The 115,343-nt window shown below is 52.7% G+C and carries 106 protein-coding genes, 1 tRNA gene, 1 pseudogene and 2 riboswitches (1 of these 110 cut by a window edge); of the genes and pseudogenes, 23 read left to right on the plus strand and 85 right to left on the minus strand.

The window, feature by feature from the left end:
* Nucleotides 1-48: 48 nt before the first annotated feature.
* The 8 genes from DXA66_RS00775 to DXA66_RS00810 form a co-directional block, all read right to left on the minus strand.
* On the minus strand, nt 49-222 hold the full coding sequence (locus tag DXA66_RS00775; protein WP_223385778.1) for a hypothetical protein: 174 nt from the start codon (nt 220-222) through the stop codon (nt 49-51).
* A gap of 7 nt (nt 223-229) precedes the next feature.
* Nucleotides 230-640: a BrnT family toxin gene (locus DXA66_RS00780; RefSeq protein ID WP_223474369.1), complete on the minus strand. Its 411-nt coding sequence runs from the start codon at nt 638-640 to the stop codon at nt 230-232.
* Nucleotides 641-785: 145 nt separating this feature from the next.
* Complete coding sequence (locus tag DXA66_RS00785; protein ID WP_158576270.1) at nt 786-1,100, minus strand: helix-turn-helix domain-containing protein; 315 nt, start codon at nt 1,098-1,100, stop codon at nt 786-788.
* Between the two features lie 60 nt (nt 1,101-1,160).
* Nucleotides 1,161-1,493: a hypothetical protein gene (locus DXA66_RS00790; RefSeq protein ID WP_158576272.1), complete on the minus strand. Its 333-nt coding sequence runs from the start codon at nt 1,491-1,493 to the stop codon at nt 1,161-1,163.
* A gap of 53 nt (nt 1,494-1,546) precedes the next feature.
* Nucleotides 1,547-2,365 (minus strand): hypothetical protein, encoded by an 819-nt coding sequence (locus DXA66_RS00795; protein ID WP_118526190.1) that lies wholly within the window; start codon nt 2,363-2,365, stop codon nt 1,547-1,549.
* Between the two features lie 14 nt (nt 2,366-2,379).
* Nucleotides 2,380-4,203, minus strand: a complete 1,824-nt coding sequence (locus tag DXA66_RS00800) for a recombinase family protein (protein WP_118526192.1) — start codon at nt 4,201-4,203, stop codon at nt 2,380-2,382.
* Nucleotides 4,200-4,691 (minus strand): hypothetical protein, encoded by a 492-nt coding sequence (locus DXA66_RS00805; protein WP_118526194.1) that lies wholly within the window; start codon nt 4,689-4,691, stop codon nt 4,200-4,202. Before DXA66_RS00805 ends, DXA66_RS00800 begins: the two co-directional genes overlap by 4 nt.
* Entirely contained in the window at nt 4,675-5,664 is a 990-nt protein-coding gene (locus tag DXA66_RS00810; protein ID WP_118526196.1) for an AAA family ATPase, read from the minus strand. The genes DXA66_RS00805 and DXA66_RS00810 overlap by 17 nt, the downstream gene beginning before the upstream one ends.
* 270 nt (nt 5,665-5,934) lie before the next feature.
* Between DXA66_RS00810 and DXA66_RS00815 the strand changes: the two genes are divergently transcribed.
* Nucleotides 5,935-6,276: a helix-turn-helix domain-containing protein gene (locus tag DXA66_RS00815; RefSeq protein WP_117529398.1), complete on the plus strand. Its 342-nt coding sequence runs from the start codon at nt 5,935-5,937 to the stop codon at nt 6,274-6,276.
* Nucleotides 6,277-6,688: 412 nt separating this feature from the next.
* Here the strand turns inward: DXA66_RS00815 and DXA66_RS00820 are convergent, their stop codons facing one another.
* The 11 genes from DXA66_RS00820 to DXA66_RS00870 form a co-directional block, all read right to left on the minus strand.
* Nucleotides 6,689-8,275, minus strand: coding sequence for a bacteriophage abortive infection AbiH family protein (locus DXA66_RS00820; protein WP_118526198.1), 1,587 nt, complete (start codon nt 8,273-8,275; stop codon nt 6,689-6,691).
* 362 nt (nt 8,276-8,637) lie between these two features.
* The gene (locus DXA66_RS00825) at nt 8,638-10,305 is read right to left on the minus strand and encodes an AAA family ATPase (RefSeq protein WP_118526200.1); all 1,668 of its coding nucleotides are present in this window, start codon (nt 10,303-10,305) and stop codon (nt 8,638-8,640) included.
* A 114-nt stretch (nt 10,306-10,419) separates the two neighbouring features.
* Complete coding sequence (locus DXA66_RS00830; RefSeq protein ID WP_147365132.1) at nt 10,420-12,030, minus strand: recombinase family protein; 1,611 nt, start codon at nt 12,028-12,030, stop codon at nt 10,420-10,422.
* A gap of 7 nt (nt 12,031-12,037) precedes the next feature.
* Complete coding sequence (locus tag DXA66_RS00835; protein WP_118526204.1) at nt 12,038-12,442, minus strand: TnpV protein; 405 nt, start codon at nt 12,440-12,442, stop codon at nt 12,038-12,040.
* Entirely contained in the window at nt 12,442-14,040 is a 1,599-nt protein-coding gene (locus tag DXA66_RS00840; protein WP_118526206.1) for a recombinase family protein, read from the minus strand. The genes DXA66_RS00835 and DXA66_RS00840 overlap by 1 nt, the downstream gene beginning before the upstream one ends.
* On the minus strand, nt 14,037-15,638 hold the full coding sequence (locus DXA66_RS00845) for a recombinase family protein (protein ID WP_158576273.1): 1,602 nt from the start codon (nt 15,636-15,638) through the stop codon (nt 14,037-14,039). Before DXA66_RS00845 ends, DXA66_RS00840 begins: the two co-directional genes overlap by 4 nt.
* 306 nt (nt 15,639-15,944) lie before the next feature.
* Nucleotides 15,945-16,220: a DUF6870 family protein gene (locus tag DXA66_RS00850; protein WP_118526210.1), complete on the minus strand. Its 276-nt coding sequence runs from the start codon at nt 16,218-16,220 to the stop codon at nt 15,945-15,947.
* 15 nt (nt 16,221-16,235) lie between these two features.
* Entirely contained in the window at nt 16,236-17,072 is an 837-nt protein-coding gene (locus DXA66_RS00855) for an ATP-binding protein (RefSeq protein ID WP_118526212.1), read from the minus strand.
* Nucleotides 17,069-17,770, minus strand: a complete 702-nt coding sequence (locus DXA66_RS00860; RefSeq protein WP_118526214.1) for a replication initiator protein A — start codon at nt 17,768-17,770, stop codon at nt 17,069-17,071. The genes DXA66_RS00855 and DXA66_RS00860 overlap by 4 nt, the downstream gene beginning before the upstream one ends.
* Nucleotides 17,771-17,874: 104 nt before the next feature.
* Nucleotides 17,875-19,536, minus strand: a complete 1,662-nt coding sequence (locus tag DXA66_RS00865) for a relaxase/mobilization nuclease domain-containing protein (RefSeq protein WP_158576275.1) — start codon at nt 19,534-19,536, stop codon at nt 17,875-17,877.
* The gene (locus DXA66_RS00870; RefSeq protein ID WP_147365135.1) at nt 19,508-19,882 is read right to left on the minus strand and encodes a plasmid mobilization relaxosome protein MobC; all 375 of its coding nucleotides are present in this window, start codon (nt 19,880-19,882) and stop codon (nt 19,508-19,510) included. Before DXA66_RS00870 ends, DXA66_RS00865 begins: the two co-directional genes overlap by 29 nt.
* A 1,001-nt stretch (nt 19,883-20,883) precedes the next feature.
* Here DXA66_RS00870 and DXA66_RS00875 point away from each other — a divergent pair.
* Nucleotides 20,884-21,711 (plus strand): alpha/beta fold hydrolase, encoded by an 828-nt coding sequence (locus tag DXA66_RS00875; protein ID WP_118526220.1) that lies wholly within the window; start codon nt 20,884-20,886, stop codon nt 21,709-21,711.
* A 42-nt stretch (nt 21,712-21,753) separates the two neighbouring features.
* Here DXA66_RS00875 and DXA66_RS14485 read toward each other — a convergent pair whose 3' ends face one another.
* The 25 genes and pseudogenes from DXA66_RS14485 to DXA66_RS00995 all read right to left on the minus strand — a co-directional run bounded on the left by DXA66_RS14485 (nt 21,754) and on the right by DXA66_RS00995 (nt 49,965).
* Nucleotides 21,754-22,515 (minus strand): hypothetical protein, encoded by a 762-nt coding sequence (locus DXA66_RS14485; protein WP_243089003.1) that lies wholly within the window; start codon nt 22,513-22,515, stop codon nt 21,754-21,756.
* Between the two features lie 81 nt (nt 22,516-22,596).
* Nucleotides 22,597-23,316: a hypothetical protein gene (locus DXA66_RS00885; protein WP_118526222.1), complete on the minus strand. Its 720-nt coding sequence runs from the start codon at nt 23,314-23,316 to the stop codon at nt 22,597-22,599.
* Nucleotides 23,317-23,423: 107 nt separating this feature from the next.
* Nucleotides 23,424-25,162: pseudogene (gene glmS, locus DXA66_RS00890) on the minus strand (glutamine--fructose-6-phosphate transaminase (isomerizing)).
* Nucleotides 25,163-25,250: 88 nt separating this feature from the next.
* A complete protein-coding gene (gene glmM, locus DXA66_RS00895) occupies nt 25,251-26,636 on the minus strand; it encodes a phosphoglucosamine mutase (RefSeq protein ID WP_118526224.1) in 1,386 nt (461 codons plus the stop codon).
* Complete coding sequence (locus DXA66_RS14490) at nt 26,629-27,201, minus strand: hypothetical protein (RefSeq protein WP_243089004.1); 573 nt, start codon at nt 27,199-27,201, stop codon at nt 26,629-26,631. The genes glmM and DXA66_RS14490 overlap by 8 nt, the downstream gene beginning before the upstream one ends.
* Before the next feature lie 289 nt (nt 27,202-27,490).
* Nucleotides 27,491-27,649: an acyltransferase family protein gene (locus DXA66_RS14495; RefSeq protein WP_243089005.1), complete on the minus strand. Its 159-nt coding sequence runs from the start codon at nt 27,647-27,649 to the stop codon at nt 27,491-27,493.
* Nucleotides 27,650-27,676: 27 nt separating this feature from the next.
* A complete protein-coding gene (locus DXA66_RS00905) occupies nt 27,677-29,107 on the minus strand; it encodes a lipopolysaccharide biosynthesis protein (RefSeq protein ID WP_118526226.1) in 1,431 nt (476 codons plus the stop codon).
* Complete coding sequence (locus DXA66_RS00910) at nt 29,104-30,285, minus strand: O-antigen ligase (RefSeq protein ID WP_118526228.1); 1,182 nt, start codon at nt 30,283-30,285, stop codon at nt 29,104-29,106. The genes DXA66_RS00905 and DXA66_RS00910 overlap by 4 nt, the downstream gene beginning before the upstream one ends.
* Before the next feature lie 24 nt (nt 30,286-30,309).
* A complete protein-coding gene (locus tag DXA66_RS00915; RefSeq protein ID WP_118526230.1) occupies nt 30,310-31,221 on the minus strand; it encodes a hypothetical protein in 912 nt (303 codons plus the stop codon).
* A 5-nt stretch (nt 31,222-31,226) separates the two neighbouring features.
* Nucleotides 31,227-31,982: a glycosyltransferase family 2 protein gene (locus DXA66_RS00920; RefSeq protein WP_118526232.1), complete on the minus strand. Its 756-nt coding sequence runs from the start codon at nt 31,980-31,982 to the stop codon at nt 31,227-31,229.
* Between the two features lie 30 nt (nt 31,983-32,012).
* On the minus strand, nt 32,013-32,876 hold the full coding sequence (locus tag DXA66_RS00925; RefSeq protein ID WP_118526234.1) for an acyltransferase: 864 nt from the start codon (nt 32,874-32,876) through the stop codon (nt 32,013-32,015).
* A 49-nt stretch (nt 32,877-32,925) separates the two neighbouring features.
* Nucleotides 32,926-33,381, minus strand: a complete 456-nt coding sequence (locus tag DXA66_RS00930; RefSeq protein WP_118526236.1) for a serine O-acetyltransferase — start codon at nt 33,379-33,381, stop codon at nt 32,926-32,928.
* Between the two features lie 4 nt (nt 33,382-33,385).
* Nucleotides 33,386-34,438, minus strand: a complete 1,053-nt coding sequence (locus tag DXA66_RS00935) for a glycosyltransferase family 4 protein (protein WP_158576276.1) — start codon at nt 34,436-34,438, stop codon at nt 33,386-33,388.
* A gap of 10 nt (nt 34,439-34,448) precedes the next feature.
* Nucleotides 34,449-35,648: a glycosyltransferase family 4 protein gene (locus tag DXA66_RS00940; protein WP_118526240.1), complete on the minus strand. Its 1,200-nt coding sequence runs from the start codon at nt 35,646-35,648 to the stop codon at nt 34,449-34,451.
* A gap of 1 nt (nt 35,649) precedes the next feature.
* A complete protein-coding gene (locus DXA66_RS00945; RefSeq protein ID WP_118526242.1) occupies nt 35,650-36,954 on the minus strand; it encodes a phenylacetate--CoA ligase family protein in 1,305 nt (434 codons plus the stop codon).
* A 7-nt stretch (nt 36,955-36,961) separates the two neighbouring features.
* Nucleotides 36,962-38,836 (minus strand): alginate lyase family protein, encoded by a 1,875-nt coding sequence (locus tag DXA66_RS00950; protein WP_187119365.1) that lies wholly within the window; start codon nt 38,834-38,836, stop codon nt 36,962-36,964.
* Between the two features lie 27 nt (nt 38,837-38,863).
* Complete coding sequence (locus DXA66_RS00955) at nt 38,864-40,237, minus strand: nucleotide sugar dehydrogenase (RefSeq protein ID WP_118526244.1); 1,374 nt, start codon at nt 40,235-40,237, stop codon at nt 38,864-38,866.
* A 51-nt stretch (nt 40,238-40,288) separates the two neighbouring features.
* The gene (gene manA, locus DXA66_RS00960) at nt 40,289-41,254 is read right to left on the minus strand and encodes a mannose-6-phosphate isomerase, class I (protein WP_118526246.1); all 966 of its coding nucleotides are present in this window, start codon (nt 41,252-41,254) and stop codon (nt 40,289-40,291) included.
* 21 nt (nt 41,255-41,275) lie between these two features.
* Entirely contained in the window at nt 41,276-42,586 is a 1,311-nt protein-coding gene (locus DXA66_RS00965; protein WP_118526248.1) for a sugar phosphate nucleotidyltransferase, read from the minus strand.
* Between the two features lie 21 nt (nt 42,587-42,607).
* Complete coding sequence (locus tag DXA66_RS00970) at nt 42,608-44,281, minus strand: phospho-sugar mutase (protein WP_118526250.1); 1,674 nt, start codon at nt 44,279-44,281, stop codon at nt 42,608-42,610.
* A gap of 22 nt (nt 44,282-44,303) precedes the next feature.
* Nucleotides 44,304-45,551 carry a nucleotide sugar dehydrogenase gene (locus DXA66_RS00975; RefSeq protein ID WP_118526252.1) on the minus strand — a complete coding sequence of 416 codons (1,248 nt, stop codon included), beginning with the start codon at nt 45,549-45,551 and terminating at the stop codon, nt 44,304-44,306.
* 127 nt (nt 45,552-45,678) lie between these two features.
* On the minus strand, nt 45,679-46,077 hold the full coding sequence (locus tag DXA66_RS14730) for a hypothetical protein (RefSeq protein ID WP_207664065.1): 399 nt from the start codon (nt 46,075-46,077) through the stop codon (nt 45,679-45,681).
* A 502-nt stretch (nt 46,078-46,579) separates the two neighbouring features.
* Entirely contained in the window at nt 46,580-47,611 is a 1,032-nt protein-coding gene (gap, locus tag DXA66_RS00985; protein WP_005945602.1) for a type I glyceraldehyde-3-phosphate dehydrogenase, read from the minus strand.
* Between the two features lie 198 nt (nt 47,612-47,809).
* A complete protein-coding gene (locus DXA66_RS00990) occupies nt 47,810-48,595 on the minus strand; it encodes a hypothetical protein (RefSeq protein ID WP_118526254.1) in 786 nt (261 codons plus the stop codon).
* Nucleotides 48,595-49,965, minus strand: coding sequence for a citrate synthase (locus DXA66_RS00995; protein WP_118526256.1), 1,371 nt, complete (start codon nt 49,963-49,965; stop codon nt 48,595-48,597). The genes DXA66_RS00990 and DXA66_RS00995 overlap by 1 nt, the downstream gene beginning before the upstream one ends.
* A 246-nt stretch (nt 49,966-50,211) precedes the next feature.
* On the opposite strand from DXA66_RS00995, the gene spoIID reads away from it, so the two are divergent.
* Nucleotides 50,212-51,216: a stage II sporulation protein D gene (gene spoIID, locus DXA66_RS01000; RefSeq protein ID WP_118526258.1), complete on the plus strand. Its 1,005-nt coding sequence runs from the start codon at nt 50,212-50,214 to the stop codon at nt 51,214-51,216.
* A 53-nt stretch (nt 51,217-51,269) separates the two neighbouring features.
* Here spoIID and DXA66_RS01005 read toward each other — a convergent pair whose 3' ends face one another.
* Nucleotides 51,270-52,289 carry an alpha-hydroxy-acid oxidizing protein gene (locus DXA66_RS01005; RefSeq protein ID WP_118526260.1) on the minus strand — a complete coding sequence of 340 codons (1,020 nt, stop codon included), beginning with the start codon at nt 52,287-52,289 and terminating at the stop codon, nt 51,270-51,272.
* Nucleotides 52,290-52,547: 258 nt separating this feature from the next.
* On the opposite strand from DXA66_RS01005, the gene DXA66_RS01010 reads away from it, so the two are divergent.
* Together DXA66_RS01010 and DXA66_RS01015 are read left to right on the plus strand one after the other, a co-directional pair.
* Nucleotides 52,548-52,639 (plus strand) — tRNA-Ser (locus DXA66_RS01010).
* A gap of 117 nt (nt 52,640-52,756) precedes the next feature.
* The gene (locus DXA66_RS01015) at nt 52,757-53,632 is read left to right on the plus strand and encodes a hypothetical protein (protein ID WP_118526262.1); all 876 of its coding nucleotides are present in this window, start codon (nt 52,757-52,759) and stop codon (nt 53,630-53,632) included.
* 63 nt (nt 53,633-53,695) lie between these two features.
* Here DXA66_RS01015 and DXA66_RS01020 read toward each other — a convergent pair whose 3' ends face one another.
* The gene (locus DXA66_RS01020) at nt 53,696-54,424 is read right to left on the minus strand and encodes an ATP-binding protein (protein WP_097775294.1); all 729 of its coding nucleotides are present in this window, start codon (nt 54,422-54,424) and stop codon (nt 53,696-53,698) included.
* Nucleotides 54,425-54,510: 86 nt separating this feature from the next.
* Between DXA66_RS01020 and DXA66_RS01025 the strand changes: the two genes are divergently transcribed.
* Entirely contained in the window at nt 54,511-55,161 is a 651-nt protein-coding gene (locus DXA66_RS01025; RefSeq protein WP_118526264.1) for a Crp/Fnr family transcriptional regulator, read from the plus strand.
* Between the two features lie 71 nt (nt 55,162-55,232).
* Here the strand turns inward: DXA66_RS01025 and DXA66_RS01030 are convergent, their stop codons facing one another.
* Nucleotides 55,233-56,018 carry an RICIN domain-containing protein gene (locus DXA66_RS01030; protein WP_118526266.1) on the minus strand — a complete coding sequence of 262 codons (786 nt, stop codon included), beginning with the start codon at nt 56,016-56,018 and terminating at the stop codon, nt 55,233-55,235.
* A gap of 373 nt (nt 56,019-56,391) precedes the next feature.
* Here DXA66_RS01030 and DXA66_RS01035 point away from each other — a divergent pair, with 373 nt between their 5' ends.
* The 4 genes from DXA66_RS01035 (at nt 56,392) to DXA66_RS01050 (ending at nt 61,255) form a co-directional block, all read left to right on the plus strand.
* Complete coding sequence (locus tag DXA66_RS01035) at nt 56,392-57,774, plus strand: MATE family efflux transporter (protein WP_118526268.1); 1,383 nt, start codon at nt 56,392-56,394, stop codon at nt 57,772-57,774.
* 141 nt (nt 57,775-57,915) lie between these two features.
* Nucleotides 57,916-59,535 carry a DUF5046 domain-containing protein gene (locus DXA66_RS01040; protein WP_118526270.1) on the plus strand — a complete coding sequence of 540 codons (1,620 nt, stop codon included), beginning with the start codon at nt 57,916-57,918 and terminating at the stop codon, nt 59,533-59,535.
* Between the two features lie 20 nt (nt 59,536-59,555).
* Nucleotides 59,556-60,554, plus strand: a complete 999-nt coding sequence (locus DXA66_RS01045) for a substrate-binding domain-containing protein (RefSeq protein WP_118526272.1) — start codon at nt 59,556-59,558, stop codon at nt 60,552-60,554.
* 95 nt (nt 60,555-60,649) lie between these two features.
* Complete coding sequence (locus tag DXA66_RS01050) at nt 60,650-61,255, plus strand: transporter (protein ID WP_243089006.1); 606 nt, start codon at nt 60,650-60,652, stop codon at nt 61,253-61,255.
* A 66-nt stretch (nt 61,256-61,321) separates the two neighbouring features.
* On the opposite strand, the gene plsY is transcribed toward DXA66_RS01050, so the two are convergent.
* The 8 genes from plsY to DXA66_RS01090 form a co-directional block, all read right to left on the minus strand.
* Nucleotides 61,322-61,984, minus strand: a complete 663-nt coding sequence (gene plsY, locus DXA66_RS01055) for a glycerol-3-phosphate 1-O-acyltransferase PlsY (RefSeq protein WP_005944253.1) — start codon at nt 61,982-61,984, stop codon at nt 61,322-61,324.
* A gap of 27 nt (nt 61,985-62,011) precedes the next feature.
* The gene (gene der / locus DXA66_RS01060) at nt 62,012-63,355 is read right to left on the minus strand and encodes a ribosome biogenesis GTPase Der (protein WP_005944256.1); all 1,344 of its coding nucleotides are present in this window, start codon (nt 63,353-63,355) and stop codon (nt 62,012-62,014) included.
* Nucleotides 63,356-63,385: 30 nt separating this feature from the next.
* The gene (locus tag DXA66_RS01065; protein ID WP_118526274.1) at nt 63,386-64,711 is read right to left on the minus strand and encodes a DUF512 domain-containing protein; all 1,326 of its coding nucleotides are present in this window, start codon (nt 64,709-64,711) and stop codon (nt 63,386-63,388) included.
* A 99-nt stretch (nt 64,712-64,810) separates the two neighbouring features.
* The gene (gene rpmF / locus DXA66_RS01070) at nt 64,811-64,990 is read right to left on the minus strand and encodes a 50S ribosomal protein L32 (protein ID WP_005920250.1); all 180 of its coding nucleotides are present in this window, start codon (nt 64,988-64,990) and stop codon (nt 64,811-64,813) included.
* 26 nt (nt 64,991-65,016) lie between these two features.
* A complete protein-coding gene (locus DXA66_RS01075) occupies nt 65,017-65,517 on the minus strand; it encodes a DUF177 domain-containing protein (protein ID WP_097781644.1) in 501 nt (166 codons plus the stop codon).
* A 141-nt stretch (nt 65,518-65,658) separates the two neighbouring features.
* Nucleotides 65,659-66,063, minus strand: coding sequence for a hypothetical protein (locus DXA66_RS01080; RefSeq protein WP_005944262.1), 405 nt, complete (start codon nt 66,061-66,063; stop codon nt 65,659-65,661).
* A gap of 51 nt (nt 66,064-66,114) precedes the next feature.
* Nucleotides 66,115-67,446, minus strand: a complete 1,332-nt coding sequence (locus tag DXA66_RS01085; protein ID WP_097775285.1) for a glucose-6-phosphate isomerase — start codon at nt 67,444-67,446, stop codon at nt 66,115-66,117.
* A gap of 213 nt (nt 67,447-67,659) precedes the next feature.
* On the minus strand, nt 67,660-68,898 hold the full coding sequence (locus DXA66_RS01090; RefSeq protein ID WP_118526276.1) for a D-alanyl-D-alanine carboxypeptidase family protein: 1,239 nt from the start codon (nt 68,896-68,898) through the stop codon (nt 67,660-67,662).
* A 213-nt stretch (nt 68,899-69,111) separates the two neighbouring features.
* Here DXA66_RS01090 and DXA66_RS01095 point away from each other — a divergent pair, with 213 nt between their 5' ends.
* The 4 genes from DXA66_RS01095 to DXA66_RS01110 all read left to right on the plus strand — a co-directional run bounded on the left by DXA66_RS01095 (nt 69,112) and on the right by DXA66_RS01110 (nt 73,421).
* Complete coding sequence (locus DXA66_RS01095) at nt 69,112-69,465, plus strand: twin-arginine translocation signal domain-containing protein (RefSeq protein ID WP_118526278.1); 354 nt, start codon at nt 69,112-69,114, stop codon at nt 69,463-69,465.
* Between the two features lie 177 nt (nt 69,466-69,642).
* Nucleotides 69,643-70,938, plus strand: a complete 1,296-nt coding sequence (gene mtaB / locus DXA66_RS01100; RefSeq protein WP_118526280.1) for a tRNA (N(6)-L-threonylcarbamoyladenosine(37)-C(2))-methylthiotransferase MtaB — start codon at nt 69,643-69,645, stop codon at nt 70,936-70,938.
* Between the two features lie 250 nt (nt 70,939-71,188).
* A complete protein-coding gene (locus DXA66_RS01105; protein WP_005944276.1) occupies nt 71,189-72,739 on the plus strand; it encodes a 4Fe-4S dicluster domain-containing protein in 1,551 nt (516 codons plus the stop codon).
* A 208-nt stretch (nt 72,740-72,947) separates the two neighbouring features.
* On the plus strand, nt 72,948-73,421 hold the full coding sequence (locus DXA66_RS01110) for a pilin (RefSeq protein WP_118526282.1): 474 nt from the start codon (nt 72,948-72,950) through the stop codon (nt 73,419-73,421).
* A 55-nt stretch (nt 73,422-73,476) separates the two neighbouring features.
* Here DXA66_RS01110 and DXA66_RS01115 read toward each other — a convergent pair whose 3' ends face one another.
* Nucleotides 73,477-73,680, minus strand: coding sequence for a hypothetical protein (locus tag DXA66_RS01115; RefSeq protein WP_044954007.1), 204 nt, complete (start codon nt 73,678-73,680; stop codon nt 73,477-73,479).
* Nucleotides 73,681-73,863: 183 nt separating this feature from the next.
* Here DXA66_RS01115 and DXA66_RS01120 point away from each other — a divergent pair, with 183 nt between their 5' ends.
* From DXA66_RS01120 to DXA66_RS01150, 7 genes are all read left to right on the plus strand, one after another.
* On the plus strand, nt 73,864-74,700 hold the full coding sequence (locus DXA66_RS01120) for a bifunctional hydroxymethylpyrimidine kinase/phosphomethylpyrimidine kinase (protein WP_242702906.1): 837 nt from the start codon (nt 73,864-73,866) through the stop codon (nt 74,698-74,700).
* A gap of 14 nt (nt 74,701-74,714) precedes the next feature.
* Nucleotides 74,715-75,221: a tRNA (cytidine(34)-2'-O)-methyltransferase gene (locus DXA66_RS01125; protein ID WP_005944287.1), complete on the plus strand. Its 507-nt coding sequence runs from the start codon at nt 74,715-74,717 to the stop codon at nt 75,219-75,221.
* Nucleotides 75,212-76,102: a DegV family protein gene (locus DXA66_RS01130; RefSeq protein ID WP_118526286.1), complete on the plus strand. Its 891-nt coding sequence runs from the start codon at nt 75,212-75,214 to the stop codon at nt 76,100-76,102. Before DXA66_RS01125 ends, DXA66_RS01130 begins: the two co-directional genes overlap by 10 nt.
* A 225-nt stretch (nt 76,103-76,327) precedes the next feature.
* Nucleotides 76,328-76,428, plus strand: a riboswitch (PreQ1-III riboswitch).
* A gap of 7 nt (nt 76,429-76,435) precedes the next feature.
* Nucleotides 76,436-76,960: a QueT transporter family protein gene (locus tag DXA66_RS01135; protein ID WP_118526288.1), complete on the plus strand. Its 525-nt coding sequence runs from the start codon at nt 76,436-76,438 to the stop codon at nt 76,958-76,960.
* A 19-nt stretch (nt 76,961-76,979) separates the two neighbouring features.
* Complete coding sequence (locus tag DXA66_RS01140) at nt 76,980-77,630, plus strand: HAD family hydrolase (RefSeq protein WP_118526290.1); 651 nt, start codon at nt 76,980-76,982, stop codon at nt 77,628-77,630.
* Nucleotides 77,631-78,025: 395 nt separating this feature from the next.
* Nucleotides 78,026-80,866, plus strand: a complete 2,841-nt coding sequence (secA, locus tag DXA66_RS01145; protein ID WP_097776564.1) for a preprotein translocase subunit SecA — start codon at nt 78,026-78,028, stop codon at nt 80,864-80,866.
* 76 nt (nt 80,867-80,942) lie between these two features.
* The gene (locus DXA66_RS01150; RefSeq protein WP_097776563.1) at nt 80,943-82,163 is read left to right on the plus strand and encodes a M20 family metallopeptidase; all 1,221 of its coding nucleotides are present in this window, start codon (nt 80,943-80,945) and stop codon (nt 82,161-82,163) included.
* 160 nt (nt 82,164-82,323) lie between these two features.
* On the opposite strand, the gene DXA66_RS01155 is transcribed toward DXA66_RS01150, so the two are convergent.
* From DXA66_RS01155 to DXA66_RS01170, 4 genes are read right to left on the minus strand one after another with little or no spacing between them, the layout of a single operon-like run.
* A complete protein-coding gene (locus tag DXA66_RS01155) occupies nt 82,324-83,238 on the minus strand; it encodes a hypothetical protein (protein WP_118526292.1) in 915 nt (304 codons plus the stop codon).
* A gap of 33 nt (nt 83,239-83,271) precedes the next feature.
* The gene (locus DXA66_RS01160) at nt 83,272-84,591 is read right to left on the minus strand and encodes a competence/damage-inducible protein A (protein ID WP_118526294.1); all 1,320 of its coding nucleotides are present in this window, start codon (nt 84,589-84,591) and stop codon (nt 83,272-83,274) included.
* A gap of 5 nt (nt 84,592-84,596) precedes the next feature.
* Complete coding sequence (thiI, locus tag DXA66_RS01165) at nt 84,597-85,796, minus strand: tRNA uracil 4-sulfurtransferase ThiI (RefSeq protein WP_097776560.1); 1,200 nt, start codon at nt 85,794-85,796, stop codon at nt 84,597-84,599.
* A 36-nt stretch (nt 85,797-85,832) separates the two neighbouring features.
* Nucleotides 85,833-86,984, minus strand: coding sequence for a cysteine desulfurase family protein (locus DXA66_RS01170; protein ID WP_118526296.1), 1,152 nt, complete (start codon nt 86,982-86,984; stop codon nt 85,833-85,835).
* A 134-nt stretch (nt 86,985-87,118) separates the two neighbouring features.
* A riboswitch (ZMP/ZTP riboswitch) is annotated at nt 87,119-87,205 on the plus strand.
* 212 nt (nt 87,206-87,417) lie between these two features.
* Here DXA66_RS01170 and DXA66_RS01175 point away from each other — a divergent pair.
* Entirely contained in the window at nt 87,418-89,079 is a 1,662-nt protein-coding gene (locus DXA66_RS01175; RefSeq protein WP_118526298.1) for a formate--tetrahydrofolate ligase, read from the plus strand.
* A 50-nt stretch (nt 89,080-89,129) separates the two neighbouring features.
* Here DXA66_RS01175 and DXA66_RS01180 read toward each other — a convergent pair whose 3' ends face one another.
* Nucleotides 89,130-90,032, minus strand: coding sequence for a GDSL-type esterase/lipase family protein (locus DXA66_RS01180; protein ID WP_118526300.1), 903 nt, complete (start codon nt 90,030-90,032; stop codon nt 89,130-89,132).
* A 240-nt stretch (nt 90,033-90,272) separates the two neighbouring features.
* Here DXA66_RS01180 and DXA66_RS01185 point away from each other — a divergent pair, with 240 nt between their 5' ends.
* Nucleotides 90,273-90,557 (plus strand): hypothetical protein, encoded by a 285-nt coding sequence (locus DXA66_RS01185; protein WP_118526302.1) that lies wholly within the window; start codon nt 90,273-90,275, stop codon nt 90,555-90,557.
* A 42-nt stretch (nt 90,558-90,599) separates the two neighbouring features.
* Here the strand turns inward: DXA66_RS01185 and DXA66_RS01190 are convergent, their stop codons facing one another.
* The 24 genes from DXA66_RS01190 to DXA66_RS01305 form a co-directional block, all read right to left on the minus strand.
* Nucleotides 90,600-91,190, minus strand: coding sequence for a CD1247 N-terminal domain-containing protein (locus DXA66_RS01190; RefSeq protein ID WP_118526304.1), 591 nt, complete (start codon nt 91,188-91,190; stop codon nt 90,600-90,602).
* Between the two features lie 87 nt (nt 91,191-91,277).
* Nucleotides 91,278-91,835 carry an elongation factor P gene (efp, locus tag DXA66_RS01195; RefSeq protein ID WP_005928281.1) on the minus strand — a complete coding sequence of 186 codons (558 nt, stop codon included), beginning with the start codon at nt 91,833-91,835 and terminating at the stop codon, nt 91,278-91,280.
* Between the two features lie 119 nt (nt 91,836-91,954).
* Entirely contained in the window at nt 91,955-92,821 is an 867-nt protein-coding gene (locus DXA66_RS01200; protein WP_118526306.1) for a TIM barrel protein, read from the minus strand.
* Nucleotides 92,818-93,321: a YqeG family HAD IIIA-type phosphatase gene (locus tag DXA66_RS01205; protein ID WP_118526308.1), complete on the minus strand. Its 504-nt coding sequence runs from the start codon at nt 93,319-93,321 to the stop codon at nt 92,818-92,820. The genes DXA66_RS01200 and DXA66_RS01205 overlap by 4 nt, the downstream gene beginning before the upstream one ends.
* A gap of 108 nt (nt 93,322-93,429) precedes the next feature.
* On the minus strand, nt 93,430-93,606 hold the full coding sequence (gene rpsU, locus DXA66_RS01210) for a 30S ribosomal protein S21 (protein WP_005928271.1): 177 nt from the start codon (nt 93,604-93,606) through the stop codon (nt 93,430-93,432).
* Nucleotides 93,607-93,827: 221 nt separating this feature from the next.
* On the minus strand, nt 93,828-96,377 hold the full coding sequence (leuS, locus tag DXA66_RS01215) for a leucine--tRNA ligase (RefSeq protein ID WP_118526310.1): 2,550 nt from the start codon (nt 96,375-96,377) through the stop codon (nt 93,828-93,830).
* 96 nt (nt 96,378-96,473) lie between these two features.
* On the minus strand, nt 96,474-96,857 hold the full coding sequence (gene rsfS / locus DXA66_RS01220; RefSeq protein ID WP_118526312.1) for a ribosome silencing factor: 384 nt from the start codon (nt 96,855-96,857) through the stop codon (nt 96,474-96,476).
* Nucleotides 96,858-96,879: 22 nt separating this feature from the next.
* On the minus strand, nt 96,880-98,253 hold the full coding sequence (locus tag DXA66_RS01225) for an LCP family protein (protein ID WP_243089007.1): 1,374 nt from the start codon (nt 98,251-98,253) through the stop codon (nt 96,880-96,882).
* A 138-nt stretch (nt 98,254-98,391) separates the two neighbouring features.
* The gene (gene yqeK / locus DXA66_RS01230; protein ID WP_118526314.1) at nt 98,392-98,970 is read right to left on the minus strand and encodes a bis(5'-nucleosyl)-tetraphosphatase (symmetrical) YqeK; all 579 of its coding nucleotides are present in this window, start codon (nt 98,968-98,970) and stop codon (nt 98,392-98,394) included.
* Complete coding sequence (nadD, locus tag DXA66_RS01235; protein ID WP_118526316.1) at nt 98,921-99,604, minus strand: nicotinate (nicotinamide) nucleotide adenylyltransferase; 684 nt, start codon at nt 99,602-99,604, stop codon at nt 98,921-98,923. Before nadD ends, yqeK begins: the two co-directional genes overlap by 50 nt.
* Before the next feature lie 2 nt (nt 99,605-99,606).
* Nucleotides 99,607-99,903 carry a YhbY family RNA-binding protein gene (locus DXA66_RS01240; protein ID WP_005932885.1) on the minus strand — a complete coding sequence of 99 codons (297 nt, stop codon included), beginning with the start codon at nt 99,901-99,903 and terminating at the stop codon, nt 99,607-99,609.
* Between the two features lie 207 nt (nt 99,904-100,110).
* Nucleotides 100,111-100,746: an RdgB/HAM1 family non-canonical purine NTP pyrophosphatase gene (rdgB, locus tag DXA66_RS01245; RefSeq protein WP_118526318.1), complete on the minus strand. Its 636-nt coding sequence runs from the start codon at nt 100,744-100,746 to the stop codon at nt 100,111-100,113.
* Nucleotides 100,747-100,759: 13 nt separating this feature from the next.
* A complete protein-coding gene (gene ftsY / locus DXA66_RS01250) occupies nt 100,760-101,710 on the minus strand; it encodes a signal recognition particle-docking protein FtsY (protein WP_005944371.1) in 951 nt (316 codons plus the stop codon).
* A 31-nt stretch (nt 101,711-101,741) separates the two neighbouring features.
* The gene (gene smc, locus DXA66_RS01255) at nt 101,742-105,299 is read right to left on the minus strand and encodes a chromosome segregation protein SMC (RefSeq protein ID WP_118526320.1); all 3,558 of its coding nucleotides are present in this window, start codon (nt 105,297-105,299) and stop codon (nt 101,742-101,744) included.
* Nucleotides 105,300-105,974 carry a ribonuclease III gene (gene rnc, locus DXA66_RS01260; RefSeq protein WP_097776548.1) on the minus strand — a complete coding sequence of 225 codons (675 nt, stop codon included), beginning with the start codon at nt 105,972-105,974 and terminating at the stop codon, nt 105,300-105,302. It lies immediately after the preceding gene.
* A gap of 18 nt (nt 105,975-105,992) precedes the next feature.
* Nucleotides 105,993-107,009, minus strand: coding sequence for a phosphate acyltransferase PlsX (gene plsX, locus DXA66_RS01265; protein WP_097776547.1), 1,017 nt, complete (start codon nt 107,007-107,009; stop codon nt 105,993-105,995).
* A gap of 15 nt (nt 107,010-107,024) precedes the next feature.
* A complete protein-coding gene (gene trmFO, locus DXA66_RS01270; RefSeq protein WP_118526322.1) occupies nt 107,025-108,398 on the minus strand; it encodes a methylenetetrahydrofolate--tRNA-(uracil(54)-C(5))-methyltransferase (FADH(2)-oxidizing) TrmFO in 1,374 nt (457 codons plus the stop codon).
* A 12-nt stretch (nt 108,399-108,410) separates the two neighbouring features.
* Nucleotides 108,411-110,495 carry a type I DNA topoisomerase gene (gene topA, locus DXA66_RS01275; protein ID WP_097776545.1) on the minus strand — a complete coding sequence of 695 codons (2,085 nt, stop codon included), beginning with the start codon at nt 110,493-110,495 and terminating at the stop codon, nt 108,411-108,413.
* A 128-nt stretch (nt 110,496-110,623) separates the two neighbouring features.
* Nucleotides 110,624-111,760, minus strand: a complete 1,137-nt coding sequence (gene dprA, locus DXA66_RS01280) for a DNA-processing protein DprA (protein WP_118526324.1) — start codon at nt 111,758-111,760, stop codon at nt 110,624-110,626.
* Nucleotides 111,757-112,539 carry an RNA methyltransferase gene (locus DXA66_RS01285; protein ID WP_118526326.1) on the minus strand — a complete coding sequence of 261 codons (783 nt, stop codon included), beginning with the start codon at nt 112,537-112,539 and terminating at the stop codon, nt 111,757-111,759. Before DXA66_RS01285 ends, dprA begins: the two co-directional genes overlap by 4 nt.
* Before the next feature lie 203 nt (nt 112,540-112,742).
* A complete protein-coding gene (gene rplT / locus DXA66_RS01290) occupies nt 112,743-113,093 on the minus strand; it encodes a 50S ribosomal protein L20 (protein WP_005928218.1) in 351 nt (116 codons plus the stop codon).
* A gap of 54 nt (nt 113,094-113,147) precedes the next feature.
* A complete protein-coding gene (gene rpmI, locus DXA66_RS01295; protein WP_005928215.1) occupies nt 113,148-113,351 on the minus strand; it encodes a 50S ribosomal protein L35 in 204 nt (67 codons plus the stop codon).
* Between the two features lie 18 nt (nt 113,352-113,369).
* Entirely contained in the window at nt 113,370-113,948 is a 579-nt protein-coding gene (gene infC / locus DXA66_RS01300) for a translation initiation factor IF-3 (RefSeq protein WP_005944384.1), read from the minus strand.
* Nucleotides 113,949-114,369: 421 nt separating this feature from the next.
* Nucleotides 114,370-115,343 carry the 3' portion of a UvrD-helicase domain-containing protein gene (locus DXA66_RS01305; RefSeq protein ID WP_118526328.1) on the minus strand. 2,749 nt of this gene lie beyond the right edge of the window, so 974 of the gene's 3,723 nt are visible here — the last part of the coding sequence; its start codon lies beyond the right edge, outside the window; its stop codon occupies nt 114,370-114,372.

The raw sequence follows: 115,343 nt of genomic DNA on the forward strand, positions 1-115,343 counted from the left end.
GCCTTGTAGGGCTTACTTGCGCTCTATACGTTCTTTTCTTGATTATGATTATGCTCCATGGGCATCCATTCTGTTACGCGGCGGATTAACTCTTCTAAATTTAACCGCCCGCTCAGGTGTGGTTTCAGGGCAATCCGCATCAAACGTGATTGGCATTTTCTTTGCCGCTTCCAGTTCTGCGAGTTCTTCTTTTGTAAATGCAAGTTCCTGTTTCAGTTCCATAGACATTTCACTCGTTTTTACCATAATAAAGCCCCCTTTCAAATTCGGTAGCCATTCGTGCCGAAATCAATCTTGTCACATCTGTTTTTGTACCGCTTTCTTCAATTCTTACTCGTTCAGTATATACAACAAATAGTATTTCATTCACCTTTCCGATGAACTGGTCTATATTGCCAATCAATGCACCCTCTGCTTTTTGAGAAATCCGTCCAGCAGAAGTATCGCCTATGGTGTTATATCGATCTTCGTCATAACTATGATCCTCATCATAAAACTCGATTCGGTCATAGTCAAAGAAGATACGCGCTGCACTCTTAAATGAAATTCCGTGTTTTTTAATATTTATCTGATTTTTATTATCATCGTATTCAAAGGCCATTCCTCCCAGTGAGAAACTAACCATCCTGTTATCTTCCATCGGCCTCACCGCCTCTCTCCGAGCTTCATAATCTCCCTATTATGCTTTCATCTTACCATAAAACGCCTTGCATATCAAGCTGGCAGATGTAAACTTTTCAACATAGATTTGTCCATATTGCTCTTTCTTGGCATCATGCCGTCCTTTAAATCGATGACTTTTTTCTGCTGGCAATCCCTTTGCCTCTCATTGTCTTCACTTCTTCTTCAAGGTAATAGTCACCATGATAGAATTTAGAAACATCCATATCAAGAGCTTCAATTACTCGACACGCCAAGCCAAAAGAACAGGTCAAAATACTTCTTTCCCCAGATTCCAACCTTTGATATTGACGCAAAGTTATTTTTGCGCGATCAGCAATCTCTTGTTGCGTCAGCCTTAACATTTGTCGTTTTTTCAATAAGACGGCTGCCGCTGTTGGAATTATCGTTTGAAAGCCATCTAAAATTCCGGCACGCATAATATCGGCTCCCTTCATCACGTCCATTTGGACGTATTATACGTCCAAGTGGACGTAATGTCAAGTTGTACACTTTTGAGGCGAGAGGGCACTTTGTTCATCTTTTTCAAGCGAAATGATAACTGCATTTTTCTCGGCATCATACCATCCTTTAAACTGATGGTCTTTTCCTGCCGCCAGACCATTTGCTTCCAGCAACACCTGAATGAACTGTATTCCGTTAATCATCATCCGACACTGCCCATCGGTCAGTAGCTTATCCGGGACCTTAAAGGACATGGGATGCTCCGCAGCACACGGCGTGATTGCAATAGACTTCCGATCTTTCCTCTGCAAAACGCAGATATAGGCCGGACTTCCAAGAATACGGATAACATCTTTCCCAACATTCATTCTCCGGCTTTCCGCCGGAATTGTCACTCGCAGGTTCATAACTCGCCCAGAATTCATGTCGGCATTCCTCTCTCAGCAATCTCATTGCCCGATTGTTGTACGTTTTCAAGCTGTCCCGGTAAATCTGGCGAAGGTATATTTTCAGATTCTTCACGTTGCGGAATCGGTATTGAAGTAGTGCCTGCTTCCCGTTCGGGCTCATCCAATACAGTAGAACTCTGATACCCAATGAAGTCTTCAAACATGTTCATCTGATGGTCTGCAATATAGTCATTATAAGATTTTCCGATACGGTTCTTATAGGCATCCGGGAAGAATTTCATCTGCTTTTTCTTCATTTCACCAGTAAGCGGATCTGTATATTCCTGTGGCTTCGGGGTGAACATGATTGCTTCTTCCAAATCAAACAACATACAAAGACCCTGATCTGAATTAGCCACCCGTCCAAGCACTTTATAACGGCATTCCCGATTCCAGTTCATGAGCCTGAAGATATTTTCCACAAATTCCAATGATGTAATATCCTTATTCACCCAGTTTTCGTCCTTCCGTCTTGCCCATTCAACAGATGCACTGTCCTCTTCCGGGCACATAATCAACGCAAGCCGCTTCTTATTGGGGTGCAAAATCGGAAGGACATACTTGATTCCTTCAAAAAGCCGAATGCACGCCATATTAAATTTCATAACACCATATTTTATGCTCACTGCAGGTTTATTCAGCATGGAAAACTGGGTGCGCGGCGGAAGTTCATAGCCATCGAACTTTTCGTACTCCAGTTCTCTTTTATGTTCTTTCCTTATCTGTGCAAGTTCACGAATCAAGGAGATTTCCCGAACGCTTAGTTCCTGCGTCCTGCTTTTTTCTTCCATTCTATAAGTTCCTCCTACATCGACATCAAAAGATCATCCAGTTCACGTTGAACTTCATTTCTGCTTGGAATTGCACCAATCATGGGATTTTCTACGACTTGGCCAGATTCCATCACATCACTAACTGTAATGCTCTGAACCCATTTACTCCGATATAGCCGGCATTTCAGATTCATCGAACAATTTTCTTGTTCATACTGATTTTTCCCAGTCAAAACCCGGGACTCATCTAATTCAAAAATTAGAAATTTTGCATTTCCCTGACCCCGGCAGATACCACGGCACTGATAGCGGCAATTCCTTCTCCAGTTCAATGTTTGGAAGACCAGTCCAGAAAATGCTCTGGCTGAAAAAGCACTATGAACGTCATTGTCATCTCTCCAGCGCATCGTCGTTGAAAAGCCGTGATTGCTCTTTCGCAAAATCACGACCTGCAGAATCGGATGATAGAGCAGTTCCACATACTCGCAGTCGTCCAACTGGCTATGGCAGGCCTTGCTGAAACGGATTCCATTTTTAGAAATCGTCATAACCGGGCTGCTCTGGTTGATAAAGCAAGCACCTGAAACCGTCATATATTCAGATTGAAGTGCCTTTCCCAGTGTTGCCCCAGCCCTCATCTCTGCTATATCGTTCAGTTTCATCACCTCTTCCGGCAGATAGGTGCTCAGGCAAAGGCTGCGGATGCTTTCAACACTGATGCCGCTCCAATTCGGATGGATGCCAACAAAGCCTTTCAATGTTCCCTGCTGGATCACCACAATATCCTGCACACCGCACTTTTTGCTGCTGGATGCCACCAGATGTGCAGCCCGTGCAATTTCCGGCGAAACAATCGCTTCGTGATGTTCCGGGACATAGGCAGAGCAGCGATTCCCATTATTCTTTGTAACCTTGCCCAGCTTGTAGTCCACCACGATGCTCTTCCGGGCTTCCAGATCACCCCAGCGGCGTTCATTTTTCATGATGTTTGCCACCATCATGCCATTCCACTCCTGCCTGCCGCGCAGGGTGCTGCGCTTCTTCTGCGTCAGAATCGTTGCAATCTGATCGTAGTTATACCCTTGAATAAACGCCAGAAAGATAAACCGCACCGTCTTCGCTTCTTCCGGCTCGATCACCAACTGGCCATCTTTCGTATGCCGATACCCCATCAGGTCAGCCACCGGATACTGACCTGTCATAATGCGCTGATCATACGAAAGGATCATCCGGCGGCTCTTGTTGCCCGATTCCCAGTCTGCCAAAAGAGCCTGAATGTCAAGACTGTATTGACTGCTTGGATTCAGCGTGTAGATGTTTTCCGTTTCAAAGTACACGCCAATGGGATGTGCCGGGTGCATAGTTTTCAATGCTGCGATCTGCGTCATACAATCAGAAAAATTCCGGGCAAACCGCGAAATGCTGGCACAGATAATCAAGTCCATCTTCTGGTCTTTGGCATCTCGCATCATGCGCTTAAACGCATCCCGTTTCCGCAGTGAAGTACCCGATTTCCCTTCATCGCTGTAAATATCCTGCAAATTCCAGTTTTCCGTTTCTGCAATCTTTTTGGTGTAGTATAGAGTCTGGTTTTCAATGGAAGAAATCTGTTCTTCGCTGGAAGTGCTGACACGGGCATAAACAGCTACACGCTTCAGGTCACTGTCGTAAATTGACGGTGTCGGTTTCGCCGGACGAAAGTAGTCTTTTGCCGTTTTCTGGCCCTGTTCTGCCTGCTTATGGATTCTGTCCCGAATTTCAGCTTTTCTCTTTTCGGACTCCAAATGCCTACTCTGCCAGTCTGCTCCACACGGCAGCATGTCCACATCTTCTGCTGGGATATGTTCTACGTTCATTTTTCTTCAGCCTTTGTCATTTCATCTTCCACTCGAATTCTCCACTCAAGATAATCTTTCCTTCGGATTGATGTATATTTTTCGGCCAATTCTTTCAGGCTCTGCCGTTGGTTATCAACATCGAGAATCGTGTCAATTCTCTGGTCGTCATCATCCGTAACAACGTCCACTCGCATCGGCATGTCAAACAGATATTGCAGCAAAAAACAGAAATCACAGGTATTCGCTGCAAGGTAGGCCCTTGTCTGTGAAAAAATCAGATTGACGACACCCTTTTTGCAATCTTTGAGCAGATGCACCATTTCCGGGCGTTTATAGATTTCCTTATTCCCTGTAATGTCGATGTAAACACCAACCAGCCTTTTATCCGCATCATCCCTGAACTTTTCAGCATAATAGGAACTATGATAGGCCACCGCTGCATCCTTGGAGCGTTCCCACAGTTTTGCAAGTTTCACATAGCCACCCACCTTATACTTGCGGTCCATTCATAGCACCTTCTTCCGGCTGAACACTCCAATACCATCTCCGCTTCTTCTGGTAGCAATGGATTCCCATTTCTGTTTTTACCATCCGTGCCACACGTTTGCTGACCCCCTCGTTGTCCAGACGGCAATAAATTTCATTTGCGCTCATATCACCTTTTTCAAGGAAATGCTTGATCCAGTAGGCAGCCTTCTGTTGCTCTGTATCAAATTTAGGTTCGGTATCCGACTGTTGATTTTCAAAAGGTTGTGGTCTGCACTCCAGCCACCGAAAGCCCTTGTCGGCAGAAATGGAAAAGCGGATGTCTTCTGCTGTAGGCGCAAGACTGTTTTTGATTTGATGTACGATTCTTATATCAGAGTTCTCTGTATCTCGCTCCACCTGCAGGACGCTTCGTGCTGCTGCCACAACATCAATGCTGCCAAGGCTGCGGTACAGCCCTTTGGAGCCTTCTTTTTTATTGAGGTGTCCAATCAGAACAATAGCGCAGTCGTAGCCAGCAGCCCACATTCCAAGGCGGCGCATAAGTTTCCGTGCCCTGCCTGCGATCTGCAAATCCGAATCACTGCCAAGATAAGCCTGAATCGGGTCAATCACGACCAATCGCGGCCGGAATTCAATGATTGCCTGACGGATGCGCTCATCATCCAATGTGAGGCCGTTATAAACTTCTTCATTGATGAAAGCAATCTTCTTGCAGTCTGCTCCGCAGCGTTCCAATCGGGGCTTTATCGTATCCGAAACGCCATCCTCTGAGCACTGATAAATCACTTTTTGCGGTGTACCGATTTTACAACTGTCCGGGGTCTCTCCTCCTGTTGAAAGTTCCGCAATCAGATTCATCATCATGGTCGATTTTCCATCGCCAGGATCACCTTGCAGCAGTGTGATTTTCCCGATTGCAATAAAGGGATACCACAGCCACCGTACATCCGTTGACTGAACTTCGCTGTACAGCGTCAGCAGTTGTTCCACGTTGTTCTCACCACCTTATCCTTGCTGTTTGATTTCATGCTTTTATTATACTCCTGTCAGGTGATTTTTTCTGTGAACCAGCAGTTCACTTGTTGCTCAAAATGTGAACTGTTGGTTCATATTTTGGCCTCAGAAGCCATCTCCGCTAGAGGGAAAAAATAAGAATTCTGACTTCTATGCAAATTACCTCTTTGGTTCCTCTTGATTCATTTCTCCATAAGTCAAATAATTAAAGTATCTTATGCGGGCATTTGAAAGGAAAATCACTATATGTCCGTAAATCGTACTTCTTTAGGAAAACGAATCAGCTTCTACCGTTCAAAATCGAATCTGACGCAAGAAGTTCTTGCCGCAAAAGTCAACTGCAGTCGTGAATACATTGTCCAAATCGAAAATGGCACAAAGGTTCCAAGCCTTTCTGTTCTTGTCAAAATTGCCAACACGTTATCCGTTTCCGCGGATGAGCTTTTGCTCGACTGTCTTGAATATTCATCTTCCTCTGCAAACTCTGAAATTCATCGCTTGCTGTTGGACTGTAATGAAACTGAACAGACTGTCATTATCCGCATGGCAAAGGAGTTAAAGGCCATTCTTGTCAGCCTTGGAGTTTAACATTATTTCGCAGTAAAAAGCACAAAATAAAACGGCCCGCATAAGCTGCAGACGCACCCTCGAATTCTCCTGGGTGCTGTCTGTGGTTTATGCGGGCTTGACTAATTTCATTTTGGAAATGTTACATATACTCCTTTTACAATTTCTCTTACCTCTATACCGTCTTGTTCATCTTCAATCAAAATATTGATTTTTTCTCTACTTTCCCTTGTTATGCGGTTGTCAAGTAGGGAAAAAATAAGCCCTACAAGGCTTCAATCAGTTTTCAAACCAACTTGAGCCTTGTAGGGCTTATCTGCTTTACTCTATATTTTTAAATTTTAGTCTAACGGTATCCAACTATTTTCCGCCGCCCTCTTAAATCAAAACCGCTCTGCTATCGTCTACATAAGGTTTTAACTTTTCAACCAACTCATATACCTCTTCCAACAAACTTATTCATAACATCCTTACCCAAATACTCCTTACTCCTTGCATCCCGCATCTGCTGATTGGCAATCAGTTTCCCAGTATTAAGATCATACTTTCTTACGCGATTATTATATACAAAGATAATATCATCTTCATTAAGAAATATGTGTCTAAGTCTTCGGTTTATAAGGCTCTGATGCAAAAAACTTTCTAATACGCTGATAAACGTCCACCCCTTTGCTTGTCGCTTGAAGAAGATTATGTTTCTATCTAAATCATCCATTACAACAAAAATGCAATGCTCATAAATTACTATACTCTTTGCATGATTCGGAAGGATAATTTCATACGAATCACCAATCATCAAATCATACATTTGTCTTATCGTAACAGTGATCTCATCCTCTTGAAAAATTCTCGGTTTCAATGCCCTTTGAGATGCCTTTCCGTTGCCAACTTTTTTGGGTTTCGTCCAAATGCTGTCTGTCCGAAAGATATCGTAATTCTTTATGTTCAAACTTTTTACCAACTCAGCCATATTTCGGAGATCATTTAGGCCATAAATTCCAAAACACCAATGCGCATTCGATGCTTTTTTATTCACTTCAATAAAATAATCCCAATCAACTAGTGAGATTGAATGCCCAATCACAACAATCTGTTCAGTGCATGCCAATCCATCAAAAAAAGCCTGATTGTTTTTAATAATTTCTTGACTGTCCTTGGTTAAATCCTTATCATACTGTCCGATCAAGTCAAACACATTGTCCTGTGCTACATCAATCATAGCCTGACGATAATTTTGCGGCTTCCTATTTTTCTGATGAAAATTTCCTGCCGCTCCTGGCTTATGTCCAAGAATCAATTTTTTCTTCTTTTTTCTGCTCCCATGGATGTAACAAACTTCTTTTACACCATACAGCGTTTCAATAAATTCTGTATAGTTAAAATCAAGGACCTTTCCCTGTGGATGAATAAGTCCATTCAGTGGTCGATCATCAGTTCCAACCTCAAGGCGCTCAATCCATCTACGAAAGGTCGGCTGAAGGTTATTTACTAAATTGGCCATTGGTGCCGCTGCAGCTTCCACAGCCATATAGAACTCCGCAGCGCCACTATCCTCATCACCATAAACCCCAAAATCGTCAAGCCACATATCGATGATATTCCTGCTCCCCATCAAATTGAGATTCAAAGTACCAAGTGCGTTTTCAAAGTCCGCCCATATGTCTTCGGCTGTTAATGCTGTTTCAAGACTATATCGAAGACTATTATTCTTGCCAAGACTATCACGAAAGTTATAGTAGCTTGAGGGGACTCTATGCATCAAGTCAAAGCCATTCCCTATAATATAAAGTGTATGTGCTGAAGGATTTACACTTTCCATCAAGATTGGTTTATATGTTTGCACTTTTGCCTCAAATAGTTTTCGCTCCTGTTCTTTCTGTTCTTGCCATTTTAAGTTTTCAGCTTGTTCCCGAATTTTTCCCTGCTTCTCATACCACTTTTTGTTGCAAATACGACAGTATGAATTATCAGTTTCACTCAGAAATTGTTTGCCACAAGTTTTACAATTCTTTACTTCCATAGTTTAGACTGGCGTAATTCGCCCTAACTCCCAATGTTTTCGTTCGTATTCATCAATAGTCTTCAATTCTTCGCCAAGTTAATAGGCTCTCCATCGTTTTTATGATACCATGAATTTAACGTTCTTACAAGGCAATTTCATTCTACCTTCCCCATGTTGCTTAGGTCTTTCTTTTCTTTTACACTAGCCATAACAAAAGAGTTAAAGGCTACTCTTGTCAGCCTTGGAATTTAACATTCATCTGTATTAAAATCACAAATTAAAAAGCTCGCATACGCTGCAAACGTACCCTCGAACAAGCTTGAGTACTGTCTGTAGTTTATGCGAGCTTCACTTTATAACTCTTTAAGATTAAGGACAACTTATTTTTTCTTTACCATGCAGCGTTTCTTAAAGAACGAAATACCGTAGCAAAGAATCTGATCGTAATCATCCTCATACTCCTTTGCATACATCCGATCATCAATTTGCTGCAAGGCTATATCACATTCACTTTCCAGATTTTCCAAAACCTTCGTGTACTTTGCTTCAAAGATTGCAACGCGGGCATTGATGGAATCGTAAACGACCACATCACTTCGGCCTTCTCCATGCTCCTTGTTAGAGTCTACCATATATCCGGCACCTGTGAAGATGCCCGCAAGGAAAGCATGATAGAAGTCTTCCCGGTAGTCATGGTAGCTTATGGTACGCCGAAGCAGAGCATTCATTTCCTTGGTAATGCCCTCGCTATCACCGTTCCAGACTGCATCGAACAAAGCATTTCGATTCCACTTCTTCGTACTGTCATCGAACCATTTGATGACTGTTGTTTCAAAAATCTCTTTGATTTCTGCATTAGGAATCATAAGGGCAACCATGCCATCCGGCAATTCGCCTTTATAATCGCCTTCACGAGCTTTGGTCAGGTACCCTGTCAAGTACAGCGTACTCCAAAGATTGTCTTCTGAGGAATGCAGATAATCATAGGTTAGGTTTTCATCTACACGCTGAACGATGCAGCCACCAGCCATCAGGGTTTCAAGTTTATTTGTGATCGTACTGCCCGCATAGTCAATAAAGGAACGGATGATAGCATTGTCGCTGGTATTTTTCCAGTAGCTGATAGGCTTTGCTTTCGGATTGCGCTGCAATTCCAGCATGTAATTCATTACGTCCCACGGGCAGTAAACATCAAAATCGCCGAAATGATAGCCATCATACCATTTCTTAATGTTTTCGGCCTGCCCTTTCAGGTCGGCATCCTTTAGTAGCTGGTCAACCTCGCTCTGTACAAATCCGAAATACTCGTTCAGACGAGAATTGGTGATAGTATCCGATACAAAATTGTTGGTTCCTGTAAAGATACTCTCTTTCGCAATCTTCAGGCAACCTGTAACAACTGCAAATTGAAGAGCTTGATTGTCTTTCAGTGCTTGCATCAGGCCTTTCATGACATCGAGCATTTCATCATAATAACCGTTATTGTTCGCTTTTGCTACGGGTACATCATACTCGTCTATAAGAAGAATTACAGGCTTTTCATAGTAACTTTGCATCATCGTTGTCAAAAGCATAAGGCTGCTCTTAACTTCTTTTATGGAGCCACTGCCATGTGCAAGATGCGCAAACGCTGTTTTTTGGAACTCTGTAGCATTTTCACTATCAAGCAAATAAAGATGTTTGTTGTACAAATCTGCTATCACCATTGTGAGCATATCATACGCCCCGGTGAAATCCAGTCCATCTACTTGCCGAAACGAAACAAAAATTGTAGGATATTGGTTCATCCACTCATCACATAATGCCTGATGCTCTGCAATTTCCAGTCCTTCAAACAACTTTCTGCTGTCCTTGCGGATGTCAAAGAAGCTTTCCAGCATACTCATACCAAGCGTCTTACCGAAACGCCGTGGGCGAGTGATAAGTGTCACTTCTGATTTTTCGCTCAAAATTTCCGTAATCAGGCCAGATTTGTCAATATAATAAAACCCACCGTTCCGAATCTTCTCAAAGTCCGAAATACCAACCGGGATGTTCAATTTTTTCATCTCTGCTGCTCCTTTCACATAGCCACGCACAGACTTTTCATCGCTTCTATGATACCATGAATCTCGTGTTCTTACAAGAAAAATTCTGCTTACCGCATTGATTCTGGCTACGGTTCATTCAGCATAGCCTGCCAGCACATCTTCAAATGGAAAACGAATTTTCACGCGCTCATCATTGAAAACCTCGATGCGATCAATAAAGGTTTCCACCACATTCTGCGATAAGTGCATCACATCGCCTGCTTTTCCCACGGTATCCATCACGGCTTGCAAATTATCAGCATCCTTCTTCACAGGCTGGAAAATTTGATTTTTCTCAGTACGCAGCCTTTGAATCTGCTCCATTCTTTCATCTTCCTGCGCTCTGTAGGCATCTCTCTGCCGGATGAACTCTTCCTTACTCATGTTTCCATCAGCATACTGCTCATACAGTGCAACGCGCTGTTTTACGATCTCTGCCTTTTCCGCACTCAGCTTTTCTTCCTGCCGTTCCAGTGCGGAAAAGCAAATCAACGCTTTGCGTTCCCGTTCGTGCAGGATTTCCAGTACATGCTCCGCCTGTTTTATCTGCGCTGTCAGCGCATTTCGGATAATCTCTTCCAGTACTTTCTCAGAGATTGGGATTTGCTTGCAGGGACTGTCCACCGCAGTGGCCGAAAATCTGCAGTTAAACGAGGGGCCAAGCTTCTTGAGAACACGATATTTCATCAGTTTCTGACAGTAGCCGCAGTAGACCTTGCCTTTCAAGGGATACTGGTGTTTTGTGTAGTTCCCGGCCTGATGATTCCCATGCTGCAGCATAATAACCTTTTGTGCCTGTTCAAATTCTTCCGGGGTCACGATGGCGGCATGGCTGTCTTCAATTCGCACCTGCTGTTCCAAGGGAGCGCGCAGGACCCGATGCTTACAGGGAACAGGCATAATGAATTTCGCGCCCACATAGGTTCCCTTATACTTCTCATTTTTCAAAATATGGTAAACTGTTCCGCTTGTCCAATGGCTACGCTGCAAGTCCCATGCTTTCTGCTCACTGTACACATGATTTTCCGCTACGTGATACGCTGCCGGGGTCGGAATCTGCATTTCATTCAAGATTTTTGCGATGGTGCCCGTTCTGTTGCCCTGCAATGCCAGTTCAAAGATCAACCGTACATACTGGCTGGCTACCGGGTCTAGAATCAGCTTATGGCAGTCATTCGGGTCTGGCAGAAATCCAAACGGGCGGTATCCTCCAAGATACATTCCTTTTTTCTGCATCACATGGTCTGCTGCTGCGATTTTGGCAGAAAGGTCCCGGCTGTAGGATGCGTTGATGATGTTCTTAATGGCTACTTCCAGTCCGCGCACATCGTTTCCGGCCTGCATCCCACTGTCGTACCCATCGTTGACGGAGATGAAGCGAACGCCCATCAGTGGGAAGATACGCTCCATGTAATCGCCTGCCTCAATGTAATCACGGGCAAACCGGGAAAAGTCCTTTACAATAATCGTTTTCACCTTTCCGTCCTGCGCATCTTGAATTAGCCGCTGAAACGCAGGACGGCTTGTAGATGTGCCGGAGTAGCCATCGTCCACGTACTCCTGACGCGGCTCTGTTGCCAGTTCGGGGCGGGCCATGATGTACCCCTCTACCAGTCCGCGCTGGCCCTGAATGCTGTTGCTCTCAGCCTTATCAGCACCCACATCCTCGTCCGCAAGAGAAAGCCGGTAATAGGTTCCGATCATCTGCTGCTCACCGCCCTTCAAACGGATAAATCAACTCTGCCTTTACAATTTCCGCTGCACGATTTTCCAGATTGCTCATGCGGCATACCCACTCCATCTGATTTTCTTCTTTCAGTTTTTCCGAAACGCCCTCCTGCTGGCTCATCTGCTCAATCAAAACCTCATATCGCTCTGCTGACTGCTCTTCCACATTTGCTAAAACAGTATCCAGTTTTCCGCTCAGCAGCAAGCTCTGGTAATAGGCCGTTTTTCGCAGTTTCAGGTACGCCTTGTGCAGCATTCCCCAGCGGCCAATCGGACGAGTCCGTGGCTGCTTCAAGGCTGGCAGGTAATAATCATCAACCAAAACATATTCCAGCCCAGTCCGGGCATCGTAGATTTTTTCTTTCATTGCTTTGTTCTCCTTTTTCATCACAGTAAAAATTCCGCGTGAGTAATTTTCCTGCGGTCCACTTCAATTTTCTTTACATACTGCTGCAGATTGTCTGCCGTTAAAAGAACCTCTGTGTTTCCTGCGATCTGCTTTTTCTGCCGTAATTCTTCTTGAATCAACGCAAGCTCTTTCTCTTTTTTGGATTTTTCCTGTTTTTGTTCTACGATTTCATTTTTCAAGTTCTGCTTTAATTCCAAGAATTTCTCTTTTGAAAGTTCTCCGAAGACATACCGCTCATAGCCGCTGCGCTTCTGCGATTCCAGCCGAACGATATTGCCCGACACCTGTTCCATTTCACGGCTCAATGCAACTTTCTTTGTTTCAAGGTTGCTTTTTCCCGAATTCTTCTGCATCAGCTTTTTCAAGTACTTATGTTCTTCTAACCGCTGGTACAGTTCCTTATGGATGCCGTTCCAGAGGTCTTTCTCTGAGATGGAAACATGGCAAAATTTACAGTAAAAATACAGCGAGCCATCCCTTTGCCAATGGCAAACCAGCTTTTCTCCGCACTCTTTGCAAAATATCCGGCCTTTGAAGATGTTCGGATTGTTCTTTCTGCGCTGTTTGCACCATGTTTTCCGTTCCTCCCTGACCGCTTGCTCAGCTTCCCGCAACACGGAAACTTCATCAAACAGTTCCCAGCTGATAATCGCCGGATGGTTGTCCGGCACCATCCGCCAGCTTTCCCGTGGATTCTGCCCGATTTTCCGATTCGTTTCATCGTAGGCGATGCGGTTATACACCATGGTTCCCGTGTAGACCGGATTTTCCAGAACCTTTGTCACGAAAGCCGGCTGCCATGCAGGGTCCTTTACCCGTGATGTATTTTTCACATACCCCAACTGACAGCGGCGTGTAAAAGGTGTCGGGATTTCCTGTGCAGATAGCTTCTTTGCAATCTCGTACTCTTTCATGCCGGATTTCTTCCAGAGAAAAATCCGAACTACCACATCGCTGACTTCCTCATCCAGAATCAAATGATTCTTCTGATCCTTTTTGTAGCCAAATGGAACAGGGGTATAGATTTCTCCCCGTGCTTCCTTGGAACGAAAGCACGACTGAATCTTCTGGGACAGGTCTTTCGAGTACATTTCGTTGATCATGCTCTTGATCGGCACCAGCATCCCGTCCCGGCTCTGGCTGTTCAGGCTGTCATAGTTATCGTTGATGGCTATAAATCTTACGCCGAACAGCGGAAACACCTGTTCCAGATACTGGCCTGTTTCCACGAAATTACGACCCAGTCGGGAGAAGTCCTTTACCACAATGCAGTTGACTTTCCGCTCCTGCAGTGCTTTCAGCAACCGTTCAAATTCCGGGCGGTCAAAGTTCATCCCTGTGCACCGCTTGTCCGCAAACACATCCAGCAGCATCAGATCATCCCGATGGTTGATATACTCTTTGATATAAGAAATCTGCACTTCCAGCGATTCCGTATCCCGAAGTACATCATCAAAATCGGACAGTCGTGCGTAAATTGCGGTTTTCCAGATACGGTGCGGTGCGTTCTCCGCTTCCCGCTGCGCCGCACTTACCTTCTTGCTTATTCTTGCCATATGTCCAGCCTCTCCTTTCATGCAGATACTTCACGCTGCCCCATCTGCTTTTGATGCAGTTCTTCCAACAGGTCCGCAATTTCATCGTGGAATCGGAACGTAATTTCTACCCGATTGCCCTCATAGACTTCGATTTTCTCAATCAGTTCCACGACCATCGGACGGGTGATCTCTTCCAGTTTCCGATACTTACGGTACACGTCCAGAAATGGATACGCATTCGGGGCAGTCTGTAAATTTTGCTGTTCCGCCTCCAGTTCCTCAATTTTGCGGTCATACTCTTCGATTCGCTTGCTGTACAGTTCGTTGTAGTTCAAAAAATCCTCCCGTGTGAGGATTTCCTCTGCGTAATCCCCATACAATTTTTCCTTAATGCCCTGTGTATGGGCCTTTTCTGCAGTCAGCTGCCGAATCTGCCGTTCGATGCGCCGCACACGGTAGGGTTCCTGTTGGGCCTGCCGGATGCTTTCTACAAACTCTGCTTCCTCCATCACGATCTGGATCTGCATCTGGAGCGCATTCCGCACAATGTTATGGAGTTTTTCATCCCGCAGATTATGGCTCGTGCAGCTGCCTTTGTTCTGTTTGCTGCCGGAGCACTGATAATAGATGTACCGCTTTCCTTTATAGCTGGCCGACCTGCGTACCAGCCGGCTGCCGCAGTCCCCACAGTAGAGAAAGCCTGCAAACAGGGCCACCGTTTCGGCATCGTTCGGCCTGCGTGTTTCGGTTTCCAGAATCCGCTGCACCAGTTCAAACTGCTCTGCCGGAATGATTGCTTCATGGGTATTGTCCACGATTACCCAGTCCCGCATCGGCACATTCAATTTCTTTTTGGAGCGATAATCCAGTCGTCGTGTCTTTCCCTGTACCAGTTTTCCGATATAGACCTCGTTGTGCAGAATGCGGTCCACTGCCTTGGCAGACCACGGCGGCTCATCGCTCTTGCGGAAATGCAGGCTCAGCTTTGCACCGCTCTGCAACTTTCGTGCAGCTGGGGACGGTACCTTTTTCGCATTCAAACGATTTGCGATGCCCTGATTGCTCATGCCATTGATCTTCCAGTGAAAGATGTTCTGCACTGTTTCCGCTGCCAGTTCGTCCACGATTAGTTTGGTATGATTGCTGGGGTTCTTCTGGTATCCATAGGTTGCAAAACTTCCCACAAAATCGCCGCGCTTGCGCTTAACTGCAAGCTGGCTCTTGATCTTGACGGAAATATCCCGGCAGTAGGCATCGTTGAGCAAATTCCGCATCGGGACCATGATGGAATCGCTGGTCTTCCACGCAGATTGGCTGTCATAGTTGTCTGTCACAGCAATCAGCCGGACCCGCATGACTGGAAAAATGCGTTCCAGATAACGTCCCACTTCAATGTAATTTCGTCCAAAGCGGGACAGATCTTTCACCAGAACACAGTTGATGGTCCCCTGCTCCAGTTCCCTGAACAGGTTTTGGAACGCAGGCCGTTCAAAGTTTGAGCCAGAGTAGCCATCGTCCACAAACTCATCCACAATACACAGTTCCGGGTGGTCTGCGGCATAGGCTTCCAGTAGTGTGCGCTGGTTTGCAACGCTGTCGCTCTCTGTCTTATCGCCATCCTCACGAGACAAGCGCAAGTACAAGGCTGTACGGTATCGGGTTGTATTTTGCTGTGTTCTCTTCTGCAAATTCATATCAGGGTATAACAAAAGCCTTCCACCTCCTTAACGAATCGGCAATACTGTTCGTCAGAGAAGTGAAAGGCTCCACATTTGTATGTAGAAAGCCCACCGAGCAAGTTCTGCTCAGTTGGCACATTCCTATTTTCTTACCCACAAACAGCTTACCAGAATCATCATCCTTTGTCCAGTGCTTTATCGCATTAAAGTGCAAAATTTTTCTGCGCGATTTTTCAGCAGCTTGCCGAAAGTTTCTCTGCCTTTTCAGCTGGCAGACTGAAAGCACCTGCCAATGCGTTCAGACAGCGTGCTGCTCTCCCGCGGTGCAAAATTCAGCTTCACAATGATTCCGTTGTCCAGATAGCAGTAAGGATTTCCGACTTTATCCAGCAGATTTTTCAGCCTTTCCTCCTGCGGCAATCCGTGTTCCACTGCATCCTGCGGCAGTTCCTGCAGTTCATGCTGTTCTATCGTGCGGATGTCCCGATCTTTCATCTGGTAGACCTGCTCCAGCCAATTCATTGTGCCGTTTTCTTTCAATCGCATACCTCCCATTCAGGCCAAAAGTGTTTTCAGCAAATCCAATTTTGCCTGTCCTATGTCCTTTCTCATACTGGGACCTGTGCAGGCAATCGGTGTACACAGTTCCAGCAGACGGTCATAGATACGGGCGTGGGCGGTATCCTGCGGGTTCTTCAACTCCGTCAGGGTCAGGTTCGTGGTGACGATCAGTGGTTTTCGGCTGCGGTAACGACTGTCGATGATGTTATAAATCTGCTCCAGCACATATTCCGTGCCGCGCTCCATGCCGAAATCATCAATGACAAGCAACGGATAGCCGCAGAGCCTGTCCACGACTTCATTCGGCCCGGAAAAGGCGTTATTCAGTTCATTCATGATTCGGGCAAAATTCGTCATGCAGACGGCCACTTCCTGTTCCATCAGGGCATTGGCAATGCAACCCGCCATAAAACTCTTGCCTGTACCAACACCGCCCCAGAGCAGCAGCCCCACATTCTTTTCCTGCATTTCCGGCCAGTGGGCCACATACCGCTGTGCCAGCTGCATCTGTGGATTTTGCCCGTGATCGTTTGCAAATGTCCAGTGCTGCATCGCCCAGTCGGTAAAGCCCTGCAGCTTCAGCCGCTGCACTTTCTCGTAATGCAGCCTTGCACGTTCTTCTTTCTCTTGCTTTTCCCTTGTAGCCTGCCTGCACCGGCATTCAGCCGGATGGCGGTCACACCCAAACAGTTTTTTGCCATTCGGAAAGAACGCTTCCTTGGGAGTTTTGCAACTGCCGCAGTACAGCAGCCCATCTTCTGCAACATAGTCCTGCGGTTCCACAGAGATCGTCATAAGCCTGTCCATCGCTGTCTGGATCGTTTCCGTCATAAACTTTCCTCCTTGTTGTAGGTATAGTCCGGGATGCCTGCTCCCGGTTTCTGTTGTCTTTTCTTCAGTGCTGACCAGCTACGCAGGGTCGCCGCATGGTCTGCGTACTTCCTGCCTGTAGACTGCATATAGGCTGAAAGGTCTTCGATCAGAGTATCCAACTCTGCAATTTCCATTTCCAGTTCCGAATAATCTTCCAGAAAAACATTCCGATATCGCCCATACGCTTCTTTAGTTCTATTCAGTTGGTTCAATCTTAGGTTGTTCTTATTTATTTGGTTCGATGTGCAGTTTTGCGCAACCGTATTGCTCACTTTTGAGCAATACGGCTGCTCATTTTGGGCCATCTCGATTGTGCATTTCTGCGCAGTCCGGGGAACGCCGAGAAATATCTGGTTTGGCTTGGAAAAGCCATTGGACCGCCGTTCGATCAGCCGTGCGGCTTCCAGTTCTCGCAGGGCACGGGTGACACTGGAAATGCTGCTCTGAAGATCTTCCGCCAGCCCTGCCAACGGATAGAGCACATATGCCCGGTCATGCACATCCACCCAGCCGTTCTTCTGCGAAAGGGTCATGCGGTCCAGCAGCAAAACATACGTCAATCGTGCCGTATGGGAAAGGCTCATCTGCAGCAGAAATTTCGGATAAGGGAAATAAGCGGGTAGTGGGGTTTGTGCCTTGATGTACTCTTTACTCAAACTTCCTCCTAATCGTTTTCAAAAGTCCCTGCCGAATGGGAAAGTCCTGCACGGGCTTACGTATCCGGCAGGGTTCCGGGGTGCGGGGTGGAAGACCCTGCTGATTACAGGCTCATATCATAGCTGCGCTTCTTGCGTTTCGGTTGACGCTCGCGCTGTTCCTGTCGAGCCTGCTCCTGCATTGCCTTTTCGCGGACTTTGGCCTCCCACTCGCGTTTCCATGCAAGGTCGGATTTCATCTCATTGGTCTTTCGGAAGATGCCGTACACATTATCCGATGCAATTTCCAGACGCCGGGATTCTTCCCTCAGAGGAGCATAAGCCTTTTTCCTCTCCGCGATTTCTTTGGTCAGTTCTTCTTTCCGTTTTTTCAAAGATTTCAGCGATGGCAGCTTTCCATCGTTTTCTTCCCGGAAATATTTCACGGATTCTGCATAGGCATCCAATTCCTTGGAATGCTCTGCACGGAATTTTTTCTTGAAAATTTCTTTCGTAAATTGCTGCTGAACCTCTTTTGTGGAAAGGTACTGCCCCGCATAATGAATCTGCTCATTGGTTTTGTACAGTTCATCCTCTGCCTGTGACAGCCGTTCATACGCTGCCTGCGCATTGGACTGTGCTGTCTTACACAGATCGTTCAATTCTGTCAGGTCGTTGATATTGTTTTCCTGTACCCATACCAGCGTTTCAGCCATTTTCTGCAAATTGCTGATTTTGACCTTTAGCGCATAGGCCAAATTTTCCTGTGTCTTAACATTCTCCTGCAGGTCCACAACGAGCCGCAGTCTGGTTCTGGTCGTAAAGATCAGTATGGAGTCTTCCTTGTACCGTAGATTTCTCTCTGCGTTCTGAATGAAGAATCCTTCCAGACATTCTCTTTTGCAACTGTCCCCCAAGGAACGCTCCGATATAAACTTGTTCCGTTCCGGCGGCAGATAGCTGTAACGTCCACGTTGTGTTTTGACGAAAACGTCATATTCATCCTGCAGGATGTCTTGAAAATCTTCATACGAGATTGCTTTCTCACGAGCAGCGGCAACGGCATCCCGGATAAGCTGTTTCTGCGTTTGAAACTTTGTCGGGTTTGGCGTAAATCCTTTCTCTTCGATTTCCTGCTTTTTCTCATCCAGCCGCCGCTGTGCCCAGTACTCCGCTTCGGTCACACCCGTTCTGGATGGTGACAGCAAATCGACCTGATGCAGAAATTCACGTTGGCATAAATCCATAAGGGATTTCTGCAGATGCTTCAGGTACTCGTTCGTCACATGGTGCTTGTAGCCAGCCTTGCTATCAATGGGCCGTTCCATAAAGGGTTGCTGAGGCACATCCAGTTTTCGCAGACTGTTGATTACGATATGGACATGAATGTTTCCGCTGCCATTGTGCCCGTCCATGTGCGTACAGACCAATGCCTGATGCCCCGGAAAATTTGCTTTTGCGTATTCCAGTCCAAGCTCCTGCGCTAGTTTACCCGTCAAGCAATTTTCTGTGCTGTCTCGTGGATCAAAGCTGATGATGTAATGGTGCGATTTAATTTCATTCTTGTTTTTGTTTTTCTGGTACTCGCAGTTCAACTGCTGGCAGGCCGCATCGAAAGAATAGGGTTCACAGTTCAGGCCGTCCAGATAAAACTCATCTCGCATGATACGATTTCCGTTCTGGTCAAGGATCGGAGTTTTCCGAAGCTCGTCATGCTTGAAAATCAGATACTCCAGTGCAGCACCATAGTTGGAACTCTTACTTGCGATGTGCTTTAATATTGCCATAGTTCTTTCCTGCCATTTCTGCGACTTGTTCCCGCATCTCAAAAATACAGGCAATCGCATGGTTGATGTTTTCGTGTATCGCACGGGACTGGATACCGCCGCTGTTGAAGAACGCTGCGATCTGGTTCAGGTTGTTCCCGATTGCGGCAAACTCCCGTGTGATAGCTTCGATCTCGTCCGGGTGGACATAGAACACATACGAGATATTCACGCGGCCTTTCATCAGCATCTGCGCTGCAAATTCAGAAAGAGTCATTCCGGCATCTTCGGCCTGCTGGTGTAAAAGTTCATGTACTACTTCTGTAACTCGTGCGGAGATTACTTTTGTCTTTACGATAGATTTCACTTTTTTCCTCGTTCTTGGCATGGGGTCTCCTTTCCAAAATCAAAAATTTGATTTTCCCGGCAGTGCATCTGCACTCCGGCTGTGACCTGCTGCAGCAGGCCACCAACAGGCAAAATCATGTGATTTTGCGCGATGTGAGGGTATGGGGAGCGCAATCCCCATCAAGATGCCGCCGTGGAGAAACCGCCCACAGGAGCGGTTTCGTATACAAAGGCGAATCTTGCTCTTAACTACCGTCCACTCTGTCCCAGCCCGTTCCTGCCCGATTTTCTCCGGCGTATTTTCCTGTAAGACGCGCAGAATGCACGTTCAATGCCGGAGGTATCCTGCTGGGGTGGCTCATGCGATTTTCAAGGTGCGATGTGACTTTGTAAGGAATTAGGGATTTTCAGAAGTGATGCCGTAGCGAATTGGCTTACTTTTGAAAATACTTCCTATACCCTATACAAACTTTAAGGGGTGTTTTTAAACCGGGTCTTTTAAAAGTTCAAAGAAAATTCATTTTTCCAACGTTCCCCTCTACCTATAACAATCTAAAATGGATTTTTGGCAACCAGTTTTTCAAATTTTGTTGAACTACCTAATTTTAGAACATAGATTTTGTTTATTTTCCACTCATAAAACTAGAGGAAAGCCGTTTCACAAAAGATTTTGAAAGCCCCTACACTAATAGGAATCCGCAGAGCTGTTTTGGAATACAGTTCTGAAAAAATTTATAATTTTAAATAAAAAGAAAAACGGCAAAGTTCAAAATCGAACCTTACCGTCATCCATAGAGATGTCTTATAAAGTAAAAATACTGCGGCAGACAGGTGTTGCGCCTGCTCATCGTAGACATATTGCTATTTTAACATTGTGTAACTGTTACTGATATTCATGCACTGAAAATTTTTGTAGATTACAGCAGTGCAGTTTCTATCAAGCTATTGCTTTTCTCTTTTTCCAGATATATAATTCAGACAAGCCAATTCGATTTATAGGTTTTGTTGGGAGGTTTTCTCATGGCAAAAGATCGTATTGAAAGCAAGTATGTCACTGTAGCCCCCGGTGTGGAGTTACACATCTTGGAAAAAGGCGAAGGTAAACCGTTGATCTTCATTCCTGGCCTGACCTTCTCTGGTGAGATTTTCAAGAACCAACTGGAGTATTTCTCCTCTGAATATCGTGTCATTGCTATCGATCCTCGCGGCCAAGGCTATTCTGCCAAAACCGTGGATGGCAACGACTACCTGACTCACGGCCGCGATGTAGCAGGTCTGATTGATGCATTGGGTCTCAAAGATATTGTCCTGATTGGCTGGAGCACGGGCAACCTTGACACATGGAGCTACGTGCAGCAGTTCGGCAAAGACAAGCTGCGTGGCGTTGTGACTATCGATATGTCTCCGCTCCCGCTCTCCCCTGACCCGAAGTGGTGGACTGAGGGCACGATTGAAGAGCTGTCTCAGGTCGCCACGCAGGTGCTGACCTCTTCTCAGGGATGCCGTGAGTTCTTTAGCGAGTATGCGACCGGCGTTATGATCCAGCATAAGATGGAGCCTGATGAGCTGGAGTATCTGCTGGATATTTCCGGCCGCACACCATACTGGATCTGCCGTCAGCTGTTCTGCGACGCTGTGTTCTCCAACTATCTTGAAATCGCAAAAGATGTCGGTGCAACTCTGCCCAGCCTGATGTTCATTGCAGAACACTGGCAGGACATTGCAAAGCCTTTCGTAGAAACACAGCTTCCCGGCTATAATACCTACGTCATGGGTGGCCACCTGATGTTCTACGAATATCCTAAAAAGTGGAATGGCGTATTGGAAGATTTCCTAAATAAGCTGTAATATTTTTCTCCGTCTGTGGTTCATTATCCACAGGCGGTATTTTTATTTCTCAGACTTCTGAGATTTATCATTTTTCGCTGCCTCAATAAGTCCAAACCTTAGAAACAAACTGTAAATGTATGTCACTCCCCGGATGTCACCCAAATCTTTAGGTCGCTCTACTTTAATCTTCCCGTCTTTTACCTTTTCAAATGCAAGCAGCACCGAACTCCACGCCAGACTTTTACTATGCTCTCTGCGGTCGATCCACAGTTCTCTTGTAAATTCGCCGCTTCTTCCCTTACGCAGTTCGTAAGTAAAAGGTAGCCCGGAGAATGTCCAGAACTTCACACCGCCATATATCACAACAGCATTCCAGAGTTTTTCCTCTGTCCGTTCTTTCCGCAGCAGCTTCACCGCTCTGTATCTTCGCTGCCGCTCTGCACCCACACTGATTTTGTCCTTTTCCTCTGGCGGGAAGTAAACACCTTTTTCATACAGCAGATATGAAGTGACAGATGCTCTGGAAAGTTGGAAAGTAGTAGCCGTAGAGAAGAGTGCAGTTTTATAATCTTGCGTCTCTCTGTATTCATCAAAAGTACTTTTCACCTTCTCCGCTATCTCTGACTTATAAACCTCTGCTGTAATCAGGAGCTTGCGCACCTTGATGGGATTGAGCAACAGTTCATCTCCGATAGCTTTTAAGCTCATGCCCTTTTTATAAAGTTCAACCGCTGCATTCAGCTGTTCTTTCAGATTCTTCTCTTTGCTATACTCTGGCTTTGCTGGTTTCCGTCCGCCACCGGGTCTTCTTGTATTCTTCATGTTTCTTATTTCCGTCACAAACTATATAGTGGTCTCAAAAGATGCCGTGTGAACTTCTGAAGTTCACACGGCATCTAGGACTCAAACGAGTTCCTTCACATATCCTAGAATATCATTATTTTTCTTCTGCACATTCTCATCTTGCTCCAGTTCTGGCACAGTCATCCAATAGTATTGCTTTCCATCACATTCAAACGAATCCTGTAGCATCATATCTGGAAATTTACTAATCTTAGCCAAATAAAATCTGTGCGAATAAACTTTTTCTTCATGTGTGCTTTCAGAAAATTTCTCGTGAATTTGTTGGCCGAGACAGTCAAGAGTAATATCAAACGTCTCTATTTTCAGTTCTTGTGAAATGTGTTGTTTTATAAAACTCTCATTATTGGGATTTTCTTTATAGTTCAAGAAGAATTTGCAATTCCATCTCGTATCATCATATACTAGCAATCGGTTCGGGTATCTATTAAACGTATCTTTAATGATAACAATCGAATGATTGTGTGTGATTTCATTCAGTTTGTTAATATCTGATAGTAAATCGCTATATGAATAATTATTTTTACTGCTGTCGTGAATATCTGCTAGGCTTTTGAATGTAAAGCCCACTCCAAGAACAACAAATACTGTCTTTAGAGCGATTCCAGGCAAACCAAAGAAATCCCTGTATGATGCCAACAGAACAGAGATGAGAAATGAAAATGCAGAGAGGAAACTGTCCCAAGCCACATTTTTTCCGATGAAGTTCTTTTTAGTTTCTAAAAGAAGATTCAATTTTACGTCATCTATCAAAATTTTCATCTCTACTCACCTCCCACTAAATTACCAATATGATGATTTGCAATAATTTAAGTATACCACAAATCAAGAATCCTGTCACCCTTGCAGGAACGTATCTCTAGACATACTTATTCCACCGTAACACTCTTTGCCAGGTTTCTCGGCTTATCTACGTCCAGACCCTTGGCAACAGACACATAGTAGCCCAGCAGCTGGAGCGGAATCACAGCCAGACTGCCAACAAAGTGCTCGTCTACTTTCGGTACATAAACCGTAAAGTTCACCTGATCCTCAGTTTCATATTTTCCGTAAGTGGTCAAACCCATCAAGTATGCGCCACGACTCTTGCATTCCAACATATTGCTGATAGTCTTTTCATACAGTTCACTCTGTGTCAGCACACCAATAACCAATGTTCCCTGCTCGATCAGGCTAATCGTGCCGTGCTTCAACTCACCCCCAGCGTATGCCTCAGAGTGGATGTAGCTGACTTCTTTCAGCTTCAAGCTTCCTTCCAGGCAAACTGCATAGTCAATGCCACGACCCACGAAGAACACATCGTGCGCATTTGCGTACTTTGCCGCGAACCACTGGATTCGCTCTTTATCTTCCAGAATCTTTTGCATCTTTCCCGGAATAGTCAGCATTTCAGAAATATAGTAGCTGTATTGCTCTTCTGTGATTTTTTCTCTGATCTTAGCAAACTGAACTGCCAAGCAGTACGTCGCTGCCAACTGTGCGCTATATGCTTTTGTCGTAGCAACCGAGATTTCCGGGCCAGCAAGGGTGTAGAATACCTTGTCTGCTTCACGGGCAATGCTGTTGCCGACCACGTTGACAACGGCCAGCGTTGTGATGCCCTTTTCTTTTGCGAGGCGAAGCGCAACCAGCGTATCTGCGGTTTCATCAGACTGGCTGACAACGATTACGAGAGCCTTCTGATTGACCGGCATCTTCCGATAGCGGAACTCAGATGCCAATTCCACGCGCACCGGGATATCTGCCATGTCTTCCAGAACATACTGTGCCGCCATGCCAACGTGCCATGCAGAGCCACAGGCTACGATATAAATCTGCTCGAAGTTCTTGATCTCGTCCTCAGTGATCTCCACGCTGGACAGGTCGATAGTACCGTTCTTGATTACGGAATTAAGAGTATCTTGGACAGCTTTGGGCTGTTCGTGGATCTCTTTCATCATAAAATGCTCAAAGCCGCCCTTTTCAGCCGCTTCTGCATCCCACTTAATCTCGGTGGTCTGCTTCTCGATTTCATCACCATCAAGATTATAAAAATGAGCCTCACCCGGAACAAGCCTAGCAAACTCAAGGTTTCCAATATAATACACGTTGCGAGTGTATTTCAAAGGACACGCACCATCGTTTTGGCAATAGCATCGATGGGTCCCAGATTATACTTTCTATAATAGTAGTCTACCAGCTTGATGACCACTTCAGTATCCGTCTGGCTGTAGAAGGTATAGCCATGTTTCAGCAGCTTTTCCTTCAGCTCGGTATAGTTTTCAATGATACCATTATGAACGCCGACTACTTCTGATTCTACTGCCCCAGAACCAGAACGGTTGCAGTTGCCAGACACATGAGGATGTGCATTGGTCTGGCTCGGCTCACCATGTGTTGCCCAACGTGTATGACCAATACCACAGGTTCCTTTCAGAGCATTACCAGCATCTGTTTTCTCGATCAGGTTGGACAGACGGCCTTTTGCCCTGACGACCTGTGCCAAAGCCTCGCCATCACGAACAGCCAGTCCAGCTGAATCATATCCTCTATATTCCAATTTCGACAGACCATCCAACAGGATTGGTGCTGCCTGTCGGTTTCCTGTAAAACCAACGATTCCACACATTATTTATCCCTCCCGGTTTTCTCTTCTTATACTTACCCTCTATTACGGAAAATGACTCCGAATTCATCTCCAAGAGTCATCTTCGACTTCATGCCTTATATCCCTTTTCACAGATCACATGGACTACGTCATCCACATACTTCTGGCAGGTATCATGGTCAGGTGCTTCCACCATAACACGCACAACAGGCTCTGTACCGGATTCACGCACCAGAATACGGCCAGTATCGCCCAGTGCCTCAGCAACTATATTCACAGCTTTCTGTACAGCCGGATCATTCTGTGCTGCTTTCTTGTCCGTCACACGGACATTTTCCAACACCTGCGGATAGATTTTCAGTGGTGTCGCCAACTCACTCATCGGCTTCTTCTTAGCCAGCATAACTTCCATCATCTTCAGGCTCGTCAAGATGCCGTCACCAGTGCTGGCGTACTTGCTGAAAATGATATGGCCGCTCTGCTCGCCACCGATACGGCAGCCATTCTTAGCCATGTACTCGTAGACATACTTATCACCAACAGCGGTCTTGGCGTAGCCAATGCCTTGTTCATCGAATGCCTTGTACAGACCAAAGTTGGACATAACGGTAGTAACAACAGTGTTGGTCAGCAGTTTACCACGCTCTTTCATGTAGCAGCCGTAGATATACAGGATATGGTCGCCGGTGATCACATTGCCCTTCTCGTCCACACACAGGCAACGGTCAGCATCGCCGTCAAAGGCAAAGCCGACGTCCAGCCCGTTCTCTACCACGAACTTCTGCAAGCCCTCAATATGCGTAGAACCTGCATTGTTGTTGATATTCAGACCGTTCGGCTTGTTGTTGATGACGTAGGTGTCTGCGCCCAGAGCATCGAACACAGACTTGGCAATGTTCCAGCTTGCACCGTTGGCGCAATCCAAACCGACCTTCACGCCCTTGAAAGAGTAGATGCCCAGAGAGATCAGGTAGCCCATGTAGCGGTTGCGACCAGCCACATAGTCCACAGTGCAGCCAATGTGTTCCCGATGAGCGAAAGGCAGCTCCGGCCAATCCTTATCAAAGACGTGGAGCTTGCCATCGATGTAGTCCTCTACCAGCAGCAGAGTCTCCTCCGGCATTTTCTCGCCGTAGCAGTCGATCAGCTTGATGCCGTTGTCGTAATATGGATTATGGCTTGCAGAGATCATGATGCCGCAATCAAAGTCATCCACACGGGCGATGTAGGCCACAGACGGAGTGGTGGTAACATGGAGCAGATAGGCATCCGCGCCAGAAGCAGTCAGACCAGCCACCAAACTGTATTCAAACATATAGGAGCTGCGGCGCGTATCCTTACCAATGACGATACGGGCAGGCTCATTATCTCCGTTGCGCTCACGGAGAGCATTATAGTACCAGCCGAGGAAACGACCTACTTTGTAGGCGTGGTCGGCGGTTAAAGTAATTCCGGCTTCTCCACGGAAGCCGTCTGTTCCAAAGTATTTAGACATTTTTATTTTTCCCCTTAATTTCTTTTAAATTAGGTATTCCAAATACTGATCGCATTAATTGAACTCGGTTAAATAGAAGTGTGAAAAGTACTGGTATCCCTACGCCAATCACGACATATATCAGTTTTCCATAGTTAAATTCACTTTGCCAGTGATTAGACGGAATGTGCATAAACATGATTGGAATTGTTGCTCTTCCACACAATGCAACAAAATCCAAAAATCCACCTAGCGCAGCTGTATTGAACAGCCAGTGAACAGTCCTTACTAACACAAAGTCGAAGGCACATGGAATCGGAACGGCACAAATCAATTCTCTATAATATACGGGCTTCATGTCAAAGTAATAAAAAGGACTAACGTCTCGATAATTAACCCAGCAGAAAATGCCCATGAGGACTGCAATTATTCCTGCCACTACGTCAATCCTTACCGCCTCAGCCTCCAACAATTTCTTGATTTTATCCTTATGGAAATACCCGATTCCAACATATACCAAAGCTATCAATGCTACATCAAGATTCCACGGGATGCCGGGAGATTGAAGCAAATGAATCGTATCCACAAGATGGGACTCTATTACCGCTATACCCCCCCGCTAAAATCAGCCGTTTTACCGTCTTTTCCGAACAATGATTTATTAGAAAGCCAAGTGCAAACAGGGTGAAGAGAAAACAGGTTATATACCAATACACCCCTGAAATCGCTCTTCCTCCATAAAGCATCCTGAATACTATCTCTGCTGAAATTTCCCTACGAATCAGGACAAAATCTATAACCATATATGTAAGGTACGGTATTAGCAATCCAAAACATTTCGCTTTTAAATAGTCCCTTTCCACTATTTTTCTTTTCTAAATTAAATAACCGGAAAGGATAAAGAATAGTGGCATATGAAACAAAAAGATAATATCGTGCAACTTTCCGGATTCGCTATGTCCAATAACCACAAACAAAATCAAAATCCCTCGCAAACAATCAATCTCTTTGTTTCTCACAGGTTTACATCCCATAATTTCCTCTCTAAATCAAGTGAACTATTATCTTTTCTTTGCCAATGCCGTAATTTCTTTCCTTACATAGCTCATGCTTTCCTTTAAAATATCACGATAAAGAAAAGAGACAACTATTGTCGTAATTATTGCGACTGACAAGAACAAAGGAGTAACATTCATAAAACTTGCCATAATTGCAAGAAAATAAACCACAACTATTGAAACAAAAAAACGTCCCAAAGCAAAATTGATTTTGTAAACCTTGTTTGCCAAAACAGTTCTGGCAATGAAAAAGACTATATATGACAAGCCTGTTGAAATTGCCGCGCCTTTTGCACCAAAACTTTTAATTAAAAAATAATTTCCAATAACATTTGTTACAGCTGAAATCAAAGAAATCCAAACATGATAGGAAGATTTCTTCATGAAATTAATTCCCATTACGGTTGATTCCGATACTGTATACATAATTGGCATAAATGCAAGAAAAGGAAATACATATACAGCGTCTCTGTACTTTTTTCCCAAAAATAACACGACGATATCCTTTGTACATAAAAGTAAAATCGCAATTAAAAGCATCCCATAAGATACAATCTTGTTTATCTTAACAAAGAATTCTTTGTCGTCTGCCTTTTTTGCATAATGTTCAAACGCAACTGGCATCCAAAAAGTTGTAAATACAGTTTGAACCTGAGTCAAAAGATTTACAATATTCTGTGCTCCCGAATACAAACCCACCTGATTGTAATCTGTCATTGCATTCAACATCAACTTATCTGTTGAATGAAAAACCAAAGTAACTGTTGTAGAAAATATAAAGGGGAATCCATATCTAAACAAATCTGTTGTCTTTGTAACAGTATTATTTAAGGTGCTTCTCCAATTACCACGTTCTGAAAATCTACACCCTAAAACCAAAACCACCTCTGCCAATGATACTGCTATGATCAAGCTCCAACATGTGTCACCGCACAATGTAAAGTACAAGATTACTGCAATAAGAAGATAGGAAAGTTTTCGGATGACGTTTAGAATCGAATAAGCTCCTGCTTTCTGATTCATTCTGATCTTCAAAAGCCAAAATCGATCCAGAACTAACCCAAAGAGGTAAAAATCAAACACCAGCACCAAGGCAAGCGATGCCTGACCAATAATGACATTAGAAAGCGTTTGATAAAAAACAACTAACAAGGCAGCAACTATTGCGGTAGCAACCACTGGATATCTCAAGCACTTATTCAATAAAGCCACTTGGCTATCTTTATGCTCATCATTATAGAAGCGCACATAAGATTGATCCAGTCCCAAATAAAGTATAGATGCAAATAGACTGCCAAGCGTTATAAACATCGAATACTTTCCCATTTCCTCGGTGGAAATCAATCTAGTTAGAATTGGTGTTGTAATTAATCCTGCTAACAGTGCAAACATCGATCCTGTTGCATATTTTACAAATGTTTTAATCAGCTTCACGTTTTGTTTTCCTCACATATTTGAAATTTTTGTTTTTCAATAATATCAATATTATAGGCTAAAACGAGAATTAAATAAAAATATTGTGTATTCATTGTTGATTCAGTCAGCGATGCAACCAAATAACAAAAAATTGAGACAGCAAGCAAGCTGGAATATACGTATTTTCTTTTTGAGATCTTCTTTACGGAAGCAATGTACATAATAACAAAACATAATAATGATAAAAAGCCACCAGCCAACACAATTTGCAACACCAAATTGTGAGGTGAATAACTAATTCCACTTTTCATCGTTAAGAATTTTGCAGTAATACCATATCCTATATATGGTTTTTTCTGAATATACCACATTGCCATATCCCAGAGTGATGTTCTACCTGTAAATGTGATATCTTTGTGCAGGACGTCAACAATAATTCCAGAAAACAAGTTCTGTAATCTAAAAACAACAATCGCACAGTATATTACAATATATGCAATCGTCAAATCAATAATATTGAAAAAGTGCTCAATTCTCTTTCCTTGGAACAGAAGTGCAAAAGCCGTTATCAGCACGCACACCACAACTCCTGTGCCAGACCATACATATAGCATGGTTGTTATCATTACTGCTGTCATTAAATACGCTTGTTCTTTTTTTCGTGATCGTAAGAATTCAACAAGTAAAGCAAAAATAAAGAAATGAATAAGCGCATTATCTCTTCCCAGAAAATTCAATCTTGAATCCACCGTCATACTATATCCTGGAATATACTTTCCAAACCCATCGGGAACGATAATTAATAGCAACGCATTAATGAGAACGTATGCTACGCAAATTTTTCTTAATAGTATAACAGTTCGGGTGCTATTTCTTTGGATCATTAAGTCAAGAAATAAGCAGGGCAACATATTGAATGTCACTGTTCTAATCGCTTGAAACACATCTCCTCCGTTTATGGCCGTAGATAAAACTAGTGAGCCAAAGTAACAGACAATGGTGATATGGAAGCGACTAATTTTACTACAAATCAATTCATATAGAACATATATTGCAGACACCACTTTCAATATAAGAAAAACAGCATCAATTATTTTAAACTGCGTAAATAACGCCGGTTCCATAAAAGCGCTCATCGCCACTATAAAATACAAATCATTTTTTTTTATTTTAAGCGATGGAATTGTAAATTTCATACTATGTTTTTCCTTAACCTTTATTCATTGGCCTATATTGTCTTCCAATATACTATGTATGTCAATATCAAACAAATTTAGTAAATCGTTTAATGCCTTATCATTTCCATCAGACTGATTAACAGCAATAAGCGAGACCTTCTGACTTCCTTTTACTTCTATTAATGATTTTGAAACCGGCCGCACCTTCATAACTTTCACATTGTGCTTTAGAGCATATACCTTGACCCACATATCATCCGTGGTCGGTGCAAATCTCTTAATCGCATCAATGTCAAAAAAATCCTTCTTAAAAAAGCCTGCAGGAAAAATCGCTCCCGCTCCTGTCAAAATATGAAGATTGTGCGAAGGACCTACTACTCCATTGGAATACCAATCCCACTTTCCGTATTTTTCCAAATTGCCATCATGTTCAATAATCCTGTGCGATCTATGGCATACAATTGTATTTGGATTTTTTTTATGCACGTCATCTAATTCCTCTAACCATGTAGATGGATAAAAGAAATCATCATCTGCAGTAACTATTCTGTAATCGTAGTATTCTTTTGCTGTATAATAGATTTTTTTATATGATTTAATATCCTCACACAATCTAATTTCTAGACCATCATCTATATATTTCTTTACACAATATGGTATTTCATCTATTGATGGATAATCAGTCCTTGCGAGCCATAAAATCAACTTTTTAGGTGACCGGGTTTGTCTGAGCAGACTGTCAATACATAAGGCGGCCTGTTCTATTCTTGGTGGATAGGATGTCAGACTAACAATAACATCTTGAAGTTCCGGTCCTCTATTTATAGCATGCCTTGACAAGACCCGTGGGATTATTGCGTTTGCTACAAATGTGTTGATTTTGTTATTTAATATATATATTTTTTCTGACTTATCATACGCAAATCTATGACTATAAAAATCATCAATTATCATATCACTCACATCCAATCGATTGAAAACTCATTTCTAACCTTCTCATTTATATAAATTTTAGGCATCAGTTTCTGCTCAATGACCCGAAATTTTGACTCGTCTTTATTCATAAGAGAGTGATTATCTCCTGTCTCCCGCACATAAATACTCGCAATAAACGGGAGAGGCCGCAGCGGTCGGCCAAGCTCAGCACAGATTTTAGGGATGTCTCCGTGTTTCTTTCTTATAATGTGAGGATTCGAGTTAACACTTGCGACCATTTTGTCATAATATTTATCAGGTAAATCTTCAACAGAATACTTTACTATCGTTGAACTCCCATTAGGAAATTTATGGCCTTTTTTTATATAATTGTCGCCAACATGCCAATAATAACCGTTATGAGATAAAAAGCCATTTTCATTTGGATGCTTATTTACATATTCCGCAATACGGTTGCTTTGTAGGTCATCTGCATCTACCATCATCGTATAGCCGCCACCATACTCTCGGATTCTCATGCCAATCGTATGAACCTTGTATCCTTTATCAAGCATCATTTCCTCTTTAGTGTGTGGAATCGGTGCTTGTACCTGAATAAATTCCACCCGACCATCAAATTCGTGCTTCAATTTAGGTATATCATGGCAGGCAACGATAATTCTAAAATCAGGGTCTGTCTGATTATATACAGACCATAATGTTCTATTAAAAAATTCAGTCACTTTATCCCAGTTATTAGATGTTTCCTTACTTCTAAGTGGAATACCAAAATAAATCATCTACATTCCTCTCCTTCTTTGATGTAATCGTTATAGTCTACTCATCAAACTATGTAATATTTCACTCAAACCCAATGTCACAGCTACAAAAAACATCAATGCTATAGGCTTCGAGAAGGTTGAAAACAATTCTGGAAAATACCAAATGAACACAGCATGAATCATAAATGCTTCATAAGAAATGTTTCCAAGCCTTTTAACCATTAAATCTTTTGCTATTAGTTTTTTCCCAAATTCAACAAATGAAAAAAAGCAATTTAGGAAAAGTAATGCAATTAAGCTTTTGACCGGATTCCTTATTATGAGCCAATTACTGTTACCGCCAACAAAATAGTAAAGAACAAAGCTCACTATAAATAAAAGCACTGACGCTTCAAAAAAGCGCTGTTTATTATACGTCTTTTTCGCTTTTTCTGCACCATAGAGACCAGCACTAAAACTAAATGCATTCAACCCCCACATATTGACCGATGTGTTTCCAAACAGTACGCTCAAAACTAAAATACTTCCACCGATTATCAACTCTGACCTAATTCTTCTTTTCATGCATATCCAGTACACAAGATAGCAATACCACATTAGACCAATATACCATGTGACAGGATTTATGACGTTGCTGAGACCAACACAGCCAAGAATAATGTCTATAGGATTAAATCGCTTATCTTTTAACACATAACATATAATAGAGATGGCGATGGTAATAATACATAACGGTGGGATTATTCTTTTAATTCTCTTTCCCCAAAAACCTTTCAGACCAACTTTATCATATGATTTTCTTAGGCCATATCCAGATAGAAAAAGAAAAACTGCAACGCCAAAATATCCTAGCGGATTTAATGCATCCCCCCCATCACTCTCGGTAAATGTGACAGCGTTATAAAAATCAATGCGATACCCTTACAGAAGTCCGATTCTTCCTTACTTAACTCAATGTCCATCAGTATCTCCCCAAACTGCAATATTCAGTCACATCAATATTCTCTTTAAGTATTTTAGCTGGCACTCCACCAACGGAGCAATTGCTAGGAACATCATGAATCACAACAGCATTTGCGCCTATAATGACATTGTCCCCAACTGTTATATCTCCCAGAACCTTGGCTCCTGTAGCAACATACACATTATTGCCTATAATGGGATGCCCTTCCTTGTTGGATCTTCCTCCAGTTAACACATTTGTTCCTATAATTACATGGTCACCAATTTTAGTTTTCTTACTTATCACACACCCGATTCCGCCATATAAAAACTTACAATTTTCACCTATTTCTGCCTCATATGGTATCGAGGAATTATGAACAACATATATGATTGCTTTTATAATCTTAGGTAGAAGATGAATATGATGCAGATATAACCACCGCTCTGCCCTATACATTTTGTATGCATTCATAATTTCACCCACCTTTTTTACAATATTCTATTGCATCTTTAAATCCTTGGAACATCCGATCGATGCTTACCTCTTTATCATAGACTTCAAGGCAAGCTTTCGACATTTTCGACAGCCTTTCTTCATCATGAAGAAGATCCACCATATACTTCTTGAAGTCTTCTTCATCTTTTGCGAGATAACCAGTTGTTCCATTCTTCATGTAGTAAATCTCAGGGGCATGTGTTCCCTCTAGCAATACAACCGGAAGTCCCCAGAATAGTGCTTCGTTCATTGCCAAGCCAATATGACCGGGTGTACTAAAGACATCGCCCATTTTATATACTTCATTCACATCAGAGCCATACTTTTCTCCAAGATAGTACAAATTTTGGTGAGAATCCACTTTCTTCTGCTGCTCCTTTGAGAAGCCAGGCCCTACCATAACAACGGCGATATCTTCTAAATCTGCAAACGCATCCATAAGAAGATCAACTCGCTTATATGGCATCATTCGTGAGATATATAGAATCACCTTATTTTCACTAATACCGTACTTCTTCTTAGTTATTTCCTTATCAGGCACTGTTTCTTTATCGATATCTGTGAAATTCAGAGTATTGTAGGCCACAAAAAGCTTTTTCTGGTTTTTCTCTGAAAAATATTTTCGCATATCTGGTGTGTATGTAATCAACGCATCACATTGATTGTGAATAAAGTGGAAGATAGCATTTTTTACCTTGTCATTTGGGGTTTTAATATTAATTCCATGGTTCCAGTAGATTACAGGGATTCTGTTTACCTTACAGTATCCGATAATAGGGAGCATCACCTTATCTTTTAAATGCAGAAATAGAATGACATATTGAGGTTTGATCTCTTTTATTTTCGCAATGTACTGCTTTGCTGAAAATGGAATTTCATAATGCACAAACTTCAAATCATAATTCACATTTTGAAATCTATTACTTAAAACTTGAAAGTCGTATCCTCTTTCCCGAAATTTGTCAAAAAAGTAATTGTAAATTTTTTCGCGATAATGCAAAACATCATTTGAAATCAGAAGTATTTTTTCCATTTCTACCACCTCATTCAAATTTTCCGGTAAAGAACTTTTCATAACCTTCGAGTAAGGCTTTGCTCGTATGTTCCCAGCTCAATTCATTTACAACTCTATTACGACCATATGCACCCATCTTCTTGCGTAATTCCGGATTATCCAGCAATTCCATAATTTTCTTTGCCATGTCCTCAGCATCGTTGTTTTTTGCATACAGAGATGCATCCTGCGCAGAATAACGGCCTTCTGTCAAATCGAACTGAACAATAGGTTTTGCAAGTGCCATATATTCCAAAATCTTGTTCATAGTACTCTTATCATTCATACTATTGTATTTGTCACTATTGACACAAACATCAGCTGTGTTTAGATATTCAAGCATTTGCTGATCCGACGCACGCCCCGTAAATTCCACACAGTCGTCCAAACCCATATCATGCGCCTGCTTTTTCAATGCTTTCAAATGCGGACCTCCACCAACAATACCCCAGAACACATTATTGTCATGTTCCTTAATGTATTTTGCGGCATCCAACAAGTATTCAATTCCCTCCTGCTGACCAATAACGCCGAGGTATCCAACCATATACTTGTATCCGCGTTTAATGCTCTCTACCGGAGGCATAATGCGCATACGTTCAAGTTTCGGACCACTACGCAGAACGATTACATTGTTCGGATTCATCTTTCCGCGTTCAATAGCGATTTTCTTATAGCTTTCATTTGTTACGAAAGCAAATGTACAGTGCTTATATGTCTGCTTTTCCAGCCACAACTGACTCTTATACAGGAGTCCACTTGTTTTTCCAAATTTAGCTTCAAAAAGTTCCGGGCAAATATCATGATGGTCGAATACATATTTCACACCATACTTTTTGAAATGTTTTGCAACCATGTAAATATCATCCGGCGGATTGCAACCATGAATTACGTCAAAGCCAATCTCCTTATATACCTTTTTCGCAAGTCGCAATTCTTCCTTCAATGCCGTAAGGTATTCTTTCGCGTATCCCACTGCACCATTACCTTCTGCTGGAAGGTCATGCCGGAAAATATGCACACCCTGAAGGTATTCCTCTTCCTGCGTATATCCCTTGCCCTTCGGGCAAATAACTGACACGGTATATCCGTTCATAGCCAAAGTGGTTGCTTCCTGCCACACACGAGTATCGAACGGAACCGGAAGGTTTTCGACAATAATAAGAACTTTTCTACTATCAGAATTCATTTTATCCTCTCACTCTTTGTATTATCAATTTATATTTTCCTCTTGATGTATACTCCATTGCACGTACAACATTTACCTGAACGGTTATTGCCAACCCAATTTTATTCTGGAAAAGGTCTCTAACAGATTCAATTTCCCTCTCTGTCAGATTATTAAATGGAATCACGTTTACTTCGACTGTTCCTTTATATTCCTGAACAAATTGGTAATTAGCGATTTTGTCCAGAATCGGACTGTGTACTTCTAGCATTGCAGCGGAAATTATCTCTCCGTCATTACCGTATAGAACACCATCCCGATGCCCTTCTATTTTAAATAGATCGTAGTATGGTGTAGCAGTATCATCAAGTCTATATCTTATCAGTGGCATTTTCTGATTAATAAATCCAGTACATATTATGCTTCCATCAGTATCTATTTGAACATAGCCATAAAGGGGGTTAAATCGATACCCCCCCCCGATTTGTTCCGCAAACACAGCTCTTTCCGTGTGTCCAAAAAATGCAAATGTGTCGCATTCAAGAACTTCCTTTATCATTTTCCTCTGAAAATCATAGATGTTTTCAGAAATCAAAAAAACAGCCTTATACTTGTTTTTTAAGTCAATATTCAACTGCTTTGCACATTTGCATAAGCTGTAGATTGCCGATGGAAAACCATGAAGAAAATCAACACCAAATGACTCCATTCTCTTTATGTACTCGCTTATTGTCTCCGTATTAATCTCACATGGGTTCAGTTGTATTTCATTGTATAACGGGTTATACTTGATAAATCCCCCGTGAAAATCTGTACCTCTAAAAGATGCCATTTTTGATGATTTGTAACTGTATCCATGCTGCTCCCAGAAATGATAAATAAAGGCACGTTCCTTATAGATTGAATCTCTGTCCAGATTTACTTTCAAAGGCGTTCCTGTACTTCCTCCCGTTGTTGCCGAATAGAAATCGTCAATATCATCTGCTTGCAGTTCATCAAAATTGGCAATAATCTCTGCTTTATCTAGTGTTGGTATTTTACTAATTTCGGAAGAATCTTTAATGTTATAGACATTAAGTCCACATTTATCAAAGATCTTATGATAGTATGGAACATGCTCGTATGCATGAATAAGAACAGCCTTCAATTTTTCAAACTGCATTTTTTCAATGTCTGCAGCAGAAGAATACTGCGCTTTCTCCAACGTATTAAACTGCTTCTGAAATTCTGTATTGTAAATCAATTTTGCCCGAATCACTGGCGCCGCCATTTGCTTCAGCGGATCTGGCATGCATGTATTCAATTTTTTTAATAATGCAATTCCCATATTTCCCTCACTCTACAATAATTTTCACTACCGCGATGCCTGTTGGAGTTCCTACAACAATTTTCTTTGTACATTGCTGTTCCCCATACTTTACAGAACATTGCACATCTTCCGTCCATATTCTAGCATTGGAACTATCAACAATCATTTTCAGCTTGATATCTCGATCATAAACACTGATTATATTACCCGCAATCTTCATCTGGCATTCAGGAGCGAGAATGTAATTAATCTGTATTTTATCGCCCGAATTCAAATTTTCGACCCGATCCGTAATCGTCAATACAGACTCTCCATCAAATTCATACTTTCGTATATGCTTTGCAGGTGAATATCCATCATGAGAAGCTGTAAGTTCTATTTTTCCCTGCGCATTTGAGTGTGATATTAGCTGGCTCTCTGCTCGTTTTCCCCACAAAAAAGCTCCAAGCATCTCCGACTGATCTCTTCCATTGATGCAGACAGTATTATGATTCTCAGTTTTTCGATAGGCGTTTCTGCTTTCAATATCACAATGATAAATGTATGTACCAGGATCTATAAAAACAGGTAATCCATTTACATACATTTGAAAACTCAAGGCATCCGCATGACCGTGCGCTGCAATGGTTCCAAACCCTAACGCCGCGTGATCAATTCCAATCAGAATCCTGTGATCACGACTTCTAAGAATTGTATTTCCACCACATTTATAGCAGGCATCAAGTGGCACTTGGTATAACGACTTGCTTAGAGCTATATTGCAATCCTCGGTGCTAAAGAGCCAATTCAGATTTTCATTACCCACTTTGTGAAGATTTATATACTGCTCATCCAGCAGAAAACTGAAAAGCCCAAGTACATATTGATAATGATTGAAGCCCCCTTGTAAATCAAGAATTTTTCCTTCATCATCATCTCCAAATACCATCATTTCGCCGTAATCACCCATGCAGTCTGCCATGTAAGAGCACATTTTTTTCAGCGTTGGTTTCCAGTTCTTCGGAACAGATATTTTATTTTTCACAAGCAATCGCATCATCAATCCCATTGCTTCCATATAAAAAGATTGATAATGCAACGACAGTTCCTTATTTACACCATCAGAATAGTTTTGCAAAGGTAGCTCTCTTGTGAGAATATTTACCGCTAAGTCAATCCAAGGCTTATAGTCACACAAAACACCCGTCTGCCCTATTGCGTACGCCTCCACAATCAGGTGATTATTAGCTGATGAATACCTTGAATAGTGCCTAGCAATGTAGTCCGTCATGTTAAGGATTCCTGTTTGCAGTTGTACTGACAGCTTATCAGGTGCACCCGCTTTTTTTAAGAAACACCAAGCATAACACCAGTTGCTACACCGAATGGCAATTTCCATGACGCTTGTCCATGAAATCCCCCATAGAAAAGGGTTTTTCTGATTCCAGTCATTAAACAGATTTTCAAACTCTAAAAGAACCTTTTTATCACCACTCACATAATAAACCTTTGCTAACAGCGCAAATTGAAAATGACGATTTAATTCCCAGTTTGTTCTGGCATCGCCAATGTCATCACGTTGCTTATACTCCATCCCATAGCTAAACTGTTCCGGCCAGTTATTTTCTGTCTGGAATCCAGCATTCCACCTCTTTTTATAGGTCTCATAGTGATACCCCCCTAATAACGGGATTTCCGTTCCCAGTGAAAATGTCTTATTATCCCAATTCAGGTGCATTCTATCTGCATCCAACTGCAACGCAGACAGCTTTTCGTTAAATAAAATCTCGGTCACGGCTGTTTTACGCGACTTGAATCTATTTTCTTCACTTTTCTGAATCGCTTTCTGCGATATTCTCCATGCAACCTCTGGCGCACTCATTGCCTTCAGTCGCCGCACAAGCCACGCAAAATCAGCCATGACCGAACCTCCAAATTTTCTTCTTAATTAAAACTCTGTAGTAGCCATATCCCGCACCAGTTTGTCATTCTGAGCAGGATTCTGGTTGATGTTGCCCCAGCTAATGCCCTCATAGTTTCCTTCGTAATCAATCGTCTGGAACTGACGCACTAGATCAACAATTGCTTTGTGAGGATACTTTGCAGGCACATCTGCAAATTCTTTTCCCTTGTTCGTAATTACAAGCACATCACTTGCCGAGCATACAGAATCCAAATCATCGGTAATGATTCCATGCAGATGCGGAAGCTTTGCAGCGATGAAGTCTGCATTCGTATTGGTTTTCTGGGAAATGGCAACGTTCTTATCGTAGATCTTAATCTCGTAGCCCTTACCCAACAGAGCATCAGCAACATCAATAATAGGGCTGCAACGCAGATCGTCTGTACCCGCCTTAAAACTCAACCCAAGAATACCAATCTTGCGTTTGCCCTTACTCTCAATAATGTCAATCGCATTCTTTTTCTGAAGTTCATTTGACGGATTGATTGCGTTGATAACCGGGCAGTCAACATACAAATCGTGCGCCAGTGTGCGCAGCGCCTTGGAGTCCTTCGGCAAGCAGGAACCACCATAAGCAAAACCGGGTTTGAAATAGTAAGGAGAGATATTCAGCTGCTTATCTTTGCAGAAAATCTCCATAACCTTATGGCTATCAATACCCAATGCCTTGCAAATATTCCCCACCTCATTTGCAAAAACAATCTTCAAACCATGGTAAGTATTGTCAACATATTTCATCATCTCAGCAACGCCAATATCGGTAGAGATAAATTCACCCGGAATATCCTTGTAAAGTTCACGGAACTTTTCTTCCGCAATTTCGCTATCAGTACCAATGAGTGTAAGCGGCGGATTCATGTAATCCTGAACAGCAGTTCCTTCACGCAAGAACTCAGGATTAGACACAACAGTGAATCCTTCACCACGCTTCTTACCAGATGCCTCCGCGATGATTTCTCCAACTTTAGCATTCGTTCCAGGAAGAACAGTGCTGCGGATTGCCACAATATGAAAATCGTCTTTATCACGCATTGCTTCACCAATCTGGCGGGCAACCTCGTAGATATACTTCAGATTCAGATGACCTTCCTTGCTGCTCGGTGTTCCAACAACAATAAAAGAAATTTCAGAGTTATGTACTGCATAATGATAGTCCATTGTAGCTTCAAGCAGTCCTTTATCGTGAGCCTCTTTGCACAGCTCATCAATTTCTGCCTCAATGATAGTCGGACGTCCCTGATTAATCAGATTCACCTTATTCTCTGACACATCATTGCCAATAACATGATGACCCAGCTTGGCACAGCAAGCAGCGCCAACACAGCCAACATAACCCAAACCAAAAATACTAATGTTCATCTTAATAACTCCTTTACTTTATAAGAAATGGTTTCCATTCTCCACCAATTTTCAGCATCGAACTTTAATCAGTTCTGCATCACCAACAACCAAGCATCTACCAAGCCCAGCAGGCAAGAACAAAGTTTCCCCCCTGCTGAAACGCATCGGTTTCTGTTCAGCATCCATTGTCTGAACCTCGCCATATCCGCTCAGGCACATTAATATCTGAAAAGAAGTATCCATCACAGAAAAGGCAAAACCCTTCGTTACTTGTATTCTTTCTGTTTCAAAATATTTGCAACGGCAAAGCAACTCACGAGAGCAGCCAGAATAGTATTTCACCATTCTCGGTTTCTGACTCACATCTGGTGCAACCTTCATATTCATGACCTGCACAGCTTTGTCAAAATGCAGTTCGCGTTTTTTACCATTCTTATCCACACGGTCATAGTCGTAGACACGATAGGTCACATTGGAGCTTTCCTGAATTTCAGCAATCAGGATACCCTTCCCGATGCCATGTACCGTTCCTGCCGGAACAAAATATGTATCGCCCTTGTGAACTGGAACCTTTTGCAGATGCTTGTCCAGTGTTCCGGTATCAACCGCTTTTCGGAGGATTTCCTCTGTTACCTCATGCTGAAAGCCATATATAAGACTTGCACCCTCATCAGCATCAATGACATACCACATTTCGGTCTTACCATTGTCTCTTTCATGCTCTCTTGCATACTCATCACTAGGATGAACCTGAACGGACAAGTCTTTCTTGGCATCGATGAACTTAACCAAAACTGGAAGTTCACCATCTTCTATCTTTGTACCGAGATATTCCGGATGTGCTTTCAATACTTCAGCCAGTGTTTTTCCTTTATATGTACCATTTGCCACATAGCTGGGACCGTCCCGATGAACCGAACACTCCCAGGTTTCTGCTAATGGTGTTAAATCAATCTTTTTACCATATTCTTCCCGAAGTCGAGTACCACCCCACAAATAATCTTTACCCATCGGAATCAATTTCATGATTTCCATTACTCTGTCTCCCACTATTTCTTATTTCATTGGAAATTTAATCTTATCTGTGACACTAATCTCGTCGCCCAACTGCACTTCGATCATATCCAGCGGAGTAATCGCTTCAACTGTATGCCTGCAGCCTGCTGCAATCGTAATTACATCACCAGTGCGGAGCACTTGTTCCATACCGTCCACAATCGCCTTACCCTTACCAGAAACGACAGTCCATACTTCCTCACGGTAATTATGCATATGGTAGGTCATATGCTCGCCAGCTCTCATGGAAACCTTGACAGTCATAGAACCCGGCTGCACATCGATAACTGTATAAGTCCCCCAAGACTTCTCAGCATACATCGCCTCAGTCTCGATTTTTTCCACATAGGGCTTCATTTTACCGCTGCGTTCTTTATCAGAAATCAAGATGCCATCACCGCTCGCTGCCACAATAAGATCTTTACAGCCCATGCAAAGAATAGGGATATTCAGTTCATTGACCACATTGGTGTTTTCACAGGTCTCATCCAGAATAGCTTTGCCCTTGGTCTTATCCGCCATGACTTCAGCCATCATGTTCCATGTGCCGACATCCTTCCAGGCACCGCTGTAACGGAGTACCTGAATGCTGGATTCTTTCTCGACTACTGCATAGTCGAAGCTGATTTTAGTCAAGGTATCATACTTATTGAACAGGTCGCGGTAATCTTCGAAATCAATCATGCTGTGTGCTTTGTCCTGCAGATATCCTAGCTTAAATGCAAAGATACCAGCATTCCACAGTGCGCTCTGCGCCAGATACTTTTTAGCAGTTTCCTTATCAGGCTTTTCCTTGAATTCCTTAACCTTACTGACATTTTCACCGCTTTCCGGGATAATATAACCATACTTTTCACTCGGTACCGTTGGCTCAATGCCCATCAAAGTCAAGTTTGCACCGCCCTGCTCTGCCAACTCTTGCAAGGTCTTTACAGCTTCGTAATAGGTATTATCTACATAAGGGTCAACCGGGCAGACAATAACAGCCTCATCCTCTGCCACGCCCAGTTCATCATGGAGATAAGCTGCTGCCAGTGCAATGGCCGGGAACGTGTCACGACGGCAAGGCTCTACACAAATAAATGCTTTCTCACCCAGTTGGTTCTTAATAGCACTTGCCTGCGATTTACTTGTTGCAATCGTAATTTTTGCATCTGCATCTACGGTAGTAATCTGACGATACACACGCTGAACCATAGACTCATACTCATCATTATTCTTAAACAGCTTGATAAACTGCTTGCTGCGCACATCATTGGAAAGAGGCCAGAGACGTTTGCCAGAGCCACCAGAAAGTAAAATAATATTCATTGTATTTTCTCCCACCATCTATTATTTCAAGTATGTTTCTGCACTCTTGCAGATCTCTGCTTCCACCTTATCGGCGGCTTCCTTATTCTCTGCGCTGACAGAGATATAGGTCTTGAGCTTCGGCTCCGTACCGGAAGGACGAACCACGATAGAACAGTTATCTTCCAACAGGAATTTCAGCACATCGGACTTTGGCAGACCATCCAGACCATGTGCATAATCCAGTAGCTTTACGACTTTCTTGCCTCCAAACTCCTTAATGTCTCCACGGAATGCCTGCATGATGCCCTGCATCTTAGCAAAACCAGCACTGCCGTCAAATTCGTAACTATGCAGGGTGTTCAGGCAGTAGCCATAGGTCTTATACAGCTCGTCTAGCTTATCCAGCAGGCTGATGCCCTTGGTGGCATAGTAACTGAACATCTCGCAGATCATGTAAGCGCCGTCCACGCCGTCCTTATCCCGGACGTAGGAGCCAGTCAAATAGCCATAGCTTTCCTCAAAGCCGAACACATAGCTGTCTGCCTTGCCCTGCTTTTCCAATTTGCCGATCTGCTCACCGATAAACTTGAAGCCGGTCAGCACATTAATAGTGCGCAGGCCATAGTGAGTTGCAATCTGCTCGCCCATGTCCATCGTCACGATGGTCTTGACCATGACAGAGTCAGCAGGCATCTTGCCATGTTTCTGGCGCTGGCTGCAAATGTAATCAAGCAGTAACATACCGGTCTGGTTTCCGGTCAGTAGTTCATACTCGCCTGCTTTGTTCTTGACTGCAATGCCTACACGATCGCAGTCCGGGTCGGTGGCAAGCAGCAGATCAGCGTTGCACTTCTTGGCATACTCCATGCCCAGTGCCATGGCTTCCTTAATTTCCGGATTCGGGTAAGGGCAAGTTGGGAAGTTGCCATCCGGCTGCTCCTGTTCCTTGACCACCGTGATATTGGTGTAGCCCATCTCTTTCAGAGTGCGGGTCACAGGCTTCAAACCAGTACCATTCAGCGGACTGTAAACAATCGCCACATCCTTATTGACCTCTTCGCCAAACAGAACAGACTGATTCTTGACCTCATTTACAAAGGCAGTGTAGACCTCATCTGGGATGTACTGGATGCTTCCATTTACAAGACCAGTTTCAAAATTGCTGTGCTTTACATCGGCAAAGATGTCCAGTTTTTCAATCTCCGCAAGAATTTCTGCAGCGGCTTCCGTCGTAATCTGGCAGCCATCTGCGCCATAAACTTTGTAGCCGTTGTATTTGCTGGGGTTGTGGGAAGCCGTCACCATGACACCGGCAGAGGTGTGCAGATATCGGGTCGCAAAGGACACGGTAGGAACAGGCATCAAAACAGGCCAGATATTCACCTTGACACCATTCGCCGCAAACACACCGGCCGCCACCTTTGCAAATACATCGCTTTTGATGCGGCTGTCATAGCCAATCGCCACAGAGGGTTCAGCGAAGTTTTTCTTCAGATAGTCTGCCAGTCCCTGCGATGCTTTAGCCACAGTGTAGATATTCATGCGGTTGGTGCCTGCACCAATTACGCCACGCAAACCACCGGTGCCAAACGCAAGGTCGCGGTAGAATGCATCTTCGATTTTTGCATTATCCAGCGTTTTCAACTCAGCAGCAACATTGGCATCTGCCGTCGCATTTTCCAGCCAACGCTCATATTCTTTCTTAATATCCATCTATTGTTCCCTCATCTATCTCTTAGTCACGCTGGAAAATATCTCTCGTGTAAACTTTCTCTTTCACGTCATCAAGGCACTTGTCATAGCGGTTTGCGATGATGGCATGGCTCATTTCCTTGAACTTCGCCAGATCGTTGACCACTACAGAACCGAAGAAAGTCTCACCATCTTTCAGGGTCGGCTCATAAATAATGACCGTTGCGCCTTTTGCTTTAATGCGCTTCATGACACCCTGAATGGAGCTCTGACGGAAGTTGTCCGAATTAGATTTCATGGTCAGGCGGTAAACGCCAATCGTGACGGATTTCTCCTTGTCCTCATCGAACTCATTCTCTGCATCGTAACCATAGTAGCCAGCGAGCTTCAGGACACGGTCAGCGATGAAGTCCTTACGAGTTCTATTGCTCTCAACAATAGCCTCAATCAGGTTTTCCGGCACATCTGCATAATTTGCCAGCAGCTGCTTCGTATCTTTCGGCAGGCAGTAACCGCCATAGCCAAAGCTCGGATTGTTGTAGTGGCTGCCGATACGAGGATCAAGGCAAACACCGTCAATGATCTGCTGGGTGTTCAGACCCTTACTTTCTGCATAGGTATCCAGTTCATTGAAGTAAGCAACACGCAGAGCCAGATAGGTATTTGCGAACAGCTTGACCGCCTCGGCCTCAGTGAAGCCCATGAACAGCGTGTCAATGTTCTCTTTGATTGCACCTTCCTGCAACAGACCGGCAAACTCATGAGCAGCTTCTACCAGACGCTCATCGTTCAGGTCAGTTCCAACGATAATGCGGGAAGGATACAGGTTATCGTAGAGGGCCTTGGATTCACGCAGGAATTCCGGGCTGAAAATGATATTTTTGCTGTTGAACTTTTCTCTTACACTTGCCGTATAGCCCACAGGAATCGTAGACTTGATAACCATGATAGCGTTCGGGTTATACTCCATGACCAGCTTGATCACAGCTTCGACGGCAGATGTGTCAAAGTGTTGGGTGTGGCTATCGTAATTTGTGGGGGCCGCAATCACAACAAAATCCGCATTCGAGTATGCAGCCTTTGCATCCAGCGTTGCAGTCAGATCCAGATCCTTTTCTGCCAGATATTTTTCAATATAGTCATCCTGAATCGGAGACTTCCGGTTATTAATCATCTCGACCTTCTCCGGGATAATATCCACAGCGGTCACATGATGATGCTGGGAAAGCAGGGTCGCAATCGACAAACCAACATAGCCTGTACCCGCAACAGCAATCTTATAATTTTCCACCTTTTTCTCCTCCTACGCTTTTAAAATCTATTCGTTAAAACGTTTTTCTCATCTATTTTCACATCAAACCAATATATTTCCAGACAGCACAAATAGCGGATAGGCTCGCTCGCCTGTCCGCTGGCTGTCACCCCACCCTCATGGTCGAGATTTCTTTCTGGATGGCATTGCTGCCATCCAAAAAGATCAGTCGTTCATTCTTCGGGTAAGAAAATATGAACTTCGGGTTGCGGAGCCTTTCATTCTCTGCCGTACCCTTGTCCCTATTATGACAGCCGCGTATTATATCTCCATCCCCTCTCCGCTGAATGGTCGGAACATATTTCTGGCAGATTCCAGCGTATTCAATTTTACTGGCATCATCGTACTCTGCACCACTCACATGATGGCCTGCTCTATTGTAGCAGGTCACGTCACAACCATTCTGTGCCATTCGGGTGCAGAGCTCTTTGACAACGATCTCTACTCCGCCCTCTCTCGACCACCTTTTGTGGCCAAAAACAGCAAGCCTCAATTTCTCTTTCATTTTTCCTTTCCCGTCGCTTTCCCCATTTAGGGATCTCATCCCCATACCGTGCCAAACTCCGGCCCGGTTTCCTTTACATCACAAAAAGCCCGGACGCATTTACGCCCAGGTTTTTGACTGATTTACGCCGCAATTCATTGACATTTTATTTCCAGAATCATCAATATCAATTTCGTAAATGTATTTATCGACACTAAAAACATTTTACCATTTTTTCCTTTGGGATACAATACTTTTCAGCTGTATCATTGCCTGCTTCATGGCTAAGATTTCCGTACTTTATTCCGTCTTTTTGTTGCAACATATTCATTTTGGAAAGAAACTCGTTCCATTGCTTTTTTCAGCAAAAAAACACCCTTCCCCTCACGGAAACCCGCAAAAGGAAGGGTGTTGAACTCAATATCCTGTTGTCATGCCAATCACAGCATGTTCGTACCGGCAAAGCCGGTATCAACTGTTATTCAGCACGGCACCTCAAGCGCTTTTGAGCGTAGAGCTATGATTAGCAGTTCTCAGCGAAGTACTTAATGGTACGGACCATCTGAGAGGTGTAGGAGTTCTCGTTGTCGTACCAAGACACGACCTGAACCTGATAGGTGTCGTCGTCGATCTTAGCGACCATGGTCTGGGTAGCATCGAACAGAGAGCCGTAACGCATGCCGATGACATCGGAAGAAACGATCTGATCCTCGTTGTAGCCGAAGGACTCAGAAGTAGCAGCCTTCATAGCAGCATTGATGGACTCCTTGGTGACATCCTTGCCCTTGACGACAGCAACCAGAATGGTGGTAGAGCCGGTGGGAACAGGCACACGCTGAGCAGAACCGATCAGCTTGCCGTTCAGCTCGGGGATGACCAGGCCGATAGCCTTAGCAGCGCCGGTGGTGTTGGGAACGATGTTCTGTGCGCCAGCACGAGCACGGCGCAGATCGCCCTTGCGCTGAGGACCATCCAGGATCATCTGGTCGCCGGTGTAAGCATGAACAGTGGTCATGATACCGGAGACGATGGGGTAGGTCTTGTTCAGGGTGTTAGCCATGGGAGCCAGGCAGTTGGTGGTGCAGGAAGCAGCAGAAATGACCTGATCCTCAGCGGTCAGGGTCTTCTCGTTGACGGAGAAGACAATGGTCTTCAGATCGTTGCCTGCGGGAGCAGAGATAACGACCTTCTTTGCGCCAGCCTGAATGTGAGCCATGCTCTTCTCCTTGCTGGTGTAGAAGCCGGTGCACTCCAGAACAACATCAACGTTCAGTTCGCCCCAGGGAGCGTCCTTTGCGTCCTTAACAGCGTAGATCTTGATCTCCTTGCCGTCAACAATGATGGAGTCCTCGGTAGCCTCGACGGTGTGCTTGCCCTCGCCGATCTTGCCGCAGAAAGAACCCTGAGCAGTATCGTACTTCAGCAGGTGAGCCAGCATCTTGGGGCTGGTCAGGTCGTTGATTGCGACGACCTCGTAACCCTCAGCATCAAACATCTGACGGAAAGCCAGACGACCAATACGACCGAAACCATTGATAGCAACTCTAACAGCCATGTTAATAGTACCTCCTAATTATTTTACCCATAATCGGATAAATCACGGTATCTTTATTTTAGACCAAAACGCAGAAAGTTTCAAGTATCTGCCAAAAAATTAACAAGACATTCACTGCATTTTTTGCTTTTGTACGATTTTAATTCCTTTCATTCCCTGCTTTTCGGCAATTGCGCCAACAGAGTGCCAACATTTTTGTCAGCTCTCCCCGTTCAAGCAGGCTGCAGCGCACGCTCCGCCAATGCCGCCCACGCAGCAAAGGCCCAGTCCGGCAAAGATCTCCGGCCAGACAGCCGGTGTGGCCCAGCTCAGGCCGCTCATCAAAACCAGTACGTAGGGCAGCTGCCAGCACAGGCAAAGTGCAAATGCGGCAAGCCCGGCTGCGCACAGTGTTTTGCCATTGCCCGGCTGCGGGACATGCAGCGCCCGGGCCAGCGCTGCCAAAAACACCAGTGCCGCAAGCGCCTGCCACACCGCCGCTGTAGGGGTCACGCGGTGCCAGCTGGAGCTGTTCTCCATAAAGCGCAGCAGCACGTTCCAGTAGAACAGCAGACTGCCCGCCACGGCCAGATACAGCCCGCCAAAGGGCTTTTTCCACTCGTTGGGGCTGAGCCAGCAGCGGCCTATGGTGCTGAGCCACGCGGAGCACAGGCATTCCAGAATGCACCGCACAAAGCCGCCCAGACCGGAAGCTGCGCCCAGCGCGATCTGTGCACCCGCTGCGGCCAGAAAACATACTGCACCGACAAAAGCCAGAATACCGGCCAGCGGCCTGCGGCTACGCACCGCTTCCGAGCGGGAAGGCTGTGTACGGCCCACAAGCACTGCAGCCAGCACCACGATACCCAGTGCCAGATAGCGCCACCACACCGAGCCGACCACGCACAAACCGGTGACGGCATCGGTGCCAAAGGCAAGGTCTGCCGCGCGCAGCACGCCCAGCAGAATGCTCAGGATAAAAACGAACAAAACAGAAGGATTCATCAGCGTTCCTCAATCGGCTTATATTTCTGGCGCACGCCCAGATACTTGTAAGCGGGACGAATGATACGGTTGGCGAATACCACCTCTTCCACGCGGTGTGCACACCAGCCGGGCACACGGGCAATGGCGAACAGCGGGGTGTAAATATCCTCAGAGATGCCCAGCATGTTGTAGATCAGGCCGCTGAACAGGTCCACGTTGGCGCACACCGGCTTGGTGCTGCCCTTTTCCTCGGCAAAGATGCCGGGGGCCAGCCGTTCGATGCTGCACAGCATATTATACTCTTCCTCAAAGCCTTTGTCGTAGGCCAGATGGCGGGCGCGCTGCTTCAGGATCACCTCACGAGGGTCGCTGATGGTGTACACCGCGTGGCCCATGCCGTAGATCAGGCCGGAGCCATCGCCCGCCTGCTTGCGCAGGATGCGGCGCAGATACTCGCGCACCTCATCGTCGTCCTCGGGGTTTTCCACATGCTTGAGGATATCCTTCAGCTGACGGTTCACCATCAGGTTGGCACCGCCGTGCTTGGGGCCCTTCAGTGCACCGATGGCCGCCGCGATTGCGGAGTAGGTATCGGTGCCGGAGGAGGACAGCACACGGGTGGTAAAGGTGGAGCAGTTGCCGCCGCCGTGGTCGGCGTGCACCAGCAGGCACATATCCAGCAGCTTTGCTTCCTCGTGGGTGAACTTCTGGTCCGGACGGTAGGTGCTCAGGATGTGCTCTGCCGTGCTCTGGCCGGGCTTGGGCAGGTGGAAGAACATGCTCTGCTTATCGTAGTAGCGGCGTTTCATCTGGTAAGCGTTCACCATCATGGTGGGCATGCTGGCGATCAGATTGATGCTCTGGCTCAGGATGTTCTCCAGACTCAGATCCTCGGCGTGCTCATCGTAAGAGTAAAGGCCCAGCACGCAGCGCTGCAGCTTATTCATGATATTGGGCGAGGGGGCGTTCATGGTGTCCATGAAGCCTTCCGGCAGGGCGCGGTGCTCTGCCAGGATCTCACAGAAATCGTCCAGCTGCTCCCGGTTGGGCAGACTGCCGAACAGCAGCAGCCAGATCACCTCTTCAAACACAAAGCGGTCATTGCGGTAGGCCTCGTCCACGATCTCGTTGATGTTCACACCGCGGTAGATCAGCTTGCCGGGAGTGGGGATCACATGGCCTTCCTGATCCTTTTTATAGCCCACAACGTCGCAGACGTTGGTCAGGCCGGCCAGCACACCAGTGCCATCCGGGTTGCGCAGGCCGCGCTTGACCCCCAGACGTTCGCTCGTCTCCGGATCGATGTAGTTGTTGGCAACATATTCCTCACACAAAGTCCGCATTGTGTTCGGGTCCAGCGTTGCCACCTCCGAATGTGCAAAATTCATAAGGGGAATTCTCCTTTCATCCTATTTATATACTTTCCCGCCCACCCTCAATGATGGGTATAATGCTATATTATCGCTTTTGACGAGTAAATTCAAGCATCAACTGCACCGTTCAGCGCACAAAAAGCCGGTTTGGTGCTTTTTTGCGCTTGCACCACAAAAGGCTTTTTCCCTGTTTCGCATCTTTTTTCAGGGTATATCCGGTATTCTGATTAAAAAAACACCGCTGTCGGAGGGTTTGGGACTATGAAAAAGTTTTTTCTGCCAATCTTTGCGGTCCTGCTGGTGCTGGGCAGCATTCTGCCGCTGGCTGCCTACCGGATCACACGCGCCGTGCTCAGTGGGGCAGAGCCCGCATCTTCTGCCGTATCTTCGCCTGCAGCATCTGCGCAGCCGCCAGGTGCCGTGCCTTCTGCGGATGCCGAGACCTTTCTGGTGGAGGATCAGGCCACCGGACAGGTGTTGGAGCTTTCCCGTCAGGAATACGTTCTGGGTGCTGTCGCCGCCGAGATGCCGGTGAGCTGGCCGGACGAAGCGCTCAAGGCACAGGCCGTTGCCGCCCACAGCTACGCGCTCTACTGCCGGGATCACACCACCCTGCAAAGCGGCGCCTGGCTCACTGCCGACCCAGCCCGGCGGCAGGGCTGCCTGACCGAGCCGGTGCTGCGCAGCTACTGGGGCACCGCCTACGAGCAGAATTACGCCCGCCTCGCCGCCCTTGTGGACGAGGTCTTGGATGAGATACTTTATTATGAGAATGTTCCTGCCTGCGCCAGCTACTTTGCCATTTCCAATGGGCAGACCGAGGCCAGCGAAAATGTATGGGGTTCCGCCCTGCCCTACCTCATTTCAGTGGACAGCAGCACCGACCGTTCCGCTGACAACTACGAATACACCGTCACCTTTTCCGCAGAGCAGTTGCAGCAGGCCCTCGCAGGCCTTGGCATTTCTGCCGATCTCGCCGCGTCGGAGGGCTGGTTCGGCCCGGCAGAGCTGACCAGCGCCGGATACACAAAAACCGTCACGGTCTGCGGGCAGACCGTTTCCGGCACGACCCTGCGCCGGGCGCTGGGCCTGCGCAGCACATGCTTTACGGTACAGTACCAGAGCGGGAATTTCAGCTTTACCACCCGGGGTTACGGCCACGGTGTGGGCCTGAGCCAGTGGGGCACAAAGGCCATGGCGGAGCAGGGCAAAAGCTATGCCGATATTCTGGCACACTACTACCCCGGCACGCAGCTGCAAGGATGAAAAAGCGGCCCGCACCGCAAAGGCACAGACCGCTTTTCTATTCACTCTTTTTCTTATACCCGCACCATATCCGGGGTGATCTCGGCCAGAGAATGCGCACCGCACATCTGCATGGTGTCAGCCAGCTCACCGGCCAGCTTATCAATGTAGCACTTCACACCTTCCTCGCCGCCGCCATACACAGCCGTGACGAACGGGCGGCAGATCAGCACGCCGTCTGCACCCAGTGCCAGTGCTTTGAACACATCCACACCGGTGCGGATGCCGCCGTCCACCAGGATCTTCACGCCGGTGCCCTTGAGGGCTGCTGCGATCTCCGGCAGCACCTCGGCAGTGGCCGGGCACTGATCCAGCACGCGGCCGCCGTGGTTGGACACCACGATAGCAGCCGCACCGGCTTCCTTTGCCTTCAGTGCGCCTTTAACGGTCATAACGCCCTTGACGATGAAGGGGCGCTCGGCCAGCTTGACGATCTCGGCAAGCTCTGCCACGCTCTTGCTGCCTGCGGGCGGAGTCATGTTCTTCAGGAAGGGCAGACCGGCTGCATCTACATCCATTGCTACGGCAAAGCAGCCGCTGGCCTTGGCCTCGGCCATCTTTTCCTTAATGGTATCAATGTTCCAGGGCTTGATGGTGGGCACGCCGCAACCGTTTGCTGCGCCAATGGCCTTGGTGGCCATCTCCATAACGGTGGGGTTGGTGCCGTCGCCGGTAAAGGCAGCGATGCCGTTCTCTGCACAGGCGCGCACCAGCACATCATTATAGGTCATATCGGTATAGGCTTCGGAGTAGTGCAGGTTCACAGCACCCACCGGGCCTGCAAAGAACGGGTACTTGAAGCTCTTGCCAAACAGCTCAATATGGGTGTCCGGGGTGCCGTCCTCGCACAGGGTGTCCATGTTCACGCGGATCTCGGCCCACTTATTATAATTGCGGATGGCCGTATCGCCCACGCCCTTGGCACCGGGGCCGGGGATCTGGTTTTTGCAGGCCACGCCGTTGCACACCGGGCAGGCCTTGCAGTATTTTCCGATGCACTCACGCGCATTCGCCAGCACTTCAGGATAAGTCATAATAAAATATCCTCCTTTTATTCCTTTTCTGCAGGGCAAACTCTCTCCGCAGCACTCTCTGCCCCCATCATAGCCCGGTTTTCAGTCGTCGTCAAGGGTTTTGCACGGTTTTCAGTGCAAAGTTCGGAGGCCAGAAACGCAGGCACGTGCTTTTTGAAAAAATACAATTTTTTTCAAAAAAATCCTTGACAAAAGTGCTTCTTTCAGGTATTATAGTGGAGCGCTGAGGGCCACGGCCCAAAACGCAGAACCGAATATGGAAAGATGGCTGAGTTGGTCTAAGGCGCACGACTGGAAATCGTGTAACGTGTCAAAAGCGTTCTGGGGTTCGAATCCCCATCTTTCCGCCAGAGATCCGAAACCTTACGGTTTCGGGTTTTTTGTTTTTTCAGCGCTTCTCTGTTCCTCCTTGACTTTTGTCCGCTGTTCCGCTATGCTGAATAAAACATCTGAGGGAGGATTTTTTTATGGCATCTTCCAAACGAAAAAAGCACGGCGCGGGCTATGTGGTCCTGATCGCAGTGCTCATTCTTGTACTGCTTGCAGCCGTGGCCGCTGCAACCGGGTACAGTCTGGTAGCCCGCCGGGTGAAAGCGCTGCAGGCAGGCGCGGCCTTTACCTTTGATTATGAGATCACATCCACAGCCGATTCCCCTGCCCTTTACACCATCCTGCAAAAGACAGGCTCCACCAAGGGCACCGTCAACGGCCTGTATGCGCCGGACGCACTGCAGCTGAGCATCTCGGCCCCGGATGCCGTTATCCCGGCAGGCCCGCTCACCCGGGTGTATATCAGCAGCAGCGAGACCTTATACGATGTCGGGCAGCTGTACAAAAATATCCGCTCTTCCATCACCGGCAGCTACCCGCTGGCGAGCCTTCTGCTGCCGGACTGGAGCCTTGGCAGTTATATCTCGCAGGCCCAGCTGGCAAGCCTACTGGGTGTGGACACCACAGCCACCAGCCTGCAGGACATGACCGAGTTTGAGCTGCCGCAGAAAAAGCTGCAGCGCGTACAGCCGGAAAACGCAAAGGATGGCTACCTTTATTTTCAGCTGGATACCGGTGATGCCAGCGCCAATGCACCGGTACTTGTTATCGGGCTGGAAAAGAGCAGATTCTTTGCGGATGCCATCCCGGTGCACATCCTGCTCACCATCCCGGAACACGGGGTCAGCATCCAGCTCACTGGCACCGTGAGTGCCCAGACCGTGGTACTCACTGCGCCCACATCCCGCATGAAGGACGAAGACATCCAGACACTGGTGCAGATCCGCGATACCATCCAGAGCGTGCTGCAGTTCGTGCAGACCGCTGCCAACAGCGTACAGAACGCGGGCTGATCTTTCCGCAAACATCAAAAGCCAGAAACGGCAGCAGTCGTTTCTGGCTTTTGTTCTGTCATTTTACCGGTCGAGGATGCGGCCATCGGTGGAGAAGGTGACTACATTCCACGGGATGAACTTGCCGCTGTTCTTCAGAGCAGTGATGGCAGCGTGCTCCAGCCCGCCGCAGCAGGGCACCTCCATGCGCAGCACGGTCACGCTCTTGATATCATTGCTGCGGATGATCTCGGTCAGCTTTTCGCTGTAATCCACAGCATCCAGCTTCGGGCAGCCGATGATGGTCACATGGCCCCTCATGAACTCCTCGTGGATATTGGCGTAGGCATAGGCGGTGCAGTCGGCGGCGATCAGCAGCTTGGCACCGTCAAAGTAGGGCGCGTTCACCGGCACCAGCTTGATCTGGCAAGGCCACTGTGCCAGCTGGGACTGCATGGGCACTGCGGCTGCGGCAGGTGCGGTCTGCTCACGGTGGAACTGTTTCATCATGCTGCCCGGGCAGCCATGGAACGCCGGTGCAGCGGGCTGCGCCTGCTGCTGGGCGGCAGCGGCCTTTTTCTGCTTGTTTTCCAGCACAGCCTGCTCGTCATAAGCGGCGGCTTCGCGCTCGGTAAAGGTGATGGCACCGGTGGGGCATCCGGGCAGGCAGTCGCCAAAGCCGTCGCAGTAGTCGTCCCGCATCAGCTTAGCCTTGCCGTTCACAAGGCCGATGGCACCCTCATGGCAGGCGGTGACGCAGGCACCGCAGCCGTTGCATTTTTCTTCGTCTATATGAATGATTTTGCGGATCATGGAAAAATCCTCCTTGCTTTGATGTTCTGAGTATACTATAATCAGACCGTGCTTTCGGTTGTTATAACCACAGAAAGAGGATTTTTATGAAAAAGATCGCGTCGCCCCTGTTTCAGGATCTTTCAGAAGCCGAGCTGGATACCCTTGCCGCTGCCGGGCACCTGCGCACCCGGCAGTTTGCAAAGCACGAGGTCATCTTCCGCGCCGGAAGCTGCGTGCGGGAGATCGGCATTGTGCTGCGTGGTTCCGTGCACATTGAAAATCTGGATCTCTGGGGCACCAAAAGCATCCTGAGCAGCGCAGGTGCCGGGCAGGCCTTTGCCGAGACCTACGCCTTTTGCGGCGAGGCCTTGATGGTGGATGCTGTTGCGGCCGAACATTGCGAAATACTGTTCCTGCACACTGCCGCCTTTACCGATGCGCGGATCGAGCCAGCGCTGCAGGACAAGCTGCTGCGCCGCCTGCTGGCGGTGTCCATGCGCAAGAACCTCAGCCTTTCGCAGCGCATCTTCTGCACAACGCCCAAGACTGTGCGCGGACGGCTGCTGACCTATTTTTCCGCACAGGCAGCACGCTGCGGCAGGATGGCGTTCGAGGTGCCCTTCAACCGCCAGCAGATGGCCGACTACCTCAATCTGGACCGCAGCGCCCTCTCCAAAGAGCTGTGCAAAATGCGGGACGAAGGTTTGCTTGAATTTGATAAAAACCGCTTTGTTTTAAAGCAGCTTCCAGAATAACCAAAAGCGCCCGCCGGGCAGGGCTGGACCTCCGGCGGGCGCTTTCATTTTAACAGGTCAATAGAACGAGATCAGACCGTCTCCTTCTTCTTGCGGGGTGCGCACTTGCGCTTGGGTTTCTCCGCAGCGGGCTTTTCCTCTGCAGATACTTCTGCCTTTGCAGGCTCTGCTTTTTCGGCAACCTTGGCGGCGGTCTTACGGGCAGGCTTTGCGGGCTTTTCTGCCGGTGCTGCGGTCTCCGCCTTCCCCTCTTCTGCCTTGGCGGCAGCCGCCTTTTTGGTGGTGCGGGGCTTGCGGGCCGCAGTCTTCTTGGCCGGTGCCTTTTCTGCAGCGGGTGCAGCTTCAGCGGCAGCCTCCACAGCAGGCTCCTCAGCCTTCTTTGCGGCACGCTTTGCGCGCTCCTTCACCTCGGCAATGGTCCACAGCTGGTCATCTGCGCCGGGCACCTCCTGCCAGATCTGCAGCACAGTGCCAACCGCAGCGCCCATGCCAACGGTGTCCACGCACTTGCCGCCGGCCCAGGAAGAGCGCAGGCGCACAGTTCCTTCCGGGGTGGGCTGAACGGTCCACATCTGAGAGGTGCCGCCCACATCCTCCCACAGGTGCAGCCAGGTGCCGTTGGCGGTGCCGGTCATGGTCAGGTCCAGCAGCTTGCCGGATGCGCGGTTGCGGATGCGGTAAACGCCGTCACCCACGCGGATAAAGCTCCACTCCTGCTCAGGCTTATGCTCGTACTTGCCCAGACGGACGGTACCGGCTTCCTTGGTGCCCTCCACGGCCTGAATGACGTTGCCGGTGTGCGCGGCAATGGTGTAAAAGTGATCGGCTTCGATCACGGTCTGTGCAACAGTTTTCATGGTTTGTTCCTCCTATGGATCGCAGCCGCCCGGCTCTGCCCGCGGCTGCCGCTTGTATTTTGTATGCAGCCTGTACAGATGCACAGGCTCTTTTGTTTCCCTTATGGTAAATGATACCACATATCGTGATTTTCTACAAGCAATTCGACCAGCCTTTAGCAAAACAGACAAAAACAGTCAAGCTTTCCGTCCGTTTTTCTCCCGCTCCATGGGCATTTCAGGCACCATTCTGTGCCGGTTCGGCTCTCGACTTTTTGCCGCAGCTGCGTTATACTATGGAACGTGCATCCCGTGCACACATTTAAATTATCCGCCGCTCTGCTGCTGGGCGGCTTTTCTTGACCTATTCCTTATGATAAAAGGAGGTTTTTTCATGTCAGCAGACGAACTCAACATTCAGCAATACAAAAAAATGACCGAGACACCCATTCCAAAGCTGATCCTCGGTCTTGCCGCCCCTACCATTTTAAGTATGCTCATCACCAGCATCTACAACTTGGCCGATACCTTTTTTGTGGGCCAGATCTCCACCAGCGCTTCCGGTGCGGTGGGCATTGTTTCCAGCCTGATGGCCATTATTCAGGCGCTTGGCTTTACACTGGGCCACGGCTCCGGCACCATCATCAGCCGCAGCCTTGGCAGCCGGAACACCGATGCCGCCACCCGCTTTGCTTCCACCAGCTTTTTTACTGCTCTGGCCGCTGGCGTGGTGCTGGCCGTTGTGGGCCTTGCCACTCTGCCCAGCTTCATGATGCTGCTGGGCAGCACCGAGACCATTCTGCCCCACGCCTGCGCTTATGCACGGCCCATCCTCATTGCAGCCCCGCTTATGATCTCCAGCCTTGTGATGAACAACATCCTGCGCTATGAGGGCAAGGCGAACTTTGCCATGATCGGCCTTGTGACCGGCGGCGTGCTGAACATTGTGCTGGATCCCATCTTGATGTTCGGCTTGGGCCTTGGCACCGCCGGTGCAGGCATTGCTACGGCTCTCAGCCAAAGCATCAGCTTCTGCATCCTGCTGTCCATGTTCCTGCGGGGCAAAACCGTCAGTCAGTTCCGTATTGCTGCCGTCACCCGTGAAGCACGGGAGTTCGGCATGATCCTGGTGGGCGGCGCGCCCAGCTTTGGCCGTCAGGGCCTGCAGAGCATCGGCGGCATGCTGCTGAACATTGCCGCCCGCAGCTACGGCGATGCCGCTGTGGCCGGCATGAGCATCGTTTCCCGCATTTTCATGTTCATCATCTCGGTAGCCATTGGCGTTGGGCAGGGTCTGCAGCCGGTGGCCGCGTTCAACTACGGTGCGCGCAAATTCCGCCGGGTGCAAAAAGCTGCAGTTTTTACCATGGGTGCAGCCTTTTGTATGCTGGTGGTGCTGGTGAGCCTGTGCTGGGTCAACAGCGATGCCCTCATCCGCCTGTTCCGCGACGACCCGGAAGTTACCGCCGTGGCGCTGCCCGCCTTCCACTATCAGTGCCTTGCCATTCTGCTGCAGCCGGTCATTGTGGTGGCAAACATGACCTTCCAGAGCGTGGGCAAAGCCGGGCGCGCCACCTTTCTGGCCTGCTGCCGTCAGGGCGTGTTCTTCATTCCGCTCATCCTCATCCTGCCCTGCACTTTCGGCCTTGTAGGCGTAGAGACCTGCCAGCCCATTGCGGATGCGCTCACCTTTATTGTTTCCCTGCCGTTCCTGCTGGCCTTCCTCAAGCAGCTGGACCGGATGGACGATGCTGAAAAAGCCAAAGCACAGTCCTGAACGTCTGTCATAAAATTGTAATCAACAGCCGCGTTTTCCTGCAATGGAATGCGCGGCTGTTTCGTATTATAATTGAACTGGAAAACCTTTCCGGCTTTCTTTTAAGCTTTGTTCCTTTCCATACTGTAAGGAGTGATCTTTATGAAGCGTAACGTTTGCCGCATAGGCAGCGCTGCTGTATGCGCTGCCCTGTGCCTTACCCTTGGCTGCAGTTGCAGCGTGCTGCCGCCCGCTTCCGGCAAGCCTGCTGCTCCTGCTTCCTCAGTGCCCACCGATGCACACGGGGATCCGCTCTACGACAGCTCCCGGCTGGACGACGGAAAGCTGCGGATATTTTACGGTTACGACAATTCCGGCAGTGTCTGCACCGTTCTGTGCGGCAGCAAGGTGCTGTACCAGTCCTTCCGCAGCGAGAACGTGAACCTTCTGCAGGACACCGTGACCGGTGAGACCAACTACTGGTTCCGCACCTGGGCCGACCCGGACGCTTATTGCGGACGGCGCAGCGGACTGTTTGACAAAAACGGCAATGAAGTCATGACTTTTGAAGGGGAGCAGAACGCCTCCATGCAGAACGGTCTGCTGGTACTGCAGGAAGCCCACGCCGTGAACGGCAGCTACGAAAACGGCTACGACGATTACGGCACCTGTCAGGTGATCGACCTTTCCACCGGCGAACGTCTGCCCGTGCCGGATGGCGCATACCGCTGCATTGTGTGCGGGGACAGGCTGGTGTTCACCTGCTATGCCCGCCCGGCAGACCTTGCCGAGGACGCATGGGACGATGAACCCGCCCTGCACAGCTGGGTCATTATACAGACGAAGGACGGTACACAAACTTACGGCGCAGATGCCACTACTGCCATAAGCCTTTCCTATGCACCGGACGTTCTGAACGACTGGGTAGAGTTGGACACCTGCCACGCCAGCGGCGAGCCAACGGACGAAACGCTCTATCATCCCGCCACCGGCGAAGGCTTCACCGGCTTCCGACAGGTATGCGGCAGCGGCACCGCCTGCTGCGAGACCAGCGATGGCCGCTACGAGCTGCGGGATCTCACCACCGTGGACCGCACCCTTATTGGCACCTTCGACGACCAGCCCAGCAGCTATTTCCCGGGCTATGTGGTCACATGGCGCACGAGCGGCGGCTTCGGCTATGATCTGCACGACCTTGTTACCGGTGAGGTGACACCGCTGTACGCTTCCAGCGTCATGAGCGACACCATCGCCCTTTACTATGAGGACGGACGGTTGAAGGTGTTCAGCACCGCCACCGGCGATTTGATCACCGACACCGCCGTGGAGCCAGTGGAGGGCCAGCAAAGCGTGATGATGGATAACAAGGGTGACGGCTACGTCTGGCTGGAGCTGCGGGATAACGATAACTTTGAGACCACCGCCACCCGCGTGTACGGCCCCGAGGGCCTTGTCTCCGACCTGACCCATCTGCAGGACAAGTATTATGCCCTGAACTATCTTATCACCACACCGGAGGGCAGGCCGCTGTACTGTGGCAACGCCAATGCGCCCAGCAGCAACGGCTCAATGTGTGACGTGCTGGATGAAAACGGCAACATTGTGTTCTATGGCCTTGGCAGCTGCTACAGCTACTACGACAACAGCCTGAACCAGCTGCCAGAACACGTGTTCGTTGCAAAACGCGGCTTTTACTACGGCTGGATGGATACGAACGGCAAATGGCTTTACTGCCAAAGCATCTTCTCTTCCATCAATGCCGACGACGAAATGGGCTACTGACCCAATAGGAGGAACGCCTTATGAAAAATGCTAAAATTTCCCGCCGCAGCTTTCTGCTTGGCCTTGCCGCCTGCTCTGCCGCAGGCATTCTCACTGCCTGCAAGGGGGATGACCCCCCCGCCAGCAGCGCTTCCACCTTGCCGGAAGCCCCCGCCTCTTCCGTGAGCGAGCTTGAACCCATCGGGCTGTTTACCGTGGAAGATTTTCCCAAGCTGGATGGCAGCACTGCCTGCATCCCGCTGATGGCCCAGATGATGGCCGATACCACCGGCATCGATCTGGAAGTAGCCCAGAGCGGCATTTCGGTCAGCACCACGGCCTATGCGTGGGAAAACTTCGGCCTGTACCCGGATGAGGAATACACTGCCAGGATGCTGGTGGTCTACGAAGCGCCGGACTACGTAAAGGAAGAGCTGAAAGAAGCAAATGCCCAGCTGGAACAGAAACCCATTGGCCGGGACGCACTGGTGTTCATCGTGAACGAGAACAATCCGGTCAAGAGCCTGACCCGGCAGCAGCTGAAGGACATCTATGCCGGTAAGATCACCAACTGGAAGGAAGTGGGCGGCGAGGATCTTGCCATCGTGCCCTTCCAGCGGGGCGAAGACTCCGGCAGCCAGACCCTGTTCCGCAAGCTGCTCATTCAGGGCGGCGAACTGATGGACCCGCCCACCGAGCTGGCTCCCGCTGCCATGGGTGAGCTGGTGGACAGCATCGCCGCCTACAACAACAGCGCCAATGCCATCGGCTTCTCGGTCTACTACTACATCGACCAGATGTACTCCCAGCCCGGCCTGCGTCTGCTGGCCGTGGACGGCGTAACCCCTTCCAACGACACCATCGCCAGCGAAAGCTACCCGCTGTGCAACGAGTTCTATGCCGTTCTCCATGCGGACGCTGCCGCCGACAGCCCGGAACGCCAGCTTTACGACTGGCTGGATACCGCTGCCGGACAGGACTGCATCAAAAAATCCGGCTATGTAGCGGTGGCACCCGCCACAGGAACCACGGTGGATTGATCCTGCTGAATTGACACCTTTCTGCGTTTCTGCTACAATAAAGAAAAACTTCTGTCAAAAGTTTTGCAGCAGTTTACCGAAAGGAAGACTATTGTATGGAATACCCTGCAGAGCACTCTTCTACCGTAAACCATGTGGAAAGCCACTGGCGCACCCAGCTGCGCAACCGCATCATTCAGGCATCCAGCCTGCTGGAGATCCTGCTGTCCGGCCTTGTACTCATTGGTCTGCTGTTCAGCGCCGTGCCTCTCATCAAATGGATGCCGGGCCTTTTGTTCTACGGCAACGAGGTGGAGATCCGCAGCTTTCTGGAACGCAGCCTTGATATCGTGATCGGCATTGAGTTCATCAAAATGCTGGCCAAGCACAGCCCCGGCAGCAGTCTGGAGGTTTTGCTGTATGCCATTGCCCGCCATCTGGTAGTGGGCCACGACTCCGCACTGGAAAACCTGCTCAGCGTGGGAGCCATCGCCCTGATCTTTATTGTGCGCAAGTTCTTCTTTGTTCCGGCCTTTGGTGCCCACCTGCCGGACGGCCATCCGGCACCGGATCTTTCTCCAAAGCAGAGCGGCATCCCGGCAGAGGAGTTTATCTCCCGTCTGAAAGACCGCGCCAAGGCCGAGGCGGCCGAGGCCATTCCTTCCGAAGAAGAGACTTTTGACGAGTACGATTTTGAGCAGGCCGCCCCGGAACCAAAATAACATAAACAAAAATGCCCCGCAGCACTGCCGGAAAACCAGCAGGCTGCGGGGCATTTTATAATGCTTTTATTTTTTATTGTGCTTTCCGAAGCGGTACTCTTTGCCCTCACGGATGCGCTGGATATTGGCGCGGTGCATATAGATCACCATGCCGGACATAAAGCCGGAGCCAATGGCGCACACCAGCATATCACCGGCGGCATAGCCCTGCAGGGAACCGTAAATGATCGTCAGCACCGGGTAGAGTGCTGCCATGGCCACGCTGCCCAGCGACACCATGCCGGTGGGGATCAGGCACACCAGAAAGATAATGGCCAGAAACGGCAGCAGCACCGGCTGGATGGCCAGAATGGCACCAGCTGCCACCAGCACGCCCTTGCCGCCTTTGAACCCGAAGTACAGCGGGTACAGATGGCCCAGCACTGCAAAGATAGCGGCCAAATAGACACCCAGATACGGCGAAACGCCGGCATCGGCGGGCAGCATGTGGAACAGCCACCGGCCGATGCACACGGCCAGCACGCCCTTGAGCACATCGCCTGTCGCGGTCATGGCGGCAGCCTTCTTGCCAAAGGTGCGCAGCATGTTGGTCATGCCGGCCGCACCGCTGCCATGATTGCGCACATCGTCATGATATACGAATTTGCTGACGAGGATGCCGGTATCCACACTGCCCAGCAGGTACGCCTGCAGGATGGTGGCTGCGGCGATCAGGATCGCTTTCATCATAGAAACGGATGCCTCCTTTGCGGGCGCTTACACGTCCTTTGCGCCCACTTCGCCGGAGCCGCGCTCGCGGATCACCAGACGGATGGGGGTGTGTTCCAGACCAAAGTTCTCGCGGATCTGGTTGATCAGATACCGCTGGTAGCTGAAATGGAACAGCTGCTTCGAATTCACAAAGGCCACGAACGTGGGCGGGCGGGTGGATGCCTGAGTCAGATAGAAGATCTTCAGGCGGCGGCCCTTGTCGCTGGGCGGCTGCATCCGGGCTGTGGCGCGGGCCAGCATCTCGTTCAGCACGCCGGTGGGCACGCGGGCACCGTTCTGGCTGTCCACATCGCGGATCAGCTGCATGAGCTTGTTCACGTTGTAGCCGGTCTGAGCCGAGATGAAGATGATAGGAGCATAGCCCATAAAGCTGAAGCACTCGGCATAATCGCGGCGCTGCAGCTCCATGGTGTTGGTCTCCTTGCCTTCCACCGCGTCCCACTTGTTAACGACGATGATGCACGCCTTGCCCTGATCGTGGGCGTAACCGGCCACCTTGCTGTCCTGCTCGGTAAAGCCGACGGTGGCATCCACAAGGATCAGCGCCACGCGGCTGCGCTCCACAGCGGCCAGTGCGCGCACTACCATATAACGCTCCAGACCGTCGGTGATGTTGCTGCGCTTGCGCAGACCGGCGGTATCGGTAAAGATGAACTTGCCGTAAGCGTTGTCCACCGGGGTGTCAATGGCATCACGGGTGGTGCCCGCCTCGTTTGCCACGATCATGCGGTTCTCGCCCAGAATGCGGTTGGTCAGGCTGGACTTGCCCACATTCGGGCGGCCGATGATGGCAACCGGGATGCGGTCCTCTTCCACCACCGTCTCGCTGAAGTCCAGATGGGCGCACACAGCGTCCAGCAGGTCGCCGGTGCCGTGGCCGTGCACGGACGAAATGGGCATCACCTCGTCAAAGCCGAGGTTGTAGAACTCGTACATCTCCATGGGGGCATCGCCCACCTTGTCGCACTTGTTCACGGCCAGAATGATGGGCTTGTGGCTGCGGCGCAGCATGTGGGCCACATCCTCGTCCGCGGCGGTCAGGCCGTCGCGCACGTCCACCACCATGATGATGCAGTCTGCAGTGTCAATGGCGATCTGGGCCTGCTCTCGCATGTGGGCCAGAATGCCCTCGGTGGCCTTGGGCTCAATACCGCCGGTGTCCACCAGCAGGAAGTCGTGGCCGTTCCACTCGCAGTTGGCAAAAATGCGGTCACGGGTAATGCCCGGCGTGTCCTCCACAATGGCAAGGCGCTGACCGCACAGCTTGTTGAACAGGGTGGATTTGCCCACGTTAGGGCGGCCCACCACTGCTACGATCGGTTTGCTCATAGGGGTTCCTCCTTTCTATAACAAAAGGTTTTATGCTCTTCTTCTCCTTGCAATGTGCAGGCCGCTGCGCAGCAGGGCGCGGGCTTCGTCGCCGCCGGAGGTCGGCAGCACCTCCACCTTCACGCCAAGGCGCTGGGCCAGCTGGTCAGTGGTGATGTCGTCCAGAAAGGTGTCTTTTTCCTCCCGCAGCATCACGGCGGGCACGCCCAGCGTGCCGCTGGTCAGCTTGCCCTCGCACTGAGCAATGATATCGGTCGCCGTTACAAGCCCGGCCACACCCACATTGCCGCCGAAGAATTTGTTCTTGATGGTGTGCACCGTCACCTCGACCATGGGGTACTGGCGGTGCAGCTCAGCCATCATCTGGTGGATGAGCGGCGAAGCCATTTCGCCCGTGACCACGTCCATCTTTTTGGTGCCGTAGATGCGGTGGGGCTTTTCCAGCTCCGCCAGAAATTCCGAGGCATACAGGCGCATCATGCCCACGCCGTTTTCCAGCTGGTCGAAGTCCTCGTAGAACTCTTCCGGCGGGATGGGCCTGCCTGCCTTGAGGTACCATTCATCACTGGGGTAAATGATGCGCTTGCCGTGGCGGCGCTTGCACTCATCGCCGAATTCTTCCATGATGTCGATGACTTCGGCGCTGGTCTTTGCATCATACGGTGTCTGCTTGAACAGCTTCTCGCGGTAGTCCGTCACACCGCAGGGCACCGCCGCAATGCTCTGCACCATAGGGGTCAGCTCCAAAAGGTCGGAGAGGGTACGGCGCAGCTCGTCGCCGTCGTTGATGCCGCGGCACAGCACCAGCTGACAGTTGACGGCGATGCCACCCTCCACCAGGCGGGGCAGATACTTGAGCACCTCGCCGCCGCGCTTGTTGGCCAGCATCCGCACACGGAGCTGCGGGTTCGTGGTGTGCACTGAAATGTTGATGGGCGAAATGTGCATCTTGATGATGCGGTCGATCTCGTGGTCCTGCATGTTCGTCATAGTGATATAGTTGCCGAACAAAAAGGAAAGTCGCTCGTCATCGTCCTTGAAGTAAAGGCTCTCGCGCATACCGGGGGGCAGCTGGTCGATGAAGCAGAACATGCAGTGGTTGGAGCAGGAGTGCTTCTGATCGCCCAGATAGGTCTGGAAATCGCAGCCAAAGGGGCCGCGCTCCGTGCGCTGCACATCCCACTCGCGGATGCCGTCTGCCACCCTTGCTTTCAGGTGGAAGCTTTTGCTGTCGGTGTAGAAATCGTAGTCCAGACTGTCGTTCAGCTCGTTTTCGTCCACGCTCAAAAGCTCGTCACCCGGGCCAAGGCCCAGCACTTCCGCTTCGCTGCCGGGTTCCACCCGTGCGATTTTCATTGCCACCGCATCCACCTCCTTTCAGACAGAACAAGAAGGGGAAGGCATGCGCCCTCCCCTTCTGTACATAACACCATTATGCCACCAATTACGCGCAAATTAGGCCTTCTTGATGACTTCCTCGCCCTTGTAGTAACCGCAGTTGCCACATGCCTGGTGGGGGAGCTTCAGAGAGCCGCAGTTGCTGCACTTGACCAGTGCGGGGGCCTCCAGCTTCCAAACATTGCTGCGACGCTTGTCGCGGCGGGCCTTGGAAAGATGTCTCTTAGGTACTGCCATATTTTTGCACCTCCTTGATGGGTTTATCAGTTCAGCAGTGATTTAAGGATTGCGAGCCTTGTGTCTACGGGAGCTTCGGCATGCTCTGCCGGCTGGCAAGTGCACTCCGCCTTCTTTTTGCCGCACACGGGGCAAAGCCCGGCGCAGTCGGCACTGCAAAGCAGCACCGTGGGAATCTGGAACATAAACTCCTGATTGAGCCATTCATCTACATCCAGATGTCCTTTTTCGTCCAGCGGAAGGTCAAAATCCGGATCATCCAGATCCCGTTCCTTTACCGTCCACTCCGTATCGACCGTCTCCTCCCGAATGACCGGGTCCAGACAGCGGGCGCACTCTCCGTGCACCGATGCGTTTGCCCGCAGTGTCATCCGGACCTCGTCGCCGTCCGTCTCCGCTTCAAAAACAGCGGTGACCGGCTGCGGGATCCTTGCCCCGGCATAATCATGTGCAGATAAATCACACTGAAACTCTGCATGATAGGGTTGTCTGCCGGTGGCGATAAACTTTCTCAGGTCAAATTGCATAGTACACCTCTAAAAGGCTGCTTTGTTAGTATAGCGCCAACGCAGCCCTTTGTCAACACCAAAACAGGCAGAAAACCGAAAAAATTTAAATTTCCCGGTTCTCTGCCTGTTCAAAGTAGTTCAGATCCCGATTTTCCGGAATTACAGGTACTTCTTCACATCGTGGGGCAGTGCAGCCTCGTCAGCGCTGACGGTAACGGTCACCTTCACGCTGTCGCCTGCAATGGCTGCCATCTCGTCCAGCACAACGCCCAGACGGTTGATGTCATGATCCAGCACCTTCAGGATGCCGTCAATGTACAGGTCGGTGATATCGTAGTTGCTTGCCATCAGGCCGGCAACAAAGCCGTACAGCATTTCGCCGCCGGAGATCTTGTACTCGTCCAAGTCGATCAGACGTGCAGCAGGAGCGATGTCGTAGGTGAGCTTCATGCCCTTTTCAACGACGACCACGTTGCCCTTGGAGGTCTTGACCGCATCATTGATCTGGTCGATCATAGCCTTGGTCTTGCCGGAGCCCTTGGTACCAACAATCAGTTTAATCATAGTTCAGTCCTCCTGTATTTTCCACGCCTTGCGGCGGGAGATCATTTTTATTTACTTCAGCTTTGCTTCCAGCTCGGCGGTCAGGCCTTCGTAGCCCGGCTTGCCCAGCAGAGCAAACATATTCTTTTTATAGCTCTCAACGCCCGGCTGGTTGAAGGGATTAACGCTGAGCAGATAACCGCTGCAGGCACATGCACGCCAGAAGAAGTAGATCAGGTAGCCCACATTGTAAGCGGTCAGGTCGTCCACCTCGATCAGCACTTCGGGCACGCCGCCGTCGGTGTGGGCGAGGATGGTACCCTCCATGGCCTTGCGGTTGACAACGCTCATGTTCTGGTTTGCCAGGAAGTTCAGGCCGTCAAAGTTGCCTTCCAGCGGGTCGATGAACAGATCCTGTGCAGGCTTCTTCACGTCCACGATGGTCTCGAACATGGTGCGGGAGCCTTCCTGAATGAACTGACCCATGGAGTGCAGATCGGTGGAGAAGATGCAGCTTGCGGGGAACAGGCCCTTGTTGTCCTTGCCCTCGCTCTCGCCGAACAGCTGCTTGTACCACTCGTTCATCAGGGCGAAGTCCGGCTCGTAGCACTCCAGAATTTCAACGCTCTTGCCCTTGCGGTACAGGATGTTGCGGATGGCAGCATACTTGTAAGCGTCGTTGTCCTTGCTCAGAACGGAGAAGCGCTCCATGGAATCGGCAGCGCCCTTCATCAGGTCGTCGATGCTGATACCGGCAGCAGCAATGGGCAGCAGGCCCACAGCGCTCAGCACGGAGTAGCGGCCGCCCACGTCGTCGGGGACCACGAAGGTGGGCCAGCCCTGTGCGTCGGCCAGCTGCTTCAGGGTGCCCTTGGCACGGTCGGTGGTGGCGTAGATGCGCTTGTTGGCTTCTTCCACACCCATCTCCTTTTCCAGCAGTTCACGCAGCACGCGGAATGCCAGAGAAGTCTCGGTGGTAGTGCCGGACTTGGAAATGACGTTGATGGAGAAGCGCTTGCCCTTGCACAGGCTGATGATGTTGTTCAGGTAGGTGGGGCTGATGCTGTTGCCGCAGAAGTAGATCTTGGGGCCATTTTCCAGCTCGTTGTGGAACTGGCCCTTGACGGCCTCGATGACAGCGCGTGCGCCCAGATAGCTGCCGCCGATGCCGGCCACCACCAGCACATCGGAATCCTCGCGGATCTTTGCGGCGGCTTCCTTGATGCGGGCGAACTCTTCCTTATCATAATCACGGGGCAGATACATCCAGCCGAGGAAATCATTGCCCGGGCCGGACTTTGCTTCCAGCTGGTTATGGGCAGCTTCCACCTGCGGATAGATGGCTGCATATTCCTCTTCGCTGATAAAGCTGGAGAGGTGTTTGGTGTTCAGTGCGACACTCATTTTATTATAACCTCCAAACGATTTGCCGGGCCTTTGCCCTGCGAGGAAATATCTTGGTATAAGTGTACCGTTCCCTCCGGGCAAAGTCAAGGTCAAAATCCTTGGATTTCATACAATTTTAATAGTGTTTTTTTGTTTCTTCATCCAGAATTGTTCACACAGACAGTTCCACGCAGCTTACCGCAGCGCGCTTTTGTACGCTGAAGCGTGCATTCAGTTTTCGCAGCCGGTCAAAGCGTCCCACAACAGGCCGAATGCGGTGCCAAAGTCCATTTTTTCAGCATCGGCAGCGGCGCGCACCTCGTACTCGCCCAGCTGGGTCTCCCCGCTCAGGATGCGCACCGTGCCAACGGTCTGGCCCAGCTGCACCGGTGCTTCCAGTTCCTGCGGCAGATCCAGCTGCGCGGTGAGGGCGGCGGCGTTTTCCTTGGGCATCAGCAGCGTTTCGGGCAGAGCGGTGTAGTCCAGCGGTACGCTTTCCTCTGCACTGCCCTTTACTTTTATAAGAAGAGGCCGGTCCTCCATGGCGGGCAGCGGCACGGCGGCGTAGGCCGCAAAGCCGTAGTCCAGCAGGGTGGTGGCCGCTGTGAACCGCTCCGAGCTGGAGAGCGACCCCAGCACCACGGCGATGAGGTCCAGCCCGTCGCGGGTGGCGCTGGCGCTGATGCACACGCCCGCGCCGCTGGTGGTGCCGGTCTTGAGGCCGGTGATGCCGTTATACCGCCGCAGCAGCTTGTTGGTGTTCACCAGCTGGGTGGCACCTCCGCGCAGGGTGTCCGTCCAGATGCCGGTATAGTGCAGCACCTCCGGGCAGGTGTTCAAAATCTCGCGGCTCATGATGGCAACATCGTGGGCGGTGGAAAGATGCCCTTCGGTGTCCAGCCCGCAGGCATTGTGGAAGGTGGTGTTCACCATGCCCAGTTCTGCTGCGCGGGCGTTCATCATCTGCACAAAGCCCGGCTCGCTGCCGCCCACCAGCTCTGCCACAGCCACAGCGGCATCATTGGCAGAGGACACACAAATGGCTTTGATCATCTCGTCCAGCGTGAACTGCTCCCCCGGCTCCAGCCAGATCTGACTGCCGCCCATGTGGTAGGCATGTTCACTTACCGGCACCAGCGTGTCCATGGCAATGCGGCCGTCGTGCACGGCTTCAAAGGTGAGCAGCAGGGTCATTACCTTGGTAATGGATGCAATGGGCATCTGCTGGTCGGCGTTCTTTTCATATAATATAGTGCCCGTCTGCTGGTCGATCAGGCAGGCGGCGCGGCAGGGCAGCTCCAAGGCAGGCTGTGCCGCCGCGGGCTGCACCGGCTGGGTCGGGTCTGCAGCCGCCTGCACCGCCGGGTTTTGCTGCCGCAGCCCATTGCCCTGCGCCGTGCCAAAGGCCAGCGCAAACAGCCAGAAGCACACCACCCCTGCACACAAAAGCGCCAAGTTTTTCCGCTCCATTTCGGTCCCTCCCTGCGCAATGTCTCTTGCTGAGAGAGTATGCAGGGGCCTTTTTGTTTAGAATATCCTGCGCCCGCACCGCAGCCTGCATTTTTTATTTTGTCTTTTTCTACAAAAGGGCTTGACTTTTGTCCCCCTTATAGTGTAAATTGGAGATGGCCCAAAAAGGCCGTATTGCTTCATTTGTGGAATTATTTTTAGGAGGATACTATTATGAATATTTCTCGTCGTTCTTTCCTGAAGCTCGCTGGTCTGACTACCGTTGCTGCTGCAAGTGCTTCCATGTTCACCGGCTGCGGCAGCCTGAAGCCCGTTACCATCGTTTACATCTATGAGGGCACTGACGCCGGCATCAAGACCAAGGTCGAAAACCTGAACAAGGACAAGACCAAGACCACGTACATCCCGTTCATGTCCAGCACCGACTACGCAAAGGGCTTTGTTAGCAGCTACCTGAAGGGCACCGGTCTGGTCGTTGATACCGACGAGGGCAAGACCACTTACAAGGTTGCTACCGAGGGCGAAAACAAGGGCAAGCTGGTCGTTTACGTCAAGGTTGCATCCTGATTACCCAGAAGTTCCATACGAGAGACGGGCGTTTGCCCGTCTCTTTTTGTTTTGCCCGCTTTCCAGCAAAAAAGTGCCTGCTGCTGTGTATCCGCTCTTGCGCCGCACCGCCGCTGTGATATATAATAAAGAGCAATGCAAACACCACCCCGTTTTTTGTCGAAAGGATATCCCCTCATGCGAGTTTGTTTTTATACCCTTGGCTGTAAGGTCAACCTGAATGAGACCGGCGCGCTGGAACAGATGTTCCGCGCCAACGGCTTTACCATTGCGCAGGAGAACGAGCCTGCGGATGTTTTTGTGGTGAACAGCTGCACCGTGACCAACTTTGGCGACCAGAAAAGCCGCAAGTGGCTGCGCCGCAAAAAGCGCGAAAACCCCGGCGCGGTCACGGTGCTTACCGGCTGCTACCCGCAGGCTTTCCCGGAGGAAGCCGCCCAGTTCACCGAGGCCGACCTTGTGTGCGGCAACGGCGACCGCAAGGCCATTTTAGATAACGTTCTCAAGCTGCTGGACGGCCATGAGCGCATTGTGGCCATCACGCCCCACCAGCGCGGCGAAAAATTTGAAGAGCTGCCCGTGGAGCGGTTCGAGACCCACACCCGTGCCTTTATCAAGGTAGAGGACGGCTGCAACCGCCAGTGCGCCTACTGCGTCATCCCACGGGCCCGCGGCCCGGTGCGCAGCCGCGACGAAGCCAGCATCCTTGCCGAGCTGCGCCAGCTGGCGGCTTCCGGCTACCGCGAGGTGGTGCTCAGTGCCATCTCCCTGCCCAGCTACGGTCTGGATACCGGCACCAACCTTGTGGAGCTGGTGGAGCACTGTGCTCAGGTGGAGGGCATCCAGCGCATCCGTCTGGGCAGTCTGGACCCGGATATGCTCACGCCGGAGTTCATCACCCGCCTTGCCGCCGTGGAAAAGCTCTGCCCGCAGTTCCACCTGAGCCTGCAGAGCGGCTGCACTGCCACCCTGCGCCGGATGCGCCGCGTGTACACCGCCGAGCAGTACGCACAGGTGGTGGACCAGCTGCGCGCCGCCTACGGGGAGCGCCCGGTCAGCTTTACCACCGACTGCATCTGCGGCTTCCCCGGCGAGACGCAGGCCGATTTTGAAGAGAGCTGCGAATTCCTCAAGAAAATCGGCTTCCTCAAGGTACATGTGTTCCCCTACTCCCGCCGCAGCGGCACCCCGGCCTACGACTTCCCGGAGCAGGTGCACGAGCGGGAAAAGCAGGAGCGCAGCCGCGTGATGAACGCCATTGCCGAGGAGGTACGCCGCGAAGTGCTGGCCGCCTATGTGGGCACCGAGGACGATGTGCTGCTGGAGACCCCGCTTTCCGGCACGCTGTTCACCGGCTACACCCGGCTGTACATTCCGGTGGTGGTGTCCGCCCCCGGCCACGAAAGCGGGCAGATCGTGCACGTAACGCTTGGCGAGTACGACGGCGAGCGCGTCCGTGCAGCACTTTGCTGAGTTTACGCGCTTAAAACTGTTGATTCTGTACACGAGGACGAATACAACAAATTTTTAACAAATTTTGCGTTTTATCCCTTTTCATCCGGCACGCTTTATGCTAAAATGAAAGTGGATCATCCCGGGCACAGCGCTGTTTGCAGCAGTGCGTTACCAATGTGCCCTGTAACGCGCCCGCCCTGCGCGGCAGAACGCTGTCGGCAGCCGGGTGCAGCCCGTTTGTTTTTAGCAAAGCAAGGAGAGAATTGGAATGAGTTTCAGAGGAATCAATACCACGGTCATCCAGATCCGCCGTCAGGTGTTCACCGAGGTGGCACGCATGGCTTACGCCAACGTCAAGGGCGAGCAGGCCAACCACCTGATGCGCAAGATCCCCTACACCATCATCCCCGGCGAGGAAGGCAAGCTGCGCAAGGACATCTTCCTGGAGCGCGCCATCGTTGAGGAGCGCGTGCGTCTGGCCATGGGCCTGCCCACCCGCCGCATGGACGAGCACAACAGTGTCGTCTCCGGTCTGGAGGATGCTTCCATCGCCGATAAGTATTATGATCCCCCGCTGGTGAACGTGATCAAGTTTGCCTGCAACCGCTGCCCGGAAAAGCTGGTCAAGGTCTCCGACCTGTGTCAGGGCTGCCTTGCCCACCCCTGTATGGAAGTGTGCCCCAAGAAGGCCATCACATGGGAGAGCGGCCGTTCCATCATCGATCAGGACAAGTGCATCAAGTGCGGCCGCTGCGTCGGCGTGTGCCCCTACAACGCCATCGTCAAGACCGAGCGTCCCTGCGCTGCAGCCTGCGGCATGGGTGCCATCCACTCCGATGAGCTGGGTCGTGCCGAGATCGATTACAGCAAGTGCGTTTCCTGCGGCCAGTGTCTGGTCAACTGCCCCTTCGGTGCCATTGCCGACAAGGGCCAAATCTATCAGCTGATCCAGGGCTTCAACCGCGGCGACCGCATCTACGCGCTGGTGGCTCCCGCCTTCATCAACCAGTTCCCGGGTCTGGCTTCCACCGGCAAGCTCAAGGCCGCCCTGAAGGCCGTCGGCTTCTACGATGTGGTGGAGGTTGCCATTGGTGCCGACCTGTGCACCGTGGACGAAGCACACGACTTCCTGGAGGAAGTGCCCGGGAAGCTCAACTTCATGGCAACTTCCTGCTGCCCGGCATGGAGCATGATGGCAAAGACCGCTTTCCCGGATCTTGCCAAGAATATCTCCATGACCATGACCCCCATGGTGTTCACCGCCCGCATGATGAAGCAGAAGGACCCCGAGGCCCGTATGTGCTTCATTGGACCCTGCGCCGCAAAGAAGCTGGAAGCTTCCCGCCGCACCGTCCGCTCCGATGTGGACTTCGTGCTCACCTTTGAAGAGCTGGCCGGTATCATCGAGGCCAAGGATGTGGACACCAGCCTGCTGGAAGTGGACGAGGCCGAAGCTCTGCACGCTGCATCCGCAGCAGGCCGCGGCTTTGCACAGTCCGGCGGCGTTGCCAAGGCTGTTGCCGATAAGATCAAGGAATGGCACCCGGATATGGATGTCAAGATCGCATCCGCACAGGGCCTTGCCGAATGCAAGAAGCTGCTCATGCTGGCCAAGGCCGGCAAGTACAACGGCTACCTGCTGGAAGGCATGGGCTGCCCGGGCGGCTGCATCGGCGGCGCAGGCACCATTGCCGACCCTGCACGCACAGCCATCCAGCTGAACAAGTACGTCAAGGAAGCTCCCTTCGCCGACCCGGAGCAGAGCCCCTTTATGAGCGAGATCCATGTGCTGAAGGACGACCCCGACTTTGAACTTTAAGCGCTGATTTTTCAAGAACCGCTTCTCCTGCCGGAGGGGCGGTTCTTCGTCATCTTCGCCCACTATATTTTATCAATGTGCAACATTTCTGTGAAAGCTTCACGAAGCGGATTGACAATTTTGCACAGCCATGCTATTTTAGCATTGACAAACTGGTATTACCGCAATTGTTCAACGCCGCCTCTGTGGCAGGAAAGGCAGATCATTCATGACGAACACTTATAAGCGCGTAAGCGCCGCCCTGCTCTCAGTGCTGCTGCTGTGCATGTTCACCTTTGGTGCAAGCGCTGCTTCCAGCCTGAACGTAGGCATTAAATTCTGGAAAGAAAAATCCGATAAGGAATCCATGGCCAACACCGGCATCGATGCCAGCCGTGATGTCACCCTCACCCGCCAGTCCAACGGCACCTACACGCTCACCCTGCCCATCCAGCAGGTAAGCAAGATGGGTGTCACCGGCTGTCTGTCCGGCCTGACCATTGGTGATGTGACCTACACCGGCACCATCTCCGGCGATGTTGCCAAGGGCACCGGCGTGCTCACCATCAAGAACATGCCCGCCTCGGTGCTGACCGGCAGCGATGTGAACAAGGCACTCACCGTTACCTGCAACATTCAGATGGATCTGAGCGTGCTGGGCGAGATCAACACCACGGCCCGCATGTGCATCTGGAACAAGTAAGCTTTTTTCAAGCAAAGAACGGCGTTCCTCACCGGAACGCCGTTCTTTGCTTTTATCACTCCATGTGCTTTTCCACAAAGTCGCCAACCATTTTGTCCAGCTGCAGCACAGCGTTCTCGGCACCCTTCATCACCTTGCGGGTGGTGCGGCGCAGCTGGCGCTGGTTCTGGGTGGCGGCCATCACGCCCACGGCACCCAGTGCCGCCCCCGCGGCCATGCCAAGCAGCATTCCGGAAGAACTGGTTGATTCATGTTTCATAGTAAAACTCCTTTCGGTGAAAAAGATCCGGTCTCCGGTGTTATTATTTCCTGTAAACTATCTGGTATCCGCTTTTTTTATGCAGAAGTTTGTGGTATACTGTTCTACGATGTTTTAATGGGCGGGTGTGCCCGGCTAAAAAGCGCACTGCTCATTCCGCATACTGGTAAGGAGGTTCCTTATTTGATACACCCTGTTGAACCCAAAAAAGTCCTTTGCATCCACGATCTTTCCGGCATGGGACGCTGCAGCCTTGCAGTGATTCTGCCGGTGCTGTCGGTCATGGGCGTGCAGCCGGTGGCCCTGCCCACGGTGGTGCTTTCCACCCACACAGGCGGGCTTGGCACACCTGCACGACTGGACGGCTGCGCCTACGGCGAACAGGCGCTGGAGCATTACCATGCGCTTGGCGTGGAATTTGACTGCATCTATACCGGCTATCTGGGCGGTGAGGATCAGGTGGCACTGGCCGAAAAAGCCTTTGCCCTCTGGCCCGCAGCCAAAAAGATCGTTGACCCGGTCATGGGCGACAACGGCAAGGCTTACTCCACCGTAACGCCTGCTTTGATCGATCGCATCCGTGCACTGTGCGGTGCTGCCGATCTGATCCTGCCCAACTACACTGAGGCACAGATCCTGCTGCAGCGCCAGCCGCAGACCGAGCTGCTCACCGATGAAGCCGCACAGGCTCTGGCTGACGAGCTGACCGCTCTGGCCCCCGGGGCTGTCGTCACCGGCCTGCCGCTGGGCAAATACATCGGCTGTGCAGGCAGCGGAAAAGACCGCTTCCTCATCAAAAAGCTGCACATCAGCCGCAGCTTTCCCGGCACCGGCGACCTGTACGGTGCGGTGCTCATCGGCTCGCTGCTGCAGGGCAACGCCCTGAGTGCCGCCGCCGACAACGCTGCCGAGTTCGTGGCGCTTTCCATCCAGAACACGCCCGCCGCGCAGGATACCCGCTACGGGGTCTGGTTCGAGCCGCTTCTGCCGCGCCTGTGCCCGGCAAGCTCGGCAGAATAAGGGGAGGTACACCGATGAACGAAAAGCCAACCTTGAACATCGTTCTGGTGGAGCCGCGCATCCCGCAGAACACCGGCAATGTGGCCCGCACCTGTGCCTGCACTGCCTGTCGGCTGCATCTGGTAGGCCCCATGGGCTTTGCCATCGATGATAAAAAGCTCAAGCATGCTGGTCTGGATTACTGGCACTACCTCGACATCAGCTATTACGACAGTCTGGACGAGTTCTTTGCCAAAAACAGCGGCCCCTATTACTATTTTACCACCAAGGCACCGCAGCGCTACACCGATGTGAGCTACCCGGACGGTGCATACCTCGTGTTCGGACGCGAGGATGCTGGCCTGCCCGAAGCCTTGCTTGCCGCCAATCAGGAGCACTGCATCCGAATGCCCATGCGCGACACCTGCCGCAGCCTGAACCTTTCCAACAGCGTGGCCGTGGGCGTGTATGAAGTGCTGCGCCAGTGGGACTTTCCGGAGCTTTTGGACCACGGACACTTACGAGACTACGAATGGAAATGAGGGATATTATGAGCAAGATTGCGATCCTGACCGATTCCTCCTGCGATATCCCGCAGGAGATGGCCGAAAAATACGGCATCGACATCATGAGCTTCCACATCCTGCTGGACGATGTGGACTACGTGGAGCGTGAAAGCTGCACCAACACCGAATTTTACGATAAGATGCGTGCCGCTAAGGGCGTGCCCTCCACTGCCGCCATCACCCCCATCCAGTTCTGCGAAAAATACTGCCAGTACGTGGACGAGGGCTATACTGATGTCATTCATGTACCCATCAACAAATCCGGCTCTTCCACCTACAATAACGCCCTCATGGCACAGGGGATGCTGCGGGAAGAGCGCCCGGAGCACCACTTGAAGATCCATCTGCTGGACCCCCACACCTATTCCATGGTGTTCGGCTGGTATCTGTGCGAAATGGCCCGCAAGCTGAAGAACGGCGCAGAGATCAGCCATGTGATCCGGGAGTTTGAAAAGCAGATGGACTGCATGGAGATCGTTCTGGGCCCTTACAGCCTGAAGCAGATGAAAAAGAGCGGACGCATCTCTGCCGCTGCTGCTGTTATGGGCGAACTGATGGGCATTCGTCCCATCATCACCCTGATCGACGGCAAAACCAAGGTGGAAGCCAAGGTACGCGGCGATGACAAGGTGGTGCCCGCCATGGTGGAGCTGTGCAAACAGCGCAGCGAAGGCGTGGAGAACTTTGATTATATGATCGGCCACACCAACATCCCGCAGGCAGCGGATCTGGAAAAGGCCTGCCGCAAGGCCTTTGGCAAGCCGCCGCTGCTGGTGTTTGAGCTGGGCGGTGTCGTTTCCGCAAACACCGGCCCCGACACGGTGGCTCTGGTATACACCGGACACCCCAGAGGGTAACACACGATTTTAATAGCCTCCGCTTTCGCTCTGGCTATTTCAGCGGTAATTTTATTTTTATTTTGAGGTTCCGAAAAGCCTGCGGGCTTTTCGGAACCTCTTTTTTCACCGGAAGGGTCCAAACCAAAAACTGCATCTGTACCTGATTCTGCGAAAATTCGTTGCAATCTGCCAAAAATTATGCTATACTGCCTTTTGCTGTGCTTTTTGTGCGGCATCCTTTCAGAGCAACTTAGGATTTTAGGCTCCCCGGCGTGTCTCGAACCATGCCGGGCCAAACCCACAGGGGCTGGCGGCCCTGTGCGGTCAAAATCATCCCGCTGGAGTATTATCATGAATCAGAATCCTTCTGTCCGTAAACTGGTGCGCTGCGGCGTGGTCGCAGCCATTTATGTTGTTCTCTGCATGGCTCTGCAGCCGCTCTCCTATGGTGCGGTACAGGTGCGTGTGGCTGAGGCGCTCTGCCTGCTGCCGGTGTTCGGTGCCGAGTACATTGCCGGTGTGGTACTGGGCTGCTTTTTGGCAAACCTGCTGGGCTCCACCATCGTGGATGTCATCTTTGGCACCCTTGCCACCCTGCTGGCCTGCCTTGTCACCTACAAGCTGCGGAACATCCGCATCAAGGGTCTGGCTATGGCGGCTTCCCTGCCGCCGGTGCTGTTCAATGCCGTGATCATCGGCATTGAGATCGCCGTCATGTTCCCGGACCCCACCTCCAGCGCTCCCATCTGGCTGGCCTGCATCACCAACGGCATCTCCGTAGGCATCGGCGAGCTCATCAGCTGCACCGTTCTGGGTGTGCTGCTGGTGAAGATCATCGAGAGCAGCAAGGCCCTGCGCAAAATTTTTGCAGCTTAATGACCGCAAGGAGGTTTCCATGCAGGCAAACGGAATGATCTTCTGGGACTGGAACGGCACTTTGATGGATGATGTTGATTTCACCCACAGCTGTCTCAACTGGATGCTGGAGACCCACGGTTATCCGCAGCGGTACGATCTTGCCGCTTACCGGGAAATTTTCGGTTTTCCCATTGAGGAATACTACACCCGCGCCGGTTTCAACTTTGCAAAGCACCCTTATGCAGAGCTGGCCGAGCGCTTTATGGAACATTATAACGCAGGTGTGGATGCCTGTCCCCCCTCTGCACACGCTGCCGAAACGCTGGCCGAACTTTCGCGCCGGGGCTGGCGGCAGAGCGTGCTTTCCGCCTCCCGCCGGGACTACCTGATCGAGCAGGTAGCCGCACGGGGCCTGCAGGCCTATTTTACTGAGTTGCTCGGCCTTGCAGACATCTATGGCGTAAGCAAAGTGCAGGTGGGCAAACAGTGGCTTGCACAAAGCGGCATCGCCCCTGCTGCCTGCGTGATGGTGGGCGACACCCAGCACGATGCCGAAGTTGCAAAGGCCCTTGGCACAAAATGCGTGCTCTACACCGGCGGCCACCAGTCCCGCGCGCGGCTCGAGGCTGTGTGCCCGAATGTCATCGACGATCTGGCACAGCTGCCGCAGCTGCTGGAAACCTTATAATGTACATCTGACCACTTCTGATTTGCAAAAATCAGAGGTGGTTTTTGTTTTAGCTGGCTCGCCCTCTCAGTCTCGCATTCGCTCGCCAGCTCCCCAAAGGGGGAGCCTTTGGCGAAACCGGAAACTTTGCATGGATTGCCAAGGCCTCCCACTTTGGGGGAGGTGGATGCGACCAGCGGGAGCAGACGGAGAGGGCAAGGCTGTTCGCCTCCACCACATATCTTTTCCTTTTATGAACCCCCTTCCAGCGCAAATTTACAGAAAATTCATTCAAAAGCCGGCTAAAATAACCTTGCAGGTTTGACGCGTCTGCCGCTTTGGTGTATCATATATGTGTGTATTTATGTCTATCTCCGGGAAGCATTTTCCCGAATTTGATCTATGAGGTGTTACCAATGTCCCTTGTTGAAAAACTCTTTGGCAGCTTCTCGGACCGAGAGCTGAAAAAGATCAACCCCATTGCCAAGCAGGTGCTGGCTCTGGAAGAAAAATATGCCGCCATGCCGGATGCCGACCTGCAGGCACAGACCGCTGTGTTCAAGCAGCAGCTGGCCGACGGCAAGACCACCGATGATATCCTGCCCGATGCCTTTGCCGTCTGCCGCGAGGCCGCATGGCGCGTGCTGGGCATGAAGCACTTCCCTGTGCAGGTCATCGGCGGCATTGCCCTGCACCGCGGCGATATTTCCGAGATGCAGACCGGTGAAGGCAAGACTCTTGTGGCTACCCTGCCCGCCTACCTGAATGCCCTCACCGGTGAGGGCGTGCATGTTGTCACCGTCAACGATTACCTTGCCAAGCGCGACAGCGAGTGGATGGGCAAGCTCTACCGCTGGCTGGGCCTTTCTGTCGGCCTGATCGCACAGGGCATGGACGGTGATGCACGCCGCGCCGCCTATGCTGCCGACATCACCTACGGTACCAACAATGAGTTCGGCTTCGACTACCTGCGCGACAACATGGTGACCTATAAGGCCAACATGGTGCAGCGCGGCCACGCCTATGCCATCGTCGATGAAGTGGACTCCATCCTGATCGATGAAGCCCGCACGCCCCTGATCATTTCCGGCCGCGGCGAGGATTCCTCCAGCCTGTACACACAGGTGGACCGCTTTGTGCGCACCCTGCGCAAGAGCGTGGTGGTAGAGCTGGAGGATAAAGTCTCTACCGACGAGCAGACCGACGGTGATTACGTCGTGGACGAAAAGCACAAGACCTGTACCCTGACTGCCAGCGGCATCAAGAAAGCGGAAGCCTACTTCAAGGTCGAGAACCTTGCCGCCGCCGAGAACATGACCCTTGCCCATCACATCGATCAGGCCATCAAGGCTTACGGCGTGATGCAGCGGGACATCGATTACGTGGTCAAGGATGGTCAGGTCATCATCGTGGACGAGTTCACCGGTCGTCTGATGATCGGCCGCCGCTACAACGAAGGCCTGCATCAGGCCATCGAAGCCAAGGAGGGCGTGAAGATCGCCGCCGAGAGCAAAACGCTGGCTACCATCACCTTCCAGAACTACTTCCGCATGTACAAAAAGCTGTCCGGTATGACCGGTACCGCCAAGACAGAAGCCACCGAGTTCACCGAGATCTACGGCCTGAACATCGTTACGGTGCCCACCAACCGCCCCCGTCAGCGCATCGATTATCCGGATGCCATCTACAAGACGGTCAACGGCAAATACAATGCCGTTATCCAGCAGGTGCTGGAATGCCACCAGAAGGGCCAGCCCGTGCTGGTGGGTACGGTCAGCGTGGAAAAGAGTGAGACCCTTGCCAAGATGCTGCAGAAATACACCCGCGACTTCAACGTGCTGAACGCAAAGAACCACGAGCATGAAGCCGAGATCGTGGCGCAGGCCGGCAAAAAGGGTGCCATTACCATTGCCACCAACATGGCAGGCCGTGGTACCGATATCATGCTGGGCGGCAACGCCGAGTTCATGGCCAAGGCCCAGATGCGCAAGGAACACTTCTGCGAAAACCTGCTGAACCCGGAAAAGCCCGAGGATGCCGACCCGGCTGCAGTGGAAATGCTGCTGACCGAAGCCAACGGCCACGGCGATACCGAGGATGCCAACATCCTTGCTGCCCGCAAGCGCTTCGATGAGCTGTACGCCCAGTGCAAGCCCCAGATCGATGCCGAAGCTGAGCAGGTGCGCGCTGCAGGCGGCCTGTTCATCATCGGCACCGAACGCCACGAGAGCCGCCGCATCGACAACCAGCTGCGCGGCCGTGCCGGCCGTCAGGGCGACCCGGGTGCTTCCCGCTTCTACCTGAGTCTGGAAGATGACCTGATGCGCCTGTTCGGCGGCGACCGCGTTTCCAGCCTGATGGATACCCTCAAGATCGATGAGGACACTCCCATCGAGAACCGCATGATCACCAACACGCTGGAAAGCGCCCAGAAAAAGCTGGAAGGCCGCAACTTCGAGATCCGCAAGAACGTGCTGAAGTACGACGACGTGATGAACCAGCAGCGCGAGATCATCTATGGTCAGCGCCGCAAGGTGCTGGATGGCGAGGATATCAGCACCGAAATGCACAAGATGCTGCGCGAGAACATCGATTCCAGCTGCGACCAGTTCCTGGCCGGTGATGTGAAGGACGACTGGGACTTTGGTGCCCTGCGCCGCCACTATCTGGGCTGGCTGACCACCGAGGAAGACCTCCACTACACCGTGGCCGACTTTGACGATATCTCCCGCAAGGGCATTGCCGACCAGCTCTATGACCGCGGCATGAAGATCCTCGCCGACAAGGAGCAGCGCTACGGTGCTCCCATCATGCGTGAGCTGGAGCGCATCTGCCTGCTCAAGTGCGTGGACCGCATGTGGATGGACCACATCGACAACATGGACCAGCTGCGTCAGGGCATTGCGCTGCGCGGCTACGGCCAGAAGGACCCCGTTGTGGAGTACCGCATCGAGGGCTTTGACATGTTCGACCAGATGGTGGATTCCATCCGTGAGTCCAGTGTGAAGATGCTGCTGACCATCGAGATCCGTCAGGCCGGTGCTGCCCCCAAGCGTGAGCAGGTGGCAAAGCCCACCGGCGAAGGCTTTGTGCCCGGCAACGGTGCACCCGGTGCCAAGGGTGCACCCCACGGCCAGCCTGTGCGTGTCATCAAAATTGGCCGCAACGACCCCTGCCCCTGCGGCAGCGGCCTGAAGTGGAAAAAGTGCACCTGCGCCAAGTACCACCCGGAAGGCACATCGACGAACGAAAACTAAGTAAAAAACCTCTCAGGCTCTGCCATAAGGCAGGGTCTGGGAGGTTTTTGATAAAATAGAGGGAGTTGATTTTGAAATGATCACACCGGAAGAACTGCTCACTGCCGCAAAAGAGCTGGAAACCCAGCTGCGCACATGGCGGCGCACCCTGCACCGCCACCCGGAGGTAGGCTTTGACCTGCCCGAGACAAAAGCGCTGGTGAAAAAGGCCCTGACCGAAATGGGCTATGCCCCGCAGGACTGCGGCAAGTGCGGCGTACTCGCGCTGGCGGGCGGCAAGCACCCCGGCAAGACCATCCTGCTGCGCGGTGACATGGATGCTTTGCCCATTCAGGAGGAATCTGGCGAAGAATTTGCTTCCGAGGTGCCGGGCAAGATGCACGGCTGCGGCCACGATATGCACACCGCCATGATGCTGGGTGCGGCAAAGCTGCTCAAAGAACACGAGGACGAGATCGAGGGCACCATCAAGCTGGAATTCCAGCCTGCAGAGGAGATCTTTCAGGGTTCGCTGGACATGCTGAAAAACGGCCTGCTGGAAAACCCGAAGGTGGACGCCGCGGTCATGTTCCATGTTCTGGCCGGGATGCCCCTGCCCGTGGGCACCGTGCTGGTGCCGGGCGGCGGCATCACCATGGCAAGCTGTGAGCAGTACCACATCACCGTACACGGCAAGGGCGGCCATGGCTCCATGCCCAACGCCTGCATCGACCCCATCACCGCAGCGGCCCACATCCACATTGCCCTGCAGGAGATCAACAGCCGTGAGCTGGACCCCGCCAAGTTTGGCGTGTTCACCACGGGCCGGTTTGAAGCTGGCAAGACATCCAACGTCATCCCGGATTCTGCCGATATGTGGGGCACTATCCGCACGGTGGACCCCGAAGGTGCCGTGAGCGAGCAGATCCACCAGCGCATGACCGAGATCGCGCAGGGCGTGGCGGCAGCCTATCGCTGCACTGCTGATGTGGAGTTCAGCGACCACTGCCCCTGCATGGTGGTGGATACGCCTCTTGCCAAGAATGCCCTGACCTATATGACCGAACTGCTGGGCCGTGGTGCCATGGATATGACCGTCCTCACCGGCGGCAAGCCCGGCGGCGGCAGCGAGGACTTTGCCTTTGTCAGTCATGAAGTGCCTACCGTGAGCATGTTCCTCTCCGCCGGAAATGCCAAGGAGGGCTATGTTTACGGCCAGCACCACCCCAAGGTGCGCTTTGACGACAGCGTGCTGTACGAGGGCGCAGCAGCCTATGCCTATATGGGCCTGCGCTGGCTGAGCGACCACAAGGCATAACCATTCGGAAAATTTATCATTTATTTGAACCTCCGAAAAATCTGCGGATTTTCCGGTGGTTCTTTTTCACGGATGGGTTCGGAGCAGCACGCTGCATCTCTTAAAAATCGCCTTTATAAACAAAAAAATCCCGGAAGGTTCACACCCTCCGGGGTCTTTTTTATATCAGCTTTGCCCCCGCATGGGGCAGGCTGTCGGCTCCAAGGCTTTGCAGCTGCTGCGGCAGGGCGGCAAGGTCGCCGCCGGTGTAATACCACGCAGCGGCAAACGCGGCCAGTGCCAGAATCAGCAGAAAAATCAGGGCATTCCGCACCCTGTGCCGTTTGCGCGGCGCTGCTGTCGGTGCATCCGGCTCCGGCTTGTCCGGCAGGCGCTGCGCCGTCAGGGCATCTGCCGGGATGGCCCTGCCATACTTCTGCCAGATCGTTCCCGCCGCCTGCGGCAGACCGGAAGCCGCCCGGCGGATCATATCCAGCAGCCACAAAGCAGGCGTATCTGCATTGGCCACCGTGCGCACCCAGCAGCCTTTCCGGCTGCCCAGAAACAGCACCGTGTCCTCGGCGCGCTCCAGACACCCGGCTGCAAAGTCTGCACCCACAAGGCGCTGCGCTGCCCGCACACGGGTAAGCTTTGCCGGCACCGGCCCGCCCTTGACCCGGCAGACCTTCGCGCTCAGCTTTTCCCGCACCTTTGCATCGGCATAGCTCATGGCTCCAAAATCAAACACTTTTTCTGCGCCGGCCACCGTTTCCATCCGGGCTTCCAGCAGAGTGCCTGCATCGGCATCGCAGCACACCAGCAGCCTGCGGTGCGTTTCCAGCGCCTGCACCGCTGCATGAACAAGGGTCATCTCCCCTTCTCCGTACAGCTCTGCCGCAAAGCGGTCTGCCAGCGCTTTCCGTGCCTTGCTCAATGCCGCGGGCGTTTCTGCCTGCAGCGCAGCCAGTGTTTCTGCACCGCGGCTGCGGCACTGGGCAGCAAGTCCTGTCTGCTGCACTGCCTGTTGTACTGCCCACAGCGGCGCGCCAAACAACCGCAGCACACAGGTGGTCTGCGTTTTTTCTTCGTGTATCAACTGCTTCACCCCCGCGGCCCGGGGCCGCTCGTATTAACCCTTGAGGAAGGTGCTGTCCAGTGCCGTCAGAGCCGCAGCATCATGCCGGGCGCTTTTTGCCAGTGCCTGTGTATCTGCAGGAACTTTGCCCTGAGCCAGACGCAGCGCCAGTTCCAGTGCCGCCTGTGCCGCGCGGGCACGCACCAGCGCACGGTCGGGGCGGGAGACGAAGAGCTTTTTTACATAGACGGTCTCACCGCAGGCCGCACCCAAATACACCGTGCCCACCGGGCGGACGGCATCGCCGCCGTTGGGGCCGGCCAGGCCGGTGACGCTGACAGCGATATCGGCCCCGGCAGCTTCGGCTGCGCCCAGTGCCATCTGTGCCGCCACAGGGGCAGACACCACATTGTATTTTGCAATGACTGCCGGTTCCACGCCCACCATTTTTGCCTTGGCCTGCTCCCAGTAGGTAACAAAGCCGAAGCCGAACACCTCACTTGCACCGGACACATTGGTCAGCCGCTGGGCGATCATGCCGCCTGTGCAGCTTTCTGCCGTGGCAATGGTGAGCCCCTTTTTCTTCAGGGTGTGCACCAGAGTCTCTTCCAGACCGGTCACATCCTCATCATACACCGCATCACCCAGCAGATCATAGAACTTTGTGGCGTATGCGCGGCACATTTTTTCGGCTGAACTGTCGGTTTCTGCCCGGGCAGTAATGCGGATCTCGCACTCGCCGGTCTTGCAGTAGATTGCGGCGGTGGGATTTGCGTTTTCCAGCAGATGCCGCACACGGTATTCGATATCGCTTTCGCCGCCCAGCACCCGCAGCGTGATGGAATGCAGGGTGCAGTTCTGGCGGGCCAGCAGCAGCGGGCGCACACTCTCCTCCCACATGGCCTTCATTTCGTGAGGCACGCCGGGCATCAGCACGGCACAGTGGCCATCCTGCTCGAACCATGCCCCAGGGGCAGTGCCGTGGTTATTGATGATCTTGTGGCCGTTCACCGGCACCATGGCCTGCTTGCGGTTGTTTGGGGTCGTCTTGCGCCCGGTACGAGTGAAGAAATCCACAATCTTCTGCCATTCTTCCGGGTCAAAAGCCAGCGTGTCGCCGTAGCATCCAGCAACCGTCTCCTTGGTCAGGTCATCCGCCGTGGGGCCAAGGCCGCCGGTGAACACCAGCAGGTCGCACCGCTGTTTTGCCTCGTTGACGAAATCCGCCAAACGGTCGTGGTTGTCGCCGATGGTGCTCTCGCGCTGAACTGTAATGCCCAGTGCCGCCAGCTCACGGCTCAGATACTGGGCGTTGGTGTTGAGAATGTTGCCGAGCAGCAGCTCGGTGCCCACACTGATGATCTCTGCTGTCATGGCTTTCACCCCTCAAATTCGACCTGATCGGTGATACGGATGCGGATGCGCTCGGCGCTCTCTGCGGCTTCGGCTTCCAGCGCGGCAAGGCCGGGCATGGCGGCTTCGGCTTCCAGAATTTCTTCCAGCTCCGGGCGGATCTTCGGGTGCGGCGGGGTGAAGATGGTGCAGCAGTCCTCGTAGGGCAGGATGCTGGTCTCAAAGGTGTTGATGTGGCGTGCCGTCTCCACGATCTCGGTCTTGTCCATGCCGATGAGCGGGCGCAGGATGGGCAGATCCTGCGCAGCATCGGTGCACTGCAGGGCCTTGACGGTCTGGCTGGCTACCTGAGCCAGACTCTCGCCGGTAACAAGGGCTTCGCAGCCCTGCTTCTTGGCAATAACGTTGGCAATGCGCATCATGCTGCGGCGCATCAGCACCGTGAACAGCACATCCGGAGCATTATCCCGGATGTACTCCTGCGGCTTGGTGTAGGGCACGACGAACAGATTGGAGCTGCCCGTATAGATGCTGGTGAGCTGCGCCAGAGCCTTCACCTTGAGCTTTGCGCGCTCCGAAGTGTACGGCGGAGACGCAAAGTGGATGTGGTCCAGTGCCAGACCGCGCTTTGCCATGCGGTAAGCTGCCACGGGACTGTCGATGCCGCCAGACAGCATGTTCAATGCACGGCCGCTGGTGCCCACGGGCAGACCGCCCTCACCGGGTACTTTCGGGCCGTGGATGTAGGCACCGTAATCACGAATTTCTACGATCACCTTGAAATCCGGGTTATGCACATCCACCTTGAGGTAGTTGTGTTTGCCCAGCAGATAGGCACCCAGCTCCCGCATCAATTCAGGGCTGGTCATGGGGTAGGTCTTGTCGGAGCGGCGGGCTTCCACCTTGAAGGTACGGATGCCGTGCAGACTGGCACCGAGGTAGTCCTCGGCAGTCTGGCAGATGGTGTCAAAGTCCTTGTCGCAGACCACGGCGCGGCTGAGCGCCGCAAGGCCGAACACCTTGCTCACCCGGTCAAAGGCGAGGTCCATATCCACGTCTTCTTCCTCAGGCTCCATGTAAAAGGTGGACTGGGTGCAGTAGACCTTGAACTTGCCCACGGTCTTGAGCCGGTAGCGCAGAATTTTCATCATCGCCGACTCGAACTGGTTGCGGTTGAGGCCTTTCAGGGACATTTCACCCTGATAGCCCATAATGATTTCATGCATAAATGTTGTATCTCCTGATCGTAGGATTTGTTTTTTTCACTTTCTGATCTTCTGCAAATGCTTCATACCGTCCTCAAAGCGGTTGAGGAAAGCATCCACATCCTCCGGGGTGTTGTCGCCGCAGAAGGACACGCGGATGGCCGTGTCGATGGCAAGCGGGTCTTTGCCCATGGCTGCCAGCGTGTGGCTGGGCTGGCCGCGGCCGCAGGCACTTGCCGAGGAAACATACACCTGTGCTTCGGCCAGCCATGCCAGCATGGTCTCGCTCTTGATGCAGTTCTCACTGAAGTTCAGCACCTCGGGCACCGCGTTCTCCGGGCTGTTGAGCTCTACCTCCGGGAAAGCTTTCAGGCCGTCCCGCAGACGCTGGTTCAGAGCCTTCATAGCGGTGTCACGGCTCTTCATGGTCTTGGCAAGACGGGTGGCGGCTGCGGCAAGACCCATGGCGTAGGGCAGGTTTTCGGTGCCGGGGCGCAGGCCGCGCTCCTGCTCACCGCCGAGGTACGGTGGCCGGAACGCCTGCACCAGACGGTCAGAAAGATACAGCGCGCCAATGCCCTTGGGAGCGTGGATCTTGTGGCCGCTCACCGACAGGGTGTCGATGTTCGTCAGCTTGATGGGCACACGCATCCACGCCTGCACCGCGTCCACATGGACGATGGTGCGGCTGTTGCGGCGCTTGACCTCGGCGGCAAGGCGCTCCACATCGTTGCGGGTGCCCACTTCGTTGTTCACCATCATGCAGGCCACAAGGATGGTGTTCTTGTCCACATGCTCCAGCATTTCGTTGATATCCAATGTGCCGTCCGGGCGGGGCTTGACCACCGTGACATTGTAGCCCTGCTTCGCCAGCTCTTCCAGCGGGCGCTGGACGCTTGGGTGCTCAAAGCCGGACACCACGATGCCCTTGCCGAAAGTGCGGGTGCGCACCGCGCCCAGCAGGGCCAGATTGTTGCTCTCGCTGCCGCAGGAGGTAAAGTACAGCTCCTTTGGCTTGCAGCCCAGTGTACGGGCCACAGCGGCACGGGCAGCGTTCAGCGCTTCCTCGCTGCGGGCACCGGGGCCGTACAGGCTGGACGGGTTTGCCCAGTGTTCCCGCATGGCCTTGTCGATTACATCCGCCACCTCGGGAGCAACCATCGTGGTGGCGGCGTTATCCAGATAATGCAATTCAGGGTTTTGCAGCATAAAAGGGATTCCTGCTTTCTAAATTTTCATAGTAAACCATGATAAGTATACCACAACAGGCTGTAGAACGCAAAATATTTGACGCTGTTTTTCCTTGACAAACACCCCGGCATTGTGCTATCTTTACTGCATAGAGACCGTATCTCTGCTGACGGAACCTTGTGGAGCACCACAGTGCAGGGATGGCGGGAGAGTCAATGCCGACCGTCTGGGCAGCCTTGCGCAATTGCTGCGCAAAGCTGCCTTTTTTGTTGTCGGAAGTTGTTTTTATAAGCAGGGTGCGTTGAATGGCGGGATTTTTTGCCCGCAGACAAGGCGATTTTTCGCAGCAATCCTGACGGATTGCAAGGGAAAGCAACGCAGGATGCGAGCAAAAAGGCCGTTCAGGCGGCGTGCAATGCTTGTAAAAACGACTTCCAAAGGAGGATGTCTGATGAAAACCGATATCGAGATCGCACAGGAAGCCAAAATGAGACCCATCACCGAGATCGCCGCCCAGCTGGGCCTTTCCGATGAGCACGTGATCCCCTATGGCCGCTACAAGGCCAAGATCGATCACCGCCTGATCCACGATGCCAAAAAGCAGGGCAAGCTGATCCTTGTCACTGCCATCAGCCCCACCCCGGCGGGCGAGGGCAAGACCACCACCAGCGTGGGTCTGGCCGATGCCATGAACGCTCTGGGCAAAAAGACCATGCTCTGCCTGCGTGAGCCGTCCCTCGGCCCCGTATTCGGCATCAAGGGCGGCGCAGCCGGCGGCGGCTACGCACAGGTGGTGCCCATGGAGGATATCAACCTGCACTTTACCGGTGACCTGCACGCCATCGGCACAGCCAACAACCTGCTGGCTGCCATGATCGATAACAGCATCCAGCAGGGCAACCCGCTGAACATCGACCCCCGCCGCATCACATGGAGGCGCTGCATGGACATGAACGACCGCCAGCTGCGGTTCATCGTGGACGGTCTGGGCGGCAAGGTGAACGGCACCCCCCGCGAGGACGGCTTTGATATCACCGTTGCCAGCGAGGTGATGGCAATTTTCTGCCTTGCCACCAGCATTTCCGATCTGAAGGAGCGTCTTTCAAAGATCGTATGCGCCTACACCTACGACGGCAAGCCCGTCACTGCCGGTGAGATCGGTGCTGCCGGTGCCATGACCGCCCTGCTGAAGGACGCGCTGGACCCGAACCTTGTACAGACGCTGGAAAACAACCCCGCCATCATCCACGGCGGTCCCTTTGCCAACATCGCCCACGGCTGCAACAGCGTGCTGGCTACCAAGCTGAGCCTTTCTCTGGCCGACTATACCATCACCGAAGCAGGCTTTGGTGCCGATCTGGGCGCAGAGAAGTTTTTGGATATCAAGTGCCGCTACGCCGGTATCGCTCCCTCTGCCTGCGTGCTGGTGGCCACTGTGCGTGCCCTCAAGAGCCACGGCGGCGTGGCAAAGGCCGACCTGAGCCAGCCCAACCTCGAAGCCGTCAAGGCCGGTGCATCCAACCTCATCCGCCACATCGACAACCTGAAAAATGGCTTCGGCCTGCCGGTGGTGGTCGCCATCAATGCCTTCCCCACCGATACCGCCGAAGAGCAGGCCTACGTGGAGCAGGTGTGCGCCGAGCAGGGTGTTCCCTGCGTGCTGAGCGAGGTATTCGCCAAGGGCGGCGAGGGCGGCAAGGCGCTGGCCGAGAAGGTGCTGGAGGTGCTGGAGGATCGTCCCATCCAGTACACCTACCCGCTGGAAATGCCCCTGAAGGACAAGATCAACGCCATCGCCACCAAAATTTACCGGGCCGACGGTGTGAACTACAGCGCCGCCGCCAGCAAGACACTGGCCGAGCTGACTGAGATGGGTTACGGGAACCTGCCCGTGTGCATCGCCAAGACCCAGTACAGCTTCAGCGACAATGCCAAGCTCACCGGTGCCCCCACCGGCTTTACCATGGAGGTGCGCGAGGTGCGCCTTGCTGCCGGTGCCGGCTTTGTGGTGGTCATCTGCGGTAATATCATGACCATGCCGGGCCTGCCCAAAAAGCCCGCCGCTGTGAGCATCGATGTGGATGCCGACGGCAAGATCACCGGCCTGTTCTAAGTTTCAAGTAAAAAATAAGAGGTTCGCTCAGTGAACGAACCTCTTATTTTTTATCCTTCTGTGTGGCTGCACAGATAATCCGTCCATGCGGCATACCCGGCGGGTCTCAGATGGTAGCCGTCCGGCTGGGCGTAGCTTTCGATCAGGTCGCCGTTTTCATCTGCCAGCACTTCCCACAGGTTGAGAAAATAGCAGTTCTTTTCCAGCGCAATGGCTGCCAGCTCATTGTTGATCTGGCACAGGCGGTCGCGGTTCAAGCCCTCATGTCCGGACTTCTGGCATACTTCCGGCCGCACCGGCGTGATGGACTGCACATAGATCTTTGCATTTGGCAGTGTCTGGCTCAGCATGTCCAGCATCAGCCGGTAATAGGTCAGAAAGCTGCTATAATCGGTATCGCGGCCCAGCACGTTGGTGCCCAGCAGAACATAAATAGCTCTGGGCTGCTGGGCGGTCAACGCTTCCAGCGGCACCTCAGCCACGCCGTCGGCGCGCTTGCAGGTGGTGCCGTTGACGATCACGTTCGGCCCAACACCCTTGTACGCACAGAACATGGCGTTCTGCATTCCTTCTTCGTACAGCTGCATGCCCTGCGTCAGGCTGTCGCCCACAAAGCTCACGTCATTGAACCATTCCTTGCCCACAGCCGTGCTGCTCTTTGGCAGCGCCGCCATACGGAAATCCAGCGCAGTGGCCGCGCTGTCTGCAAGCGTCTGCACCGTGAGCTGCCGCGCCACCGCGTAGGAGGCCGTGTTCCAAGTATTATCCTGTGTTACCTCCTGCAGGATGGTGTTCTGCCCAACGCCGGAGGGCCGCTGTTCCCGGTGCAGGCTCTTCCACAACATCCCGATGGCTCCCACCAGCAAAAGCAGCAGCAGCAGAGCTGCCGCCATGAACCGCCTGCGCCAGCGTTTGCGCAGCACGCGCCGCCGGTATTCCTGATAGTCTGCCATGCTGTCTCCCTCACTTTTCTGCCCGGGCTATGCTGCGGGCTTTCTCGTTCATAGTATACCATATCTGTGCATTCCGGCAAGACCCGTTTTCTGCTAGAGTGCCTAAAATTGCAGATTCTTTTGCACGCAGGCATGCCATTGTGTGCAAAAAGCCCGCCTTCTATCGGGTCAAAAGCTTGCATCCTGTACCATAGATGTGTTATACTGAACTGAACTACTATTGATAGGGAGGCTTTCACGATGGCATTTACTCCAAAACTGACTTATAAAGGCAAGCCCCTCGTCCGCAAGGACAATGAGCTGTACTACGGCAATATGACCGACCCATATGTGCTCTATCTGCAGATCATGACCACCAAGCCTGTGGGCGACCAGCAGGTTGCAGACAAGGTCCACCTGATGCTGCTCTCTACCGACACCACCAAGGCTCCGCAGGAGCGCGTGATGCGTCAGACCACCAAGATCGGCCTGTACAACGCTTTGGACATCGGCAGCATCTGGCTGCAGAAGGCAAACGCACAGTAAACAAAAAAGACCGCTGCACCGGAGTGCAGCGGTCTTTTTTGCTTATTCTTCGGTCACCTCAAAGTCGAGGGGTTTGCCGCAGTTCGGGCACTTGGGTGCGCCGTCCAGCAGTTCGTCTTCCTCAAACACGGCGGTGGTGCCACAGTCCGGGCAGGTCACTTCGTACTGCACGGGGCCATCCTCGGCATCCTCTTCGCCGTCCCCTTCCAGAGCGACCTCAAAGGTCACGCCGCAGTGCGCGCAGTTGGCTTCGCCTGCATCCAGATCATCCTCGCTGACGTAAACGGTCTCGCCGCAGTTGGGGCAGGCCACTTCATAGAACGGCTCGCTGGCGATGTCATCATCCTTGGCATCGTCGTCGCCATCGGTGTCCTCATCCTCAGCGTCCTCGCTTTCGCCGTCTTCGTCCTCCTCCTCGTACAGATCTGCTTCCAGATCTTCCAGCTCATCGCTCAGGTCGTTGATCTGGTCGTAGGCGCGGGAAAGATCTTCGTCCACGCTCTCGATGACCTCAGCCATTTCACCCAGCAGTGCGCTCATGGCCTTGATGATCTTGCCCTCTTTGGTGGTATCATCAATGCCCAGACCATCGACCAGACCCTGCAGATAAGCTGCCTTTTTGTTCAGTTCCATACGAATGCCCTCCTTAAAATAAGAAAAATCGGAGTTTTAAAAAACCGGGCAGACGGTTGCCCGCAGCCCGGTTTGGCGTTAAAGGGATTAGACGCGCTCCATATACTCGCCGGTGCGGGTATCGATGCGGATGTGGTCGCCCTCGTTGATGAACAGAGGCACACGAATCTCAGCACCGGTCTCGACGGTAGCGGGCTTCAGGGTGTTGGTGGCAGTGTTGCCCTTGACACCCGGCTCGGTCTGGGTAACTTCCAGCTCGATGAAGTTGGGGATCTCGACGCTGAACACCTTGCCCTTGTAGCTCAGCAGCTTACACAGCTCGTTCTCCTTGCAGAACTTGAAGTTATCGGGCACATCGGCTGCGTTGACGGGGATGTCATCGTAGGTCTCGTTGTCCATGAAGTGGTACAGATCGCCATCCTCGTAGCTATAGGTCACGTCCTTGCGCTCGATGAAAGCCTGCGGGAACTTTGCGGTCGGGTTGTAGCTGGTCTCAACCACAGAGCCGGTGATTACGTTCTTGGTCTTGGTACGGACAAAGGCAGCGCCCTTGCCGGGCTTCACGTGCTGGAACTCAACGACCTGAAGAACCTGGCCGTCCTGCTCAAAGGTCACGCCATTGCGAAACTCGCCTGCAGAAATCATAGGAATTCCTCCATTAGTTTAATCTCAAATGCTTAACGCATATCTCTATTTATTTTACCCAATCCGTTTGCATTTGGCAAGGGGTTTCGGCAAAAAAGACGATAAAAACACAAAATTTTTTACGTTTTGCACGCTGCATGGTACATCTGCTGCATAGCCCCGGCATCCTCAGCCTGCGTGCCTGCGCTCTCGCAGATGATGACCGGCTGCAGCTTCCGCTCAGCCAGCAGTTCCATCAGCGGCTGCGGCTCAGGGCCGAACTGGGTCTCGGCAAAGGTCCAGTGGCGCTTTTCGCCGCCCGCCGAATACTCGATGCGGGAAAAATGTACATGGAACCGTTCTGCCCGTTGGTCCCCCAGCTTTTCTGCCATGCGGTCAAGGATGGCAGCGTAGTCCTCTTTTGAGCGGATGCCGCCCAGAGTGCGGGCATTCAGGTGGCCGAAGTCGATGCAGGGCGTAATGCGCTTATCCACGCTGCACAGCGCCAGCACCTCGTCCAGTGTGCCCAGCTGGCCGATCTTGCCCATGGTTTCCGGGCAGAGAGTCATATCGGCAAAGCCTGCTTCGTCCAGCGCTTCCACGGCACGGCGCATGGTATCCAGCGCTTTTTCAAGGGCCGCTTCCCGGCTCTGCTTGCCGCAGCTGCCGGAGTGGAAGATGATGCGTCTGCCACCCAGCGCCTTGCACACCGCCGCACTTTGCAGCAGATACTGGATGCTGTTGAGCCGCTTTTCCTCTTCCAGACTGGACATGCTGATATAATACGGTGCATGCACGCTGAACAGGATATCCTTTGGCCCGGCCAGTGCGGCCATTTTTGCAGCCTTGTCCAGCCCCAGACGCACGCCGCGCCCGCACTGGTACTCGAAGGCGTTCAGTCCCATCTTTGCGGTGTACTCCGGCACATCCAAGCTGCTTTTGTAGCCTTGGGCGGCAAAGCTGTCGCTGGTGCCTGCGGTGCCGAACCGGATCTTCCAATCGCTCACAGGGTCTTGCCTCCCCGGTCATAGTATTTCTGCCAGTGTTTTTTCTCCCACTTACGCTTGAGAATGACCTGCGCACCGAGGTCCGGGCCGCGGGGCACCACCATCAGGCCCGGAATGCCGTACAGCGCTGCCGCCATGCGGTCGGCATAGAGCTGGTCGCCCACCATCGCCATCTGACGACGCTTCACGCCCATGCGGTGCTGCGCCGCCATCAGAGCAAAGGGCAGCGGCTTTGCGGAGCGGTACAGACACGCAAGGCCCAGCTTCTGGGCAAAGGGCCGCACCCGCTTTTCCGCACCGTTGGACACGATGGTGAGCCTGACACCCGCCTTGCGCATAGTGTCCAGCCACACGGCCACTTCTTCCGGCAGCTCCTGACTGCGGTCGGCGGTGAGGGTGTTATCGATATCCAGCACCAGCGCAGTGATGCCTTTTTCCGCCAGCCATTCCGGCATGATGTGGGTGACATCCTTGAAAACGTATTCGGGGGTGATGAGCATAGTATTTCTCCCTGCAATGAAAATAGGGGAACCTGCAATACAGGCTCCCCTACATCGGCGTTAGCAACGCGTATGAAATCTAAAGCAACAGCGACTTCAAGTGATCAATTACTTGAACTTGCGCTTGCGGGCTGCTTCGGACTTCTTCTTGCGCTTGACAGACGGCTTCTCGTAAGCCTCGCGCTTACGGACCTCTGCGAGCACACCGCTGCGAGCGGTGCTGCGCTTGAAGCGACGCAGTGCGCTTTCCAGCGACTCGCCCTCTTTAACACGAATTTCCGACATCTTATTCCCTCCCTTGGACCGTGAGGCAGGAATTTCGTTGTTACATGGTAACTAACAGTAGACAGTATAGCGCATTTTCTCCGGTTCGTCAACCTTTTTTTGAAAGTTTTTTGCGCAAAATCTTTGAAAAGATTTTGAATAAACGTTCCCGGGTGTTTTATGCGCCAGTCCGCCTCTGCGGGTAGTTGTATATCCAGCCTTTCGGCAGGGTATCGGTTGGTTTAGCCCTTGACAGCCAGATTGACCAGACGGCCCTTGACGTAGATCTCCTTGACCAGCTGCTTGCCTTCCAGAGCGGCAGCAACAGCGGGGTCAGCCTTGGCGGCGGCGATAGCGGCAGCAGCGTCAATGTCGGCAGCCACCTTCAGGCGGGCCTTCACCTTGCCGTTCACCTGCACAGCGATCTCCACTGTGCTTTCCACGCACTTGGCCTCTTCGTACTTGGGCCAGGGGTAGTAAGCCAGCTGCTCATCGTGGCTGTGGCCCAGCTTCTCCCACAGCTCTTCGGTCATGTGGGGAGCAAACGGGTTCAGCAGCTGAACAACGGTCTCCAGCTCGGCCTTGGTCGCGCCGCCGTTGTCGTACAGGGCATTCACCAGCGTCATGAGCTGGGCAATGGCGGTGTTCATCTTCAGGGTCTCGATGTCAGCGCCCACCTTCTTGATGGTCTGGTGCATCAGGGTCTCGACCTGCGGACGATAGCCCTCGCCCTCCACCAGCTTGTCGGACAGTGCCCACACGCGGTCCAGGAAGCGGTTGCAGCCTGCAATGGCAGAGGTCTGCCACGGTGCAGCCTGCTCAAAGTCGCCCATGAACATCTCGTACAGACGCATGGTGTCGGCACCGTACTGGTCCACCACCTCGTCCGGATTGATGACGTTGCCCAGAGACTTGGACATCTTCACGATGGGGTGGCGTGCCATTTCGCCGTACTTTTCTTCCAGAGCCTTTTCAGCGGCCTTCTGGCTGCCGTACTCCTTCAGCAGCTTATCCTGCTCCTCAGCGGGCAGGTTGACAAAGCTGTGGGGGTTCAGGCCCAGGATCATGCCGTGAGCGGTGCGCTTCTGGTAGGGTTCCGGAGAAGGCACAGCGCCGATATCATACAGGAACTTATGCCAGAAACGGCTGTACAGCAGATGCAGGGTGGTGTGCTCCATGCCGCCGTTGTACCAGTCCACCGGAGACCAGTATTCCAGAGCTTCCTTGGAAGCAATGGCATCCTTGCAGTGGGGGTCCATGTAGCGCAGGAAGTACCAGGAAGAACCGGCCCACTGGGGCATGGTATCGGTCTCACGGGTAGCGGGGCCGCCGCAGCAGGGGCAGGTGGTCTTGACCCAGTCCTTGTGGCGGGCCAGCGGAGATTCTCCGTCCGGACCCGGCTCAAAATCGGTGATGTCCGGCAGGGTCAGGGGCAGGCTGCTCTCGGGCAGGGGCTGCCAGCCGCACTTTTCACACTTGACCATGGGGATGGGCTCGCCCCAGTAACGCTGACGGCTGAACACCCAGTCGCGCAGCTTGTAGTTGACCTTATCGCAGCCCTTGCCGTTTGCCTCCAGCCAGTCGATCATCTTTTTCTTTGCATCGGTGACGGACAGGCCGTTCAGGAAGCCGGAGTTGACCAGCGTGCCGGTGGCCACATCGGTAAAAGCGGCTTCGTCCAGATTAGAGGGGGTATTGCCCTTGACCACCTCGATGATGGGCAGGCCGAACTTCTTGGCAAACTCCCAGTCGCGGGTATCGTGGGCGGGCACAGCCATGATGGCACCGGTGCCATAGGTGGACAGAACGTAATCCGAAATAAAGATGGGGATCTCGGTATCATTGACCGGGTTGATGCCCATGACGCCTTCCAGCTTGACGCCGGTCTTTTCCTTGTTCAGCTCGCTGCGCTCAAAGTCGCTCTTGCGGGCTGCCTCGGCCTGATAGGCCTTGACGGCATCGGCATTCTTGAGGATGCCCTTGTCCAGCCATTCCTTGACCACGGCATGCTCCGGGGAGACGACCATGTAGGTGGCACCAAACAGGGTGTCACAGCGGGTGGTGTACACGGTCAGGGTATCGCCTGCGGTGGTGCCGAAGTTGACCTCTGCGCCGTGGCTGCGGCCGATCCAGTTCTTCTGCTGGGTGGCAACGCGCTCAATGTAATCCAGACCGTCCAGACCATCGATCAGCTTATCGGCATAAGCGGTGATCTTGAGCATCCACTGGCTCTTGACGCGGTGAACGACCTCGCTGCCGCAGCGCTCGCACACGCCGTTGACAACTTCCTCGTTGGCCAGCACGCACTTACAGCCGGTGCACCAGTTGACGTTCATTTCCTTCTTGTAAGCCAGACCATGCTTATACAGCTGCAGGAAGATCCACTGGGTCCACTTATAATACTCCGGATCGGTGGTGTTGATCTCGCGGTCCCAGTCAAAGGAGAAGCCCAGAGCCTTCAGCTGGCTGCGGAAGTGATCCACATTGTTCTTGGTAACAATGGCCGGGTGGATGTGGTTCTTCATGGCAAAGTTCTCAGTGGGCAGGCCAAAAGCGTCCCAACCCATGGGATACAGCACATTGTAGCCGTTCTGACGGCGCTTGCGGCTGACCACGTCCAGCGCGGTGTAGCTGCGGGGATGGCCTACATGCAGGCCGGCACCCGACGGATACGGGAACTCGACCAGTGCATAGAACTTGGGTTTTTTGTGGTCGATCTCGACATGGAAGGTCTTTTCGTCCTCCCACACCTTCTGCCACTTGGCTTCAACAGCCTTGTAATCGTACTTCATGTTTGTAATCAGCTCCAGACTTTACTTTTGCATATACCGTAATTGGAATGATTTATGCTACAGGCTGCCTGCCGCAAAAGGCAGGGCCGTTCTGCCTTATTCGACAGTGCTATCCGGGGTAAGGTACTCGGAAATATCAATGGGTTCGCCGTCTGCCCACAGGTGCTCCAGATCGTAGTAGGTGCGGGTGTTGGGCACGAATACGTGCACGATGACGTTGGAATAATCCAGCAGCACCCAGTTCTTGGAATCGTAGCCCTCCGTGCTGTAGGGCTCCAGACCCTTCTGGGAAAGCTCGTACTCCACCTCGTCGGCCAGAGCAGCCACCTGCGTGGTGGAAGTGCCGGAGGCAATGACAAAGTAATCGGTGAGCACGGTCAGGCTTTCCACCTTGAGCACGCGCACATCGTGGGCCTTTTTCTTATCCAGGATCTTTGCGATCTCAATGGCAAGCGCCTTGCTGTCGTTGAAGTTCTCCATATGTTTTTCCTTTCTGTCAGTTTCAGTTTGCGGAGCCTGCGGCCTGACCGTCGGTGGTAACAGCGCCATCAAGGTCTGTATCGCCGCTCAGGATGGCATCGTCCGACTCCTTATCGATGCGGCCCATATACTGCACGTTGGCATCGGTGGATGCACTGCCGTGGGGCCACTCGTCGGTGACAAGGTTCATTTCGCTCACATCAATGGGGCCGGTGTAGGTGCAGAAATACTGGTTGAGCAGGTTTGCAATGGAACCCGCATCCGGCACCACGCAGGAGTAACCGGCAAAGGTGTCGGTCTTGCCCACGTTGGGCACGCCCATGAACACCGGTGTCTGCGCCAGAATGATGTTGGAGCTGTCGAGCTTGAGGAAAGACACCACCAGCTTTGCAATGGTGGAAATGTCCATATCCGTCTTGATATAGTTCTTGAACACCAGCGGCAGCTGGTTCAGGATATCGGTGACACCCATGGCGCGGGCACGCTTGAACAGGCCGGCATAGAAATAGCGCTGCATGTTCAGGCGGTCGATATCGGAATTGGCGTAGCCGTCGCCGTGGCGGCAGCGCACAAAGAACTCTGCCGATGCACCGTCCAGATTGCGGTAGCCCTTGAGCAGTTTGCTGCCGCCGTAGGACATATCGTGGGGGATATACACCTCAATGCCGCCAAAGTTATCCACCATATCCACCAGTGCCTGCATGTCCACCGTCACATAGTAATCGATGGGCAGCCGGAACTGATCGTAGATGACATCGGCCAGAGCGGCGATGCTGCCGCCATTGGAGATCGCCACCGAGTTGATCTGATAATTCGTGGCGGCGTAGGTCTTGCCATTGGACAGGGTGATTTTTTTGTTTTTGGTGGTGACAAGGCTGTTGCGGGGGATCTGCAGCATCCGCAGTGCACCGTTCTTGATGTCGAACTGCACGTACAGGATCATATCGGTCATGCCATCATTGGAAGTGGGGTCGTTGGAATAACTGCGTCCCTCTTCATAGTCGATGCCGCAGACCAGAATGTTCACCACATCGCCCTTGTATTCCTCGGCTGTCTTGACCTCTTCCTCAATGGTAGGGGTGCTGTCGTCCGGGCGGATGCTGTCCTCCACCTTGTTTACAAGGCTGACTCCGTACACCACCACACCGGAGATCACCGCGATGATGGCCATGACCACTGCAAAAGGCAGCCAGAGGGGCATTTTCTTTTTCTTTTTGCGGCGGCGCGGCGGCTCCTGCCCTGCTCCCTGTGCCGGGCGGCGCGGCGGCTCATTGTGTGCACCGCCTGTGCTCTGCTTTGCATCCGTGCTGGACGCAGCGTGGCGCGGTGCGGCTGCTGCCGGATCCGGCCGGTTCAGAGAACGCGAAGTATTGATATGGCGTGGCGTCTGGCTCATGCTTTTTTGTATCCTCCAGATTTTCGCGGTCCTGCAAAAAAATGTTCCTGCAGACCTGTCATGCTCTTAAGTATAGCATTATCCGACGAAATCTGCAATCCGTTTTCTGTTTCCGCTTGTTTCAGAGCAGCTGTGCTCTCACCGTTCATTCTTCCCGCTGCGGGCCAGGATATCCTCATAGGCCGCCTTGGACATCGGGTCCAGAGGTTTTCCCTGCGAGAGCACGAAATCGTTGGTCTGCTTCAGCGCGGCCAGCATGGCGGCATCTAGATTCTTTTTTTCCAGCTTGCGCAGCTTTTCCACTCCGGGCCAGTCCCGCTCCGCGCTGGTCATATCGGCCAGATACAAAATTTTGTCAAGCCGGGTCATGCCGGGTTTGCCCGCCGTGTGGCAGGCAATAGCGCTAAGCACCGCTTCGTCGGTCACACCCCACTGGGTGCGGGCCAGAATGGCGGCGCACACGCCGTGCCACACCGGGGCCGGGCGCTCTTCGCCGCCCTCTGCATACTGGGGGTAAGCGCGCAGGATCTCGCGCATCTCATCCTTGCTGATCTCCTTGGCCGAGTCGTGCAGCAGGGCTGCCAACGCGGCCCGCTCCTCGTCCTCACCGTAGATCTTTGCCAGCTTGACGGCCGTTTTTTTCACATTCAAGGTATGCTCATAGCGCTTATCGCTCAAGCGGCCGCGCACAAGCTCCTTTGCCTGTTTGAGGTTCATTGGCTGATACTTCCTTTTTGTAGAGTTTCTCCCGGCGGATAACCGCCCGCACCGCCTCCGGCAGCTCAGCTTCACACCCTTCGCCTGCAGCCAGACGGGTACGGATGTCGCTGCTGGCCATGGGCAGCGCCTGTACCGGTGCAAACAGGATGCGTGCCCCGGTGGGGTCCAGCCGGAGAGCCTTTGCGTGCAGCTCGGGGTCGTCGCCCACATGGCGGCTGGTGACCACCAGATGGGCAAGGCGCAGGATATCCTGCCAGCGGTGCCAGCCGTCAAAGCTCAGCAGCATATCACTGCCAATGGCAAGGTACAGCTGTGCCCCGGGGTAGTCCCGGGCCAGCTTTTCCACCGTGAGCACCGTGTAATTGTGGTTCCCGGCTTTGGCCTGAGCTACCTCCCACCCGCTGACTTCCAGCTGCGGGATGGCATCCATTCCCTCTTCCAGTGCATGGAAGCAGCTGCACATTTCCAGCCGTAGCGCACCCGGGGCCGAAGTGTGCTGCTTGAACGGTGAAAGCCCGGCCGGCATCACCACCACCTTGTCCGGGCGGACACGGTCGGCGGCAGCGCGCAGATTGTTCAGGTGGCCGTTGTGGGGCGGGTCAAATGTACCGCCGTAGAGAAGAACTTTCATTTTTACTTCAGCAGGTCGGCGTAAGCGCTGTCCTTTTTCTTCTGCAGGTACAGTACGAACTTGGAGCCGATCACCTGCACGCAGTCGGCACCAGTGGCCTCAGCCAGCTTGACCGAAGCTTCACGGGCATTGTACATGCTGCTTTCCAGCACCTTGAGCTTGATGAGCTCACGGGCATCCAGACAGTCCTTCACGCCCTGGATCATGGTCTCGTCGATCTCGCCCTTACCCACGATGAAAACGGGGTCCATGGTGTTTGCCTTGCCGCGCAGAATGGCGCGCTGTTTGCTTGTCAGCATAGTTTTTCTCCTTTATTTTGAGGTTGATATTTCGATAAAGAAACGATTTAGAATTGTCTCCGCTTGCGGTGAGAAACTCCTTCAGTCAAAGCCTTGCGGCTTTGCCAGCTCCCTCAAAGAGGGAGCCTTTGGCAGAAACGAAACGCTTGCCGGACTGCCAAAGGCCCCATCTCCGAGGGGGCTGTCTGCGAAGCAGACTGGGGGAGTTCATTCTGCCAGAAATCCCGGCAGCTGCTGTTCCAGCATTGCCAGCGCGTTGCCGCGGTGGCTGATGGCATCCTTTTCGTCTGGGGTCAGCTGGGCATAGCTGCGTCCCTCGGTGTTGGGGCGCTTATCGTGCTTTCCCACGCCGCAGTCGGCGGGGATGAACAGCGGGTCGTAGCCAAAGCCGTAGTCCCCGCACAGCCGCTCAAAGGCGATGCTGCCCGGGCACTCGCCCATGCAGGTCAGATGCCGTCCATCCGGCAGGATGAAGCACACCGCGGACACGAACTTTGCACCCCGCTGCCCGGCAGGCACAGCCTGCATGGCATCCAGAAGCTTATCGTTGTTGGCTTCGTCGTCGCCGTGGCGGCCGCAGTAGCGGGCGCTGTACACGCCGGGCGCACCGCCCAGCGCATCCACGCACAGGCCGGAGTCATCGGCGATGGTGGGCAGACCACATGCCTTGCAGATGGTCTCGGCCTTGATGAGGGCGTTCTCGGCAAAGGTGGTGCCGGTCTCCTCCGGCTCGATGGTGATGCCCAGCTGCTTCTGGCTGACCACCTCGTGGCCCTGCGCTTCCAGAATGCGGCGCAGTTCGCGGAGCTTTCCGGCGTTGCCGGTGGCTGCACAAATTTTCATGCTGCGACCCTCCTTAGTGCTTCCACTGGCGCGGGAGCAGCTCTTCCACAAAGCCCTCCGGGGTAAAGGGCAGCAGGTCGTCGATGCCCTCGCCCACGCCGATGAAGCGCACCGGCAGGCCCAGACGCTGCTTGACCGCTACCACGCAGCCGCCCTTGGCGGTGCCGTCCAGCTTGGTCAGGATGATGCCGGTAGCATCTGCAGCCTTGCAGAATTCCTTGGCCTGACTGATGGCGTTCTGGCCGGTGATGGCATCCAGCACCAGCAGCGTTTCAAGGCTGGCTTCCGGGCTGGCCTTCTTGACGCTGCGGCTGATCTTGGAAAGCTCTGCCATCAGGTTTGCCTTGTTGTGCAGACGGCCTGCAGTGTCGGCAATGACCATGTCATAACCGCGTGCGGTGGCAGACTTTACGGTGTCGAAAATGACAGCCGCCGGGTCTGCGCCCTCGCCTGCGCTCACAATGGGCACACCGGCGCGGTCGGCCCAGATCTCCAGCTGTTCGCTGGCTGCGGCACGGAAGGTATCGCCTGCGGCCAGCATCACCTTTTTGCCCTCGCGGGTGTAGTGATCGGCCAGCTTTGCAATGCTGGTGGTCTTGCCCACGCCGTTCACGCCAATGACCAGAATGACGGCCGGCTTGCCGGAAAGATCCATCTCGGCATCCGGTGTCATTTCCTCGGCAATGATGTCGCGCAGGGCATCCGCCGCCTCTTCGCCGGTCTTCAGGCCCTTTTCGTGCACACGGTCGCGCAGCTTGTCCACCAGACGCACGGCCACCTCGCCGCCCACATCCGCAAGGATGAGCTGCTCTTCCAGATCATCGTACATATCATCGTCGATGACGCTGCCGGTGAGGGTGTTGAGGATATTGCCCCAGAAACCGGTGCGGGTCTTTTCCAGACCCGTTTTCATTTTTTCCTGTTCTTTTTCTTTGTTTTTCTTGCCAAATCCGAAGAACCCCATGGTGTCCTCCTATCTTTTTCTTTAATATATATCAGGAAACCAGCGTTGCGTCAACCTGTTCCAGATCAAGCTTGAGCAGCTTGGACACGCCGTCCTCCTGCATGGTAACGCCGTAAAGCACATTCGCGGCTTCCATTGTGCCGCGGCGGTGGGTGATCACGATGAACTGGGTCTTGTCGCTCACCCGGCGTAAGTACTGGGCAAAACGCACCACGTTGGCATCGTCCAGAGCGGCTTCGATCTCGTCCAGAATACAGAACGGGGCCGGGTTGACCGCCAGAATGGCAAAGTAGATGCTGATGGCCACCAGCGCCTGCTCGCCGCCGGAAAGCGCTTCCAGATTTTTGATCACCTTGCCCGGCGGTGCCACCCGGATGCCGATGCCGCAGGAGAGCACATCGCTTTCATCCTCCAGCACAAGGCTGGCTTCGCCGCCGCCGAACAGCTCGGTAAATACGCGGCCAAAGTTTTCGTTGATGGCGCGGAAGCTGTCGGAGAAGATTTCCCGCATCTGTGTCGAAAGCCTGGAGATCATGCGGGTCAGCTCATTGCGGCTTTCCTCCACATCGGTCACCTGATGCATCAGGGCATCGTAGCGGGCCTTGACCTCCTTGTATTCCTCGATGGCGCTCACATTCACGCTGCCAAGAGCGCGAATTTTGCCGCGCAGGTCGGCCACCTGTGCACGCAGGGCCGTCAGGCTTTCAAACTCCACGCAAAGGTTCTCTGCCTGACTGACTGAGAGCTGGTATTCATCCCACAGCTTTGCCACGGTCTGGTCGTACTCGGTCTCGGCAGCGGCCTTGCGCTCTGCAAGGCGGGCCATCTCGCGCCCCATTTCCTCGCGGCTGTCGGAGGAAGTGCGCGCCCGGCTCAGTGCCGCTGTTTCAGCCTGCTGGCGTTCCAGCCGCCGTTCGGTAGCTTCGCGGATTGCCTTTTCTTTTTGGGCGATCTCGGTCTGGCTGTCGGACTTTGCCTGCCGGATGGCCGCAATTTCTGCCCGGCAGCTCTCGCTGCGCTGTGCCAGTGCCGCAAGGCTTTCTTCCAGCGTGGCGCGGCGGGCAGCGGCATCCTGTGCCCGCTGTTGCAGCGCTGCGATCTGGCTGTAGGCCAGCTCTGCATCCTTCTGGCGGGTCACCTGTTCCAGCCGCTTTGCGCTGAGCTTTTGGCTCAGTTCGGTCTGCTGGGCCACAAAGTTGTCGTCACCTTCGGCAATTCGGTTCATCTCCGCCGTCAGCAGGTCGATCTTTGCCGTCAACTGGGCCTGCAGGCTGGCAGCTTCCTCTGCTTTGCCACGGCTCTCTGTCAAGGCCGCCTGCAAAGCGTCGATCTGCTGCTGGCCGTTGCTGCGGGCCGTTTCCAGCTGGGCGGCAGCAGCTTCCAGCCGCTTCTGCTCTGCCTCAGCACGCACCCTGTCGTTGGCTGCGGTGATCTGCTCACTGGCCGTGGCGGTCAGCTCCGCCTGCAAAGCGTCCACCTGCTCCTTGCACTGGTCGGTCTTTTCCTGTGCAGCAAGGCAGTCTTTTTGTAACCTGGCCGCTTTCACCCGCAGCTCTTCCATCTCCTGCTTGCGGGTGAACAGGCCTGCGCTGCGCTGGACGCTGCCGCCGGTAAAGCTGCCGCCTGCATTGATCACCTGACCATCCATGGTCACGACCTTGCTGCGAAAGCCGTTGTCCCGCGCCACGCGAGAAGCTTCGTTGATGTCGTCCACCACGATGATGCGGCCCAAAAGATTGGATACGATGTTCTCATACCGGCGGTCGGCCTGCACCAGACTGGAGGCAAGCCGTGCCGTACCGGAGAGTCGGCCACGGAACACGCCGGGCTGGACGGTATCCAGCGGCAGGAAGGTGGCGCGGCCTGCATTGTCATTGCGCAGCAGGGCAATGGCCGCTTTGGCAGCGGCTTCGTTCTCTACCACGATGTTCTGCAGCGCACCGCCCAGAGCCGTTTCCACAGCCACTTCACAGCCCGGCTCCACCTTTAAGATGGCGGACACCGGCCCGATGATGCCCCGCAGGCGGCGTGCACCGGCAGCACGCATGACGGCCTTGACCGAGTTTTGGTAGCCGTCCATGTTCTTTTCCAGTTCCCGCAGCACGGAAAGGCGCTGGCGGGCCGCATCCAGCTCACGGCCAAGGCACTGCTCTGCTGCGTCGGCATCGTCCAGCGCAGCCTTGCGGCCTTTCAGCTTAAGTTCCACGCCGGAACGGACATTCGTCAGCTGCTTCTCGTTTTCTTCCAGCATCCGGCGATACTTGATGGTGTCGTCCAGATCCTGCTTTGCTTCGTCCCGCTGGGCGGTGCTTTCCTGCACGCTCTGCTCAAGGGCAGGCAGGCGCTGGCGGGCTGTTTCCCCGGCAGCTTCGGCAGCGGCCTGCGCCACCTGTGCTTCGGTGCGCCGGGCTGTCAGGCCGGCAAGTTCTGCTTTCAGGGTATCCTTGCGGGCACCACTGGCACTGCTGGCATCGGTCAGACGTGCGATCTCCGCGTTCAACGCCTCGATCTCTGCCGCCAGCTTTTCGCCCTCCGCTTCCATGGTCTTTGCCACGGCCCGGTGACGCTGCAAGGCGGCCTGTGCCTCGGTGCTGTCCTGTTCCCCGGCGCTGATTTCTTCCTGCAGGGATGCGGCGCTCTCCTCGTTGCGGAGGATGTCGTTTTCCAGCACAGCGATACGGCTTTCCGACCCGCTGATCTGCTCGGTGATGCTGCGGATATCCCCATTCAGGCGCTCAACAGCAACCGTCAGCTGCTGTGCCTGCATCCGGATCTCCTCAGCCTCCTGCTCGGCGGCTTTCGTCTCCCGGTCAAAGCGCTCGTAGTCGGCCTGTGCTGTCTCGTAGTCCCGCACCTGCTGGCGCACGGCTTCGCGCGCGCGGTGCACACCGTCGGTCCACAGGGTCACTTCCAGCGTTTTGCGCTGTGCGGCCAACTCGAGGAACTTTTCTGCCTTGGCGCTCTCTTTTTCCAGCGGGCCTACCCGGCTTTCCAGCTCGCCAAGGATGTCCCGCAGACGTTCAAGGTTTTCGCCCGCCGCAGCAAGGCGGTGTTCTGCCTCGGTCTTGCGGTAGCGGTACTTGGCAATGCCGCAGGCTTCCTCAAAGATCTCGCGGCGCTCACTGCTTTTTGCGGCCACGATCTCCGCAATGCGGCCCTGCCCGATCACCGAGTAGCCGTCGCGGCCAATGCCGGTATCCAGCAAAAGTTCGTACACATCCTTCAACCGGCACACCTGCCCGTTGATGGTATACTCGCTGTCGCCGGAGCGGTAATATTTGCGGCCAATGGTCACTTCGTCCGCGTCCAGATCAAAGGTGTGGTCTGCGTTATCCAGCGTCAGCCGCACCTGCGCAAAGCCCATGGCTCCGCGCCGCCGGGTGCCGCCGAAGATCACGTCCTCCATCTTGCCCGCCGCGCGCAGCTGGCGGGAGCTGGTCTCGCCCAGCACCCAGCGCACTGCGTCCGAAAGGTTCGACTTGCCGGAGCCGTTGGGACCCACCACGCCGGTAACGCCTGCGTCGAACCGAATTTTGACTTTATCGGGAAAGCTCTTGAAGCCCTGGATCTCCAGTTCCTTGAATACCATTTACTTTTCCTTTATCACGCCCAGCAGCTTGAGCGCTTCTTTGGCGGCGCACTGCTCAGCGGCCTTTTTGCTGCGGCCTTCGCCACGGGCCACGCGGTCAGAGTTGAACCGCACAGCCACCACGAAATGCTTGTCGTGATCTGGGCCGGACTCGCTTTCTACTACATAGCTCAACCGCTCTTCCGGGTTCTGCTGCACGATCTCCTGCAGGCGGGTCTTGTAGTCGGCCTCGGCGTGCTTGCCCTCGGTGATAAAGGGCAGGATGAAGCTGCGGGCCACATCCATGCCGCCATCCAGATACAAAGCCGCGATCAGCGCTTCAAACGCATCGGACACAACGCTGGGGCGGTTGCGTCCGCCGCAGCGCTCTTCGCCGCGGCCAAGGCGCAGGTATTCGCCCAGATCGATCTCCTGCGCGAACTGGAACAGGGCCCCCTCGCTGACAAGGCTGGCGCGGATGCGGGTCAGGTCGCCCTCCGGCCGGTCGGCATAGGCATGGAACAGATAATCTGCCGAGACGATCTGCAGCACGCTGTCGCCCAGAAATTCCAGCCGCTCGTTGTGTTTGACCGGGGTGCGGCTCTCGTTGGCATAGCTGGTATGGGTGAGCGCGATCTCCAGCAGCTCCGGGTTTTTGAACTTATAACCAATAATTGTTTCCAACTGATGGCTCATGGTCGTTTTTACTCCCTTTTATTCCTCAGTTTTCTGTGCCGCAGCCAGCTCATCCAGCGCAGACTGCATGGTGCCGCACAGATCGTTCTCCACGCAGATCTTTGCCTGACGGATGGCGTTCTTGATGCCCTTGGCCTTGGAAGAGCCGTGGGCCTTGATGACCGGCTGCCTTGCACCCAGGAAAGGTGCGCCGCCGTACTCCTCGCTGTCCATCTGGTGCTTCAGGTCTGCTACGCTGCCCTTGAGCAGCAGATAGGCCAGCTTGCCGCCGAGGTTTGCGAGGAACATTTGTTTCAGCATGCCCAGCAGCATTTTCGCCACGCCCTCGGTCAGCTTGAGGATCACATTGCCGGTGAAGCCATCGCACACCACCACGTCCACCTCGCCACCCGGCACATCGCGGGGCTCGATGTTGCCCACAAAGCGGACGCCGGGGGTGGTCTTGAGCAGCTGGTGTGCTTCCTTGAGCATGGGGGTGCCCTTGCTCTCCTCCGCACCGTTGTTGGCCAGCGCCACGCTGGGGCTGCAGCGGCCTTCCACCTTGTTCACATAGCAGCTGCCCATGACAGCGAACGCCGCCAGCATCTCGGGGCGGCACTCCACATTGGCACCACAGTCCAGCAGCAGATAAGCCTGCTTTTTGGCGGGCACCATGGTAGCCAGAGCCGGGCGCTTGACACCCTTGAGGGTGCGCACGATGAGACTTGCGCCCACATGCAGCGCACCGGTGCTGCCGGCGGAAACAAAGGCATCGCCCTTGCCGTCTTTCAGCATGTTCAAGCCCACCACGATGGAGGAATCCTTCTTCTGGCGGATGGCGCGGGCAGGCTCATCGCACATGTCGATGACCTCGGTGCAGTTCACCAGCTCAATGCCGTCCAGCGGGATGCTGTTTTCCTGTGCGGTTCTGCGCACCAGAGCTTCGTCGCCCACACCGACGACGGTGATGCCGTACTCTTTCACGGCCTGTGCGGCACCCTCCAGCACAGCCAGAGGGGCGTTGTCGCCGCCCATCATATCCACGATAATCTTCATAGCTTTTCTCCCTTCTTAAAGAGAAGTTTCATCCAGCCAGTGCTGGAAGCTGGCAACAGCGCGCTGGGCCTGTGCCATGTAACGCAGGCGCTTGTCCCGCGGGCGGCTCTCCTCCGGCAGCGGAGGAAGGATGCCCATATTCGCGCCCATGGGCTGGAAGTGCTTGTTCTCGGTGGTCAGGTACTGCACCAGCGCACCGCACATGGTATCCACAGGCGGGGCGGGCAGCTCCTTTCCTTCCAGCCGGGCATACAGGCTGCGGGCCGCCAGCAGGCCGCAGGCAGCGCTTTCCATATAGCCCTCAAAGCCGGTGATCTGGCCCGCAAAGAACACATTGGGGTGCTCTTTCAGGCACAGCTGGGCGCTGAGCACCCGGGGCGCATCGAGGAAGGTGTTGCGGTGCATGACACCGTACCGCACAAACTCGGCATTTTCCAGCCCGGGGATCATGCTGAACACCCGCTTTTGCTCTCCCCACTTGAGGTTGGTCTGGAAGCCCACGATGTTGTACAGGGTGCGTTCCTTATTTTCGGCCCGCAGCTGGACATTGGCCCATGGACGGTGTCCGGTGTTGGGATTCACAAGGCCCACCGGGCGCAGCGGGCCGAACCGCATGGTGTCGGCACCCCGGGCGGCCATGATCTCGATGGGCATACAGCCCTCATACACGGTGACGGTATCGGCCTTTTTGCCGTGGGCATCCGGGTCGGGCTGAGCAGACTGCTCGGCCCCGGTGTCAAAGTCGTGCAGCGGTGCGCGCTCTGCCGAAGCGAGAGCCGCGTGGAATTTCTCGTACTCTTCCTTGTTGAAAGGGCAGTTCAGGTAGTCGGCCTCGCCCCGGTCATAGCGGGAGGCGGCAAACACCTTGTTGTAGTCCAGACTTTCAGCGGTGACGATGGGGGCCACGGCATCGTAGAAGTGCAGCCGCTCGTCCCCGGTCAAGGCCCCGATCTCATCGGCCAGTGCGCCGTCGGTCAATGGGCCGGTGGCCACCAGAATGGGGGCAGATGCATCGATATGCTCCACCTGCTCCCGGTGGACAGTGATATTTTCACAGCTTTCCACCATGCGGGTCACTTCGGCGCTGAATGCGTCGCGGTCCACCGCCAGCGCACCGCCAGCGGCCACGCGGGCCGTCTCGGCGGCGTTGAGCAGCTGGCTGCCCATCCGGCGCATTTCTTCCTTCAGCAGGCCGGAAGCAGAGTCCAGCCGTTCGGCTTTCAGGCTATTGGAGCAGATCAGCTCTGCAAAGCCTGCGCTTTTGTGTGCGGGCGAAAAATGCACGGGCTTCTGTTCGTACAGGTCTACCTGCACGCCCTTGCCAGCCAGCCAGAGGGCGGCTTCACAGCCCGCAAGACCAGCGCCCAGCACGGTTACTTGATAGTTCATAGTTTTATCCTTTTAGTCCTTTTTCGGCACCGGCATCTCGTAGCCGCAGCCTTCCTTTGCGCAATACAGCTTGGAGCCTTTGCGGAACATGGTGCTGCCGCACTTGGGGCACTTGGTGGGCACCGGCATGTCCCATGTCATAAAGTCGCAGTCCGGGTAGCGCTCGCAGCCATAATAGATGCGGCCCTTGGAGCTTTTGCGCTCCAGCATACGGCCCTTGCCGCACTTGGGGCAGATGCCGCCGGTATCCTTGACCAGCCGCTTGGTGCCCCGGCACTCCGGGAAGCCGCTGCAGGCCAGGAACTTGCCGTACTTGCCCACCTTGATGACCATGGGCCGGCCGCACAGGTCGCACACCTCACTGGAAGGCTCGTCCGGCACCTTTACCTTTTTGCCTTCCATGTTCTTTTCGGCCTGCTCGAGGCTTGCCGCAAAGCCCTGATAGAAGTCGTCCACCGTCTTGTGCCAGTCAGCCTTGCCGCTCTCGATCTTATCCAGATTCTTTTCCATCTGGGCGGAGAAGTCCACATCCACGATGTGGGGGAACTGCTCCAGCATCAGCCCATCCACAGCCCGGCCCAGCAGGGTGGGCTTGAGCTTTTTCTGGTCGCGCTCCACATAGCCGCGGTCGATGATGGTGGTGATAATGGGTGCGTAGGTGGAAGGACGACCGATGCCGTTTTCTTCCAGTGCCTTGATGAGGGTCGCTTCAGTGTAGCGGGCGGGCGGCTGGGTGAACTTCTGCTCGCTCTTCAGGTCGCGCAGCTTCAGCACCTGACCCTGTTCCAGCGGGGGCAGGGCGGTCTCCTTCTTTTCCTTTTCGTCGGTGGCTTCCTCGTACAGGACGGTGAAGCCGTCAAAGGTAACGGTATAGCCGCTGGCCTTGAAACGGTAGTCCGCCGCGCTGACCGTGACGGACACGGTGTCCTGCTGGCAGTCTGCCATCTGGCTGGCCATGAAGCGGCTCCAGATCATGCGGTAGAGCTTTGCTGTGTCGCCGCTGATGCTCTTGTCCACCTCGTCCGGTGTCAGGGACGGCACCGAGGGGCGGATGGCCTCGTGGGCATCCTGTGCGGCAGTGGCGCTCTTGGTCTTCCATGTGCGCTTGTAGGGGCAGATATAGGCTTCACCGTAGGCCCCTGCGATATATTCCTTTGCGGCGGCAACGGCTTCATCCGAGATGCGCAGGCTGTCGGTACGCATGTAGGTGATCAGACCCATGGTGCCGTGGCCCGCAATGTCCACGCCTTCGTACAGGGTCTGGGCAGCGCGCATCGTGCGGGTGGCCGTAAAGCCCAAGCGGCGGGATGCCTCCTGCTGCAGGGTACTGGTGATAAAAGCCGGAGTGGGCTGCTTTGCCCGCTTGCCCTTTTTCAGCTCTGCCACCACGTACTCGGCCCCTTCCAGACCCTTTTCAATGGCGCGGGCCTCGGCTTCGTTTTTGGGCAGCAGCTTTTTGCCGCTGGCATCGGTGGCCAGCCGGGCGGTAAAACTCTTGTGGCCTGCGCCGAGGGTGGCATCCACATTCCAGTATTCGTCGGGCTTGAAGCTCTCGATCTCCTTTTCGCGGTCATCGATCAGGCGCACGGCCACGCTCTGCACGCGGCCTGCGGAAAGTCCCCGGCGCACCTTGCGCCAGAGGAACGGGCTGAGCTTGTAGCCCACCAGACGGTCCAGTACACGGCGGGCCTGCTGTGCGTTGAACAGATCTTCGTCGATGGCGCGGGGATGGGCCATGCCCTCCTTCACGCCCTTTTTGGTGATCTCGTCAAAGGTCACGCGGTTCGGCTCGTGGGGGTCCAGCCCCAGAATGTTTGCCAGATGCCAGCTGATGGCTTCGCCCTCACGGTCCGGGTCGGTTGCCAGCAGCACGCCGTCTGCGTGTTTGGCCTTGCTCTTCAATTCCTTGATGAGCTTTTCCTTGCCTTTGATGCTGATGTACTGTGGGGCATAGCCGTGCTCCACATCGATGCCCAGCTGGGAAGCGGGCAGGTCACGGATATGGCCCATGCTTGCGGTGACCTCGTAATCATCGCCCAGATACTTGCCAATGGTTTTCGCCTTAGCAGGCGACTCCACGATAACCAGTTTCGCCATTCGAGTTTACTCCCATTTCAAATTTTCTTTCTTCTCTATCAGGAACGCACCGTGCAACTGCACAGTACGGGATTCTCTATTTTTATATCATACCACAGCTGTTGTGTGCTGCGCCAGCAGAAATTATACTATTTTATCACATACCGCTTGCCCGGCATGCACAGCACCCGGCCGGAAAGCTCCAGCTTCATCAGGGTGCCCAGCAGCACCGCTGTGGGCAGGCCGCTGCGCACGCAAAGCTCCTCGATGCCAAAGGGCTGCGGCCCGATGCAGGAAAGCACCTTCCGCTCGTTCTCGCTCAGAGGCTCCGGTTGCTTTGCCGTCACCGCCGCTGCGCTCTGCCGGCGCAGGCCCAGCGGGCCAAGCAGGTCCGCAGCAGAACACACGGCACGCGCTCTGCCGTCCCGCAAAAGGCCGTTTGTGCCTGCGGAATTGGGCGAGTAGATGCTGCCTGGCACCGCGAACACCGGCTTGCCATAGCGTTCGGCGTGAGACACGGTGGACATGGTGCCGCTTTTTTCCTGCGCTTCCACCACCAGCAATGCAGAGCTGAGCGCCGCAATGAGCCGGTTGCGCTGCAAAAATCCATTTGGGCCAACGCCCTCACTGCGGGGCGGGTACTCACTGATCACGCAGCCCTTCTGCTCGATCTTGTGCCGCAGCACCACATTGGCCGCAGGATAGGTGCGGTCAATGGGCACGCCCATCACAGCAATGGTAGGGCAGTTGTTTTTGACAGCAGCGCGGTGCCCGGCGCTGTCCAGCCCGTCCGCAAGGCCGCTGACGATCAAAGCGCCGCTTTGGGCCAGTTCCCCGCCAATGTCCGCCGCTGCGTTCAGGCCGTATTCGGTAGGCTTGCGGCTGCCCACGATGCCCACCGCGCCCGGCTCGTTGAGCCAGAGCGGATCGCCGGTGCAGTAGAGCACCAGCGGCATATCCGGGATGCGGGAAAACGCCAGCGGATAGTCCGGGTCGTCAAACGGCAGGATGCGCACACCCAGATCATCGCACCGCATGACCAGTGCGTGATACTGTTCCGGGTCCAGCTGCTGTGCGCGAAGCGCGGCAGCATCCCCGGCTGCAGCACGGAATTCAGCGGTGTCCCGCGCTTCCCATGCTTCCTGTGCACCGCCAAAGGCATCCAGCACACGGCCCGCGTGAACGCTGGCCGGGCCAAGCACATGGGCCAGCCACAGCCAGCACAGCAGCGGATCCGGGGCAGGCTCCGGCGGGAAAAGGCTGGTCTGCCCTGCAAGGCCGCTCATAGGCTTTCCTCCCGGAAATGCCACAGCAGGATGCTGCCCGCAATGCCGGCGTTCAGGCTTTCCACCCGGTCGGTCATGGGGATGCGCACCGTGCTGCTGCAGGCAGCAATGGTCTCATCGGTCAGGCCCTGACCCTCGCTGCCGATGACGACGCAGACGCCGCCGGGGCAGCTTGCCTGCGCCGCGCTCAGCGGCTGAGACTTGTACAGCGCGGCAGCAAGGCAGGTGATACCCTTTGCGCGCAGCTGGGTGATGGCATCGGGCATGGCACCGGCTTCGATCACCGGGATGCGCACGGCGGCTCCCATGGAAGCGCGCAGGGTCTTGGGGGCATACACACTGGCACAGCCGTCGCTCAGGATCACACCGTCAAAGCCAAAGGCCGCAGCAGAGCGCAGCAGGGTGCCCACATTGCCGGGGTCCTGCACCCGTTCCAGCGCCAGATACCGCCCGCCCGCCTTCACTTCGTCCAGTGTGTGCACCGGGGTGCGGAACACGCCGAACACTCCCTGATGGGTGCCCACATCGGCCAGCTTATCGGCCACATGGTCTTCCACAAGGTAGTGTTCACCGGGCAGCCCGGCAAGCTCCGGGCACTTTGCCATAGCGCTTTCCGTATAAAATAAGGTCTCCAGCTGCGCACCGCGGGCAAGCTCCGGGCAGAGCTTGCGGCCCTCGGCCAGAAAGCGGCCCTCGCTGCGGCGGAATGCCGCGCTGGAAGAAAGGCGGCAGGCGTATTTGATCTTTGCGTTTTCCCGGCTGGTGATTTTTTCGTCCATCGTGTGTATTCAACCTTTCGCTGTACTGTCGTTCAAAAAGTAGTCTGCCGTCTTGTTCAAAAAATGCAAAAAGGGCAGCGTCTGCCACAAAGCATTCCTGCGGCAGGGCGCTGCCCTGAAAAACATGTTTCCCTGCCGTAAGAACCCCGGATACAAAACGGACGCCCGCGTATACGCGCGGGCGTCACGATTCAAGTTCCTAATCAGGCGTTCTTGACGGTCTCGACCAGAGCTGCAAAGCTCTTGGGATCGTTAATAGCCATCTCAGACAGCATCTTGCGGTTCAGCTCGATGCCAGCCTTCTTCAGACCAGCCATGAAGGTGGAGTAGTTCATGCCCAGAGGACGAACTGCGTTGTTGATGCGGCAGATCCACAGGTTGCGGAACTGACGCTTCTTCATGCGGCGGCCAGCCAGAGCGTAGTTACCGCTCTTCATGACCTGCTGCTTGGCCATCTTAAAGTGCTTGCTCTTGCAGCCGTAGAAGCCCTTGGCCAGCTTCAGCATCTTCTTACGACGTTTGTGAGTCATGGTTGCGCCCTTGATACGTGCCATTTTTTATATCTCCTTTAGTTGTCTCAATAGAATGTGTTTGCCTGCGGCTCGCTCTTAGGCGTAGGGCAGCATGCTCTTGATGGTAGCTGCGTTGGTCTTATCAACGTAGCTGGGCTGACGGTAGCCACGGGTCAGCTTGGTGGTCTTCTTGGTCAGGATGTGGCTGCGGAATGCGTGGCCGCGCTTGATCTTGCCGTTCTTGGTCAGCTTAAAGCGCTTCTTAGCGCCAGAGTGCGTCTTCAGTTTCATCTTAGCCATTTTAGTTTCCTCCTAAAATTAGTCCTTATTGGGTTTCGGGATCAGCAGAATGGACATCGTGCGGCCCTCGAGCACCGGCGGCTTATCGGTGGATGCCTGAGGCAGAGCCTCGGCAAAACGTTTCAGCACGTCTGCGCCCAGAGCACTGTGCGCCATTTCACGGCCGCGGAAGCGGATCGAAACCTTAACCTTGTGGCCAGCTGCCAGAAACTTGGCAGTCTGGTTCAGCTTGGTATTGAAGTCGTTGGTGTCAATGTTGAGCGAAAGGCGGGTCTCTTTAACTTCGACCACCTTCTGGTTCTTCTTGGCTTCCTTCTCCTTCTTCTGCTGTTCAAAACGGTACTTGCCGTAATCCAGCACCTTGCACACAGGCGGAACAGCCTGCGGTGCGATCTTGACCAGATCCAGACCAGCATCTTCAGCAGCGCGCATGGCCACCTGAATGGACACAACGCCCTTCTGCTCGCCGTCTGCACCGATCAGACGGACCTCACGGTCACGGATCTGACCGTTGATCTCCAGTTCCTTCGACTTTCCAGCGGTAGCGATAATGAATGCACCTCCAAACAAAATCCATTTTGTTGCAATATTTGGCATAGAAAACGCGGCCGCCCATTTTCAGGACAGCCGCGCAAAAATTCACTCAAAGCCGCAGTCCACTCATAATGAACTGCCTTCAGGTATAGCCCGGGGGATCTTTCCCTCGCAAGGCGAGCGCGGCACAGGCCGTAGCTGCTTTCTTTACCCGGTTATTTTACCACAGGCAGAAAGCGCTGTCAAGCACTTTTTATGCGTTTTGCGGGAAAAATATGACTTTTCCGAAAGGCAGGCCATCAGGGAGCAGCATCTGCCCGGGCATCGGTGCCGCCCACTCCGGCAGGATGACGCGAAGCCATGGTCTAAAGTGTAGGCTGCAATTAAAATCGACCAAAAAACCTTAACGGGAAGTGCGAGGGCTTCTCACGCTGGATGGACTGGCGAGCGGAAGCAGGACGGAGTGGGCGGCACCGACGTTCTCCTACGCTTCGATCAGCCTCCCCAGCTCCAGCGAGTAGATGCCCTTATACGTCACCTTCTTCGGCGCAAAGCGCTTATCGATGGCAAGGGCATAGAGGTTCAGCTGCGGGCGGTAGGCGCTCAGGAAGTCCGCTTCGGTCTTGCGGCGGTCGGTCTTGTAATCCAGCAGTTCCAGATGATCCGGGAACACCAGCACAAGGTCTGCAATGCCCTGCACCAGCACCTGCTCATCCTGCACGGCGGCGGCTTCCTGCGCGGAAGCGCCCTGTGCCGTCAGCACGGCCGACGCGGGCAGCGCCGTGATGAAGGCCAGCTCCCGCAGCACCTCGTCTGCCCCGCAGATCTTTGCAAAGGCTTCGCTCTCGGCAAAGCGGCGGATGCGGCCTACATTGAGTTTTTCCGCAATTTCCGGGGCCACCAGCTGGGTGTCCACCTGCCGCTGGCGCTCTGCAAGGATGGCTTCCTCCAGCGTGCCCGCCGCTTTGGCAGCAGCAAGGGAGGCAAAGTCCGCATGTTCCAGAAAAGCGTGCAGGGCCGTACCCATTTCGGCGGCGGTCAGTCCGTCCTTGGAGAGAAAGGCAGGGCGTTCCAGCGTGGTCTGCTCGGCCTTGTGCACGATGCTGGTCACGCTGACCTTGGCGGGCACCGCAGCCAGTTTTGCCGCCGGATACCGCCATGCAAAGCCCTCCTGCAGCTGAGCCACCAATGCCGGGTCTGCCGGGACAGGCTCTGCCGCTTCCGGTTCCTGTTCCGGTGTTTCCGGCTCCGTCTGAACTTCCTGCACCGTGACCATGATCTCGCTTTCCGTAAACACAAAGGGCAGTTCCAGATCTCCTGCCAGCCGCCGCAGCGGCCCGCCGAAGGGATGCACCAGCAGCGCTGCACGCAGCCAGTCGGCAAAGCTGCCTGCCTGCCGGTTCAGCGTTTCTCCCGCGCCCGCAGCAAGGAATGCTGCCGCCTTGGCAAAGGGATTGC

Origin of the sequence: Faecalibacterium sp. OF03-6AC (assembly GCF_003478175.1) — a bacterium.
GTDB lineage: Bacteria > Bacillota > Clostridia > Oscillospirales > Ruminococcaceae > Faecalibacterium > Faecalibacterium taiwanense.

What these genes read in the sequence shown, in the direction of transcription:
- DXA66_RS01110 (WP_118526282.1), top strand. Translation starts at nt 72,948, where the DNA reads ATGACGAACACTTATAAGCGCGTAAGCGCCGCCCTGCTCTCAGTGCTG.
- DXA66_RS01085 (WP_097775285.1), bottom strand. Translation starts at nt 67,446, where the DNA reads ATGAGTGTCGCACTGAACACCAAACACCTCTCCAGCTTTATCAGCGAA.
- rplT (WP_005928218.1), bottom strand. Translation starts at nt 113,093, where the DNA reads ATGGCACGTATCAAGGGCGCAACCATGACTCACAAACGTCGTAAGAAG.
- DXA66_RS00785 (WP_158576270.1), bottom strand. Translation starts at nt 1,100, where the DNA reads ATGCGTGCCGGAATTTTAGATGGCTTTCAAACGATAATTCCAACAGCG.
- DXA66_RS01180 (WP_118526300.1), bottom strand. Translation starts at nt 90,032, where the DNA reads ATGGCAGACTATCAGGAATACCGGCGGCGCGTGCTGCGCAAACGCTGG.
- DXA66_RS00825 (WP_118526200.1), bottom strand. Translation starts at nt 10,305, where the DNA reads ATGAAAAAATTGAACATCCCGGTTGGTATTTCGGACTTTGAGAAGATT.
- DXA66_RS00865 (WP_158576275.1), bottom strand. Translation starts at nt 19,536, where the DNA reads ATGGCAATATTAAAGCACATCGCAAGTAAGAGTTCCAACTATGGTGCT.
- DXA66_RS00820 (WP_118526198.1), bottom strand. Translation starts at nt 8,275, where the DNA reads ATGGAAGTAAAGAATTGTAAAACTTGTGGCAAACAATTTCTGAGTGAA.
- plsX (WP_097776547.1), bottom strand. Translation starts at nt 107,009, where the DNA reads ATGAAGATTATCGTGGATATGATGGGCGGCGACAACGCCCCTCTGGCT.
- rsfS (WP_118526312.1), bottom strand. Translation starts at nt 96,857, where the DNA reads ATGGAGAACTTCAACGACAGCAAGGCGCTTGCCATTGAGATCGCAAAG.
- DXA66_RS01130 (WP_118526286.1), top strand. Translation starts at nt 75,212, where the DNA reads ATGGAAATGAGGGATATTATGAGCAAGATTGCGATCCTGACCGATTCC.
- DXA66_RS00875 (WP_118526220.1), top strand. Translation starts at nt 20,884, where the DNA reads ATGGCAAAAGATCGTATTGAAAGCAAGTATGTCACTGTAGCCCCCGGT.
- DXA66_RS00945 (WP_118526242.1), bottom strand. Translation starts at nt 36,954, where the DNA reads ATGGGAATTGCATTATTAAAAAAATTGAATACATGCATGCCAGATCCG.
- nadD (WP_118526316.1), bottom strand. Translation starts at nt 99,604, where the DNA reads ATGAAAGTTCTTCTCTACGGCGGTACATTTGACCCGCCCCACAACGGC.
- DXA66_RS01105 (WP_005944276.1), top strand. Translation starts at nt 71,189, where the DNA reads ATGAGTTTCAGAGGAATCAATACCACGGTCATCCAGATCCGCCGTCAG.
- glmM (WP_118526224.1), bottom strand. Translation starts at nt 26,636, where the DNA reads ATGTCTAAATACTTTGGAACAGACGGCTTCCGTGGAGAAGCCGGAATT.
- DXA66_RS01015 (WP_118526262.1), top strand. Translation starts at nt 52,757, where the DNA reads ATGGCATCTTCCAAACGAAAAAAGCACGGCGCGGGCTATGTGGTCCTG.
- rpmI (WP_005928215.1), bottom strand. Translation starts at nt 113,351, where the DNA reads ATGGCTAAGATGAAACTGAAGACGCACTCTGGCGCTAAGAAGCGCTTT.
- infC (WP_005944384.1), bottom strand. Translation starts at nt 113,948, where the DNA reads ATGCCAAATATTGCAACAAAATGGATTTTGTTTGGAGGTGCATTCATT.
- spoIID (WP_118526258.1), top strand. Translation starts at nt 50,212, where the DNA reads ATGAAAAAGTTTTTTCTGCCAATCTTTGCGGTCCTGCTGGTGCTGGGC.
- rnc (WP_097776548.1), bottom strand. Translation starts at nt 105,974, where the DNA reads ATGAGCCATCAGTTGGAAACAATTATTGGTTATAAGTTCAAAAACCCG.
- DXA66_RS01205 (WP_118526308.1), bottom strand. Translation starts at nt 93,321, where the DNA reads ATGCTCATCACCCCCGAATACGTTTTCAAGGATGTCACCCACATCATG.
- DXA66_RS01005 (WP_118526260.1), bottom strand. Translation starts at nt 52,289, where the DNA reads ATGACTTATCCTGAAGTGCTGGCGAATGCGCGTGAGTGCATCGGAAAA.
- DXA66_RS01095 (WP_118526278.1), top strand. Translation starts at nt 69,112, where the DNA reads ATGAATATTTCTCGTCGTTCTTTCCTGAAGCTCGCTGGTCTGACTACC.
- DXA66_RS00910 (WP_118526228.1), bottom strand. Translation starts at nt 30,285, where the DNA reads ATGAAATTTACAATTCCATCGCTTAAAATAAAAAAAAATGATTTGTAT.
- plsY (WP_005944253.1), bottom strand. Translation starts at nt 61,984, where the DNA reads ATGATGAAAGCGATCCTGATCGCCGCAGCCACCATCCTGCAGGCGTAC.
- DXA66_RS00950 (WP_187119365.1), bottom strand. Translation starts at nt 38,836, where the DNA reads ATGGCTGATTTTGCGTGGCTTGTGCGGCGACTGAAGGCAATGAGTGCG.
- DXA66_RS01025 (WP_118526264.1), top strand. Translation starts at nt 54,511, where the DNA reads ATGAAAAAGATCGCGTCGCCCCTGTTTCAGGATCTTTCAGAAGCCGAG.
- topA (WP_097776545.1), bottom strand. Translation starts at nt 110,495, where the DNA reads ATGGCGAAACTGGTTATCGTGGAGTCGCCTGCTAAGGCGAAAACCATT.
- DXA66_RS01090 (WP_118526276.1), bottom strand. Translation starts at nt 68,898, where the DNA reads ATGGAGCGGAAAAACTTGGCGCTTTTGTGTGCAGGGGTGGTGTGCTTC.
- DXA66_RS00815 (WP_117529398.1), top strand. Translation starts at nt 5,935, where the DNA reads ATGTCCGTAAATCGTACTTCTTTAGGAAAACGAATCAGCTTCTACCGT.
- DXA66_RS01160 (WP_118526294.1), bottom strand. Translation starts at nt 84,591, where the DNA reads ATGACAGCAGAGATCATCAGTGTGGGCACCGAGCTGCTGCTCGGCAAC.
- DXA66_RS14485 (WP_243089003.1), bottom strand. Translation starts at nt 22,515, where the DNA reads ATGAAGAATACAAGAAGACCCGGTGGCGGACGGAAACCAGCAAAGCCA.
- DXA66_RS01175 (WP_118526298.1), top strand. Translation starts at nt 87,418, where the DNA reads ATGAAAACCGATATCGAGATCGCACAGGAAGCCAAAATGAGACCCATC.
- DXA66_RS00935 (WP_158576276.1), bottom strand. Translation starts at nt 34,438, where the DNA reads ATGGAAAAAATACTTCTGATTTCAAATGATGTTTTGCATTATCGCGAA.
- rpsU (WP_005928271.1), bottom strand. Translation starts at nt 93,606, where the DNA reads ATGTCGGAAATTCGTGTTAAAGAGGGCGAGTCGCTGGAAAGCGCACTG.
- DXA66_RS00780 (WP_223474369.1), bottom strand. Translation starts at nt 640, where the DNA reads ATGGAAGATAACAGGATGGTTAGTTTCTCACTGGGAGGAATGGCCTTT.
- DXA66_RS01035 (WP_118526268.1), top strand. Translation starts at nt 56,392, where the DNA reads ATGTCAGCAGACGAACTCAACATTCAGCAATACAAAAAAATGACCGAG.
- DXA66_RS00920 (WP_118526232.1), bottom strand. Translation starts at nt 31,982, where the DNA reads ATGATTTATTTTGGTATTCCACTTAGAAGTAAGGAAACATCTAATAAC.
- yqeK (WP_118526314.1), bottom strand. Translation starts at nt 98,970, where the DNA reads ATGAACCTCAAACAGGCAAAGGAGCTTGTGCGCGGCCGCTTGAGCGAT.
- smc (WP_118526320.1), bottom strand. Translation starts at nt 105,299, where the DNA reads ATGGTATTCAAGGAACTGGAGATCCAGGGCTTCAAGAGCTTTCCCGAT.
- DXA66_RS00775 (WP_223385778.1), bottom strand. Translation starts at nt 222, where the DNA reads ATGGAACTGAAACAGGAACTTGCATTTACAAAAGAAGAACTCGCAGAA.
- manA (WP_118526246.1), bottom strand. Translation starts at nt 41,254, where the DNA reads ATGGAAATCATGAAATTGATTCCGATGGGTAAAGATTATTTGTGGGGT.
- DXA66_RS01150 (WP_097776563.1), top strand. Translation starts at nt 80,943, where the DNA reads ATGATCACACCGGAAGAACTGCTCACTGCCGCAAAAGAGCTGGAAACC.
- DXA66_RS01040 (WP_118526270.1), top strand. Translation starts at nt 57,916, where the DNA reads ATGAAGCGTAACGTTTGCCGCATAGGCAGCGCTGCTGTATGCGCTGCC.
- DXA66_RS00840 (WP_118526206.1), bottom strand. Translation starts at nt 14,040, where the DNA reads ATGAAAGGAGAGGCTGGACATATGGCAAGAATAAGCAAGAAGGTAAGT.
- DXA66_RS01170 (WP_118526296.1), bottom strand. Translation starts at nt 86,984, where the DNA reads ATGCTGCAAAACCCTGAATTGCATTATCTGGATAACGCCGCCACCACG.
- DXA66_RS00795 (WP_118526190.1), bottom strand. Translation starts at nt 2,365, where the DNA reads ATGGAAGAAAAAAGCAGGACGCAGGAACTAAGCGTTCGGGAAATCTCC.
- DXA66_RS00805 (WP_118526194.1), bottom strand. Translation starts at nt 4,691, where the DNA reads ATGGACCGCAAGTATAAGGTGGGTGGCTATGTGAAACTTGCAAAACTG.
- mtaB (WP_118526280.1), top strand. Translation starts at nt 69,643, where the DNA reads ATGCGAGTTTGTTTTTATACCCTTGGCTGTAAGGTCAACCTGAATGAG.
- rpmF (WP_005920250.1), bottom strand. Translation starts at nt 64,990, where the DNA reads ATGGCAGTACCTAAGAGACATCTTTCCAAGGCCCGCCGCGACAAGCGT.
- DXA66_RS00830 (WP_147365132.1), bottom strand. Translation starts at nt 12,030, where the DNA reads ATGATCGGAACCTATTACCGGCTTTCTCTTGCGGACGAGGATGTGGGT.
- DXA66_RS01240 (WP_005932885.1), bottom strand. Translation starts at nt 99,903, where the DNA reads ATGCTGACAAGCAAACAGCGCGCCATTCTGCGCGGCAAGGCAAACACC.
- DXA66_RS00835 (WP_118526204.1), bottom strand. Translation starts at nt 12,442, where the DNA reads ATGAAAAAGGAGAACAAAGCAATGAAAGAAAAAATCTACGATGCCCGG.
- gap (WP_005945602.1), bottom strand. Translation starts at nt 47,611, where the DNA reads ATGGCTGTTAGAGTTGCTATCAATGGTTTCGGTCGTATTGGTCGTCTG.
- DXA66_RS00965 (WP_118526248.1), bottom strand. Translation starts at nt 42,586, where the DNA reads ATGAATATTATTTTACTTTCTGGTGGCTCTGGCAAACGTCTCTGGCCT.
- DXA66_RS01030 (WP_118526266.1), bottom strand. Translation starts at nt 56,018, where the DNA reads ATGAAAACTGTTGCACAGACCGTGATCGAAGCCGATCACTTTTACACC.
- DXA66_RS01075 (WP_097781644.1), bottom strand. Translation starts at nt 65,517, where the DNA reads ATGCAATTTGACCTGAGAAAGTTTATCGCCACCGGCAGACAACCCTAT.
- DXA66_RS01065 (WP_118526274.1), bottom strand. Translation starts at nt 64,711, where the DNA reads ATGAAAATCGCACGGGTGGAACCCGGCAGCGAAGCGGAAGTGCTGGGC.
- trmFO (WP_118526322.1), bottom strand. Translation starts at nt 108,398, where the DNA reads ATGAACTATCAAGTAACCGTGCTGGGCGCTGGTCTTGCGGGCTGTGAA.
- DXA66_RS01135 (WP_118526288.1), top strand. Translation starts at nt 76,436, where the DNA reads ATGAATCAGAATCCTTCTGTCCGTAAACTGGTGCGCTGCGGCGTGGTC.
- DXA66_RS01020 (WP_097775294.1), bottom strand. Translation starts at nt 54,424, where the DNA reads ATGATCCGCAAAATCATTCATATAGACGAAGAAAAATGCAACGGCTGC.
- DXA66_RS01185 (WP_118526302.1), top strand. Translation starts at nt 90,273, where the DNA reads ATGGCATTTACTCCAAAACTGACTTATAAAGGCAAGCCCCTCGTCCGC.
- DXA66_RS01225 (WP_243089007.1), bottom strand. Translation starts at nt 98,253, where the DNA reads ATGAGCCAGACGCCACGCCATATCAATACTTCGCGTTCTCTGAACCGG.
- DXA66_RS01050 (WP_243089006.1), top strand. Translation starts at nt 60,650, where the DNA reads ATGGAATACCCTGCAGAGCACTCTTCTACCGTAAACCATGTGGAAAGC.
- leuS (WP_118526310.1), bottom strand. Translation starts at nt 96,377, where the DNA reads ATGAAGTACGATTACAAGGCTGTTGAAGCCAAGTGGCAGAAGGTGTGG.
- secA (WP_097776564.1), top strand. Translation starts at nt 78,026, where the DNA reads ATGTCCCTTGTTGAAAAACTCTTTGGCAGCTTCTCGGACCGAGAGCTG.
- ftsY (WP_005944371.1), bottom strand. Translation starts at nt 101,710, where the DNA reads ATGGGGTTCTTCGGATTTGGCAAGAAAAACAAAGAAAAAGAACAGGAA.
- DXA66_RS14730 (WP_207664065.1), bottom strand. Translation starts at nt 46,077, where the DNA reads ATGAAAGAGAAATTGAGGCTTGCTGTTTTTGGCCACAAAAGGTGGTCG.
- DXA66_RS00885 (WP_118526222.1), bottom strand. Translation starts at nt 23,316, where the DNA reads ATGAAAATTTTGATAGATGACGTAAAATTGAATCTTCTTTTAGAAACT.
- dprA (WP_118526324.1), bottom strand. Translation starts at nt 111,760, where the DNA reads ATGAGCGGCCTTGCAGGGCAGACCAGCCTTTTCCCGCCGGAGCCTGCC.
- DXA66_RS00990 (WP_118526254.1), bottom strand. Translation starts at nt 48,595, where the DNA reads ATGAATCCTTCTGTTTTGTTCGTTTTTATCCTGAGCATTCTGCTGGGC.
- rdgB (WP_118526318.1), bottom strand. Translation starts at nt 100,746, where the DNA reads ATGAAAATTTGTGCAGCCACCGGCAACGCCGGAAAGCTCCGCGAACTG.
- DXA66_RS00855 (WP_118526212.1), bottom strand. Translation starts at nt 17,072, where the DNA reads ATGACGGAAACGATCCAGACAGCGATGGACAGGCTTATGACGATCTCT.
- DXA66_RS01140 (WP_118526290.1), top strand. Translation starts at nt 76,980, where the DNA reads ATGCAGGCAAACGGAATGATCTTCTGGGACTGGAACGGCACTTTGATG.
- DXA66_RS00930 (WP_118526236.1), bottom strand. Translation starts at nt 33,381, where the DNA reads ATGAATGCATACAAAATGTATAGGGCAGAGCGGTGGTTATATCTGCAT.
- DXA66_RS00940 (WP_118526240.1), bottom strand. Translation starts at nt 35,648, where the DNA reads ATGAATTCTGATAGTAGAAAAGTTCTTATTATTGTCGAAAACCTTCCG.
- thiI (WP_097776560.1), bottom strand. Translation starts at nt 85,796, where the DNA reads ATGCATGAAATCATTATGGGCTATCAGGGTGAAATGTCCCTGAAAGGC.
- DXA66_RS00995 (WP_118526256.1), bottom strand. Translation starts at nt 49,965, where the DNA reads ATGAATTTTGCACATTCGGAGGTGGCAACGCTGGACCCGAACACAATG.
- DXA66_RS01080 (WP_005944262.1), bottom strand. Translation starts at nt 66,063, where the DNA reads ATGATTAAACTGATTGTTGGTACCAAGGGCTCCGGCAAGACCAAGGCT.
- DXA66_RS00800 (WP_118526192.1), bottom strand. Translation starts at nt 4,203, where the DNA reads ATGAACGTAGAACATATCCCAGCAGAAGATGTGGACATGCTGCCGTGT.
- DXA66_RS01285 (WP_118526326.1), bottom strand. Translation starts at nt 112,539, where the DNA reads ATGGACGAAAAAATCACCAGCCGGGAAAACGCAAAGATCAAATACGCC.
- DXA66_RS00915 (WP_118526230.1), bottom strand. Translation starts at nt 31,221, where the DNA reads ATGATAATTGATGATTTTTATAGTCATAGATTTGCGTATGATAAGTCA.
- DXA66_RS01115 (WP_044954007.1), bottom strand. Translation starts at nt 73,680, where the DNA reads ATGAAACATGAATCAACCAGTTCTTCCGGAATGCTGCTTGGCATGGCC.
- efp (WP_005928281.1), bottom strand. Translation starts at nt 91,835, where the DNA reads ATGATTTCTGCAGGCGAGTTTCGCAATGGCGTGACCTTTGAGCAGGAC.
- DXA66_RS01045 (WP_118526272.1), top strand. Translation starts at nt 59,556, where the DNA reads ATGAAAAATGCTAAAATTTCCCGCCGCAGCTTTCTGCTTGGCCTTGCC.
- DXA66_RS14495 (WP_243089005.1), bottom strand. Translation starts at nt 27,649, where the DNA reads ATGGGATGTAAACCTGTGAGAAACAAAGAGATTGATTGTTTGCGAGGG.
- DXA66_RS01190 (WP_118526304.1), bottom strand. Translation starts at nt 91,190, where the DNA reads ATGGAACTGAACAAAAAGGCAGCTTATCTGCAGGGTCTGGTCGATGGT.
- DXA66_RS00970 (WP_118526250.1), bottom strand. Translation starts at nt 44,281, where the DNA reads ATGGATATTAAGAAAGAATATGAGCGTTGGCTGGAAAATGCGACGGCA.
- DXA66_RS00955 (WP_118526244.1), bottom strand. Translation starts at nt 40,237, where the DNA reads ATGAACATTAGTATTTTTGGTTTGGGTTATGTTGGCTGTGTTGGCGCT.
- DXA66_RS00790 (WP_158576272.1), bottom strand. Translation starts at nt 1,493, where the DNA reads ATGAATGTTGGGAAAGATGTTATCCGTATTCTTGGAAGTCCGGCCTAT.
- DXA66_RS01125 (WP_005944287.1), top strand. Translation starts at nt 74,715, where the DNA reads ATGAACGAAAAGCCAACCTTGAACATCGTTCTGGTGGAGCCGCGCATC.
- der (WP_005944256.1), bottom strand. Translation starts at nt 63,355, where the DNA reads ATGAGCAAACCGATCGTAGCAGTGGTGGGCCGCCCTAACGTGGGCAAA.